Source organism: Niameybacter massiliensis (genome assembly GCF_001282685.1).
GTDB classification, from domain to species: Bacteria; Bacillota; Clostridia; order Lachnospirales; family Cellulosilyticaceae; genus Holtiella; species Holtiella tumoricola.
Map to the genome: position 1 here is coordinate 670368 of NZ_LN875035.1, position 115343 is coordinate 785710.

At 34.8% G+C, this 115343-nt stretch carries 108 protein-coding genes and 1 riboswitch (1 of these 109 only partly in view); of the genes, 16 read left to right on the forward strand and 92 right to left on the reverse strand.

Features of this window, described 5'->3' with window-relative positions; all coding sequences use genetic code 11:
- The 8 genes in view from rsmB to BN2390_RS08945 are tightly spaced (at most 49 nt apart) and all read right to left on the reverse strand, a layout consistent with a single transcriptional unit that may run on beyond the window.
- Nucleotides 1–1196: the 5' portion of a 16S rRNA (cytosine(967)-C(5))-methyltransferase RsmB gene (gene rsmB, locus BN2390_RS08910; protein WP_053984002.1), read on the reverse strand. 115 nt of this gene lie to the left of the window's left edge; 1196 of the gene's 1311 nt are visible here — the first part of the coding sequence; it begins with the start codon at nt 1194–1196; its stop codon lies off the left edge, out of view.
- A gap of 49 nt (nt 1197–1245) precedes the next feature.
- Entirely contained in the window at nt 1246–1938 is a 693-nt protein-coding gene (locus BN2390_RS08915; protein ID WP_053984003.1) for a zinc metallopeptidase, read from the reverse strand.
- A 16-nt stretch (nt 1939–1954) separates the two neighbouring features.
- Nucleotides 1955–2890: a methionyl-tRNA formyltransferase gene (fmt, locus tag BN2390_RS08920; protein WP_053984004.1), complete on the reverse strand. Its 936-nt coding sequence runs from the start codon at nt 2888–2890 to the stop codon at nt 1955–1957.
- Between the two features lie 9 nt (nt 2891–2899).
- Nucleotides 2900–3370, reverse strand: a complete 471-nt coding sequence (gene def, locus BN2390_RS08925; RefSeq protein ID WP_053984005.1) for a peptide deformylase — start codon at nt 3368–3370, stop codon at nt 2900–2902.
- Nucleotides 3371–3385: 15 nt separating this feature from the next.
- Complete coding sequence (gene priA, locus BN2390_RS08930; protein ID WP_053984006.1) at nt 3386–5638, reverse strand: replication restart helicase PriA; 2253 nt, start codon at nt 5636–5638, stop codon at nt 3386–3388.
- Between the two features lie 47 nt (nt 5639–5685).
- Nucleotides 5686–5982 (reverse strand): DNA-directed RNA polymerase subunit omega, encoded by a 297-nt coding sequence (rpoZ, locus tag BN2390_RS08935; protein ID WP_053984007.1) that lies wholly within the window; start codon nt 5980–5982, stop codon nt 5686–5688.
- Nucleotides 5983–5997: 15 nt separating this feature from the next.
- Complete coding sequence (gene gmk, locus BN2390_RS08940; RefSeq protein WP_053984008.1) at nt 5998–6600, reverse strand: guanylate kinase; 603 nt, start codon at nt 6598–6600, stop codon at nt 5998–6000.
- 36 nt (nt 6601–6636) lie between these two features.
- On the reverse strand, nt 6637–7515 hold the full coding sequence (locus BN2390_RS08945; protein ID WP_053984009.1) for a YicC/YloC family endoribonuclease: 879 nt from the start codon (nt 7513–7515) through the stop codon (nt 6637–6639).
- 106 nt (nt 7516–7621) lie between these two features.
- Here BN2390_RS08945 and BN2390_RS08950 point away from each other — a divergent pair, with 106 nt between their 5' ends.
- Nucleotides 7622–9391: an Rqc2 family fibronectin-binding protein gene (locus BN2390_RS08950; RefSeq protein WP_053984010.1), complete on the forward strand. Its 1770-nt coding sequence runs from the start codon at nt 7622–7624 to the stop codon at nt 9389–9391.
- An 80-nt stretch (nt 9392–9471) separates the two neighbouring features.
- Here the strand turns inward: BN2390_RS08950 and BN2390_RS08955 are convergent, their stop codons facing one another.
- The 14 genes from BN2390_RS08955 to BN2390_RS09020 form a co-directional block, all read right to left on the reverse strand.
- Complete coding sequence (locus BN2390_RS08955; RefSeq protein ID WP_053984011.1) at nt 9472–10668, reverse strand: MFS transporter; 1197 nt, start codon at nt 10666–10668, stop codon at nt 9472–9474.
- Between the two features lie 57 nt (nt 10669–10725).
- A complete protein-coding gene (locus tag BN2390_RS08960; RefSeq protein WP_053984012.1) occupies nt 10726–12144 on the reverse strand; it encodes a L,D-transpeptidase in 1419 nt (472 codons plus the stop codon).
- 102 nt (nt 12145–12246) lie between these two features.
- Nucleotides 12247–12930: a TIGR00266 family protein gene (locus BN2390_RS08965; RefSeq protein ID WP_053984013.1), complete on the reverse strand. Its 684-nt coding sequence runs from the start codon at nt 12928–12930 to the stop codon at nt 12247–12249.
- Nucleotides 12931–13000: 70 nt separating this feature from the next.
- Complete coding sequence (locus BN2390_RS08970; RefSeq protein ID WP_053984014.1) at nt 13001–14146, reverse strand: alanyl-tRNA editing protein; 1146 nt, start codon at nt 14144–14146, stop codon at nt 13001–13003.
- A gap of 138 nt (nt 14147–14284) precedes the next feature.
- Nucleotides 14285–15892 (reverse strand): aspartate 4-decarboxylase, encoded by a 1608-nt coding sequence (gene aspD / locus BN2390_RS08975; RefSeq protein ID WP_053984015.1) that lies wholly within the window; start codon nt 15890–15892, stop codon nt 14285–14287.
- A 41-nt stretch (nt 15893–15933) separates the two neighbouring features.
- Nucleotides 15934–16755: an Mrp/NBP35 family ATP-binding protein gene (locus tag BN2390_RS08980; protein ID WP_053984016.1), complete on the reverse strand. Its 822-nt coding sequence runs from the start codon at nt 16753–16755 to the stop codon at nt 15934–15936.
- Nucleotides 16756–16848: 93 nt separating this feature from the next.
- Nucleotides 16849–17226 (reverse strand): hypothetical protein, encoded by a 378-nt coding sequence (locus tag BN2390_RS08985; RefSeq protein ID WP_053984017.1) that lies wholly within the window; start codon nt 17224–17226, stop codon nt 16849–16851.
- Nucleotides 17227–17383: 157 nt separating this feature from the next.
- On the reverse strand, nt 17384–18331 hold the full coding sequence (locus tag BN2390_RS08990; protein ID WP_053984018.1) for a DUF7916 family protein: 948 nt from the start codon (nt 18329–18331) through the stop codon (nt 17384–17386).
- Nucleotides 18332–18340: 9 nt separating this feature from the next.
- Entirely contained in the window at nt 18341–18787 is a 447-nt protein-coding gene (rnhA, locus tag BN2390_RS08995; protein ID WP_053984019.1) for a ribonuclease HI, read from the reverse strand.
- 134 nt (nt 18788–18921) lie between these two features.
- Entirely contained in the window at nt 18922–20265 is a 1344-nt protein-coding gene (gene mgtE / locus BN2390_RS09000) for a magnesium transporter (protein WP_053984020.1), read from the reverse strand.
- A gap of 217 nt (nt 20266–20482) precedes the next feature.
- Nucleotides 20483–20644: riboswitch (M-box (ykoK) riboswitch) on the reverse strand.
- A 29-nt stretch (nt 20645–20673) separates the two neighbouring features.
- Nucleotides 20674–23412 carry a calcium-translocating P-type ATPase, PMCA-type gene (locus BN2390_RS09005; protein WP_053984021.1) on the reverse strand — a complete coding sequence of 913 codons (2739 nt, stop codon included), beginning with the start codon at nt 23410–23412 and terminating at the stop codon, nt 20674–20676.
- A 186-nt stretch (nt 23413–23598) separates the two neighbouring features.
- The gene (gene ytaF / locus BN2390_RS09010; RefSeq protein WP_053984022.1) at nt 23599–24222 is read right to left on the reverse strand and encodes a sporulation membrane protein YtaF; all 624 of its coding nucleotides are present in this window, start codon (nt 24220–24222) and stop codon (nt 23599–23601) included.
- A 55-nt stretch (nt 24223–24277) separates the two neighbouring features.
- Entirely contained in the window at nt 24278–25186 is a 909-nt protein-coding gene (locus BN2390_RS09015) for a radical SAM protein (protein ID WP_053984023.1), read from the reverse strand.
- A gap of 16 nt (nt 25187–25202) precedes the next feature.
- A complete protein-coding gene (locus tag BN2390_RS09020) occupies nt 25203–28136 on the reverse strand; it encodes an insulinase family protein (RefSeq protein WP_053984024.1) in 2934 nt (977 codons plus the stop codon).
- 152 nt (nt 28137–28288) lie between these two features.
- On the opposite strand from BN2390_RS09020, the gene BN2390_RS09025 reads away from it, so the two are divergent.
- On the forward strand, nt 28289–28699 hold the full coding sequence (locus tag BN2390_RS09025) for a PaaI family thioesterase (RefSeq protein WP_053984025.1): 411 nt from the start codon (nt 28289–28291) through the stop codon (nt 28697–28699).
- 67 nt (nt 28700–28766) lie between these two features.
- On the opposite strand, the gene BN2390_RS09030 is transcribed toward BN2390_RS09025, so the two are convergent.
- From BN2390_RS09030 to BN2390_RS09040, 3 genes are all read right to left on the reverse strand, one after another.
- Complete coding sequence (locus BN2390_RS09030) at nt 28767–29984, reverse strand: metallopeptidase TldD-related protein (protein ID WP_053984026.1); 1218 nt, start codon at nt 29982–29984, stop codon at nt 28767–28769.
- 11 nt (nt 29985–29995) lie between these two features.
- Complete coding sequence (locus BN2390_RS09035; protein ID WP_053984027.1) at nt 29996–31333, reverse strand: TldD/PmbA family protein; 1338 nt, start codon at nt 31331–31333, stop codon at nt 29996–29998.
- Between the two features lie 184 nt (nt 31334–31517).
- The gene (locus BN2390_RS09040; RefSeq protein ID WP_053984028.1) at nt 31518–32246 is read right to left on the reverse strand and encodes an S-layer homology domain-containing protein; all 729 of its coding nucleotides are present in this window, start codon (nt 32244–32246) and stop codon (nt 31518–31520) included.
- 248 nt (nt 32247–32494) lie between these two features.
- On the opposite strand from BN2390_RS09040, the gene BN2390_RS09045 reads away from it, so the two are divergent.
- Together BN2390_RS09045 and BN2390_RS09050 are read left to right on the forward strand one after the other, a co-directional pair.
- Complete coding sequence (locus tag BN2390_RS09045) at nt 32495–32680, forward strand: hypothetical protein (RefSeq protein WP_053984029.1); 186 nt, start codon at nt 32495–32497, stop codon at nt 32678–32680.
- An 11-nt stretch (nt 32681–32691) separates the two neighbouring features.
- Entirely contained in the window at nt 32692–32970 is a 279-nt protein-coding gene (locus BN2390_RS09050; protein ID WP_053984030.1) for a spore coat protein, read from the forward strand.
- A gap of 49 nt (nt 32971–33019) precedes the next feature.
- On the opposite strand, the gene BN2390_RS09055 is transcribed toward BN2390_RS09050, so the two are convergent.
- The 3 genes from BN2390_RS09055 to BN2390_RS09065 are packed head-to-tail and all read right to left on the reverse strand — an operon-like array spanning nt 33020 to nt 35016.
- Entirely contained in the window at nt 33020–33787 is a 768-nt protein-coding gene (locus BN2390_RS09055) for a sulfite exporter TauE/SafE family protein (protein WP_198524894.1), read from the reverse strand.
- A 24-nt stretch (nt 33788–33811) separates the two neighbouring features.
- The gene (locus BN2390_RS09060; RefSeq protein WP_053984031.1) at nt 33812–34093 is read right to left on the reverse strand and encodes a hypothetical protein; all 282 of its coding nucleotides are present in this window, start codon (nt 34091–34093) and stop codon (nt 33812–33814) included.
- A 5-nt stretch (nt 34094–34098) separates the two neighbouring features.
- On the reverse strand, nt 34099–35016 hold the full coding sequence (locus tag BN2390_RS09065; RefSeq protein ID WP_053984032.1) for an MYG1 family protein: 918 nt from the start codon (nt 35014–35016) through the stop codon (nt 34099–34101).
- Between the two features lie 257 nt (nt 35017–35273).
- Between BN2390_RS09065 and BN2390_RS09070 the strand changes: the two genes are divergently transcribed.
- Nucleotides 35274–36875: a peptide chain release factor 3 gene (locus BN2390_RS09070; protein ID WP_053984033.1), complete on the forward strand. Its 1602-nt coding sequence runs from the start codon at nt 35274–35276 to the stop codon at nt 36873–36875.
- A 36-nt stretch (nt 36876–36911) separates the two neighbouring features.
- On the opposite strand, the gene BN2390_RS09075 is transcribed toward BN2390_RS09070, so the two are convergent.
- The 6 genes from BN2390_RS09075 to BN2390_RS09100 form a co-directional block, all read right to left on the reverse strand.
- Nucleotides 36912–38507 carry a potassium/proton antiporter gene (locus BN2390_RS09075; protein ID WP_053984034.1) on the reverse strand — a complete coding sequence of 532 codons (1596 nt, stop codon included), beginning with the start codon at nt 38505–38507 and terminating at the stop codon, nt 36912–36914.
- Between the two features lie 95 nt (nt 38508–38602).
- A complete protein-coding gene (tpx, locus tag BN2390_RS09080; RefSeq protein ID WP_053984035.1) occupies nt 38603–39091 on the reverse strand; it encodes a thiol peroxidase in 489 nt (162 codons plus the stop codon).
- A 97-nt stretch (nt 39092–39188) separates the two neighbouring features.
- On the reverse strand, nt 39189–40106 hold the full coding sequence (locus BN2390_RS09085) for an aldo/keto reductase (RefSeq protein ID WP_053984036.1): 918 nt from the start codon (nt 40104–40106) through the stop codon (nt 39189–39191).
- A gap of 268 nt (nt 40107–40374) precedes the next feature.
- A complete protein-coding gene (locus tag BN2390_RS09090) occupies nt 40375–40863 on the reverse strand; it encodes a hypothetical protein (RefSeq protein WP_053984037.1) in 489 nt (162 codons plus the stop codon).
- A gap of 97 nt (nt 40864–40960) precedes the next feature.
- On the reverse strand, nt 40961–41836 hold the full coding sequence (locus tag BN2390_RS09095) for a tRNA lysidine(34) synthetase (RefSeq protein WP_408633740.1): 876 nt from the start codon (nt 41834–41836) through the stop codon (nt 40961–40963).
- A gap of 28 nt (nt 41837–41864) precedes the next feature.
- On the reverse strand, nt 41865–42983 hold the full coding sequence (locus BN2390_RS09100) for a cysteine desulfurase family protein (protein WP_053984039.1): 1119 nt from the start codon (nt 42981–42983) through the stop codon (nt 41865–41867).
- Between the two features lie 163 nt (nt 42984–43146).
- Here BN2390_RS09100 and BN2390_RS09105 point away from each other — a divergent pair, with 163 nt between their 5' ends.
- Nucleotides 43147–43542, forward strand: coding sequence for a hypothetical protein (locus BN2390_RS09105; protein ID WP_053984040.1), 396 nt, complete (start codon nt 43147–43149; stop codon nt 43540–43542).
- A 50-nt stretch (nt 43543–43592) separates the two neighbouring features.
- Here the strand turns inward: BN2390_RS09105 and BN2390_RS09110 are convergent, their stop codons facing one another.
- The gene (locus tag BN2390_RS09110; RefSeq protein WP_053984041.1) at nt 43593–44210 is read right to left on the reverse strand and encodes a cytidylate kinase-like family protein; all 618 of its coding nucleotides are present in this window, start codon (nt 44208–44210) and stop codon (nt 43593–43595) included.
- Nucleotides 44211–44385: 175 nt separating this feature from the next.
- Between BN2390_RS09110 and BN2390_RS09115 the strand changes: the two genes are divergently transcribed.
- A complete protein-coding gene (locus BN2390_RS09115; RefSeq protein WP_053984042.1) occupies nt 44386–45768 on the forward strand; it encodes a hypothetical protein in 1383 nt (460 codons plus the stop codon).
- 116 nt (nt 45769–45884) lie between these two features.
- Here the strand turns inward: BN2390_RS09115 and cls are convergent, their stop codons facing one another.
- The 22 genes from cls to BN2390_RS09215 form a co-directional block, all read right to left on the reverse strand.
- Nucleotides 45885–47423, reverse strand: coding sequence for a cardiolipin synthase (gene cls / locus BN2390_RS09120; RefSeq protein WP_053984043.1), 1539 nt, complete (start codon nt 47421–47423; stop codon nt 45885–45887).
- Between the two features lie 453 nt (nt 47424–47876).
- Nucleotides 47877–48332 (reverse strand): cupin domain-containing protein, encoded by a 456-nt coding sequence (locus BN2390_RS09125; RefSeq protein ID WP_053984044.1) that lies wholly within the window; start codon nt 48330–48332, stop codon nt 47877–47879.
- A gap of 5 nt (nt 48333–48337) precedes the next feature.
- Nucleotides 48338–49423, reverse strand: coding sequence for an ethanolamine utilization protein EutH (gene eutH, locus BN2390_RS09130; RefSeq protein WP_053984045.1), 1086 nt, complete (start codon nt 49421–49423; stop codon nt 48338–48340).
- Between the two features lie 42 nt (nt 49424–49465).
- Nucleotides 49466–50014 carry a BMC domain-containing protein gene (locus BN2390_RS09135; protein WP_053984046.1) on the reverse strand — a complete coding sequence of 183 codons (549 nt, stop codon included), beginning with the start codon at nt 50012–50014 and terminating at the stop codon, nt 49466–49468.
- Nucleotides 50007–50282 (reverse strand): EutN/CcmL family microcompartment protein, encoded by a 276-nt coding sequence (locus tag BN2390_RS09140; protein ID WP_053984047.1) that lies wholly within the window; start codon nt 50280–50282, stop codon nt 50007–50009. The genes BN2390_RS09135 and BN2390_RS09140 overlap by 8 nt, the downstream gene beginning before the upstream one ends.
- Nucleotides 50283–50295: 13 nt before the next feature.
- Nucleotides 50296–50931 carry a hypothetical protein gene (locus tag BN2390_RS09145; protein WP_053984048.1) on the reverse strand — a complete coding sequence of 212 codons (636 nt, stop codon included), beginning with the start codon at nt 50929–50931 and terminating at the stop codon, nt 50296–50298.
- 18 nt (nt 50932–50949) lie between these two features.
- Complete coding sequence (gene eutD, locus BN2390_RS09150) at nt 50950–51573, reverse strand: ethanolamine utilization phosphate acetyltransferase EutD (RefSeq protein WP_053984049.1); 624 nt, start codon at nt 51571–51573, stop codon at nt 50950–50952.
- Nucleotides 51574–51589: 16 nt separating this feature from the next.
- Nucleotides 51590–52399, reverse strand: coding sequence for a cobalamin adenosyltransferase (locus tag BN2390_RS09155; RefSeq protein ID WP_053984050.1), 810 nt, complete (start codon nt 52397–52399; stop codon nt 51590–51592).
- An 83-nt stretch (nt 52400–52482) separates the two neighbouring features.
- On the reverse strand, nt 52483–52770 hold the full coding sequence (gene eutM / locus BN2390_RS09160) for an ethanolamine utilization microcompartment protein EutM (RefSeq protein ID WP_053984051.1): 288 nt from the start codon (nt 52768–52770) through the stop codon (nt 52483–52485).
- A 72-nt stretch (nt 52771–52842) separates the two neighbouring features.
- Complete coding sequence (locus BN2390_RS09165; protein ID WP_053984052.1) at nt 52843–53844, reverse strand: aldehyde dehydrogenase family protein; 1002 nt, start codon at nt 53842–53844, stop codon at nt 52843–52845.
- A gap of 11 nt (nt 53845–53855) precedes the next feature.
- Nucleotides 53856–54554, reverse strand: a complete 699-nt coding sequence (locus tag BN2390_RS09170) for an aldehyde dehydrogenase family protein (RefSeq protein ID WP_053984053.1) — start codon at nt 54552–54554, stop codon at nt 53856–53858.
- Nucleotides 54554–55195 carry a BMC domain-containing protein gene (locus tag BN2390_RS22245; protein WP_082238707.1) on the reverse strand — a complete coding sequence of 214 codons (642 nt, stop codon included), beginning with the start codon at nt 55193–55195 and terminating at the stop codon, nt 54554–54556. Before BN2390_RS22245 ends, BN2390_RS09170 begins: the two co-directional genes overlap by 1 nt.
- 3 nt (nt 55196–55198) lie before the next feature.
- Nucleotides 55199–55852, reverse strand: a complete 654-nt coding sequence (gene eutL, locus BN2390_RS09180; RefSeq protein ID WP_053984054.1) for an ethanolamine utilization microcompartment protein EutL — start codon at nt 55850–55852, stop codon at nt 55199–55201.
- Between the two features lie 14 nt (nt 55853–55866).
- Nucleotides 55867–56766 (reverse strand): ethanolamine ammonia-lyase subunit EutC, encoded by a 900-nt coding sequence (gene eutC / locus BN2390_RS09185; protein ID WP_053984055.1) that lies wholly within the window; start codon nt 56764–56766, stop codon nt 55867–55869.
- An 18-nt stretch (nt 56767–56784) separates the two neighbouring features.
- Nucleotides 56785–58149: an ethanolamine ammonia-lyase subunit EutB gene (locus BN2390_RS09190; RefSeq protein WP_053984056.1), complete on the reverse strand. Its 1365-nt coding sequence runs from the start codon at nt 58147–58149 to the stop codon at nt 56785–56787.
- Nucleotides 58150–58178: 29 nt separating this feature from the next.
- A complete protein-coding gene (eutA, locus tag BN2390_RS09195; protein WP_053984057.1) occupies nt 58179–59612 on the reverse strand; it encodes an ethanolamine ammonia-lyase reactivating factor EutA in 1434 nt (477 codons plus the stop codon).
- Between the two features lie 25 nt (nt 59613–59637).
- Nucleotides 59638–60081: a EutP/PduV family microcompartment system protein gene (locus tag BN2390_RS09200; RefSeq protein WP_053984058.1), complete on the reverse strand. Its 444-nt coding sequence runs from the start codon at nt 60079–60081 to the stop codon at nt 59638–59640.
- A gap of 2 nt (nt 60082–60083) precedes the next feature.
- Nucleotides 60084–60434: an ethanolamine utilization microcompartment protein EutS gene (eutS, locus tag BN2390_RS09205; protein WP_053984059.1), complete on the reverse strand. Its 351-nt coding sequence runs from the start codon at nt 60432–60434 to the stop codon at nt 60084–60086.
- Nucleotides 60435–60444: 10 nt separating this feature from the next.
- The gene (locus BN2390_RS09210) at nt 60445–61578 is read right to left on the reverse strand and encodes a 1-propanol dehydrogenase PduQ (RefSeq protein WP_053984060.1); all 1134 of its coding nucleotides are present in this window, start codon (nt 61576–61578) and stop codon (nt 60445–60447) included.
- A gap of 24 nt (nt 61579–61602) precedes the next feature.
- A complete protein-coding gene (locus BN2390_RS22250; protein ID WP_271012979.1) occupies nt 61603–61737 on the reverse strand; it encodes a hypothetical protein in 135 nt (44 codons plus the stop codon).
- A gap of 215 nt (nt 61738–61952) precedes the next feature.
- On the reverse strand, nt 61953–62138 hold the full coding sequence (locus BN2390_RS21380) for a 4Fe-4S binding protein (RefSeq protein ID WP_082238709.1): 186 nt from the start codon (nt 62136–62138) through the stop codon (nt 61953–61955).
- A complete protein-coding gene (locus tag BN2390_RS09215) occupies nt 62128–62388 on the reverse strand; it encodes a hypothetical protein (protein ID WP_053984061.1) in 261 nt (86 codons plus the stop codon). The genes BN2390_RS21380 and BN2390_RS09215 overlap by 11 nt, the downstream gene beginning before the upstream one ends.
- A 163-nt stretch (nt 62389–62551) precedes the next feature.
- On the opposite strand from BN2390_RS09215, the gene BN2390_RS09220 reads away from it, so the two are divergent.
- Both BN2390_RS09220 and BN2390_RS09225 read left to right on the forward strand, forming a co-directional pair.
- Nucleotides 62552–63430, forward strand: coding sequence for a DUF4405 domain-containing protein (locus BN2390_RS09220; RefSeq protein WP_053984062.1), 879 nt, complete (start codon nt 62552–62554; stop codon nt 63428–63430).
- Between the two features lie 83 nt (nt 63431–63513).
- Nucleotides 63514–63975, forward strand: a complete 462-nt coding sequence (locus BN2390_RS09225; RefSeq protein ID WP_053984063.1) for a DUF3888 domain-containing protein — start codon at nt 63514–63516, stop codon at nt 63973–63975.
- A gap of 88 nt (nt 63976–64063) precedes the next feature.
- On the opposite strand, the gene BN2390_RS09230 is transcribed toward BN2390_RS09225, so the two are convergent.
- The 14 genes from BN2390_RS09230 to BN2390_RS09295 all read right to left on the reverse strand — a co-directional run bounded on the left by BN2390_RS09230 (nt 64064) and on the right by BN2390_RS09295 (nt 77221).
- Nucleotides 64064–64786 carry an amino acid ABC transporter ATP-binding protein gene (locus BN2390_RS09230; protein WP_053984064.1) on the reverse strand — a complete coding sequence of 241 codons (723 nt, stop codon included), beginning with the start codon at nt 64784–64786 and terminating at the stop codon, nt 64064–64066.
- Nucleotides 64783–65532, reverse strand: coding sequence for an ABC transporter permease subunit (locus BN2390_RS09235; RefSeq protein WP_053984065.1), 750 nt, complete (start codon nt 65530–65532; stop codon nt 64783–64785). Before BN2390_RS09235 ends, BN2390_RS09230 begins: the two co-directional genes overlap by 4 nt.
- 9 nt (nt 65533–65541) lie before the next feature.
- On the reverse strand, nt 65542–66363 hold the full coding sequence (locus BN2390_RS09240; protein WP_053984066.1) for a transporter substrate-binding domain-containing protein: 822 nt from the start codon (nt 66361–66363) through the stop codon (nt 65542–65544).
- Entirely contained in the window at nt 66356–66802 is a 447-nt protein-coding gene (locus tag BN2390_RS09245) for a MarR family winged helix-turn-helix transcriptional regulator (RefSeq protein WP_053984067.1), read from the reverse strand. The genes BN2390_RS09240 and BN2390_RS09245 overlap by 8 nt, the downstream gene beginning before the upstream one ends.
- A gap of 203 nt (nt 66803–67005) precedes the next feature.
- Nucleotides 67006–67932, reverse strand: a complete 927-nt coding sequence (locus BN2390_RS09250; RefSeq protein ID WP_053984068.1) for an ABC transporter permease — start codon at nt 67930–67932, stop codon at nt 67006–67008.
- 10 nt (nt 67933–67942) lie between these two features.
- Entirely contained in the window at nt 67943–69016 is a 1074-nt protein-coding gene (locus BN2390_RS09255) for an ABC transporter permease (protein ID WP_242847658.1), read from the reverse strand.
- The gene (locus BN2390_RS09260; RefSeq protein ID WP_053984069.1) at nt 69009–70565 is read right to left on the reverse strand and encodes an ABC transporter ATP-binding protein; all 1557 of its coding nucleotides are present in this window, start codon (nt 70563–70565) and stop codon (nt 69009–69011) included. The genes BN2390_RS09255 and BN2390_RS09260 overlap by 8 nt, the downstream gene beginning before the upstream one ends.
- Before the next feature lie 37 nt (nt 70566–70602).
- Entirely contained in the window at nt 70603–71733 is a 1131-nt protein-coding gene (locus tag BN2390_RS09265; protein WP_053984070.1) for a BMP family ABC transporter substrate-binding protein, read from the reverse strand.
- Nucleotides 71727–73052, reverse strand: coding sequence for an amidohydrolase (locus BN2390_RS09270; RefSeq protein WP_053984071.1), 1326 nt, complete (start codon nt 73050–73052; stop codon nt 71727–71729). Before BN2390_RS09270 ends, BN2390_RS09265 begins: the two co-directional genes overlap by 7 nt.
- Before the next feature lie 255 nt (nt 73053–73307).
- Complete coding sequence (yfcE, locus tag BN2390_RS09275; protein ID WP_053984072.1) at nt 73308–73850, reverse strand: phosphodiesterase; 543 nt, start codon at nt 73848–73850, stop codon at nt 73308–73310.
- 24 nt (nt 73851–73874) lie between these two features.
- Nucleotides 73875–74642 (reverse strand): sugar phosphate isomerase/epimerase family protein, encoded by a 768-nt coding sequence (locus tag BN2390_RS09280; RefSeq protein ID WP_053984073.1) that lies wholly within the window; start codon nt 74640–74642, stop codon nt 73875–73877.
- Between the two features lie 13 nt (nt 74643–74655).
- Nucleotides 74656–75027, reverse strand: coding sequence for a TfoX/Sxy family protein (locus tag BN2390_RS09285; RefSeq protein WP_053984074.1), 372 nt, complete (start codon nt 75025–75027; stop codon nt 74656–74658).
- A gap of 135 nt (nt 75028–75162) precedes the next feature.
- Entirely contained in the window at nt 75163–76863 is a 1701-nt protein-coding gene (locus tag BN2390_RS09290) for an FAD-dependent oxidoreductase (protein ID WP_053984075.1), read from the reverse strand.
- A 40-nt stretch (nt 76864–76903) separates the two neighbouring features.
- Entirely contained in the window at nt 76904–77221 is a 318-nt protein-coding gene (locus tag BN2390_RS09295; protein WP_053984076.1) for a rhodanese-like domain-containing protein, read from the reverse strand.
- A 170-nt stretch (nt 77222–77391) separates the two neighbouring features.
- Here BN2390_RS09295 and BN2390_RS09300 point away from each other — a divergent pair, with 170 nt between their 5' ends.
- The gene (locus tag BN2390_RS09300; RefSeq protein ID WP_053984077.1) at nt 77392–78075 is read left to right on the forward strand and encodes a Crp/Fnr family transcriptional regulator; all 684 of its coding nucleotides are present in this window, start codon (nt 77392–77394) and stop codon (nt 78073–78075) included.
- A 52-nt stretch (nt 78076–78127) separates the two neighbouring features.
- Here BN2390_RS09300 and BN2390_RS09305 read toward each other — a convergent pair whose 3' ends face one another.
- The 3 genes from BN2390_RS09305 to BN2390_RS09315 all read right to left on the reverse strand — a co-directional run bounded on the left by BN2390_RS09305 (nt 78128) and on the right by BN2390_RS09315 (nt 81847).
- Nucleotides 78128–78697, reverse strand: a complete 570-nt coding sequence (locus tag BN2390_RS09305) for a YeeE/YedE thiosulfate transporter family protein (protein WP_053984078.1) — start codon at nt 78695–78697, stop codon at nt 78128–78130.
- Nucleotide 78698: 1 nt separating this feature from the next.
- Nucleotides 78699–79283, reverse strand: coding sequence for a YeeE/YedE thiosulfate transporter family protein (locus BN2390_RS09310; RefSeq protein WP_053984079.1), 585 nt, complete (start codon nt 79281–79283; stop codon nt 78699–78701).
- A gap of 89 nt (nt 79284–79372) precedes the next feature.
- Nucleotides 79373–81847, reverse strand: coding sequence for a CoA-disulfide reductase (locus BN2390_RS09315; RefSeq protein WP_053984080.1), 2475 nt, complete (start codon nt 81845–81847; stop codon nt 79373–79375).
- A gap of 231 nt (nt 81848–82078) precedes the next feature.
- Here BN2390_RS09315 and BN2390_RS21695 point away from each other — a divergent pair, with 231 nt between their 5' ends.
- Nucleotides 82079–82234: a DUF6132 family protein gene (locus BN2390_RS21695; protein ID WP_154668813.1), complete on the forward strand. Its 156-nt coding sequence runs from the start codon at nt 82079–82081 to the stop codon at nt 82232–82234.
- Nucleotides 82235–82276: 42 nt separating this feature from the next.
- On the opposite strand, the gene BN2390_RS09320 is transcribed toward BN2390_RS21695, so the two are convergent.
- The 7 genes from BN2390_RS09320 to kdpA form a co-directional block, all read right to left on the reverse strand.
- The gene (locus BN2390_RS09320) at nt 82277–84181 is read right to left on the reverse strand and encodes a proline-rich domain-containing protein (protein ID WP_053984081.1); all 1905 of its coding nucleotides are present in this window, start codon (nt 84179–84181) and stop codon (nt 82277–82279) included.
- A gap of 74 nt (nt 84182–84255) precedes the next feature.
- On the reverse strand, nt 84256–84561 hold the full coding sequence (locus tag BN2390_RS09325; RefSeq protein WP_053984082.1) for a hypothetical protein: 306 nt from the start codon (nt 84559–84561) through the stop codon (nt 84256–84258).
- Between the two features lie 229 nt (nt 84562–84790).
- Nucleotides 84791–85513: a response regulator gene (locus BN2390_RS09330; protein WP_053984083.1), complete on the reverse strand. Its 723-nt coding sequence runs from the start codon at nt 85511–85513 to the stop codon at nt 84791–84793.
- A complete protein-coding gene (locus BN2390_RS09335) occupies nt 85506–88178 on the reverse strand; it encodes a sensor histidine kinase (protein WP_053984084.1) in 2673 nt (890 codons plus the stop codon). Before BN2390_RS09335 ends, BN2390_RS09330 begins: the two co-directional genes overlap by 8 nt.
- Before the next feature lie 134 nt (nt 88179–88312).
- Nucleotides 88313–88909 (reverse strand): potassium-transporting ATPase subunit KdpC, encoded by a 597-nt coding sequence (kdpC, locus tag BN2390_RS09340; protein WP_053984085.1) that lies wholly within the window; start codon nt 88907–88909, stop codon nt 88313–88315.
- A gap of 32 nt (nt 88910–88941) precedes the next feature.
- On the reverse strand, nt 88942–91014 hold the full coding sequence (kdpB, locus tag BN2390_RS09345; RefSeq protein ID WP_053984086.1) for a potassium-transporting ATPase subunit KdpB: 2073 nt from the start codon (nt 91012–91014) through the stop codon (nt 88942–88944).
- A gap of 11 nt (nt 91015–91025) precedes the next feature.
- The gene (gene kdpA / locus BN2390_RS09350) at nt 91026–92762 is read right to left on the reverse strand and encodes a potassium-transporting ATPase subunit KdpA (RefSeq protein WP_053984087.1); all 1737 of its coding nucleotides are present in this window, start codon (nt 92760–92762) and stop codon (nt 91026–91028) included.
- 426 nt (nt 92763–93188) lie between these two features.
- Here kdpA and BN2390_RS09355 point away from each other — a divergent pair, with 426 nt between their 5' ends.
- The 3 genes from BN2390_RS09355 to BN2390_RS09365 all read left to right on the forward strand — a co-directional run bounded on the left by BN2390_RS09355 (nt 93189) and on the right by BN2390_RS09365 (nt 97255).
- Nucleotides 93189–93629: an alkaline phosphatase family protein gene (locus tag BN2390_RS09355; protein ID WP_154668814.1), complete on the forward strand. Its 441-nt coding sequence runs from the start codon at nt 93189–93191 to the stop codon at nt 93627–93629.
- 576 nt (nt 93630–94205) lie between these two features.
- Nucleotides 94206–95789 carry an extracellular solute-binding protein gene (locus BN2390_RS09360; RefSeq protein ID WP_053984089.1) on the forward strand — a complete coding sequence of 528 codons (1584 nt, stop codon included), beginning with the start codon at nt 94206–94208 and terminating at the stop codon, nt 95787–95789.
- Between the two features lie 119 nt (nt 95790–95908).
- The gene (locus BN2390_RS09365; RefSeq protein ID WP_053984090.1) at nt 95909–97255 is read left to right on the forward strand and encodes an MATE family efflux transporter; all 1347 of its coding nucleotides are present in this window, start codon (nt 95909–95911) and stop codon (nt 97253–97255) included.
- Between the two features lie 31 nt (nt 97256–97286).
- Here BN2390_RS09365 and BN2390_RS09370 read toward each other — a convergent pair whose 3' ends face one another.
- On the reverse strand, nt 97287–98462 hold the full coding sequence (locus tag BN2390_RS09370; protein WP_053984091.1) for an iron-containing alcohol dehydrogenase: 1176 nt from the start codon (nt 98460–98462) through the stop codon (nt 97287–97289).
- Nucleotides 98463–98596: 134 nt separating this feature from the next.
- Nucleotides 98597–99535, reverse strand: coding sequence for a LysR family transcriptional regulator (locus tag BN2390_RS09375; RefSeq protein ID WP_053984092.1), 939 nt, complete (start codon nt 99533–99535; stop codon nt 98597–98599).
- A gap of 437 nt (nt 99536–99972) precedes the next feature.
- Between BN2390_RS09375 and abc-f the strand changes: the two genes are divergently transcribed.
- Nucleotides 99973–101463: a ribosomal protection-like ABC-F family protein gene (gene abc-f, locus BN2390_RS09380; RefSeq protein WP_053984093.1), complete on the forward strand. Its 1491-nt coding sequence runs from the start codon at nt 99973–99975 to the stop codon at nt 101461–101463.
- 56 nt (nt 101464–101519) lie between these two features.
- Here the strand turns inward: abc-f and BN2390_RS09385 are convergent, their stop codons facing one another.
- The 8 genes from BN2390_RS09385 to BN2390_RS09420 all read right to left on the reverse strand — a co-directional run bounded on the left by BN2390_RS09385 (nt 101520) and on the right by BN2390_RS09420 (nt 113306).
- A complete protein-coding gene (locus tag BN2390_RS09385; protein ID WP_053984094.1) occupies nt 101520–102338 on the reverse strand; it encodes a MerR family transcriptional regulator in 819 nt (272 codons plus the stop codon).
- Between the two features lie 212 nt (nt 102339–102550).
- Nucleotides 102551–105142: a glycoside hydrolase family 3 protein gene (locus tag BN2390_RS09390; RefSeq protein ID WP_053984095.1), complete on the reverse strand. Its 2592-nt coding sequence runs from the start codon at nt 105140–105142 to the stop codon at nt 102551–102553.
- A gap of 183 nt (nt 105143–105325) precedes the next feature.
- Entirely contained in the window at nt 105326–106651 is a 1326-nt protein-coding gene (locus tag BN2390_RS09395) for an MATE family efflux transporter (RefSeq protein WP_053984096.1), read from the reverse strand.
- A 92-nt stretch (nt 106652–106743) separates the two neighbouring features.
- Nucleotides 106744–107406: a potassium channel family protein gene (locus BN2390_RS09400; RefSeq protein WP_053984097.1), complete on the reverse strand. Its 663-nt coding sequence runs from the start codon at nt 107404–107406 to the stop codon at nt 106744–106746.
- 12 nt (nt 107407–107418) lie between these two features.
- A complete protein-coding gene (locus tag BN2390_RS09405; protein ID WP_053984098.1) occupies nt 107419–108693 on the reverse strand; it encodes a TrkH family potassium uptake protein in 1275 nt (424 codons plus the stop codon).
- 333 nt (nt 108694–109026) lie between these two features.
- The gene (locus BN2390_RS09410; protein ID WP_053984099.1) at nt 109027–109260 is read right to left on the reverse strand and encodes a hypothetical protein; all 234 of its coding nucleotides are present in this window, start codon (nt 109258–109260) and stop codon (nt 109027–109029) included.
- Nucleotides 109261–109383: 123 nt separating this feature from the next.
- Complete coding sequence (locus BN2390_RS09415; protein WP_053984100.1) at nt 109384–111759, reverse strand: InlB B-repeat-containing protein; 2376 nt, start codon at nt 111757–111759, stop codon at nt 109384–109386.
- Between the two features lie 104 nt (nt 111760–111863).
- A complete protein-coding gene (locus BN2390_RS09420; protein ID WP_053984101.1) occupies nt 111864–113306 on the reverse strand; it encodes a protein adenylyltransferase SelO in 1443 nt (480 codons plus the stop codon).
- 236 nt (nt 113307–113542) lie between these two features.
- Here BN2390_RS09420 and BN2390_RS09425 point away from each other — a divergent pair, with 236 nt between their 5' ends.
- Nucleotides 113543–114154 (forward strand): hypothetical protein, encoded by a 612-nt coding sequence (locus BN2390_RS09425; RefSeq protein ID WP_242847659.1) that lies wholly within the window; start codon nt 113543–113545, stop codon nt 114152–114154.
- A 99-nt stretch (nt 114155–114253) separates the two neighbouring features.
- Here the strand turns inward: BN2390_RS09425 and BN2390_RS09430 are convergent, their stop codons facing one another.
- Nucleotides 114254–115225, reverse strand: a complete 972-nt coding sequence (locus tag BN2390_RS09430; RefSeq protein WP_053984102.1) for a tRNA dihydrouridine synthase — start codon at nt 115223–115225, stop codon at nt 114254–114256.
- Between the last annotated feature and the right edge of the window lie 118 nt (nt 115226–115343).

Here is a 115343-nt window from a genome sequence, read left to right on the forward strand (position 1 = left end):
ATAGAATCTGTTTTTAAACCTAATTCTTTGGCATAAATGACCATATCTTGATTTTCTTCTCGGGTTAATGTACATGTACTATAAACAAGTATGCCATCTTCTTTAAGATATTTTACAGCTTGATCCATTAATCCTTTTTGAATCTCATTAATTTCTTTAATGGCTGTATCATCTTTTGTATACCGTATATCTGGCTTACGCTTCATAATACCTAATCCAGAACAAGGTGCATCAAGTAAAACTTTATCAAACTGCCCAATCCACTCTTTACACTCTACAAGTCCATCTTGTAATGTTCCTTTTATAATCGTAGTGCCAAGTCTTGTAGCATTTTTCTCAATAAGTTCAATCTTATGTTCATGGACATCACACCCAACTACTTCTCCCTCATTTTCCATAAGGGCTGCTAGATGTGTTGTTTTACCTCCTGGTGCACTACACATATCTAATATACGTTCACCTTTTTGTGGTGCTAATACATGCCCCACTAACATAGCACTTTCATCTTGTACAGTCCATAGTCCTGCTTTATAAGATGGGCTATGATGAATACCTAGTCCTGTCTTGATATAAAAGCTTTCAGGTACAAAACCTTCTTCTAGAATTTCTATACCTTCTTTTTCAAGTTCTACTTTTAATGCTTCTTTTGTAATTTTTAAGGTATTTGTACGAATACAAATCTTAGCACGTTGTGATAAACTTTCACAAATAAGCTTTGTTTTTTCTTCACCATAAGCTTCTACCCATCTATCAATAATCCATTCTGGTATAGAATAGTACACACTTAAACTTGGATAAGTAATGGTATCCTTTTGTCTTTCAATATTTCTAAGTGTTCCATTTATAAATCCAGCTAAATTACTCATTTTACGCTTATGCATAATTTTTACTGCTTCATTGATAACTGCTGAAGCTGGTACCTTATCTAAAAAAAGTAATTGATAAACACTCATGCGCATAATACTACGCACTAAAGGCTTCATCTTCTTAACAGGTGTCTTTGAAAATTGATTAATAATATAATCTAAACGAAGTCTCCATTTAATGGTTCCATAAATAACTTCATTTGCAAAACTTTTATCTTTACCTTCTAATTGATCTAACTCTTTTTTTAGTGCTAGTTGTAAATAAGTTTCATCTTTTTCTAAATCCGTTAAAATTTGTGCAATAACTTCTCTTATCGGTTTTGCTTTCATACTTTATCCTCTTTCCTAAAAAAAAGAGGCTATTAAAAACAGCCCCTTTTTAATCTCTATCATTTCCACCATAAATCAGCAATAGTCTAAGTAGCATCATTAAGGAAGTGGCAGCACCTGCTACATAAGTAAGGGCTGCAGCTTGAAGGACCTCTTTTGCTCCATCTAACTCTTCATCTGACAAAATACCGCTATTTGAAAGTGCAACAAGCGCACGCTTAGAAGCATTAAATTCTACAGGTAATGTCACAAAACTAAAAAGTGTTGTAAAGCTAAAGAGAATAATACCAATCCATAACAGTCCATTCAATGAAGTAATGGCACCTAAAAATACCATTGGTAAGGATAGACTGTTTGCAAAATTAGTAACTGGGATAAGCTTATGACGTAAGTTCAAGAATCCATATTGCTCAGACTCTTGTAATACATGCCCCACTTCATGGGCTGCAACACTTACGGCCGCAATTGAATTCAGGCTATAAGTTGTCTCTGAAAGACCAATCTCTTTTTTCATTGGGTTATAATGATCAGTCATAGAACCTCTGATGGGTCTAATACCAATATTCCCCAAATGATGAATCATCAAAATTCTTCTTGCTGCCTCTTCTCCCGTATATCCTGACAAGCAACGCACTCTAGAATATTTACTAAATGTGCTTTGTAACTTCATACTTGCCCATAAAGGTACAATTGAAATCCCTAAAAATAAAATCCAATATAAAGAATTGGAAGTTCCATGCATACCATCAGCTCCTATCTTAGTTCCCTAATAGTCTGCCCTTTTCAATACTATTCCCCTTAATGTATTCTGATACAGGCATTCTCTTTTTATTAGGTGCTTGTATCTCCTCAATAATTAAGATCCCATTTCCAGTTTGCACATGCATCCCAGCCTTATCAACTTCAATAATTGTACCTGGTGCATAATCGGTATTTTCATTGGTCATACTTGTTTGCCATACTTTCATTGGTTGCCCTTCATAGTAAGTATAGGCTACAGGCCATGGATTAAGACCTCTGACTTTAGCATCAATTTCATGGTTAGATTTTTCCCAATTAATCTCACCTAATGCTTTTTGAATCATAGAGGCATAAGTTGCTTGGTTATCATCTTGCTTTTCTCTTTCTTTTCCACCAGCTTCAATCATAGGCATAGCTTCTTTAAGTGCTTGTGCACCTACAATTTTCATCTTATCATGTAAAGATTCATAAGTATCACTTGGATCAATTGGCATAGACTTTTTATAAAGCATATCCCCTGTATCCATTCCTTTATCCATATACATAATGGTTACACCAGTTTCTTTTTCTTCATCTAGAATACTCCATTGAATTGGTGCAGCACCTCTGTACTTAGGAAGGAGTGAGCCATGAATATTAATACATCCAAGACTTGGTACTTCTAACACGGATTCTGGCAAGATTTGACCATATGCTACTACAACCATAACATCTGGATTTAAAGTTTTTATGTGGTTAAGAAATTCTTCATTACCTTTTACACGTTCTGGCTGTAATACAGGTAAATCATATTTTAGAGCAAGCTCTTTAACTGGTGGCATTAAAACTTTGTTTCCACGACCTTTTGGTCTATCCGGTTGTGTAACAACAGCTAACACATTATGTCCTTCATCAATCAACATTTGTAGTGTAGGAACTGAAAAATCAGGTGTTCCCATAAAAATAATATTCATGATTACCTCCTACTGGTTATCTTCTGTAAATTCTACTAAATCGCCTTCCACTAAATCCACAAAAAGTTTACCATTTAAGTGATCATTTTCGTGTAGCATTGCACGTGCCATAAGTTCTTCGCCTTCTACTTCAAACCAATTTCCATGACGATCTTGAGCACGTAACTTCGCATAATTTGGTCTTCTTACTGCACCGTATTTTTTAGGTACACTTAAACAACCTTCTTCACCAAATTGTTCGCCTTCTACTTCAAGGATTTCTGGGTTTATAAATTCAATAACACCTTCACCAATATCTACTACAAAAATACGTTTTAATAACCCAATTTGTGGAGCCGCAAGACCTACCCCATCTGCATGATACATAGTTTCTGTCATATCATCTAATAACGCCCATAAAGATTCATCAAATTTTGTAACCTCTTTAGATACTTTTCTAAGTAATGGGTCACTTTCTATACGTATTGTACGTGTCGCCATAATTGCCTCCTTCATTTAAAACATACTTCTTGGGTCTATATCCCAATTTATTTTTATTGTACCAGTATTTTCTCGATTAATAAACTTATTTAAACAATATTTTCCATAAATCAGCACTTTTTCTCGCTCTACACCCATCATAATCAATTGCCATCTATATTCATCCGCAATTTTACTAATGGTTGCTGCTGCTGGTCCAACAATACGAAAAAGTCCTTTTTTATTGTAGTATTCATAATAATACTTTAACGTATGCACTTTTTGAATGACTTCTGTCTCATTTTTACCAGAAACAACTAAACTAAATAAATGGGTATAAGGTGGATAACCAAGTAATTTTCTTACTTTAAGTTGATCTTCATAAAATGCTTGTTGCTGATTATATTTAATTTTCTCTAACACCATATTCTCTGGACTGTAAGTTTGGATAATAACTTCACCCTTTTTATCTCCTCGTCCAGCTCTTCCTAGTGTCTGTGTAATAAGCTGATACGTTCTTTCTTCACTCCTAAAATCTTGAAGATAAAGCGCTTGATCTGCTGCAATAATTCCAACTAAGGTTACATCTGGAAAGTCATGTCCTTTTGCAATCATCTGCGTCCCTACTAAGACATTAAAATCATGCTTTTGAAAAGCTTCAAGCACTTTACTATGCCCTTCTTTACCAGAAGTCGTATCAAAGTCCATACGTCCGATCCCGTAGGCCCCAAAATAATTTTGCAAGTACTCTTCCACCTTTTCTGTTCCACTGCCAAAAAATCTAATATGACTGCTTCCACAGCTTGGACAGATCGTTGGAATCATTTCTTTATGTCCACAATAATGGCACTCTAAATAACCTGATTGTCTATGATAGGTCATGGCAATATCACAGTGTTTACATTTTACAACATAACCACAGTTACGGCAGTTAATAAATGTAGAATGTCCTCTTCTATTGATCAGTAACATAACTTGATTCCCAGCAATAAGCGTTCTTTCTATAGCTTCATGTAATGCACCACTGATAATCTGCATATTGCCATTTTGAAGTTCTCGTCTCATATCCACAATCTGAACATAGGGCAGTGTGGCCCCACCAATACGTTTTGTAAGTGGAACCAATTCAAGTTCACCCTCTTGCATTTGATAGTAACTTTCAAGACTTGGGGTTGCCGAAGCTAAAATCAGTGTCCCCCCACATCCTATCATTCTTCTTCTCGCTACATCTGTCGCATGATATTTAGGTGTAGTCTCTGATTTATAAGTTGCTTCATGTTCCTCATCAATTACAATCAGCTTTAAGTCAACCATTGGCATAAAAACTGCACTACGTGGACCAATCATAACACGTATTTTACCTTCTTTTGCCTCTTGATAAAGTCTTTGCCTTTCTCCACTCCCCATACGACTATGGGTAAGGGCCACTACATTTCCAAAACGCTCCCGAAAGCGCATTAAAGTCTGCCTAGTGAGTGCAATTTCTGGTATCAGTACAATAGCACTACCACCTTCTTCGAGTACTTTACAAATAGCAGTTAAAAAAACTTCTGTTTTACCACTACCTGTAACCCCTTCAAGAAGTACACCTTTGTAATAAGGACTTTCAATAGCCTGATAAATTTTATCTTTGGCCATTTGTTGCTCTTCATTAAGCACTTTAAAAGCATCGTATGCAATAGGATTTGGAATAAAAACCTTAAGTCTTTCTTCTTTTCTTAAGATTTCCTTTTTAATCAGCGTATTTAAACTAGATGGACTAACCTCTTGACTCTTTTTAAGCTCCTCAAGCGAAATAGCTTCTTCCATCATAAATAGCGTTAAGATCGCACGCTGTTTATCAAAGCTTTTCTTTGTACTTTCCTTTGCAATATACTTCTCTAAGTCATTTAGACTTAACCCACGACAAATATAAGTTTCTGTTTCCGGCAAAGGCCTATAAGGTGTCTTTGCCATACCTGGTGGTAAAATAAGTTCTAATGCCATTGCAAAAGTACACCCATAATAATTCACTAAAAATCGGGCCAGATTCACCTGTTCTAAACTTAAAAGGGGTTCCTCATCAAAAAGCTCTAAAATGGGCTTAATCCTATAGTTTTCTTCTGTTAGGTTGTCTAGTAAATGTATAACAAAAGCAACTTGTGTACGATTCCCTTGTCCAAAAGGAACCTTCACTCGTTGCCCAATAGATACTTTTTGTGCTAAATGAATAGGAATACTGTAAGTAAACAAACGATCGATTTCTTCTGTTTTAGCAAAGTTCATAATCACTTGTACATACTTACTCATACTTAACGCCTACCTTACATAAAGAATAAACAAGTGCAAGCACTTGTTTATTCTCCTAATTCTTTAATTTTAATTTTCCCTGCGTAAAGTTCGTCTACTGCAATTGATGTAGATTTTTTATGTTTAAGCTTTTCATTTAATTCAGCTGCTTCTTTGATACGAATTGGATCAATTGGTGTATCTTTCTCTGCATTTTTGCTGTTTGATTCTTCATTAACGATATCAATGATTTGTCTTGCACGTCTCGCTGCAGCAATAATGATTGAGTAACGGCTTGTAACGACTTTCTCGTTTGCGTCCTCATTTAATTTTTCCATAAGTTGAGTGTATGATGGTTGTAACATGGATTAATCCTCCTTTTATTTTGTGAGCATTTCTTCAATATAAGTTTTATATCTATAACTTTTTAGTTTCTCAGCTCTCACAATATTTCTAATGTGTTCCACTGCATCTTCTAAGCGGTCATTAATAACAATATAATCGTATTCTTTATACATTTTAAGTTCATCTACTGCACGTGCTAAACGTTTTTCAATCACATCATCAGTTTCTGTTCCACGTCCAATAAGTCTGCTTTTCAACTCTTCAAAAGTTGGTGGCATAATGAATACAAAAATAGCATCAGGGTATACACTTTTAACTTGCATTGCTCCTTGAACTTCAATCTCTAGAATAACATCTTTACCTTCTTCAACACTTTTATCAATGAAACTTTTTGGTGTTCCATAATAATTGTTGCAGAAATTAGCATACTCTAAAAGCTCGCCTTTTTCAATCATTTCTTCAAATTCTTCTACAGATTTGAAGAAATAATGCACTTCATCTTGTTCCCCTATACGTGGTTGTCTTGTTGTAGCTGAAATAGATAAGATAAAATCTTCTTTGATTAATTCTTTTACGATCGTACCTTTACCTGAACCCGATGGGCCAGAAAGGATGATCTTAAGTCCTTCACTTTGCATCATTATCTCCTTAAAATCAAAATATTATTCTTTTGCTTATTCTATATTTTGAATTTGTTCTCTCATTTTTTCAATCTCTGTCTTTAGTTGTACAGCATAAGATGTCACTTGATATTCATTGGCTTTAGAAGCAATAGTATTGGCTTCACGATTCATTTCTTGCATTAAGAAGTCTAACTTACGTCCAACACTACCTTCTTCTTCTAAAATAGCCTGAAGCTGATTAATATGACTTCTTAATCTTGTAAGTTCTTCATCAATAGCTGTACGATCTGCAAAAATCGCAAGCTCCGTTGCAAGACGTGTTTCATCTACTGGAATATCTTCAAGTAGCTTTTGAAGGCGTTCTTCAAGCTTTACTTTATAGTGGGCAACAATTTTGTCACTCACTTGCTCTAGTGAACCCACTACTTCTAAAAGGAAAGTTGCTTTTTGAAGTAAATCTTCTTTTAAGGCAATACCTTCTTTTTCTCTCATTGTAATGACACTGTTTAAAGCTTCATCTAAAGCTTCTTCTATCATTGGCCATATTTCTTCTATATCTGATGCTTTCTTATGAATAGATATGGCATCACTTAAATTCATAAGTTCAGAAAGACCTATATTATCTATGAGCCCAAGTTTTGTTCCAACTTGTCTAAGTGCTTCTACATATGCTACACAAGCTGCTTCATTTACAACGACTTCAATATCGTCTTCTGATACACTTGTCATAAAGAGGTTGAGTTCTACTTTCCCTCTTGCAATAAGTGATTTTACTTTTTTACGTATTGGGTCTTCAAGTGATGTAAGGCCTTTTGGCATACGTATAGAAATCTCACAGTATCTATGATTCACTGTACTGATTTCAACATTGACTTTTCGGTTATATGCTTCTTTTTCACATCTACCGTATCCTGTCATACTTTTTATCATGAGGTTACCCCTTTACTTATTAATCGCTACATATTATAGCATACCTTACTTCTATTTTCAAAAAAATTATGCTATACTTCGGGTATTAATTAAAGGAGGTCCTATTATGGCATTAGACGGCATTGTTGTATCTCACATCGTCTCTGAACTTCAAGAAGCCCTTATTGGTGGGCGTATCGATAAAATTTATCAACCTGAAAAGGACGAGCTCTTACTCTCTGTACGTAACCAAAAAGAAGCTTTAAAACTTTTTTTAACTGCTGGAAGTAACTACCCTCGTATTCACCTTACAACACGTGTTAAGAACACTTCTAATACACCACCTATGTTTTGTATGCTTCTTCGCAAACATCTTTCTAGTGGTCGAATTATGAATGTCTCTCAACCTGGTTTTGAACGTATCGTTCAGCTAGACATTGAAGCTACAAATGAATTAGGTGACCGCGAAAATAAACGTCTCATTATCGAAATGATGGGAAGACACAGTAATATTATTTTAACTAAAGCTGATGGTACAATCATTGATAGTATCAAACATATTTCAGCCTTACAAAGTAGTATGCGTGAACTTTTACCTGGAAAACCTTATTTTTACCCTAATAATCAAACCAAACTTGATCCAAGTGCTTTAACAAAAGAAAGCTTTATAGACCATCTTAACAGTTTAGAAGTGCCCCTCTTTAAAGCACTTTATACAACGTATCAAGGATTAAGTCCAATGGTTAGTCATGCACTTTGCCATGCGGCTGGTGTGAAAGATGAAACCCTTTGTAATCTCTTATCATCTGAAGAAAGCCTAAAACTCTATAAAGTTATGAAAAACTTTATGGACGGTGTTAAAAAACATGAATTTGTGCCAACCCTTTTCTTAGATGAAACAGACCATAGCGTAGATTTTTATAGTTTCCCACTTAGCGAGTCTTTCCCTAAAAGTGAAACTTACCCGAGCTTATCAGGACTTCTAGAACATTTCTACTATGATCAATCCACACGCTCTGTTGTCTCACAAAAAACAGCAGATATTAAAAAGTTACTTTTAAACTTTATTGAGCGTAATGTACGTAAAAAAGCTATTCAAGAAAAAGCCATTGAAAGTAGTGAAGATGCAGAGATTTATAAAATTTACGGCGAGCTCCTTACAGCTTATTCGTTCCAAGTCCCTGCAGGTGCTAAGTCTTTTGAAACTGCAAACTACTATAGCGAAAACTATGAGATGATTGAGATTCCATTAGATCCACAGTTAACAGCTATTGAAAACGCCCAAAAATACTTTAAACACTATAATAAAGCTAAGCGTACACTAGTTGCAGCTCATGAGCAATTAGAACATATTAATGAAGAACTGGACTATTTAAATTCTGTGCTTGTCTCATTAGATTTCCTTCAGACACAAGCAGATATTGATGGATTGCGCTTAGAACTGATTGAAATGGGTTACCTCAAAAAACGTAAGGTAGCCAAAACAAAAGTGCCTAAAAATGTCATTCCTTATATGCACTTTGAATCTAGTGAAGGCCATACTATCTATGTAGGTAAAAACAACTATCAAAATGATGAATTGACTATGAAATTTGCTAAAATAACAGATATGTGGTTGCACATTAAAGATGGTCCTGGTTCACACGTTATTATTAAATTAAATCCTGGTGAAGCACCAAATGATGTGACGCTGATTGAAGCTGCTATGCTTGCTGCTTACTTTAGTAAAGCTAAATTCTCTAGCAATGTAGCCATTGATTATACCTACCGTAAAAATGTTAAAAAGGTTCCAAATGCGAAACCTGGTATGGTTATCTACACAAACTTTAATACAGTTTATGTCACACCAGATGAAAAACTCATTAAATCTTTAGAAAAAGGGATTCAAGGAAAATAAACCTTATCCATCACTTAAATAAAAGTCCTATAGAAGCAGGTATTTCTCCTGTGTTCTATAGGACTTTTTAATGTGAAAATTTATTTATTTCCTTCTTTAAACCTACCAAGAATGACAAATGCTAAAATAGAGGCTATACCTGCAAAAACAAAAGGTAGTTTAGGCCCAATTCCAAAAATAAATCCTGAGACAAGTGAACCTATGACCATCCCTAAGGCTTTAGCTGAACCTTGAACACCCATTACTGTTCCATAGTCTTTATCTGCTAACTTAGAAACCATACTTTGTTGAATAGGCATAACAAGTGCACTCACAGCTACAAATCCTACGAGGCAAAGAAGTGCTACTACCATAGAGCTTACAAGACTTGCTATAATTAAAAATATACCTGTTAAGCATGTTGTATAACGAATAAGTGTTTTCTCCACCACTTTCGTACTAAGCCATGGACCTATAAAGACATTCATAATAAGTCCAATAACGCCTGCTATAGCCAGTACAAGTCCATTTACTGTACTTGGCATATTTAGTACTGATTCAATATAATAATTAATGGTTGAGTTATAAGATGTGGTGGTCATATTAATAAGTGCCATAACTACAATCAATATACCTATAGCCGAATGATAATCTAATGTCGTTCTACGTGGCTTTAAGTGTTCTAAGTAGATCACTATCTTTTCATGCTTTTCACTTTTAGTTGCCTTTTGATAAATAAATGGAATGAGTACAAGTGCTAATACAAAACAAAAGCTCCCTTGTGCTAAAAATGTATATTGGTAATTATTTTGTCCAATAAATCCGCCTAATAGCGATCCTATTGAAGCCCCTAGTGAGAGTGTGGCTGTGTAATACGATAAATAACGCATACGTTCTTTAGGGCTCGTTAAGTCTGTTAAATAGGCTAATGCTGTTGTTATATAACAAATAGAAAATGTACCTCCTACCAATCTAAAAATCATAATCGGTAAAATTTGATGACTAAGTCCAAATCCCCATTGACTGAGTCCATATCCTATGACACCTAAAATAAGAAATTTCTTTCTCCCTTTTTGATCGGATAAAGAGCCCCATACAGGAGACATGACATAGTTTGCAACTGCCATTAAGGCAAAGAAAACACCAAACATATAGCTTGGAAAACCATTTTCATTAATTAACTTTGGCGTTACAGGATGAGCCATATTAAATGCAGCCATAATAAATAAATTTAAAATGAGCAAAATGTGTATTTGCTTCCTATTCGCTTTTTCTTCTGTTTGAATTAATCTGTCCATTGTTTATTCCTTCAATTCTAATGATAGTCCCTTCTATTGTAGCAAGGTCATCTACCTTTATTCAATATATACTTTTGTTTTTTCAGGAATATTTTTATAGATCCAACCACTATCTTCTTCAGATAAGCGAATACAGCCATGAGATACACGACTTCCTAACTGATAAAGTCCTGATTTAACATACTCTCCTGTTTTATCAAATAAAATAGAGTGATACATATAATCTCTAAATATAACAGAAGCATTTTTACAACGATAGCCCTTTTCCATACCAAAGTAAGGTACTTTATATTCTATCTCAAAATGTCCTGATGGCGTTAAACTTTTATCTTTACCTGTTGAACATTTCATCACTTTAACAAGTTCCCACTGATTTTTTTCTCCCTTAAAGGCATAGGTACGTTGTCTTAAAAGGTCTGTCCAAAGTAAATACTCTGTTTGACTTTCATAATCTTTAAGATTCACATAGTCTTCTAACTCCTTTTGTGTTGCTTCTCTAAGCCACTGTCCATTATCTCCTATAATTGTAATGCTTCCTAAAGGGACTGTTACTTTTTTCCCCTTTTCATCTAATATAACGTGATACTGACCTTTCTCACTTCTCCAAAGTTCTACTTCTTCACCATTTTCAAACTGACCTACTTTATAGTTCATTTTAGCTGTCACTTTAAATTTAGGAAAAATTTTTTCTAAAGCTTTAATACGCTTTACCTTCATATAACCATTATAAAGAGGAATAGGCCTTTGCCCATAGCTTTCTGGAGAAGGCATCTGGAAATCTTGTATGGTTTCTATATAGGTATTAAGATAGATGACCGCCTTACCTTCTATAGTGGGCTGTATCTCTATCTTTTTCTCACATCTAGGGGGTAAAACTTGATTTTTCATATAAAGATCAATAAAGTTTTCACCATCCCAATACATATCAATATAATCAAAATAAATAGGATACGCTGAGCTGTTAACAATGGACCCATTTAAAATTTGCAAATAGTTTGCTTCACTGTATACTAGCTCTTCTAACCTATAGCTATCCGATGTTGCCGTTAAATCATAAAGTACCCCAAGTGTCTCTACAGGAATCATCATAGTCTTCTCTACTTTTATATGATACGTTGGTATGTACCCTATTAAAATAGGCTGCTCACCAAGTCTGACATCAACCTCAGTTCCACTATAAGGTACAATTTCTGCTAAAGTTTCTTCCTTACCTAATCTAGAAAACACTAATGTGTCTCCTATTTGGTCAAACTTAACTCCTATTGTAAGGAGTGTTTCTATAGGTAGAAGGGTTGTTTCATTGACCTCATATAAGCTAAATGTTTCCTCTTTAAACTTTAAAGTTTGTCCACTCTCTACTAAGTGTCCGATTACTAAGTTTGTATCAAAGCCTTTTAGTTCCTCACCATATAAGACATTACAACTTAGCCCAATAATGCATATAATTAAGATAAAAAAATTTGGGCGTCTCATCATCTCATTCCTCGTTTTTTTCTTTTATGTTGCCCGATTGCCTATCTAAACATACAAAAAAAGCGCTCTTACATTTTAAAATGCAAGAACACTTCTATTTATTATTTAATTTCCTGATGTTGGTATGAATGGTATAATACGACTCGCAAAGTTTTGCATTGTAATCGTTTGAAGCCATATTGTCCCAGGGCCTGTTAGTTTTGTTAAAAAGAGCCCTTCTCCACCAAAGAAGATATTCTTAAACCCTTTAACTGTCTCAATTTCATAACGTACACCACGTTCAAAACCAACTACATTTCCTGTATCAACTTTTACAACTTCACCCGGTGCTAAGTCACGTCTTACAACACTCCCTGCAACTTCTAAAAACACCATTCCATGTCCACTAATACGTTGGAGAATAAATCCCTCTCCACCAAACATACCTGCTGAGAAACGTTTTGTAAATTCCACACCTAATTCCACACCCGTTGTTCCACATAGGAAAGCACTTTTTTGGCAAATGTATTCTTTTGAACCATCTACTTCTAAAGCTAAAATTTTACCTGGAAAAGTTGAAGCAAATACGATTTCCGCATCAGGCTTTCTAGAAGTATAAGTCGCCATAAATAAGGATTCACCTGAAAACATACGGCCAATCCCTTTCATAAGACCACCTTTTACATTAGTATCCATGACAATGCCATCATCCATCCAAGCCATGCCACCAGATTGTGTATAAATACTTTCGCCTGAATTAAGTTTTACTGATACCGCTGGTAAATCCTCTCCAAAAACACGATACTCCATATTATTCCCCCTTTATCTCATTTCATGTTTATTATACAGCCGTCTATTTCTCCATGCAACTTAAGATTTATTAAGAAATAACTTTTAAATACGCTTCTTTAATTGCTTCATAACTTCCTTCAAGTGTTCCTTGGCAAATTTCTCTCCCTCCACCTTTACCTTTAAACTGACTATTAAGCGTTTTCGCCCAACCGCCTACAAGTTCACTCGGTCCACCCAATGCATATTTATAACCTTTCTCATCACAGGTAAGTAATAAACATGGCGCTGTAGAACGCTCCATCCATATACTTGCAAAAAGGCGTAATTCAAAAGGTGTTGCTTCTTCAAGGGTACATAAAGGTTCCTGAAGGTCTGCTTGGGCCATTTTAGTTTCAAACACTTGACGCTTAAGTTTAGCAACTTGTTGCTTTAAGTCCTCTTTTTCTTCAGCAAGACGCCAAACACCCTCTACAACTTCTTCGCTCTTAACAGACAATTTATCAATTAGAGCATAAACTTGATTATTTTTTAGTTGATAATCTTTTAGCGCACGTGCACCGCATAGCAAAGTCAATCTGGTTCCACTTCTATGCTTATCGGCTGTTATTATTTTGATTATACCAATTTCACCTGTTGTTTCAACATGTACACCGCAGCACGCACAACAGTCATATCCTTCAATATCTACTAAGCGAATGATTCCTTCTAATCTCTTTTTAGAGCGATATGGAATCGTTTCAATTTCTTGTTGTGTATAACCTTTCCCTTGTATAGGAATATTTTGATAGACTGCCTCATTGGCTAATCGCTCAACTTCTTCTACTTGCTCTTTGGTGAGTACACCATCAAAGTCTGCTGTCATCTTTTCTTCTCCAAGACTAAAGCCTACATTGTTATAGCCATAGAGTTTATGAATAAGACCAGAGACAATATGTTCTCCACTATGTTGCTGCATAAAGTCACGTCGTCTCTTTGCGTCCACAATGCCTTCTACCTCTTGTCCTACTTCTAGTGGTTCCCCTACAATATGATAAATATGTTCCTCTTCTTCTAGAAGCTTAACTACTGGCAATCCATTCAAAATACCTTGGTCTGCTGGTTGCCCACCTCCTCCAGGGAAAAATGCTGTTTGATCAAGCAATACACAATAGCCTGCTTCACTTTCTATACATTTTATAACTTTTGCCTTAAAAGTCATCTCATAAGGTTTTTTATAATAAATTAAATGCGTCATCTGTACACCTCCATTAAATTTATTTTAATCCAAGCTAATTATTTCGTCTATGTATAAACATAACAGTTCTACCTAATTCATACTCTCAATACAAAAAGAGCTATTACATTTCACTGTGTAATAGCTCTTTTTTATATTCTATTTAACTTCTTTTACCCATTGATTTAATACTTTATACATTGCACGTCCAATTCTTAAATAGGCACCTTCCTCTAAGTTAGCTAAAGATACACGCACGCCCCACTTAGAGGATGCAAAACCATCAGCTGCAAGCAAAATCACATTATGTTGATGTGCTAATTCATAAAGGAAATCTACACATTTATAGCGTGCAATAACAGCATCTGCTACTTCTTGTCCCCATTCCTCTACTAACCACTCCTTGAGATTAACTTCTGTGTAGTAGTATGCATCATAAGGATCTTTTTTTATTACACGTTGCATCCCTTCATAAAGAGTGCGTTTACGTTTTTTACAAATACGTCTTGTAAGCTTCTTATAATGGTCACCTTCATCTAGAAGCGCAAAACCGCTAAAGAAAGCCATCTGTACTTGTTGCGGTGTAGAAAGTCCTGCTGTATGATTAAGGGCAACAAGACGACTGTCTGCTACCATACGATCAATAAACTTTACATCACAGGCATGTGTACCAAGTGATGTATAACGTTTTTCTAACTCTTCATGTTCCCATGGTTGTAATTTTTTAATTTGATCATCAAAAACGTTACGCTCATGTAAGAGTACTGTCCCAAGTCTCCAACCTGTTACACCAAAGTATTTTGAGAATGAGTAAATGCAAAGTGTATTATAAGGTAAATCTGCTAGTAAAGAACAAAATTGAGGTACAAAAGTACTATACACATCATCTGTCACAATCATTAGATCTGGACGGTCATTTTTGACAAGATCAATAAGGTATTGCTTACTTGTTCCACTTAATGCAATAGAAAGTGGATTGTTTGGATTAACAACAAAGACTGCTTTTACCTCATTATCTTTAAGCTGATCAAGTGCTTCTTTTGTATATTGCATACTTGTATGACCATCTTCTTCAACTTCAGTTGCACGAATATAGATGGTTTCAAACTCGTAATCTGGAAGTTCTGGTATTTCTAAGTATGGTGTAAAAATCGGGGTCATAAGTGCAATTTTATCCCCTTTATGTAAAAGATGATTATGCATCAGAGAATCAAATAAATAACACATTCCTGCTGCGCCACCTTCCACACTAAACATATCAAACTTACCTTCAATTTCTCTATTAGGACAGAGTTCTTTAAGTAAATAGGCTTTTACAAGCTTTTCAATATGTACTAAAGAACGATCTGGAAACGGATATTGATCTCCAATAATCCCATGGGCTAACTCATGAATCCAAGCCTCTTCCTTAAATCCTAATGTTTTAACACCATAATCTACAAACTCACGGATAAAACCTGCAACTTTACGATCTGGGTATGCACTTAAAAAGCGAGTAAGTCGGGCGCCAATACCATCTCGGCTTGGCATCCCTGCTAAGTTTTCTTCTTGCCATGTACGTTGTGTTTCAAGTACTGCAAATTGGCCAAAAGCAAAGAAAGCTTGTCTTGGAAGAGTAGCAGTCCAGTTTGGATTCCCTCTTCCTGCATCTAAAATAGGTTGTTTTTCTTTTGAACTTTTAGCAATGTTGATTAAAATTTCCTTAAATTCAAAGCCGCTAATTTTATCGTATAACGACTCTACTTCTCCTCTTGTTGGACAAGACATGATGTGACCTCCTAGTGTTCTTCCCGCAAAAAGCTTACACTTTATAATTGATTAATTTTATTTGTTGTATAATCTAATACTTTTTGTACTTCTTCTTCATACTGAGTTGTTTTTTCCATAGATAAGTTTCCAACAGTTTGTGTCATTGGAAGTTCACCTAAAAGTTCAACATCCATCTCCTTGAAGAATTGATCCATACCCTCTTGATTAAACATTCTAATTTTCTTGCTACAATCTGGGCAAAGGATATAACTCATATTTTCAATAACCCCAATAATAGGTACATTCATTTTACGTGTCATGTTAATAGCCTTAGATACAATCATTGAAACCATATCTTGTGGTGTAGAAATCATGACAACACCAGTCATCGGAATAGATTGCATTGTTGTAAGAGCAACATCACCTGTTCCTGGCGGCATATCGATTACTAAGTAATCTAAATCTCCCCATACAACATCTTGATAAAATTGTTTAACTGCACCTGCAATCACTGGACCTCTCCAGATAACGGGTTGATTTTCATCTTCCATAAGAAGATTAACAGACATCACACGAATGCCTTCCTCTGTTTCAACTGGGTAAATTAATTCACCTTCTGTTCTAACATTAGCTTCTTTAATGTGTAAAAGTCTTGGTATACTTGGTCCTGTAATATCAGCATCCATAATACCCACTTTATGACCTTGGCTAGCAAGTGTTTTTGCAAGTAATACAGACATTGTAGATTTACCAACACCACCTTTACCACTCATGACACCAATAATCTTTTTAATATTACCATGTGTATTTAATTCTATTTGACAAGATGATTCACTTTTGTTGCATGAACCATGACTTGGACAACTACTACAATTTGACATCTTTAATCACCTCGTATTTTATGTTTCTTTTTTATTCTAGGTCTCTTATTCCCAACTGTCAAACCTATTTAAAAAGATGTAATTAATTTATTATTAAAAACTATCATACAGCATTTCATCATCATCTACCCATTTATGACTACATGCATTACAGCTATAATATTCATCTATAACAAAACGTACTTCATTGCTCTCTATTTCAAAACATCGGCGTACTTTATCTAACACATCTTCCTTAAGACATTTATCATAATAGATAACATATTGTTTACTATTGGTATTATAAGCTACACGACCTCTTGGCCAAAAATCATATTTTTCATTGAATTTGGCTTCAAACTCATTACGCCATACACGGTCATGTCCTTCTGGTGGATTATAGAAAACACCTTGAATGGTCCCTTGCTGTCTGTCGTATTTTTTAGTTAAAATATCGTCTTGTTGACAAAAAAACACGCCTATTTGTGCCATGTTTGCGCCCCCTTATTCATATATTATGTCTATTCATTTCTATCCATTATGTCTAACTTTCATCTATTTGTCAAACATCTTTTTTGAATCCTTTTAAGCAAATAAAAACCACATCAAAACTTTTCTCCTGCAAAAGAAATTTTTGATGTGATTTACTTTATCTTAAAATAGATTGTGCCATACGTCTATAAGTATGACGAATGCCACGTATAGCAATAGAGAGTGTCTTAATATTTTCTGGAAGTGCCATACCAAAGGTACCACAATCTCCAATGTGTTGAATATCTGCACCTGCCATTTTTGAAAGGAGTGCCATTTGCTCAATGACACTTTCACTTGATCCCTCTTGTGAAGTGCCTATTGTTGTCATTGCCAATGCACCCGCTTCATGAATCGTATTTGTCATTTGCTTTGCTAGTTCTAAATCAAACCCTGGCACTGTGCCTGGAGCCGGGAAAAGTACAATATCTGCACCCCACTCTACAAAATCCTTCACACAAGCTACATCATATAAGTTACCACTACCTGCACCATGCATTTTGCCTGCAATAATTAAAACTTCTTCTCCCAATACCTCTTTAGCTAGCTTAATACCTTCACAAATAGTTTCATGCGTTACACCTGTATTCGGATTTCCTGTAAGCACTATATAATCAAAACCATAGGCTAAAGCACGTTCTAAATTCTCACGACTTAAACAATAGCCTGGTTCATAAGCGCTTCCTTCTGGCACCGGTTCTAAGTTTACACCAATTAAGCGACCCACCATTTTTTTTAATTTTCGAATATAATCAGTATCCGCCAAATTATCTGCAATTTGCTTTTCTAACTTCTTAGCTAATTCACCCATTCCTTGCATGGCATCTATTTCTGGATGAACACCCCATATAAATGGCGCATTAAAATTAAAAGTATTGAGTGTAATCATATCTGCTCCAAAACTTGCCGCAAGCTCTAAGTTAGATACTTCTCTAATATAAGGGGTATAGCTTACAATCGTTTCAGAGACAACAGTACGCCCTTCTGATGTGGCAATAATCTGTTTAAGTTCCTTCTTACTTAGTGATTCAATATCTTTAGTTGTGAGCTCAAAAATTCTTTTCATTTTATCCTCCTATTGTTCATCCATTGCACGATTGGCAAGCGCATCTGCTTTATTATTTCCAAAATTATCACTGTGCCCTTTAACTTTTACAAATTTAATATCTTTAAATTTTTGTTTTTCCGCATACAGCTGTTGCCAAAGTTCTTTATTTTCTACAGGCTCTTTCTTTGATGTCACCCAGCCTTTTTTCATCCAATTATAAATCCAACTTGTAATCCCATTTAAAACGTAGGCGCTATCTACCATAACTTCTATGGGTACATCTTTCCATTTAACTGCGCGCAAACCTTCTATACAAGCTGTAAGCTCCATAATATTATTGGTTGTTCCACGGGTTCCACCATAAAGTTCTTTTGTTTTATCTTGATAGGTTAAATATACACCCCATCCACCTACATTATTATTTTTCCCATTTCCACGACATCCACCATCGCAATAAATGATTATTTTATCCATAGTTCACCTATTTTCTCATCTCATTTAGTTTTAGTCCATTTACCTTTATTATATCTAACTTATCCCTGAAATTAAACACCTAATAAAATACAAAATCCCTAGAATTCCTTCTAGGGATCATAAATTCTTTTAAATTATACGAGGTAATGAATAAAAGCTGTCGCAAGCCCAAGGAAGAAGAAGAAACCAAGTACATCTGTAAATGTGGTTACAAATACTGAAGATGCTAAAGCAGGGTCTATCTTCATTTTCTTAAGAACAATCGGCACAACAAGTCCTGATAATGTCGCTACAATCATGTTAAGAATCATAGCAATACCTATGACTGCTCCAAATATAATATTACCTTCCCATAAGTAGCCAAGCACTGCTATAACAGCACCAATAGATACCCCTGTAATAAGACCAATTCCAAGTTCTTTAAGTAAGGCTTTTTTAAAGTGTTTTAAATCTAATTCTCCCAGTGCCAATCCACGTACAATAACAGTCAGTGTTTGTGTACCTGCATTACCACCCATCCCAGCTACAATTGGCATAAAAGTAGCCAGAGAAACAACTTTTTCAATTGTTCCTTCAAAAAGTCCTACTACAGCAGAAGCAAAGATTGCTGTGAGTAAGTTTACAAATAACCAAGGCAATCTACTTTTAACAGATTCTTTTAAAGTACCATTAACTTTTTCACCTTCACCAACACCCCCTAGTTTATGGATGTCTTCGGTATTTTCATCACGTAAGATTTGCATGACGTCATCAACTGTTACGATACCAAGTAGGCGCCCAACACGATCTACAACAGGTAGTGTTAAATAACCATATTTCTCAAATAAATGCCCTACTTCTTCTTGATCCATATCAAAAGGAATGGTCTCTACATTGGGTTGCAAAATTTCCCCTATAGTTGTATCAAAATGAGTTGTTACTAACTCTTTAAGTGTTACAACTCCTTTTAATTTATCAAAATCATCAACGACATATAAGTCATAGGCATGATCAATCTCTTCTTTATTATCTTGTAAATATCTTAAAGTTTGTTTTACTGTCATATAAGCTTTAACACAAACAAACTCTGTTGCCATAATCCCTGCTGCAGTATCTGGATCGTAACTTAAAAGTTGGCGTACTTTTCTTGCATCTTCTTCTGTCATCTTCGCTAAGATTTTATTTGCCTGTGTTTCATCTAGCATTCCTAATAAGTCTGTAAGCTCATCAGATGCCATTTCTTCAATAATATTGCGTTGTCTATTTTCACTAAAACTTGTAAGTAAGTTATATTTTTCTTCTGGCTCTGCCTCATCAATAATTGAGGCAATATAATGTTCTGGTAGTCTACTTAAAATATCTAATCCGTTTTCTTCATCTTCTTTTAAGATATCTAAAATATCAACTGGGTGGATATTTTCAATGTATTCAATAATTCTTGCTTGTGGTGCGTGAAGAAGAAACTTTTTAAGTTCTTCTTGGCTCATGTTTGTTTTCATTATCTGTCCCCTCTCTCAGGGAGCACCAGTTCCTACTGTGGTATGACTGGCCGCATCCCCGTCTATCTGATTACTTCCCGATTGTTCGTTGCTACTCTTTGGCGAATCCAATCATACCACCTCCTTTTATCTTCTATTTATTCCTATAACATTTTTATTCATTATATAACTTCCTAGACACATAAAAAAGGCTTCTTGCTAGACGCAAAAAGCCATAAAATACGGACTTCACAACGTTTTAGCACTATAAAGCGTAGACGATTTGTCAGCTACATTAAAAATAACCTTGTGGATCATTTCTGTTCACCCATTGGAATCTCTAGATTTTTCTGGGCAGCAGCCTGTGTCTTTATAGGAGCCTCACCTAAAAAATGTCACTCTTCTTTATTCATCATACAAAATCCCTTTTTATCTGTCAATAGAATGTCTTAAAAGCTTACTTGTAAAACGCATAATTAATTTTAAGATTTCATTAACTAAAATAACTGAAGTACCTACTAAAATAATTTTACCCCACATATTTTGATTAAGTGGTACGGCATTAAAGAACTTACCTGCAAATTGTGTAATAATAATTTGTACAGCACCTGTTGCTGCAATGACTTGCAATGCAATTTTATTCTTTGTAAAGTTTGGGAAAATACTTGCAATACCAAATTCTCTACAATTAAAAGCATTAAACAATACTAAAAATGCAAATAAACTAAAGGTTACTGTTTGCATTTCACTGGCATGTCCAATGACACGTGTTGGATCTGCACCAAGGAAATTCCACTTAATTTGTGCGTAAAGTACGCCTGCGATATACAAACTGTTAAGGGCAATAGTCAAAATCATAAAACGATTAATAATACTTGCTTTACGATCAATAGGTTTACGTTTCATAACTGTTTCACGAATCGGTTCAAGTCCCAGTACTAAAGCAGGTGGTCCATCCATAATAATATTAATCCATAAGAGATGGATCGTTGTAAATGGCATATCATGTCCCATCAGTTGGCTGAGAATAGCCATTAAGAACGCAATAATGTTAACTGTAAGCTGGAACTGAATAAAGCGTTGGAAGTTATTATAAATCCCACGTCCCCATTTAATAGCTTGTACAATGGTACTAAAACTATCATCTGTCAAAATAATATCTGCTGCATTTTTACTCACTTCTGTCCCTGCAATCCCCATGGCTACACCTACATCTGCTTTTGTAAGAGCAGGGGCATCGTTAATACCATCTCCAGTTACAGCTACAACTTCACCATTGCGTTGTAAGGCTTGTACAATACGCATTTTAGTTGTAGGTTTTGATCTTGCTACAATACCAATCGTTTTTATTTCTTTACAAAGGTCTTCTTCACTAAGCTCATCAATATAGCTTGATTCAACTGCTCTTAATTGATTTGGTCCTCCTACAATGCCAAGTTGTTTACCTATAGCAATAGCCGTTTGAATATTATCCCCTGTAAGCATTTTCGTTTCAATACCACCATCTGCGGCAATTTCAATAGATTCTTGTACACCGTCGCGAAGAGGATCTTGTATACCTACAAATCCTTGGAAGATTAAAGTTTTATTCCAATTTTCTCGTGTCTTATAGTCTTTGATTGTTTCACTTTCTAAATAGCCAAAACCTAATACACGCATGGCTTCTTTTTGGAGACATGCCATTTCCTTTAAAATTTCTTGTTTACGTGTTCCTGTAAGAGGTACAACATTATCACCACGTCTTTCATACTGGCATTGTTCTAATATAACTTCTGGTGCACCTTTTGAATAAATCTTGTACTTTTTAGGTGTGTGAATAATGGTAAGCATATATTTGTTTTGAGAATTAAATGGCATTTGACGTACTAAGTCACTTACCTCTCTTGCTGTTTGATAATTAAAATCTTTGCAAAGTCTTAAAAGTGCACATTCCGTAGCACTTCCTATGTATTTAGGTTCTTGTCCACTATATTCTACATCTGCTGTACTATTGATAAGGCAATTATGAATGAAATCTTTGTATTTAGGAAAAGCATTCTTATCAATATATTTCCCCTCTAAATAGACACGCTCAACTTGCATACGATTTTGTGTCAATGTTCCTGTTTTATCACTACAAATAACACTTACACTACCGATTGTTTCACAAGCTTCTTTTTTACGTACAAGTGCATTTATTTTTGCCATTTGTTTCATTGTAATAGCAAGAGTAATATTGATCATTGTTGTTAAACCTTCTGGTACTGCTGCTACAATAAGTGCAACACAAACAACAAAAGCTGTTTTAATATCTGGGAAACACGTAGCGAGCCCACCCAGTGAAGCCTTTAGAGCCTCTCCATTTCTAAAGTCTAACTTGATAGAAGATTCCTGTATAATTTGGCAAAACATATAGACAAATAACATAGCTGCAATTGCTGAAGAAATTTGTGAAATACGTTTCCCTAAATGATCTAGTTTGATTTGAAGTGGCGTATCTGTATCACGTTCTCCAAGTTCACGTGCAATATGCCCCATCTCTGTCCCATCTCCTGTTGCGGTTACAACCATTATAGCCGTTCCTTGGGCAACTAAGGTACCACCAAAAAGCATATTTTTCTGATCTGCTAAATGGTCTGATTCTATAATACAATCATGCTTTACAACGTCATCTGATTCTCCAGTCAGCATGTCCTCTCTTACTTTAAACTCAAGTGCTTTGAGGATACGTCCATCTGCTGGCACCATATCTCCTGTTTCCAAGAAGATAATATCTCCAATAACTACATCACTTTTATGAATAATTTTTTTTACACCATCACGCATGACTTTAACTTGTATATCTTCTGTCATCTGAGCCAGTGCATCTGCTGCTTTCTTAGATTTACTTTCTGTAATAAAACCAATTGTACTACCAATTAAAATAGCCAAACAAATACCTATTGCATCATGGTACTCTTTAATAAGCAAGCTAATCCCTGCTGCAATCAGCAAAATAATAATCAATTGTTGGCTTAAAAGTTCTTTGACCTCTTGAATGAGACTACTTTGTTTGGGCTTAGTAAATTCATTTTTTCCATAGGTTTGAATACGATTACCCGCTTCTTTTTCTGTAAGTCCCTTTTCTTCTAACACCTTGAGTTGCTTTAGAACTTTATCCTTAGGTTGTCTGTAAAACTTATTTTCCACAGTATCTTGTCCTCCTTCTCCCTTAAGTATAGGTAATGTATTATATGCCTACATTTTCACAAATATGCCAACTTGTCCTCTATTTTATCTCTCTGTCCTCTCTTCCTCCCAAAACCATTCTGATCACTGAAAAATACCTTCGTACAATAAAAAAAGAGACTACTTTTAAGTAATCTCCTCTACTAATTAAAACAATTTCATAAAAGCTAAAATAATTAATGTCACACCACTTAGCCATGAAATTTGTATGTTTTTAAGTTTAGCTAATTTATGTCCTAGCCAGCAACCTAATAAGATTGCAACCATACTGACAATCATAGAAACAATAGCTGTTTCTAAATAAGGTGTTTCTACAAGACCACTTCCAAATCCTGCAGCAATACCATCTAAAGACAATACAATCCCTAAAGATATGGCTTCTTTAACACTTAAAACTTTTGAATGGTCTTGATCAGCTTTTGTATTATCCATATAAATGTCTAATATAAAATGATAGTCCCAACATTTAAAACTTAGTCCCTGTACATGATTAGAATGGCGATTAAGTACATCTTTAATGACACCTTCACAAAATCTTGACAGACCTAAAAGTAATAAAAGCACAAAACATACTATGGCAGTGACTTGTGGTGGCAACCAATTACTTACAAGTGCACCACATGCCATAGATATAAGTAAAATAACTGAACTTACTCCACTTAAGGCAAATGCAGAACCAAAAGGAATTTTAATTTCATCTACACCATAAGCAACGCTTGCCACAAAAGCATCTATAGATAAGGCCATGACTAATAATAAGACTTCTATCATGTTATCCTAAACCACCTTCATTGATCTTCTCCTTATCTATTTATATGAAATTCCCTTAAAAAGGTTCTACTCCTTCTTCGTTAAAAGGTGGGATAAAACTTTCTTTATTGGTCTCACCTTCCTGAATAAAACCATTTTCTACACCTAATTCAATGGCATAATCCACTAAATAGTCATAATGTGCTGGCGAAAGTGAGCGATTTAACTCAGGATACTGGCTGACATGTGGCAAAGGCGTATATTGATTCATAATACTTATAAAAATTTTATCACCATAAGTATGATAAAGTGTCTCAATAATTTTTTTAGAATCAAATAACAACCCTGGCAACATAAGATGCCTTACAATAACACCTTTTTGGATAATCCCTTCTTCATTAAAACGTGCTTTACCTACTTGACGTACCATTTCTTCTAACGCTTCACTGGCATAGGTTTTATAACCTGGTGCAGAAGAATACTTTTTGGCATAGCTCTCTTTAAAATATTTGAAATCTGGTAGGTACACATCAATAGATCCTTCTAACAGTTTTAAAGTTTCTACCCTTTCATAACCACTGCTATTATAGATAATAGGCAGATGAAGACCTTTGCTTTTTGCCTGTTTTAAAGCTTCTATAATTTGTGGCACATAATGGGTAGGTGTCACTAAATTAATATTGAGTGCCCCCTGCTCTTGAAGTTCAATAAAAATTTGTGCCAATCTTTCTATTGTAATACCTTTACCTTTTCCAACTGTACTAATTTCATGATTCTGGCAAAATACACATTTTAAAGTACAGTGTGAAAAGAATACCGTTCCTGATCCTTTTTCACCTGATATACAAGGTTCCTCCCAGTAATGAAGTGCAGCACGGGCAATATATACCTTACTATCTGCCTTACAAAATCCAAGTTGTCCTTCTAAACGGTTAACCCCACATGCTCTTGGACAAAGTTTACATGCTTGTAATTTTTCTAACATTTTTATGGCCTCTCTTTTACAAACTCTCTATAGACTTAAAACGACTCGCTTCTTCCATAATCTTTGTACGATTACCAATAACACAAGTTCCATTAAGCTTACATACTGCTTCTACTAAATCTGCACAATTTCTTAAATCTTCTATGGTGGTATTTAAAACTTCTTGCCATTCTTTTTCAATGATATCCTTAGTGACATGGGTAAGACCATAAATAAGGACTTGTTCACTTTTTTGTTCCATTGTTAAAGGATTAGTCAGCCCACCTATTGTCCCAATAATACAACGTTCTAATTCCTTTAACGAAAGGTCTAGTTTCTGGATAAAAGCTGCTGCCTCATTAAAAGCCTCTAATGTGGCACCCAGTTCCGGATCACACGAAGAACAAAAGACCATATTCCCATCTCTTCCTAACGTTAACTGAGCACCATAGGCACCCCCTTGTAATCTTACCTTATCCCATAAATAGGTGCTGTCTAAAATATGATTAAGTACATATAAACTTCCCGTAAAGTTAAAACCTAAATCTTTAAAGTTTCCTCCCATAGTAATAGCCTGCACACCTGTTGCGGTGTAAAAAGCTTGATTCTTAATCTCAGGCTCAAACTGATAAGTTACTTTTTGTAATTGTTGTACAGGTAAACAACCTATAAACTGCTCTAAATAATTTTTTACCGTAGGTTGTGACTGAGCTGGTGCTGTTACACTCACAAATAAATCTTGGCGCTGTATAATCTGTTTATAAAGTCTTTCTAAGTTTTCTACCAATCTCTTAAAGCCTTTTTTCCTATCTTCTATAAGCTCCACTTTTAATGCTTTAAGAAAATCATAATAAATCATCCCAGATACATAATCTTCATAGATTGCCGCCTGAGATCCATAAGTATAAAGAGTACGTGTTGCACGGTATTCAGGCGTACTTTTAAAGCTTCGCTCCATTTCATAGAGTATTAAATCAATCAATTCATGAACCTTCGTCTCATCATTAAACTGAGTGTGACAAGTGATTTCTTCAAGTAAATGAGGTAAGCTTTCTAGTTGAGACATTAACACCTTTAAAGATATTTTTAAATAGGGTTTAAAAGCATGAGTATTGTTACATTCTGCATAAGCTTGAACACTACAATTAAGTCCACCTGTTTCTTTATTTATAGCATTTTCTAAGGCATGATAACTATAATGAGTTGTACCTACATAGGTAAGAAGATTGCTCAGTAATCCTAAATAATTTAAATCTTTCTGACTTACACTTGCCACATCAAATAGCACATGAATATAAGCAATATCTTGTGTATCTAAATGATGCCACTGCCATGTTATGCCTTCTTCTTGACTCGTTGTAAAGGTTGGATACTTTGGATGGTTAGGTAGATCCTCTAAACTTAAATGAGGTAACTTCTCTAAGTCCTCAATAGCATTTTGTTGTTCTTGCAAATCCTCAAGAGTTTCACTTGCTAAAATTAACTTTGTAAGACCTTCTTGTGTTAAACTTTGTTTATAAGCTTCAAGCTCATTGTTAAACTTTATTTCTTCCATCTCATACTGTTTTTCATCAGGTTCTAAAAGAGCACAAACTGCATGGGGATTGTTTAAAAAGTATGTTTCTATAATCTGTTCAAAGTAACCTTTATCTTTTTGCTCTGCAATCTCATGAAGTGCCTTTTCATACTTTAAATGACTAAAAGGATGCCCATCGTATAATACACCCATTTGTACCTCTTCACTTAAAATAACGCCCTTAGCTTCCCAAGGTGTGTCCCCTTCTTTCAAACTAAACGTTACTGTATTAAATGCCGCATCGATTAAATCTTTTGAAATACCTTCTTTCACTAACTTTTTAAACACGTTAAATATACGTTTTTTAAAGGTATTATGATGTGCCTTGTGTGTTCCATTTAATATAATAGAAAAAGTCGGTTGACGCTTACCTGTATCATAGCCACTTTCGTCTATACTTTTACCGATACTCTTTTTACCAAGTAACACCTCATATAGAGGTGAAGCTGGACTTTTAAGAAGCATATGTTCTAACATTTCAAAAGCTAACCTTAACGTAACATTATGGATTTCTCCAACTACAAAAGTTAACGCTAGAAGTGCTTCTTCTTTTTCTTCTTTTGCTTCTATAGGATAATACCCCTGACACATTTTTAATGTTTCAAAAGGCTTTTGAAGAGGAATATCCGCTCTTATTTCTTCTTTTACAAAAGCTTGTAGTACTTCATCTAGTTGCTTAAGCCTTGCTTGTAAATCACACTTCCCATACAAGAAGAAAGTACAGTTGCTTGGTTTATAATAAGTATCATAAAAACTTAAAAATGCCTTTTCATCTAATTTTACAATCTCTTCTGGCTTTCCACCTGAATCATATTTATAGCATGTATCTGGGAATAAATTTTCATGAATAAGATGCTCAAGTCTTGTAGAAGGCTCCATATATTCACCATTCATTTCATTGTAAACAATTCCTGTATAACTTAAAGGACTTTCAGCATCTTCTATACTATAGCGCCATCCTTCTTGCTTAAACAAATAAAGTCGCTCATGAATTAATGGATGAAAGATTAAATCTAAGTACACTTCAATCAAGTTACCAAAATCTTTTTCATTTTGGCTCGCACAATAATACATGGTCATATCTTTATAAGTACATGCATTTAAGCTAGTATTTAGTGAACCTTTATCTAATTCCATAAATGTATCTTTCAATGGATATTTTTTAGAAGCGCAACACACCGTATGCTCAACAATATGGGCCACACCTGTATTATTTGTAGGCAGTGTCTTAAACGATGCTGTAAAAACTTGATGATTATCTTCATTGTCAAGTTGTATAAGTCTTGCTCCACTTTTTATATGCTCATAAATACGTGCATAACTTCCTATCTCTTCAATCCATTCTTCTTCTATAAGTAAAAACCCATTTTCTTGGGCTATTTGCTGTAATAACATAAGGTATTCCTTTCTATTTTCCTAGTTCTTCATAGAACTAGCCATCTTACATTATAGCCTAGGTACAAAGCTTTTAAAAGTATTCTGCTTAACCATTGACCTGGAAATTTATATCCTATACTATAAAAACATACTAAACAGGAGGGATACCTATGCCAAATATAGAAAAACTTAAGCAATTTTTTGCTAAAGATCTTTTTGCACTTTCTCTAGGTATTGAAATTGTAGACATAAAAGAACACCAAGCGACTTGTGAACTCATACTAAAGGAAACCCATTATAATGCTGGTGGAAGTGTACAAGGTGGCGTACTTTTCACCCTAGGAGATTTTGCCTTTGCTGTTGCTAGTAATTCGGCAGGCTTTTTAACAGTCTCACTTAATAATACCATCTCTTATTTTTCACCTCCCAAGGGGAATAAACTCACTGCTACTGCAACACGTTTAAATAGTACAAAACGTACTTGTATTTATGAGGTCTCATTACTGGATACCTATGACACTTTAGTTGCCAAAATGACTGTAACAGGATATATCAAAGACATCCCTCTCGATGTGGTATAAATTTCAATAATTTTATATATAAAAAGGAGTAGCCTCTTACACATTGCTACTCCTTTTTCCTATTTCATTAAGCTAAACTTACATTCATATCTATAACAAGAGCCCTCATATTGTCCTTAACCGTGTCTTTAGTACATCCTCTAAAGTCATTACCAAACATATCATAAACATTACTTGCAATATTAATCATAGGTAAACGGCCATACATTTTTTCACCATCTGTTAGAATGGCATGCTGAACAGGATAACCAAAGTTTCCTTCTGGTGTATAGTCTCCTCCACTTGCCATTACAACAAGTACTCCCATCTCACCATTCAATAATTCTTTAAGTGTTTTATCTGACGGTTCAACATAGGTATCGGTTAGTCCTAGCATGGGTACACCATCGTAGTCACATACGCTACTTCCCGTATAATCGTAACCATAGACTCTTGCAGTCTTTTTATCTGTATAAGGTGTTACGATTTTACCTTTTTCTATTAAATTAAATGTATAATCAGGATTAATACGCCCTTGGGCATCAAAGAAAGGTGTACCATAAGCTTCTTTTGTACTTTGTCCATATGTAAAATGCTCATTAAACTTTTGCTCACCTATACAATCTTTAAAAAGAGAACTTGACCTTCCTACACTTTCTCCATTTAGCTCTTGACGAAGCTTACTTTCTACTAATTGTAAATCAACAATGACTGGCATCTTATCTTGTTTAGGCAGTGCGACTTCCGTTCCATAACAGCCTACAATATGTTCAAATTCTTTTTGAAGTTTTTCTGGATTCCACTCTCTATCTATTTGGAATACACCTGTATCAAATACATTGACTGAATGTTCTTCTCTAACCAAAAGACTTGTTATAATAACCAAGTCTCGACTACATAAATTAAGACCACAATCATTTTTAAGTGTAACACAAGTTTCTTCCATATTAATCTTATTAGAAAAACTATAGTTTGGATAACTACGTCTTAAGTAATTCAAGAAGTTTTCAACTTCTTGAATAAAATCTACTTCATCAAATTCAATTTCACGAAGATCCATATACTCATCACAATCTTTAGCGACTTCTTCTTCATAAGGTATTTTTAAACTTAAATTAGCAATAGCCTCTTTTTCTAATTCCCCTAAATCTACTGTTCCAATACCACCAGCAACACCAATATAACCTTTATCATAAACTCTATAGCCTGTTTTAGTAATATTTTTCTTTCTTACTGACTCTAATTTACTATCTACTACATTTAATGAAATTTGTTTAACTGTCCTTGTGTAGATTTCTTTAATCATGTCTGTACCCCCTATTGTACGTCTAGATTTTGCACTCTAATATATGGTCCTCCAAAGCCTACTGGTAAAGGATATTGTTCCATTTTTCCGCAACCTCCACCTGTAAAGCTAAAAATTTCAACTTCATCGGAAATCCCATCAATAAGATGTAAGGTTTCCATTACATTTCCTGTTACAACAGCTACTGTAACAGGTTCCGCTATTTTGCCCTCACGAATTCTATAAGCTCTTTTAGGTGCAAGTGTAAAAGCTGTCATCCCTGAACCATGGGAAATATCATCTACATAGATCCCATCTTTCACTCCTGCAAAAAGTTCTTCTTTTGTGAGTGGCCCCTTATCAATATAAGTTGTTGTCATCCTAACAATAGGCTCAAACTCAAAGTTCATTGCACGTCCATTCCCTGTTACAGTTTCCTCTAATAGACCGGCTGTAGCAGTAGTATGCAACCTGCCTGCTAACTTACCATCACGAATCAAATAGTTTACTTTAGCAGTATTACCTTCATCATCATAAGGTGTATAACCCGATCCCACTAAATCTCCACGGTCTATAATATTTAAAGTATCTACACCTACAACTTTGCCAATAGCCCATTCTGCTTTCATGGTTTCACTACCAAGCATCAAGTCCGCTTCGCTCTTATGTCCAAAGCTTTCATGAGCAAAAACACCGGATGCTGTTGGTGAAAAGACTACGGTATACTTTCCAGGTTCTACAGCTACTGCCTCTTTTATATAGGTACAGTCTTTTTTAATATTTTCTTCTACTTGATTATGTAATGTTTTAAGTGCTTCAAAGTTTTCTTGTGAAGTATTATAAGCATTATCAAAACGTTTCCCTTCTACGTTTAATGTATAAGCTACAATAATCCCACCAGTCTCTTTGTCATACTTAATATTTGCTCCCTTACTTGAACAAAAAGTTTTACGAACAGATTTACCTATGTATCTAATATGATATTCCTTAATTTCACTAAACTTTTTGACTGTGTTTCCATATGCTTGAAGTAAACCAAACTGATCTTCTTTAGAAACATTTCTTAAAGTGTCTTCTTCAAACTTCATACAACTTTCTTGATGAACTTCTAACCCCATAACAGTTGGATGCTCCATAATCTGTGGGTTAGGTGTTGCCATCTGAGCTAACAATTGAATTTCTTCATCTATTTGCTCAAGTTGGGTTGTTGAACTATAGTACCATTTATCTCCGTCAAATATACGGATAAATGCCCCTTTGTACTGGCGTTGTTTGTTTTCTTTCAGCGTATCATTTTGTAATCTAGCCTGTGCTTCAAAGACATCCTCAATACGCACATCTGTATACAAATCTTTTGGAAAATTAAACATAGCAAACCCCCTTTTACTTTTTTAGACTCTTCCATTATAATCCAAATAATTACCCTTGTATATACAATGCCTCATAATCAGCATTTTCCATTAATTCATTAAATATTATTATTTTTAGGCTTATATAAAAATTTTTATTACAAAAAATACGTTGTATCTGACGAATCAGAATACAACGTATTTACTATTTTTCAATATGTGTATGTTCTACTGCTGCAAATAAAATATCATTGTATGCCCAATGTGTTGATTCTAAATCACTAAACTGATTTTGAATTTCAGCATCGCTACAATCTCTTTCAAAAATGCTATTGAGTGCTGTTACAGCTTCTGCACGTGAAATTGTATTGTCTGAATTAAATGTCACGACTTTTCTTGTCTTTCTAATTTGTTGTATTTTCTCAACCATACTTTGTGCTTCATTTTTTGTAATTGCATCAAATGGTCTAAATGTGCCATCTGCATAACCTGATACAATTCCAAGACTTTCTAGGTAACCTACGTAAGCATTACTATAACGATTTGGACGGATATCTTCAAAAGAAGAAAGATCCCCGTGTTCATTTCCTTCTAATAATAGACGTGCGACCATTGTTGCAAACTCTTCACGTGTTACTGCACGTTCTGCTCTAAATGTACCATCTTCATAGCCTACTATATAAGGTAAATGTTTAATTTCTTTAGGTTCTTCTGGTTTAGTTGGTGGTTCTGGTACTTCAGGACAAACTGGTGGTTTTGGAAAGCTTGGCCAATTAATATCTGGGCACTCTTTATCTGGTTGACTTGGTTGTGGTACATAAAGGTTTTCTTCATCATCACAACCTGTTTCATAAGCATATGCTGGTACTTGTGTTATTGCTAAAGCCCCTAGAATGAGTGTTGCTACAACTTTTTTATATTTTAAGAATTTCATTTAAAACCCCTCCTCTTATTCTTGCTAGGCTAAATTATAACTTACCCCTTGACAGCATGTCCATGTTTTAGGAGTAATTACAAATCATTACCAATCCCTATGAAATTTTATTTGTTATATTTTAATGCTTACAAGACTTAATCTATTTTGCACTTTACAATTTTCCTCTTTTTGTATGTTCAATTTCGCTATATTTTTTTATAGTTAGGAGATACTAACTTTAATTCTTAGTAGAGGAGGTAAACATTATGTCACAATTAACAGCAAAAGAACTTTCATGTTTTCAAGACTTATTAAGTGGCGAAGAACTACTTATTAAAAAGTTTAAAATGTTAGCAGATGCTACAACTGATGCAGAACTTAAAAATCAGTTTACAGACATTGCTAATCACCATCAACAACACTTTGACACAATTTATGCACAACTTCAATAGGAGGAACTACTATGAGCAATATTCCTGGATTTACAGAAAAAGAAATCTTAGCTGATGCTTTAGAAGCTCAAAAATCTGCTACAGCTCTTTATAATCTCATTGCTAACGAATGTGCAACAAAAGAGCTTAAAGATACTATGGTCAATCTATTAAACGATGAACACAATTTACAATATGGTGTATTTACATCTATGCACAATCGTGGATTTTATCCTACACCAGCTGCAGAACAACAAAAGGTAGATCAAGCTAAACAAACCTTTGCACCTCAAGCACATTGCAACTGCTAAAAATATTTATATAAAAAGAGGATGAGTAGCTAATCTACTCATCCTCTTTTTATGCTAAAAATAAGTCATAGCCAATCTTAATCATAAGTAAAGCTAATACAAGCATAAACATAGGTCTTATAATCTTCTTACCACCTTTAATTGCGAGTCCTGCTCCAATCCAGTTCCCTGCAATCCCAAATAGTGCTGCTGGGATTCCTATGCTCCACACAATCTTTCCATGGAGTGCAAAGGTAATAAACGCTGCTACATTAGAAGCTAAGTTTACAACTTTTGCATTCCCTGATGCTGTAATTAAGTCAAAGCCTATGATACCTGTATAAATCAAGATTAAAAAAGTACCTGTTCCAGGTCCAAAGAATCCATCATATATACCAATGATAAATCCTGAAAGAATAGAGAGTACTATAACTTTCACACGATTCTCTTCTTGTAATGACTCATTCTCACCAAAATCCTTTTTAAAAAGAAGAAAAATTGCAATAATAGGTAATAAAACGAGCATGGTATAACTTAAATAACGCTCATCAATTACCATATTAATCATTGCTCCAAGAGGAGAGCCAACAAGTGCCGCCCCTGCTGATGTAAATGCTGCTATGTAGTGAATCTTTTTGTTCTTCATAAATCTAAACGTAGAAAGCAATGTACCAAATGTAGAAGAACATTTATTGGTACCAGTCGCTAAGTGAGGTGGTAAACCAGCTACCATATATGCTGGTAAGGAAATGATACCACCTCCTCCCACCATAGCATCAATTAGACCTGCTAAAAAAACTAATGGACATATCACAATCAACATTTTTATAAAATCCATATTTATCCCTTTTCTATCTATACATTAATTTTCTTTCTGATTGGTTACCTGTAACCATAATGAATAACTCCTTGGAAACTCTATACGTCCCAACATTTTAAGTAACTTCTTTAACTCATTTTCTTTAATATCCTTATAAACTTTATTCTCAAAACCTTCTTCATAGACATTAACTTGTTCATCTTTTAACCGCTCTATGGTAAGGCTTCTGTCTTTCTTATAGGTTTTAATAATGACGCATTGTCCCTCTTCTAGTTTTTTAAGCCGTTTCATCGTTGTTTCAATAAAATTGTCTTTTGTTATCATAAATCTTATTGCTTACCTTTATTCTTTGCTTCTTTTACCGCAAGTTTTGCCATTTCAAGTGCACCTTCTCTTGTTTGATTTCCACAGATAAATAAGTTTGGATGGCAAAATACGCATCCTTCAATACCAGTCAAATGTGAAAGCTCATCCTCTCGTTTAGCCCCCCAACTTACTGGTAAATCTACACGTGATTCAAAACTATCCTTTTGTTTAGGTACCGTTTGAACACGATAAGAACCTGCAATATCTTGGAATACTACAAACCATACAGCTTCATCTGTATCTTGTTCTAAAAGTAGGTCTTTCCATTTTACAGATTGAGTAAGTTCTAAAATATGTGTTTCATGGATAGGTTGCGTCTTTAGTGCTTCTTCTATATAATAGGCACTTTCATAATACTCTCCAAAACGTATCACTAATCGGCTTAAATAATAGTTTGCAAAATTTATCGCATCAAAGAAGGCTTGATCTACTGTGCGTTCTTCATGTGCTAATGGCATAAATCCACTAATGACTTGTGAAAGTGTTGTAACAGGGGACTCAAACGTATTAAGGGCAATACCATTATCTCCTGCATCAATTTGAATAATAAATTCATCTGCCACTTTTTTTGCTAATGTTTCTTGTTCTTTCACCTTTAAATGAGGACACATTTTAGCTACATAGTCTTTTCCAAAATCTCTCCAAAGTAAACCAAAAGCACAATAAGGAATCCCATCTTCTCTTAATTCCTTATCCATTTGATGATGGTCGTAACGTCCTTCTCCAACATCTGCAACTAAATCACATATTGCAAGTTCCTTTTCATCTCTTGTACGAATGACCTCTACATCTGGATATAATCCTTTAATCAAAGCAACACCGAATACTTCATCCGCATGAAAGACACCATTATGAACAGCCATTTTTTTTATATTCGTCATTTTCTTCCTCCTCATGTGTCTTTTTACACATCTAACTTGCATTATACTTGTTCTTTTTCCTATTAAAAAGGCTATAATGCTATACATTTTTCTATTTTACACTTTTTTTAACGAAAAAGGTAGTAACTTATGCTTGACTTTTCATCTAAAGGATATAATAATTACAGAGATTGCACCCTTTATTTCCTTACTTTATATATGGATTTAAATACATATGTTAAAAAAGGAAATTTAAATATAGATAAGGATGGTTGAATATGTCACAAGCAAATACTATGGATGAAATCCAAAAAAGAAGAACCTTTGCCATCATTTCTCACCCTGATGCTGGTAAAACAACATTAACTGAAAAATTCCTTCTTTACGGAGGAGCGATCCGTACTGCAGGTTCTGTTAAATCTAGAAGAACGCAAAAACATGCTGTATCTGACTGGATGGAAATCGAAAAGCAAAGAGGGATCTCTGTTACATCAAGTGTACTCCAATTTAACTATGATGGTTTCTGTATCAATATTCTTGATACACCTGGACATCAAGACTTCAGTGAGGATACTTACCGTACACTTGTTGCGGCTGATAGTGCTGTAATGGTTATCGACTCTGCAAAAGGGGTCGAAGAACAAACAAAAAAACTTTTCAAAGTTTGTAAAATGCGTGGGATTCCCATCTTTACTTTCATCAACAAATTAGATGCACAAGGTAAAGATCCACTTGAGCTTATTGAAGATATCGAAAATGCTCTTGGTATTCGTGCTTTCCCTATGGATTGGCCTATTGGTTGTGGTAAAGGCTTTAAAGGTGTTTACAACCGTCTTAAAAAACATATTGAGCTTTTTGATGATGGTGACCATGGTCAATCTATCGTTAATACAGTAGAATGTGATTTACAAGACGAAAACTTAGCAGATCTTTTAGGACAAGATTTACATGAAAAACTTCTTGAAGATATTGAACTTTTAGATATGGCTGGTGATGACTATAGCTTAGATCAAATCTTAGCTGGAGAACTTACACCTGTATTCTTTGGTAGTGCTATGACAAACTTTGGGGTTGAACCTTTCCTTAAAGCCTTCTTAGACATTACTCAACCACCTCAACCACGTAAAAGTAACTTAGGTGATGTACAACCAACAGAAGATTACTTCTCAGGCTTCATCTTCAAAATCCAAGCAAATATGAATCCAGCACATCGTGACCGTATTGCTTTCCTTCGTATTTGTTCAGGTAAATTTGAAAAAGGTATGATGACCAACCTTGTTCAAAAAAATAAAAAAGTAAAACTTGCTCAACCTCAACAATTCTTAGCACAAGATCGTGCTATGGTTGAAGAAGCTTATCCTGGAGATATTATTGGTATCCACGATCCTGGTATCTTTAATATTGGAGATACCCTTTGTAGTTCTGACCTTAAACTTCAATATGAAGGTATTCCACAATTTGCTCCTGAACACTTTATGAAAATATCAACAATCAATGCGCTTAAACGTAAACAATTCTTAAAAGGTGTTTCTCAACTTGCAGAAGAAGGTTCTATTCAAGTCTTTAAACCTCGCTTCACAGGTGCTGAAGAACTTATTATAGGAGTTGTAGGCGTACTTCAATTTGAAGTTCTTGAATATCGTCTTAACAATGAATATGGCGTAGAAATTAAAAAGCAACACTTACCATATAACTATATTCGTTGGATTGAACAAGAAAACTATGATCCTTCTAAATTTAAATTGACATCAGATGCTATCGTAGCAGAAACTGAAGATGGCAATCCAGTATTACTTTGCCAATACGAATGGTCTATCCGTCAAGTTATTGAACGTAATGAAGGGGTTGTGCTTCACGAGACACATCTTAGAACAAACTAACAAAAAGACACTCAAAATTTGAGTGTCTTTTTATGTTTATAATTGGCTCATTACTAGTATATCATTTTCTTTTATAATCGTTTGACCATTGGGAATTAATACATTATCCTCTCGTTTGATGAGAATAATTAATTTTTCAGGTCCAAGTGCTATTTGAGATAAAGATCTTCCTAACCAGTCGTTACCTTTTTCAACTTCTACTTCTGTAAGGTAAATACCTAACTCTTCTTCCAATGAAAGTGCACTAAGTATGACGCAGTCCCCAGCTTGAATAAGTGTATGCCCTTTAGGCACAATACGTCTATCTCCTCTTAGAATTAAGACTAATAGAACATCTGGTAATAAGGGAATATCTTTTATTTTTTTGCCGTTCCATGAATGATTTGATGTTATAGGGAGTTTTATAAATTGTACAGGTACTTCATCTGAATAATCACTAAATGTTTTCAAAACATTATCTTCATCATCAATCATATCCCATTTTTTTGCCATAAAAGGTATAAGGGATCCTTGCAGACTTATTGAAAAAAGGACAATAAAAAATACCATATGGAAAATATCATTTTTCATATAAGTTGGGCTAACAGTAGCCATAATTGCAAAAACAATTGAAGCCGCCCCTCTTAATCCTGACCACGAAACAAGTAGCTTTTGATTTAATGTCCCCTTAAATGGTGATAAAATTGCAAAGACTACTAAAGGGCGGGCAATAAAGGTTAAAAAAATTGCAATAGCCAATGAAGGAAGTAAGATTGCAGGGAGCTGAGATGGAAACGCTAAAAGGCCCAGTAAAAAGAAGATTAACATTTGCATAAGCCCTGTTACCCCATCGAAGAAATGAACAAGAGACTTTTTGTTAGGAATAGATTGATTACCTAAAATAATACCTAAAATATAAACACTTAAATAACCATTCCCACCAATAAGAGTAGATAGAGCATAAGCAATCAGTGGCATACTAAATACAAATATTGTACCAAATCCATCTGTAGAAAACTTTATTTTGGTTAGTATCCATACAGCTACTACAGCAACCACTATCCCCAGTAAGATACCATATACAAGCTGTGCAAAAATCATATAAGTAAGTTGACCACCACTTAACTCACCACTCATAGTAGCTAAACATATAACCGTTAACATATAGGAACATGGGTCATTACTTCCACTTTCTACTTCTAGCATTGAAGCTGTATTATCTTTCAAATTAAGACGTTTTGAACGTAATATTGAAAACACAGAAGCTGCATCGGTTGAACTTATTACAGAACCGATAAGTAAACTCTCAAAGAATTCAAACCCTAAGACATAGAAGCAAAAAAGCCCTGTTATGAATGCTGTCAATATAACACCAATTGTTGATAGTAAAACAGATTTTATAGCAATAGGTCGAGCCTGATTCCAATTGGTACCAAATCCACCATAAAACATAATAAAGATTAAAGCTACTGAACAAATTTGTTCAGCAATCACATAATTATCAAAGGGTATTTTTACTACACCATCTGACCCAAATAGCATTCCTAAAATAATAAAAGCAAGTAACATAGGGATACCTAATTTACTAGAAATTTTATTGAGCAGGATACATATTAATATGACACATGCTATTAATAAAATATATAACGACATTTTTACCCCCTTCTATTTATTGAATAATTTATATTTTCATTAGAAGCTATTCAAGATATAATAAAAGACTGTTTAAAACAGTCTTTTATTATATCTTATTTATTTAAAGCATCAAGAGCTGCTTTGTAGTCTGGTTCATTTGTAACCTCACTACAATATTCTACATATACTACTTCGTCCTCTTCATTAATAACAAAAACTGCTCGAGTAAGTAAGCCCAGTTCTTCAATATAAGTTCCAAAGTTATGTGCAAAACTATGATCTTTATAATCTGATAAGGTCATTACCTTATCTACACCCTTTGCACCACACCATCTAGCTTGTGCAAAAGGTAAGTCCATAGAAATGACATAAACTTTAGCCCCTTTTAAGTTAACTGCCTCTTCATTAAAACGACGTACTTCTAAGTCGCAAACATCTGTATCAATCGAAGGTACACTCACATAAATACGCTTTCCCTTAAAAGTCTCTGCAGATACAGTTTCTAAACTGTTATTTACTGCTAAGAAATCTGGAACGCGTTCACCAACTTTGACCTCATGACCTGCTAAAGTAATCGGATTACCTTGAAATGTAACTGGCATAAGCCACCCCTTCTCTTTATCATCATTTAATAATAACTTTCTAAGTTATTATAATGAGTTCAAGAAAAATTTATTCAATGTAAGTTCCTTTTAATCCTTATGGTAAAATATTGCCTGCTGCTCTATAAATTTCATACCATTCTTGTCTTGTAAGTTCAATTTCAGTTCCTTTAGCGATTGCTTTAAGACGTTCATGATTCGTTGTTCCTACAATTGTTTGAATACGAGCTGGATGTCTTAAGATCCAAGCTACAGCAAGTGCACTATTGGTAATACCTTTTTCAGCTGCAATACGGTCAATAACTTGATTAAGCTCTGGGAACTTAGGATTATCTAAAAATACACCTTCAAAGAAACCATATTGGAAGGGTGACCAAGCTTGAATCGTAATATCTTCAAGACGACAGTAATCTAACACACTACCGTCACGGTTTACTGCAGCTGCATTTTCCATATTCACATTAAGCCCTGCATCCATCATTGTTGTATTGGTAATACTTAGTTGAAGTTGATTAATAATAATTTTTTCATCTAAATAGCGATTTAAAAGTGCCATTTGCATAGGATTTTGATTACTTACTCCAAAGTGACGTACTTTACCACTTTCACGAAGTGTACGGAAAGCTTCTGCTACTTCTTCTGGTTCCATTAAAGTATCTGGACGATGAAGTAAAAGAACATCTACATAGTCCATTCCTAAACGTTGTAAACTTTTATCTACTGATGATAAAATATGCTCTTTTGAGAAGTCAAAGAACCCTGGACGAATACCACATTTTGTTTGAATCACTAGATCTTCTCTTTTAATTGAAGTTTCTTTTAATGCTTTTCCAAATAAAGACTCTGATTCACCTTGTCCATATATATCTGCATGATCATAAAAATCAATACCAACTTCATGAGCTGTTTCTATCAATGTACGTACTTCTTCTACTGTATGACCAGCCATACGCATACAGCCTAATGAAATTTCTGAACCATGTAGGCTACTTGTTCCAAGTTTAATGCTCTTCATATGTATCGCCTCTTTCTTATCTATTATAGAATTTATTATTTTTATACTTTATTTCATACTCTTCTATTATATAAGATTTTACTACTTTTTTACAAGTTTAGGATAATACAAGGATGAGTATCATTTTATCTATTGATTTATCTGGATGAAGCAATAGATATGCCAAAACGCACAAAAACCAACCCCAATCGTCTCCCTCTTAAACACATAGACAGGCTCAACTCACATCTATTAGTGTTCCTTTGGTGAAAGGGATGCTTTGCATTTATCATTGCTTTTCTTCTATAATCTTTGCTAGTTGCCTATAAAGTACTTTTTCTTGCTGTTTGCCTAATCCTTTAATAGAGTAAGGCTTATTCTCCTTTTCATCATCCTTCATCACTACTATTTCCCCATTTTCTTTAATAATAAAACGATATATTTTAAATGTACTTTCCTCTTTATAATGAAAAGTCATTTCAATCGCCGATGTGGTATTACTTCTAACAGATTGACCTGGAACATAAAGCTGTTTTTTAAAACTATACGCTTCTAGAGATTCTAAAATCTGTCTGATTGTTTCCTCATCCCTAATGATCTCACTTGAAATCATTTTATCATTATCCAATTCTTCAGGATGGATTTGATCTATTTGTATAAACGCTACTTTAAACTCTGAATCACAAATCATGAGCTGACTTGGCCATGTATAGACACTATAAAATACAGCTATGGCCATAATAATAAAGAGTACATATATTGCTTTTACTTTATTCATTTGCTCCCCTCCCTCTTCTATTATACATAAATAAAATATTAATTTATGATATTAAAAATAAAAAAGATATAGAAACCGAAGTCTCTATATCTTTTTACTATTCTTTATCATATTCATCTAAAAAACTATGGTCTTTTCCATCTTTACGATATCCTATAATGGTTTCTAGATTCACATTATGGACACTTCTAAAGATATTCATATCAATATGAGGATTTGTTTGTCTAAACTTCTTCACAAGATTTTTCATTTCTTGGCGTTTAGAACCGCCACCTTGATCACCTAATAAGCAGCTTTCTGTTAAACGACATGCACATTGAATAAAACGTAAATCATGTGTATTTTTCCATGCAATAATATCTTCTTCCTTTACTAAATAAAGCGGACGAATAAGTTCCATACCTGGGTGGTTGGTACTATGCAGCTTTGGCATCATGGTTTTGATTTCTCCACCATAAAGCATACTCATTAAAATCGTCTCAATAGCATCATCAAAATGATGACCTAAAGCAATTTTATTACATCCTATAGACTGTGCATATTTATAAAGGTAACCACGTCTCATTCTTGCACATAAATAGCAAGGTGTTTCATCTACTTCTGCTACTACTTCAAATATATTACTTTCAAAAATCTTAATTGGAATATTTAAGTACTCTGCGTTATCAATAATCACTTGACGGTTATAGGCATTATAGCCTGGATCCATAACAACAAATTCTAATTCAAAATTACGTTTTCCATGACGGTAAAGCTCTTGCATACATTTTGCAAGAAGCATAGAGTCTTTCCCTCCAGAAATACATACCATAATCTTGTCACCATCTTTAATCAGTTCATAATCATTCACTGCACGAACAAACTTTGTCCAGATGGTTTTACGATACTTTTTAATAATACTACGTTCAATTACCTCATATTTTTCAAGTTCTCTTTTCATCTTCATATCCTTATCTGATTTATCATTAAATATACGTATTTGTATTAATCTCTCTTTTCCTCTAGAAACTTGCTAAAACTTGTCCTATCTGAACTAAAAAGGCTTTGACTTCTTCCTCAGTAGTTAAATGACTTAAACTTATTCTTAATGTTGATAAAGCCATTTTACGATCTTTTGTAATGGCATATACTGGTCTAGAAGGACTATTTAAAGTACAACATGCTGACTTAGTTGCTACATAGATTTCACGTTCTGCCAATCTTTCTTGTACTTCACGTGCTTTAATCCCTATAATACTTAAGTTTAAAATATAAGGACTTCCTTCTAGCGGGCTATTAATGATTACATTTTTATAAGCTCCAAGACCTTTTCTTAAATGGTCATTGAGTCTAGATACATATTCATAACGTGCTTCTCTCGTTGTTTCTGCCAACTTTAAAGCCTCACCTAAGCTTCCAATAAGAGCGAGGGTTGGTGTACCACTTCTAAAGGCTGTCGTGCTTGTCCCTCCATGGATAATAGGCTCTAACATGACTTTATCCTTTTTGATTAGGACGCCACAACCATTTAATCCATAAAATTTATGAGCTGAGAAAGTTAAAAGATCAACATGTTCCATTGGCACTTTTACTTTACCTATAGCTTGTGTTGCATCCACATGTAAAAGACAATGAGGGTATTTGCTATCTAGAAGTTCACGTATCTTACTTATTGGCTGTCTTGCACCAAGCTCACTATCTACTTCACTAAGTGCAATCATAATGGTATCTGACCTTAATAAACTTTTAAGATGCTCTAAATCAATTTCACCATTTGGCAAAATGTCTACAAACTCAATTTCATAGCCTTCGTTATGCAGTGAAGTGGCTGTACTTGATACAGATGAGTGTTCTAGATAAGTTGTAATAATATGTTTACCATATCTCTTATAATAATGACACGCTCCAATAATAGCTAAATTATTAGATTCTGTGGCACCAGACGTATAAATAATTTCTGATGGTTTAACTTCTAATAACGAAGCAATTTCTGCTGTATAATCATCTAATTTATCTTTTGCTGCCTTCCCTAACGTATGTGCTGCATTAGGATTGGCAATATATTCAGTAGAAAGTTTTGTAAAGCTTTCTAATACTTTTGGATCTACAGGGGTATTTGCTGCATAGTCTAAATAAAGCATAAGTCTACCTCTCTTTTTATATACTCTGCCCTTCATCATAAAATTTATCAAGCTTTTTGTCAATACGAAAGGATTTACACGTGATTTTGTTATCTATATATTTTCTTAATGTCTCTTCATTATACTTAAACTAATAGATAAAGACTTTGAAAGGAGCTTTAATATGAAAGAAAAACTCAAACAATTCATGATTGGACGCTATGGTGTAGATCAACTAGGACTTGCCATCTTTACAACAACTTTTATAGTTGCTATTTTAGGTCTCTTTACACGCAGTATCATCCTGACTGTATTAACTATTGCCCTTCTTGTTCTCTTTTACTACCGATCACTTTCTAAAAATCTTTATAAACGTCAACAAGAAAACTTTAAGTTTATACGTTTTTATACGCCTATTCAAAAGCAACTCAACATTTATAAAAAGCGTTTTAAAGAACGTAAGACTTATAAATACTTCAAATGTAACCATTGTCATCAAACCCTTCGTGTACCCCGTGGAAAAGGAAAAATTTGTATTACCTGTCCAAAATGTAAGCAAGAACTTCACAAACGTTCTTAATAACTCCATATAAAAGAGGTGATGCCTTCTTATTGGCATCACCTCTTTTATCATTCACTCTTCTTGATTTTTAAATAAGCTTTTATGACTTCTATACATTTCTCATAGCCTAGCGCACTACTGTCCAAGCATAAATCATAATTATTTGCATCTTTCCAATCTTGCCCTGTAAAATAATGATAATAAGCTGCACGACGTTTATCTGTTGTTAAAATATGCTGTTTAGGATTTTTGACAGGTGCAATCTTCTCTACTCCTTGTATACAAGCTTCTAATGGTGCATGAATATAGACAGAAATGACCTGCTCATCATCTTTAAGTATATAATCTGCACAACGCCCAATAATGACACATGATTCTTTCATAGCTAATTCTTTAATTATTTTGGCTTGATAATTAAAAAGATTTTCGTTTGAAACAAAGTCATCCCTATCTGGTGGTATAATTTCTCCTTTATACACATTTTTTGCAACCTTATAAAGTAATGTATTCTTCACTTTTTCATCTGCTTCTATAAATAGCTGTTCATTAATGCCACTATCATCCGAAGCCAGTCTTAGTAAGTTGCGATCATAATATGGAATATCTAAGTCTGCTGCAAGCATTTTCCCTATTGTACGTCCTCCACTTCCATACCCTCTTGCAATTGTAATAACAAAGTTCTTCATGCCATTCCCTCCATTTTATAAACTCATATTTTTCATCCTATACTTCTATACTTTTCAAATGAGTTATTCCTTATATGCTTATTTAAATCATAAAAAAAATATAACCACCCTCATTTTTCTTGCATAAAATGAATTATCATCATTTCCTTATTATGGAAAATCGGAGGCATCTTAGATGGTTGAGCTTACAACACTACATCTTATTTTTTCATTATTCCTTGGTTTTATCATTCTGTTTTTAATTACGCGACAAGACACTTCTCTTATTTGTATTGCAGGGGTATTTGCCTTGGCACTTGTTGCGACAGGTACTTTAACAGGTTCTATATCTGGTATATTTAATAGTTTTAGTTATGCCATAAAAGAACTGACACCTACAATCTTAGTCATCTCTGTTATTGTAGCTATGAGCAAGGTGTTAGAACAAACAGGTATTATTGACGTTATGGTTAAACCTTTTGAAAAACTTATGAAAAATGCGAACGTGACCTTTTGGGTTGTTGGTATTCTAATGATGATTGTCTCTTTCTTCTTTTGGCCCTCTCCAGCTGTTGCTTTATTAGGTGCTGTACTTTTGCCACTTGCTATTAGATCTGGTCTTCCTCCTATTGGTGTTGCTCTTGCAATGAACCTATTTGGTCATGGTATTGCCCTTTCCGGAGATTTTGTTATTCAAGGTGCACCTAAAATTACAGCTGATGCAGCGGGGCTTCCTGTTAGTGAAGTTGTATCAGCTTCTGTTCCTCTTGTTATTGTTATGGGGGCAGTCACAACCATTACAGCCTTTATTATGCTTAAAAGAGATATGAAACAAGGTAAAATCGATACAACACCTACTGTTAATGCTGAAGTCAAAAAGGAAGCCGGGCTTCTTAAATCATGGCAAAGACGCCTATTTGCCATTTTAATTCCTATCATTTTTGGATTAGATATTGTAGCCATGTTCTACTTTAAGCTTCAAGGTGGTGATGCAACTGCTCTTATTGGTGGTACAGCTGTTATCATTCTCCTCGTTTTATCTATGCTCACTTATAAGAAAAAAGGGCTAGAAAAGGTTACAGAATCCTTTATTGATGGTTTTCAATTTGGCTTTAAGGTTTTTGGCCCCGTTATTCCTATTGCAGCCTTTTTTTATTTAGGCGATTCAGGTTTCTTCCAAATTCTTGGTAATGCCTTACCTGCAAACTCAACAGGTATAGTCAATGACTTAGGTTTAGCGCTTGCACATAGCATGCCTATGAACTCTGGCGTTGCTGCTGGTACTCTAACATTAGTAGGTGCCATCACCGGACTTGATGGCTCTGGATTTTCTGGTATATCTCTTGCCGGTTCTGTTGCAGCTCTTTTCTCCCACGCTATTGGTGGAGGTGCAGCTGTCCTTACTGCCTTAGGTCAAGTTTCAGCTATTTGGGTAGGTGGTGGTACACTTATCCCATGGGCACTTATTCCTGTAGCTGCTATTTGTAATGTAAGCCCATTTGAACTAGCACGTCGTAACCTTATTCCTGTTGTTGTCGGCCTAGTTGTTACTACAATTGTTGCTATGTTTTTAATTTGATATAAAATGTAAAAAGGCAGACTAACTTTCCATACTAGAAAGTTAGTCTGCCTTTTTATAAAGCCTATTGGCAAAAAGTTATACGCTTTTCTCTACATCCTACAACCTTATACTTACTACATAAGTGGTGCAAAAATACGAAGTACAGCACGTCCCAATTTTCTATACCATTTAACATAGTGAGATTCTGCTAAGGTTACTTCTTTACATACTTTTAGTGTTTCTAAATAGTCTGCTTTCACATCCATTACGGTATCTGTCTTATAGAGCCATACGCCACATTCAAAATGTAAATAGAGGCTTCTATAGTCTAAGTTAATTGTACCTACTACACTATAAAGATCATCTACAACAAATGTTTTTGCATGAATAAAGCCTGGTGTATATTCATAGATTTTAACACCACTTTCAAGCAATACATCATAATAGGCTCTTGTTACGGCATGTACATACCATTTATCTGGGATGTGTGGTGTGACAATCCTTACATCTACACCTGATTTTGCTGCTACACAAAGTGCTGTAATCATTTCATTATCAATAATCAGGTAAGGGGTATTGATATAAACATATTTTTTAGCTCTATTGATAAGATTTAAATAGACCGTTTCACCTACTGCCTCATGATCATGTGGACTATCTGTAAAAGGTTGAACATATCCATTTGCCTGAACCACTTCTTTCATATGCACATGGGGACGATATATCTCGTAATCCTCATCTGTATTTGCAATATAGTCCCATAATGTAAGGAACATGTTGGTCATACTCCATACACCTTCACCTTTTAACATAATCGCAGTATCTTTCCAATGCCCATGTTTTTCATAAGCATTAATGTATTCATCTGCTAAGTTGATCCCACCTGTAAAACCTGTATGGCCATCTATAACCAGAATTTTACGATGGTCACGATTATTAAACCTAGCAGATAGAATAGGAACAAAAGGATTAAATACTTGACATTTAATACCCATTTTTTCTAACTTTTTGTTATATCCATAAGGTAGGGTTAAAATACACCCCATATCATCATAAATGACACGTACATCCACGCCTTGCTTTACTTTTCTTTCTAATATTTCAAGAATACCATCCCACATTACACCTTCTTGAATAATAAAATATTCCATAAAGATATAGTGCTCTGCTTTTTCCAATTCTTCTTTCATACGCTCAAATGCTATTTCACCCAATGGCAAATACTCTGTATATGTATTTTTATAAGGTGGACATAGCGCATAATCACAAATATAACGTGATTGTGTTGAAGCTGTTTCACTTACACTCTTAATCTCATTCCATACAGGGTCTTCTTGTTTCAGTAATTTAGTCATTTTATTTCCAATACTACTCATCTTTTCTCGCTGCTTTTTACTTAGTTTGTTTTCTCCAAACATAACGTAGAAAAGCCCACCAAAGATAGGAAATAAAAGAATCAATATAATCCATGCAATCTTATAACCTGGGTTGCTTTTATTACTAATAATATATAAAACAACACCTGCACTTAACAAGAGACAAAAAGCATAGAAATAAACAAAATAACTATTGAATTTCCAAATCATTCCAATCAATATTGCTGCTTGAATTGCTATAAACGTTCCAACGATAACTACACGATGTAATAGAAATTTAAGTAATTTTCTTAGCATATTTCCTCCTATTGTTCTAATAACTCATATCAAACTTAGAACTTATTTTAACTATTATAACTTCTCTATATGAAGTTTGTTATAATCCAAAATAACCTTTTAATCGCTATTTTTAGACTATACCTATCATATTATATTTTTACTCTATCGTCTATAAAATTAATTTTGATAAGTATCACAGACTAATCAGTCTTTGTTCAAAAATCTATCACTTTCTATTTCTATACTCAGTATTATCAATCTATCGTAAAAATAATCCATATTTATTTAGGAGGTTTATTATGCATTATACTAATGAGATTTAACTATATGTGAGATTGCTACATATGCTACTGATTCTGTAGTTAAAATCACTACTGAAACCTTTACTTTTATTTTATTCATTAAAGGCAGACTAGAATATATTAAATATAAATAAAAAGGCTATTGCATCATTGCAATAGCCTTTACTTTTTAACCTTGGTTTGCCCAGTCAGCAGGATACGTTACATAGATAAAACGTGCATAATCTGGAACAGAGAATTTAATGGTTGAGCCTTTTGGAATAAGGATAAGTTCTCCCGGACCTGCTGTTACTGTTTTACCATTTATAATAATGCTTAAGCTTCCTTCAATTACATAATCAATCTCATCATAGTTAAGTGTCCAGTCAAATGTAGTATGTTTCATTTCCATAATACCACATCCAAGTCTTGGGCTTTCCTCAAGAGTAAATAAATCCTTTGTATAAACGATATCAGAAGGAACACCAGTATCCATACGATCATTTTCGCTTACCTTAATTTGTGGTACTTTTACAGCCATAACACCTGATGCTACTTGACGTTCATTACAGCATCCTGTACCAGATAATTTTTCTATTAAAACTTCTTTGATAAGCGCTTCAAGTCTACTTTTATCTAAATCCATTGAATTTATTCCTTTCCAAGTGTTTTATTTGCAATAAACATAGCTACAAATATAGCTGTAATACCGCCTACTAATTTACCAACAATCATAGGAAAAATCATAGCTGGATTAAATCCTGCTGTAAATCCTAAATGGTCACCAAAGACGAAAGCTGCAGAAACTGCAAAGGCAACGTTTAGGATTTTACCACGATTATCCATATCTTTCATCATCCCAAACATAGGAATACTATTGGCTAAGCTGGCTACAAGACCTGCTGCAGCTACATCATTCATTCCCATTACTTTACCTAATTTCATAAGTGGTGTCTTGAATACCTTTGTAATTACATAAACAAGTGGGAATGCACCTGATAATACAATAGCAATATCTGCTACAATCTCAAATCCTTCACGAATTGGATTCATACCTGGTATAAGTACGATACCTGTAAGTTGTTCCACAATACCAGCTGCAAGACCAATTGTAATAACAGCTACAACAAATTTACCAAAATAGGTAAAACCTTTAATCATGGCATCTTCAAATTTCCAAAGTCCGAGTGCAATTAAAATTGCAAAGATAATGATTGGAACAAGGTTACGAATAACCATCATGAATGGGAATCCTGCCACAAGTCCACCTACAAATGAGCCAATAGGAATAGTAATTACACCAGCAAGTACACCTGTTGCTAAATATTTACGATCTTGTTCTTCAATAATTCCTAAAGCTACAGGAATAGTAAATACAATAGTTGGACCAAGCATTGCCCCTACAATTAAACCACCAAAAAGTCCTGCATTTGGGTCAATTGCAAGTGCTTGTGCAAGAGGTGCACCACCCATATCATTAGCGATAAGTGAACCTGCAAACATGGCAGGGTCAGCTCCTAAAAATCCAAAAATAGGTACGACAATAGGTTTTAAAAGTGTTGCAATTACTGGCGCTAAGGCAATAATCCCAACCATTGAGATAGCAAGAGCACCTATTGCCATAATACCTTCTTCAAATTTTTCTCCTAAACCAAATTTGTTGCCAATAATTTTATCTAATGCTCCTAATACTGCAAAAAATACCATGATGTAAATGATAATTTCATTAATACTCATAGGGTCTTCACTCCATTTAAATTGTTTTTGTAAGATTTTTGCTTAAACTAAGAATTTGGTCATTTCTTCACTAGGTGAAGGAATAATTGAGATATTGGTACGTTCTGTTTGATTAAGTGCAAGTTTAGCCTCTTCAAAGCCATATTCTATACTACTCAAAGTGCCTGTTATCATGTAGACGAGCTTTCCTCCTATGCCAAAAGCGAGTTGTAGTTTTATTAATTTCACATCACCTGCTTTTAATGCGCGGTCTAATGCGCGGATTCCAGCACATACCTTACTTGTCTCCATAATACCTATAGCATCATGTATCGTCTTTGATTCATATTTATTTTTAAAAGCTTGAATAATGGGCGTACTTACAGCATGTACCTTAAAACTATCTACTAAAGTACCATCTGCTATATCTTCACCATAATCAATCGCTACATTCACTTCACCTTCATCACCAGTAACAACCACTAAAAACTTTCCAGGACAAATGGTTTTAAAATAAATAATTTCTACACTTGCTTTTTTTACTACCTCATTGGAGACTTCAATGCCTTTACTTATGCTTCGAAATTCTAAAGCACCTATACTTTTATTCATAATCTAACACCTCAATAGAATCTACAATGCCTACGACTGCACTATCTATAGGTGCCTTTGAATTTCCAACTGCATGTCTAGCCCCTCCACCATGTGAAATAAGAACTAGGTCTCCAACACCTGCTCCAACAATGTCTGATGCAACAACAAATCCATCACGCTCATGTTCTTTATCTAAAAGAATCTTTATGGCAAGAAGTTTTTGTCCATTTAAGTTTTCATCTTTTTTAGTGGCCCATACGTTGCCAATAACTCTTCCAACGTCCAATTTAAGTCCTCCCCTATATCTTTTGTACACTCAAGTGATGTGTGCGTATAAATTCCTCTGCTAAAGGTGTAATCTTACAATGAGATGTTAATTCTAATGTATCATAAAATCCTACTCTCGCTGCAATCAGATCCTTTTCTAGTAAGAATTTTTTTTGAAATACATGAGTCTTTTGTTTTGTTTCTTCTAAAGGTTGTATCTCTTCTTTTCGCCAAGTTACACATTCACTTGTGTTTTTGATTATACGAACCCCATATTGACGTAATGTACTTTCATATTCATGATAAAGTGCATATAACTTGAGAGGGGCTGTATCTTTAAACTTTCTATATTCAAGACCTCTTTCTAATAAAAAGACTTCCTTACCTTGTAAAAGCATCTCTAATATAGTTTGTTCCAAAGGTGTATCATAATATCCTAAAGCAATATGAGTCATTTGAGGGATAGTAAGTTCACAAAGTAGCAATTTATTGCCATTCATTTCTTTTGAAAAAGGCAAAAGCGTATAGTGCTCCAGCATCTTTTCCTCTTCATTTGTTAATACTCCCATGACCATAAGAGGATTACTTATATTTGTTTTGCAAAGCTCCTTTGAAAAACGTTTACATATTTCATTCACAATGTCTTCAATAAGTGCTTCTCGTTCCATAAGTCACCTACTTTCTGATCATTTTAGAATAATTCCAAAGCTATCCTTATTATAGCCACAGCAATTTGCTTCATCATAATCAATATGCATATAGGTTCTAAAATTTTTATTAACACGTATAACCGTATCTTCAAAAATGACAGGACGTTCACCCGTTACTTTAACTTTAACAATTTCTCTGTCTGCTACATTAAATTTCTTTGCATCTTCAGGTGTCATATGCACATGACGTTTTGCTACAATCAATCCACGATTTGCACTGACTGTCTTATCTCCATTACAAATTGTAATACCTGGGGTATCTATAATTTCTCCACTTTGTCGTATAGGCACCTTAATCCCAAGTGATAATGCATCAGTAGACGAAACTTCAATTTGTGTATCCCCTCTGAGTGGCCCTAATACAATAACATTATTAATCGTCCCTTTAGGCCCTACAATCGATACACGTTCTTTACAAGCATATTGTCCTGGTTGAGATAAATCTTTTATTTTTGTAAATTCATAGCCTTCGCCAAATAGCGTTGCAGCATCTTTCGCACTTAGATGAACATGTCTACCTGATGCTTCTACAGGTATAAACACTTCTTTTTTGAGTGCTTCAATCACTGCATCTGCAATGGCATTTGAAAGTTGTGTCATAATATCTCCTTTCTAACTAAGATTCCTTATAGCGGTCAGTTAAATATTTAAACATCATTATCCAAAATAGTGAAGATAAACGGTTAAAAGCTTTTATAATATCTTCTCGTTCAACTTGTCCATATTCATTACTAAAAGCTTTATAGGCTACAAGCTCTGCCTCTCTTGTAAGCGTACGTAATTTATTCAGATAAACAACGATTTCACCTTGTTTATAATTGGGCAAGAAATGACGCATGCCATAATATTGACTTGGATGATGTGAATGTTGACGTAATTCCTCTGCACTTAATCCTTGCAAATTAAATTCTCCAACGGGTTCACCACTTACTTCACAACGTAATAAGTTTCTGATGAATCGTATAATTTCTTCTAAGTCTTTAATCATTTGCTTCAAGCCTTGTTTTTCAGCTATAATTTGCACAACTAATATTTCTGCTTCTAGTGAATCAATAGCACCTCTTAAAGCAATACGCGGATGATCTTTAAAAACTAATACATTTCCTCTTAAATGAGTCATATGTTCCGGTTTAGTCGTTAAAGTTGCTCCAAAAAGCGTCTCATACGTTTCTTCTTGTGATGCCATCTCTTTCACTTCCTTTTTATTTCCTCCATCTTTAGATTCATGATGATTTTTCTGTTCTATTAACGTGTCTTTTGTATCATCATCTTGACCTTTTATCTTAAGCTTAATACCCTTTTCCATTAAATAGGCACGTGCCGCAGGGGTAACAATTTGTTTCGGTTCTAGATAGAGGGCATCTTTTTCTTTTAGCTCGTGGTGAGCGAGCATCATTCTAATGGCTTCTTCAGTTAAAACAGACATACTAGACCTCCACCCTATTTATTATCCCTATAAAGGAGAAGCTTGCTTTGTACAAACTTCTCCTTTATAGAGTTTTCCCTTACTTAGGCTTGTGGTCCTTTTGGAAGGATAACATCCACTTCTTGATGTGGTCTAGGAATAACGTGTACAGAAATAAGTTCACCAACACGTTCTGCTGCTGCTGCACCTGCATCTGTTGCTGCTTTAACAGCACCTACATCTCCTCTTACCATTACAGTTACAAGACCACCGCCTACTTGTTCTTTGCCAACAAGTGTTACATTGGCTGCTTTAACCATTGCATCTGCTGCTTCGATTGCACCTACTAAACCTTTTGTTTCAATCATTCCAAGTGCATTTGTATTTGCCATTTTGTTTTCCTCCTAATTCTGCATGAGTGATAAAAATAGTAATACGCTGTTAGTATTCTACCTTTTCACCTTTTATATTAATTCTTGCATAATTTTTTTAACGATTGCATCTACCATAGCTTCTGAGTAATCACCTTTGTTACAGCAACCACTTCCACTTGGTGCTTCTTGTCTAATTTCTTCTAATTCTTTTGTACCATAAGCAACACGTTTAATATTGATGACATCAAGTGGTCCAATATTATTAGAAGATGAACTTCCACCTACAGCGCCACATCCAAGTGTAAGTGCAGGGAAAAGGTTCGTTGTTGCTCCAATACCACCAAGCGCACCTGGTGTATTAATTAAAATACGAGAAGCTGGTACACGAATTGAGAAACGTTTTACAAGTTCTTCATCATTTGCATGCATACAGAATGTATGACCACTACCTTCAAAATGAAGAATTTCTATACATTTTTCAAGAACTGCTTCTACAGAGTCTTCTACATAAAATGCTAGGATTGGTGCAAGCTTTTCTCTTGAGTATGGTGCTGCGTGTCCTACTTTACATTCACGTGCAACAAGTACACGACTAGAAGCTGGTACATTTGTGAGCCCTGCAAGTTTAGCAATATGTTCAACACTTTTTCCTACAATTGCTGGATTCATGGAACCATTTGGTCGTAAGATAAAGTGAGCAAGTTTATCACTTTCTTCTGCATTAAGCATATAAGCACCTTGTGCTTTAAGTTCAGCTGTTACTTTTTCTTCCATGCATTTTTCTACAATAATAGATTGTTCTGATGCACAAATTGTACCATTATCAAATGTCTTAGAATCTAAAATACGTTTAACAGCTAAATGTATATCTGCACTTTTATCGATATACGCTGGACCATTTCCTGCTCCTACTCCAATAGCAGGTGTACCTGAAGAATAAGCTGATTTAACCATTGCTGGTCCACCAGTGGCTAATATAAGACGTGTGTAATGGCTCTTCATAAGCTCTTCAGTTGCTTGCATTGTCGGAACTGTAATAATACCTATCGCACCTTTTGGCATACCAGCTTTTTCTGCTGCTTCACTAATCACTTTAACGGCTTCTAATGTTGCATTTTTTGCACCTGGANAGCTGGACCATTTCCTGCGCCTACTCCAATAGCAGGTGTACCTGAAGAATAAGCTGATTTAACCATTGCTGGTCCACCAGTGGCTAATATAAGACGTGTGTAATGGCTCTTCATAAGCTCTTCAGTTGCTTGCATTGTCGGAACTGTAATAATACCTATCGCACCTTTTGGCATACCAGCTTTTTCTGCTGCTTCACTAATCACTTTAACGGCTTCTAATGTTGCATTTTTTGCACCTGGATGAGGTGAGAATACAATAGCATTACCACCTTTTAGAGCAATTTGTGCTTTATACATAACAGTTGAAGTTGGATTAGTAGAAGGAACAATACCTGCAATAACCCCAACAGGAACACCAATATCAATGGTTTTATTTGCCTTGTCTTCTGCTAAAATACCAATTGTTTTTTCATCTTTAATTGCTTCATAGATTACTTTTGAACCAAAAATATTTTTAATGACTTTATCTTGCCATAAACCAAACCCTGTTTCTTCGTTGGCCATTTTTGCAAGGCGTTCTGCGTGTGCATATCCTGCATCTGCAATCGCTTTAACAATACGATCTATTTGTGTTTGGTTTAATGTAGATAGTTGTTGTTGTGCTTGGTACGCTGTTTTCAAAAGATTACGTACCTCTTGAATGGATACTAAGTCTTTATCTAATAACTCCATTAAACTTCTCCTTCTTCACGTTGATAATAATCACTTAAAATACTTATAAGATCTTGTTTTTTGGTAGCATTGAGTTTTTTAGCAGGTATATCAATACCCTTTTCTACAACAAGCGCTCGTAATTCAGAATTACTCTTTGCCTCAAGACCTATAATACGTTCTTCTACTACCTTAGGCGTTTTCTTTTCTATCTCATCTTCAGCAAGGTCATCTATTTCCACTTCTTTACTTGTTGGCATCTTTGGAGGAAGTATAATTTTTACTTCTTCATCAGATAACGTCTGAGTTTTAGTAATCGTTGTGTTATCTTTTTGCATGCCTTTTTCGCTAAGAGATATTTGACCTTCGGGTACCTGTGGTATTGTCTTAAATTTGAGAACAGTGTCAAACAAAGACGCTTCTACTCTTGGAATAACATGCGTCGCACGAACCATTCCAACTCTAGCTGCTGCCATTCCACCCGCTTGCACAGCGGCTTGTACAGCACCTACATCACCCAAGATTTGTACCGTCATAATTCCACCATCAACTTTAGTAATGCTTGCTAACTTTACATTGGCTGCTTTAAGAGCAGAATCAGCTGCTTCAATAGCTGTTGGATAGCCAATGACTTCAATAAGACCTAATGCCTCTGTGCGCATGAATTAATATTCCTGTGGATTGTCTGCAACGGATCTTACTGCTTCTGCAAAAGCACTGCATGCAGCATTGCAAGCGGATTGAGAACCTGTTAAAAGTCCACCACCAAAGTTAGTTTCAGATGGAGGTCCAAAGAATTCTACTAAACGTACATCTGCTGCTTTCATAGCTGCATCAAGAGCATAAATTGATTCAAGTGGTGGTGCGATAAGATAAGCTAAAGGTTCACCTTCACTAATGCCTGCAACTTTTGAAAGATAAGTGCCTGTACGAGATACAGTATGTGCATAATAAACGATAGAATCATCTTCATTTGCACTTGTAAAATGTGCACCATCTTGCATAAATGTAAGCGCAGCTTTAAGCCCACTTCTTACTTCTGCTGGACTTGGTCCACCTATAATACCAATTACTTCTCCAGCAAGTTTTGTAGAAGCATTACCTGCGCCTGCATACATAGAACGTGCATATACTACATCTACGTCTGCATCTTTTGTTGCTTCATCAAGTGCAGTATAAGTGACATCGTCCATATCAGCTGTAATGATACCTAAACTTTTATGTCGAGGTCCAAGATCTAATTTTTTCGCAAGTTCTGGACTTACGTTTGAAATCATGCGTACCCCTAAAATGTTAGGGCGTATTTTATCGTTCTTCACGTTATAAACCTCCTCTATTTAAGGTTGATACCTGATGCTTTCTTATCTAGCATCTTCTTAATAAGTTCTGCAGTATGTGCACCTGCTTCAACTGGTGTTGTACCACCTTTATGAATGTTAGAAATAACTGTACGATTTGCTTCTGGTAACCCATGGCGTGGTTCATAAGCAATATAAGCTGACATAGATTCAGCTGTTACAAGACCTGGTCTTTCACCAACAAGCATACAAATAACTTCTGCACCTGTAATTTGTCCTATATCATCCATAGCACCTACACGGGCATACTTGATGAAAAGAATAGGCCCAACTGTAATGCCATACATTTGCAACCCTTGTTTAATAGATGGAATCATATCTTCTACGTTCGCTTCAATAGCTGAAGAAGAAAGGCCATCACCTACAATAATGAGTACTTTTGGATTTTGCCCACAAGTTTTCTTAATGATTTCTTTTTCTTTTTCATCAAAACGACGACCAAGGTCAGGTCTTGTTAAATATTCATCTTTGTCTTTACAAAGTGTTTGGACAAAAACAAAGTCATTTTTCTTGATAAATTCTTCTGATACATCTGAGAATACTGCATCTTGTGCTGCAGCATGATCAGCACGTACACGAAGCATAGTCGCTGTACGATATCTTGCTCCTGCTTTACCAATACCCAATCTAGCTGGTGTTTTACTTTTCATTTCAAGATAAGCATCTTTATTTTTTGCATTTTTGATTAGAAATTGTTTTTTAAGGTCAATTGCAGTAATGTCTTCAAGGCATCCGCTACGGTCTATATGACTTTCATTATAGCTAGATTCATTTGCTTTTGTTGGAGCAGATACTGCTGTAGGGGTTGCTGTTTCTTTACCAATCATTTGATCTACAAGTTGTTCTACCATTTTTCTTAAATCTTGTTCATTCACGTTTTATGCCTCCTTTACCTAGAACAATATTGATGCGTCGCCAGCTCTTTCTGTTAAATGGCCACGTTCGTCTACGAAGCCCATTTTAAGAAGCCATTCATGGAATGGTTTAATGGCTGTTAAACCAAACATTTCACGAAGTGCTGCTGTTTCATGGAATCCTGTTGTTTGATAGTTAAGCATAACGTCATCACCATGAGGAATTCCCATAAAATAATTACATCCTGCTGTTGTTAAAAGAACAGATAAGTCTTCAATACTGTTTTGATCTGCTTTCATATGGTTGGTATAACATGCATCGCATCCCATTGAGATCCCTGTTAATTTACCCATAAAATGATCTTCAAGACCTGCACGGCTTACTTGGCGCCCGTCATATAAATACTCTGGTCCAATAAACCCAACTACAGTGTTTACAAGGAATGGGTCAAAACGTTTAGCAAAACCATAACATCTTGCTTCCATTGTTACTTGGTCAGTATCAAAGTGCGCTTCTGATGAAAGTTCAGATCCTTGACCTGTTTCAAAATACATAACGTTTGGTCCTTCAGCTGTACCTTCTTTAAGTGCAAGTTGTCTTGCTTCTTCAATTGTTGCAGCATTAAAACCAAATGCAGTATTACCTTTTTCAGAACCTGCTATAGATTGGAAAATAAGATCTGCTGGTGCACCTTTACGGATAGCATCCATTTGTGTTGTAACATGAGCAAGTACACAAGTTTGAGTAGGAATTTGGAATTTTTGTTTAATCTCTTCAAAGCGTTTAAGCACACGTACAACGCTTTCTGTAGAGTCATCTACAGGATTTAAACCAAGAAGTGCATCCCCTGCACCATAGGTAAGTCCCTCAAGAAGTGACGCCATAATACCATCTGGATCATCTGTAGGATGATTTGGTTGGAGACGGTTAGATAGGGTACCTGGCATACCAATAGTCGTATTACAATGTTTTGTAATGCGAATCTTTTGTGCACCATAAATTAAATCCATATTAGACATTAATTTTGCAACAGCAGCAACAATTTCAGAAGTTATTCCTCTTGATGCTCTTGTAATATCTGCACCTGTTGTTTTTTCATCCAGTATCCATTCTCTAAATTCAGATACTGTCATATGCTTGAATTCATTATAAATCTTTTCATTAACGTCATCTTGAATAATACGTGTTACTTCATCTATTTCGTAAGGTACTGCAGGATTATTACGTAAATCCTCTAATGTAACATTGGCAAGAACAACTTTTGCTGCCACACGTTCTTCAGCAGATTCTGCTGCAAGTCCAGCAAGTTTATCTCCTGATTTTTCTTCATTTGCTTTTGCCATGACTTCCTTGAGTGATTTGAACTCATAAGTGTGTCCAAATAGTTTTGTTTTTAAGATCATTGAGATCCTCCTTTCACAATTTCACACCTTTAACTAAATACTAATGTTTTAACTACAACAGGTAAGACACTTCCTTCAGCAATAGGGCTACCAATATCAATATAATCACCATTATCTAGCTTTACGCTATCTAAGCAGATCACATCTTTTTTGTACTGGAGTAAGTTGTACATACTTTGTCCTAAAGCTTTTGCCATATCTTCTTCCACAATAATAATGAGCGGTAATTCACGTTCAATCAGTTCTTGCATACCTCTTACTAATCCTCTTGCATAAGTTTGTATATCATTAAAACTTGGATTAGCTTTACCTTGTAGCGCTACTGCTACACGTTGTAAGTCTCCCTCTAACTTAAACCAGTCTAGTTTTTTGTGTAAAGCATGTACTAATGCTTCTTCACCTTCTGTCTCTTCATCAAGAGCTAATTTTAAAATAGGTAAGTTTTTAATTGGAAAGACATTATTGGTATACGTAATGGTACTTCCACTTATTTCTGTTGTGTGTGTCCCTGCCCCTACTACTGTCGCACGAATGGTTTCTGTGCTCCTTACAAGTTTTAGCTTTTGGCATAAAGAGGATGCTTTAATAGCTTCTCCTAATAGGATGCCAATGTCCCCGAATTTAAAATCATCGTCTATTTCCCCTTCATAATAAACATAATCAGCCACACCACCAGAGAAAGAAATACATTCTATAGGCACACTAAGTTCAATATTTTTATTTGTCATAATAAAACTTAATAGATTGTCTTGCTTGCGAAGCCCTACACTTTGTTCAAGTACTTCTACCATGATCTCTAGTATAGGTTTCAAATTTTCTCTAGTAGCAATAGTGCCTATGGCAAGTCCCAAGTTTCGCTCATGAATGAGTCTTTCATATTTTGGTGCGATATACGTAATCTTATGCGTACTTGGGTCAACTTTAATGAGGCGACCGCCTACATCTAAACATCCTGTCTCTTTAACATCTCCTCTTAAAAAGACAGCTAAATTACTTGTCCCACCTCCAATGTCTATATTGACAACACTTGTACTGTGGTCCTTAGAATACAGGTGCGCCCCTGCACCTTTCCCTGAAATAATACTTTCAAGGTCTGGTCCAGCAGTAGCTACTACAAAATCTCCAGCTAAGCCACTTAATGTATTCAGTACTTCAGCGGCATTTTCTTTACGTGCTGTTTCTCCTGTAATAATGACTGCACCTGTATCAATTTTAGAGGGTTCAATACCTGCTTTTTTGTATTCACCTTCTATAATTGAACGGACTTGTGGTCCATCAATTTCATGAATTGATAGTAGAGGTGTAAAGTAAATCTCACTTCTATAGATAATTTCTTTATCTACAATAACAATGCGTGGGACTGTATAGTTTGATGCCATATTTTCTACAATTATTTTAGAAAAGATGAGCTGAGTTGTGCTGGTACCAATATCTATACCTACACTTAAAAGTTCTTCTCTCACTCTTCCTCCTCCTTAGTAATGCACCTTATCCCTTTAATACTTCTTGTAGATACGTAAAAAGTGGCTCAATGCCTACTCCATCTACTGTATCTACTTTAAAGATGTGACTAGCACCTCCAGCCTTTAGTCCTTCTTCTACTTTGATCATTTGTTTTTCATCTGTTATAAGATTAATCTTTGTGATAATACCAATCACTTCTTTAGCAAAACTCCCTGCAAAAGCTGGTGGAATAAAATGATCATAGGCTGTTGGGTCTGCCACAAGTGCAATAATTTTTGCATCTACAGCACTCATGATTAATGCACTATAATAATGACGATTTTCTAGATATTCACCAGGTGTATCAATTGCATTCTCATAGAGTTCTACAGCTTGAGTCTTTTTATACTTTATTTCTAATTCATTAAGTTTTTGACAAAGTGTTGTTTTGCCACACCCTGTCTTACCAATAAAAATAATACGCTTCATTTTTAAGTCCTTGTTATATTCGTAGGTGTAAAACCTAGTATATTTTCGAGTACACGTAAAATATCGTTCATAGCAGCTTCTACAGAACCTACATCACCAGAAAATACAAGTGCACCACTAAAACGGTCTATAAATCCTATCCGTATATCTGAAGCTTTTGTGGCTACATCTGCAGCTATAATCGCACCTTCACTTGGTGTAATGGTTAAAATGCCTATAGCTTCTATATTTTCATCTATGAGTCCTAGTTTTTTATAGATCTCATCTGTTGGATGTGCAATGACATGAGCCAATGTAACTTGTTTCCCTGGTACAAATTCTTGAATAATACGCTGTTTGGGTTCAAATTCCATTTTCTAACTCCTAACTTGTAATTTGATGAATAATTTCTAAAACATCTCCTGTTGTCGCTACACGTGGATTGGTTAGTATACATGCGTCTTCTAAAGCACCTTTTGCAATATCTTGTTTAAATTCTTGAATACTTTCAGTTGTAACATTACATTCCTTTAGACTCATTGGCATTTTCATTAACTTTTGAAGCTTAATAATTTCAGCCACAAAGTTCTTTACAAGTGCACGTGTATTAACACCTTGTATACCAATAAGTTTTGCAAGATTTGCATATTTCTTAGCTGCTACTGTATACTCTTTAGGGTTAAATCCATCAATATGTGCGTTGAATTCAATCACATAAGGTAATAAGAGTGCATTGGTACGTCCATGAGGTATATGCAACTTCCCACCAATATTATGAGCAATTGCATGATTGATCCCAAGAGAAGCTAGATTAAAAGCAATACCAGCTAAACATGATGCATTATGCATTTTTTCTTTTGCTTCCATGTCCTCTGCACTTTCATAGGAACGTCTTAAATACTCAAAAACAAGTTCTACAGCTTTTTCAGCTAATGCATCAGAAAAATCTGTTGCTTTTGTTGAAACATAAGCTTCAACTGCATGTGTTAATACATCCATACCTGTATCTGCTACAATAGCCGCTGGTACACTCTTTACAAGTTCAGGTTCTAAAATAGCTACATCTGGTAAAAGGCTATCTGATACAAGAGGATATTTGACACCTTTTTGTTGGTCAGTAATCACTGCAAATGAGGTTACTTCAGAACCTGTTCCACTTGTTGTTGGAATCGCGATAAAACGCATATCATTTAGATTTCCAATTTTCTTAGAGAAATCCATAATAGCTTTTGCTGCATCTATAGATGATCCTCCACCTAATGCAATCATTGTATTCGGTTTAAAACCTAGTACTGCTTCTACACCTTTTGTAACAAGTTCCATTGGCGGGTCTGGTACAACTTCACTAAACACCTCATAATTCCCGTCCTGCAAACGTTCAGTTATTTTATTAATCATTCCAGACTTAACCATAAAAGGATCTGTTACGATGAATACTCTTTTACCTTTCAAGCTCTCTAAATATTCTAATGCCCCTTTGCCAAATTTAATTTTGGTTGTAATTTCAAAAGTCTCCATGTTCATCATCCTTAATGTGTTTAATTATAAGAAATCATCTTCTTCTAATTCATTAGTGTACAAATCATCTAATGTAAGTCCTAATTCACTACACATTTCTAAATGAGAGCCATAGTGGGTATCCAGCATCTCTTGATAATAATCATGTATTTTAGGCATAATTTCACCTCCTTTGGTTAGTATGTCACTTTTTAGAAAAATATACCTAAAAAAGTGATTTAATGACATTTTTTATTTTTCACATATAACCTTGTTAGTTTCTTACTAGAATGGATTTTATATACTTCATTTTTCTTATTTTCTCATTAATATAAAAAATAGGTGAATAAAAGGCTACTAAATCTTTTAGTTTAGTAGCCTTTTATTCACCTATTTTATTGAACAGTTTCTTCTTTTATATATTTACGCCAACATCTTGAAACACAACGTCCACAGCGTATACATTTGATCTGATTAATACTATAAGGATTGCCCCGACTGATGCAATGAACGGGACATACCTTCTTGCATGCCCCACATCCATTACACCTTGCATCTATACGATAGTGCTTATTCTGCATCAAAATCTACATGAATGATGCCATCTGGTGTATTAATATTGATATAAGCTAAGTTAAATTCATCATCCATAATATCAATTTTATATTCAAAGAAAACATCATCTTCTACCTTAGACATAAAGATATAAGAACCATTTTCTTTGCCTTCAATCTCATCACAAATCTCATCATAGATGGCCATCCCATTCACAGCACCATCATATCCCGCTGCTTTAATTTTTTGTTCTATTGCTTCATAAATGGCTTCCATAGTCCACCTCTTTCTTATTCATTTCAACAATAGTCTACTTCTAACCCTTAAGTCTTGTCAACACTCTTTAAGATTCATTTTCAGTTTTTCCTCAAGACTTCGTCACTTGTCCATCACATTTCATCTTTATTCTTTCTATATAACACGCTAAGGAGGAATTTTTGTGAAAAACAAAAACTGGCTTAAAATCATTCTAGATTGTATCATGGCTATTCTTTTAATACTTATGTATAACAAACGTGTCATTAGCATGTCTTTCCATGAAGTTGGAGGACTCTTTGTCTGTGGTCTTTTTATTATACATACATTTATCAATTGGAAATGGATCAAAGGTGTTACCTCAAAACTCTTTTCAAAGCAGCTTCCTTTAAAAACTAAGATAAGTTGGATCATTAACTTCTTGCTACTCTTATGTACCCTCTTTATTGCTTTGAGCGGTATTATGATTTCTAAAACAATCTTCACCTCTATAGGTACCTCTTCGATGTTCTTTAAAATAGGTCATCAAGTCATCCCTGCCTATATGCTTATTTTAATAGGACTTCATGTAGGCTTACATTGGACATTTATAAAAGGTATGTTTAAAAAGATCATCAATCTACCAGAAGCTCTTACCAAACCACTTGGACTTCTTTGTATGATTATCCTTTTATTACTTGGTAGCTACAATATGGCAACTTCTAGTTTTGCTAAATGGATGGCTATGCCTTTCCAAATATCTACCATGTCCAAGTCTGGACAAGGTGAAAAAGGTAATCGTCCAGAAGGCGAACATAATGAAAATATGCCTTCAAAAGACAGTATCAAAGAAGATATATATCGTCAAGATGGTAAACATAGTAAAGGTGATATACCAACCAATATGGCTGATGGAAAAGGGAGTATGCCATCTCAAGGTGGGATGACAAGTACATTCTCTGTGGGACAGCTCATCAATGTGCTCTATACCTACTCTACCATTATAAGTGTTTGGGCAATTATTGCTTATTGGATTTCTAAGCTTCTTCATCAACTCCATAACAAAAATAAAATCTCTAGTTAAGCACCAGAGATTTTATTTTATATTCCATGAATTTATATTTTAAATCTACGTATACTATTTTATAAAGTTTTTAGAGGTGCTTTATGAAAAAGTTAAATGTCTTGTTATTTATTTTGTTATTGTGTTGTTCGACTTTTGTATTTGCATCATCTGCTCCTACGGATACAAAAGCTGGTATACCCTATCCTTACACGCCTGCAGAAGGTTCTATAGAAGAACTTTATAAAGATATGCTTGTAACTACTTTAGATCCTGTGATTTCTGCTGAAATTGAAAAGCAATATGGCATGCCCTTACTTTATGGACTTTACGATGTAGATTTTCTTCACATAGACAGGGAAGCATACCGTGGTTTTTCATTTATACTTAAAGTACGTGTTAAGCCGTTTGTAGGTCCTCATAATACTATAGGTATTGATGAAATCACTTTATCCATTACACCTGCTGGAATTAAAGTAGAAAACTTTGCACATAAAAAATCCTTTGAAGTTCCTGATTATAAGAAGGATAATTATCCTAATCTTAAAATGCCACCTATTTCATAATTCCTAGCTACATTTAATTATACTAGAAAATATTCATCTATCTTACATCATATAAAAAGGGACTGTGCTTAACAGTCCCTTTTATCATCTATTTAAATGTAATCTTATTAACAAACTCTTGAATACGACTATTTTCATGTGCAAAGAGTTGCTCGATTGGCCCATGTGCAAGAATTCCCCCCTCTTCTACAAAGAGATAATAGTCGGCAAAACGTCTTGCAAAGTTAAGTTCATGGGTAACAATAATCATATCAGTTTCTTCTTTCATATGCATTAATGTCATCATCACCTCATAAGCTAACTCTGGATCTAATGCACTTGTTGGTTCATCTAGCATTAAAAGCTTTGCACCTGTAATCAATGCTCTTACAATAGCTGCCCTTTGTGCTTGTCCACCACTTAACTGATGCACTTTTTTATCTTTATGTTCTAATATACCTACTTTATTTAACCATTTCTCGGCAAGAGTTGTAGCTTCTTTTTCATCCATTTGATACGTGTAGATTAGATGAATGGTCACATTTTGTAATACTGTTAAATTAGGAAAAAGATTATCATGTTGAAAAACAAAGCCTATTTCATGAAGATAGCTTTTAGGATCTTTTAATCCTACAATCTCTATTTCGTTTACTTTTAAAGAACCACTATCCGCTATTTCGATAGTCCCAAGAAGTTTAAGTAAGGTACTTTTCCCTCCACCACTTGGTCCAACAATAGCAAGGGTATGGATATCTTTTAAATCCAATGTATCAATATGAATGGCAGACTCTTTCCCATACGTTTTAATTAAATTTTGTATTTCTATATTCATCTTTGCACCACCTTTTTATTAAGCCAGTTTGCACAGATACTAAGTGGAATAGTAATAGCTAAATAACCTATTGCAAGTAATACATAACCTGTTACAAACTCTAATGTTTTGGAGTTAAATAAGTTAATCATTTGCGTAAATTCTGGTACTGAAATCAATGAAAGAAGGGCTGTACTTTTCACCAATAACGCAAAGTGACTTGTAAGCGTTGGTAATGTTACTTTAATCATTTGAGGTAAAATAATTTTTATCATACAAATGTGCTTTGGTAAACCTAAAATATGCATCATCTTAAATTGCTGAGGTGAAATATCTTTATAAGCCCCTTCAAATGTTTTTGCAAAGTAGCAAGACATATACAAAGATAAAATCAATGTTCCACCAACAAGTGGATTACGAATCCCTATTGCAGACGTTAGGAAGAAATAAAGAACAATAATATGCACCATAAGTGGTACACCTAAAGCAATTTGTGTAAAGCAAGTATAAAAATAGTTCAACCATTTATGCTTAGAAATACTCATTGCAAATAATAAGCCACTAAAAACTAAACTTAGTATAAGTGAAATGATACTAATCCCTATTGTATAGAAATAGCCTTGTCCCAATAACCCTACATATTGTCCTAAAATGATACTATTAAATTTGAAATCTGGGTTTTTATAAATCACTAGCAAAAAGATCATATTAAAAATTGTAAAAACAACTAATAGATCCCATATTTTCTTTAATGTTTTTTCTTTCATACCTTCCTCCTAGAAGAAGTATTTAAGTCCATAAGACTCATACTTTTCTACATCCTCTTTTAAATATTTTTCACGCATTTTATCATAGAAGCCTTCTTCTTTAATCTCCATTAATGCTTGATTAATGGCTTGTTGTAAAGCTGTTTCACCTTTACGCATGCCTACACCCCAACCTTTTGTTCCTGGTAGAGGATCTAAGTTCAACTTAATTTGACTGAGATTTTTAGAACTTTCAATAAGACTTAATGGATCATAAATAAACGCTGTACTTTGTCCACCATTTACATCTAAAAGCCCTGCTGATACTTCTGTAAAACTTTTAATTTTAGCATCTGGCAAATTATTCATTGCCCACATCTCACCAATAGTTCCTTGCTTAACTGCAACTGTTACATCACTTCTATTTAAATCCTCATAACTATTCACATCTGAACCTTTATAAATCGCTAATGCAATATCAGAAGATGCATATTCCTCTGAGAAATCTATAGTCTCTAAACGTTCCTCGGTAATACTCATTGAGGAAATAATCAAATCAATATTTTGTGTTTGAAGTGCTGGTATGAGCCCTGCCCAATCTAAACTTCTAATCTCTATATGCTTTCCTAATTTTTCACCAAGCTTTTGTGCAAGTTCTACGGATACGCCCATAGGATTCCCATTAGCATCTACAGTCTCAAAAGGTGGGAATTTAAGCTCCATACCTACAATAAGTGTATCTTTATCCAGTGTAGTCGTTCCTTCCTTATGACGGGTTAATACATAAGTGTTAATTGCCACTAAAAACACAAGTAGCAAAGCAATCCTTATTTGATATTTTCTCTTATTCACGCTCTAGTCCTCCTTGTTGGCACGTTAAATTTTCGTACATCTTTATTAAGACTTTTCTAAAAAGAATCAGTTCTTCTTCTGTAATATCTTGATAAAGCTGTCTAAAAACGCTTTCTGTTATATGATTAAAGATAGGCTTTAACGCCTTCCCTTTCTCCGTAAGTCTGATTGGATTTGCTCTTTTATCTTGAATATCTGCCACTCGTTCCACATACCCCATCGCTATAAGTTTTTTCACTAGGGTTGTAACAGTAGAAGGATCTTTGTTAATTTTCTTAGCCAATTCTTTCATAGTTTGAGTTTCATGCTGAAAAAGATGTACCATAATATCTCCATGAGAAGGCACAATACCTTCTACTCCTTCACGCACTAAAGCTTCTGTAATATAACGTTGTATCGCATGTCTTACCTGACTAATAAGACGTAATGTATTATCCATTTTAATTCCTCCATCACAAAATACTTGGACATCAAAACTTATATTACTTGGATACCCAATTATTGTCAAGTTTTTGTTCTGATTTTGCTCCGTACTTTATCCCCAAAGATGCTCATACCACCTTTTCTACCCTTATCTTCAAGATAAATTGCTTATTTATAAAAAATCCCCCTTAGATTGTAAGCCTATCTAAGGGGAATTTTTTAATCTATTTTTTTCTTTTCTTCTTTCTTACTTTGTCTTGCTGTGTAAATTACATAGATAATAATAATCGTTAAGTAAGGAAGCATTTGAATAAATTCTATTGGTAAACTAAAGCCTTGTAAGTAATTGGATAAACTCTCACTAAATCCAAAGAGCATAGATGTAAAGAGTCCAACGATGGTGTTTCCTGCTGCCATTGCTTGTGTTGCAAGAGCTACGTAACCACGTCCTGCAGTCATTCCTGCAGAGAAGAGCTTAACATATCCCATAGATAAGAAAGCACCACCAAGGGCTGCTAAGATCCCACTAAGTGTTAAGGCGATATAGCGCATTTTATTTACAGAAATCCCTACTGACTCTGCTGCTTCTGGAGATTCTCCTACTGCACGAATACGCATCCCAAGAGTTGTGTACTTAAACATTGCCCAAATAGCTACTACTAGAATCAATCCGATATACGTTAAAATGTGGTGTCCTGATAAGATGCCACCAATAACAGGTATATCTTTGATAATAGGAATTTCTATACTTGGTAATACAAGAGAATTTAAAGAAGTTGAAGCGCCTTTATCTCCTGTTAAAAGGTAAAGTCCAAATACTGTACCACCGGATGCCATTAAGTTTAAGGCAATCCCTGAAATAATAATATTTGATTTTAGCTTAAGTGCAAAGTAGGCTAAAATATTACTCATAATGACTCCCATAAGTACAGCTCCAAATAAACCTACCCATGCATTTTGAGTGAGTGCACTCACTACAACGCCCATAAAAGCTGATGCAAGCATTGTTCCTTCTAAAGCAATATTACTTGCTCCAGAACGTGAAGCAATAATTGCCCCTAGCGTTGTAAGAAGTACTGGAGTGGTCGAACGTAACATAGCAAAATAAAAATCTTGGTTGGTAAAAATATCAAGTAAATCGTTCATGTCCGCCTCCTTATGATGAATAATTTTCTAGTGCTTTTTTAGATTCTTGACGCTGTTTAACAACATAGAGGAATCGCTCCGCTGTAATCAATAAGATAATGATTCCTTGAATAATGGCAATAAGCTCATTAGGTACGTCACTCTTTCTAGACATAATATCTGCCCCTACACGGATATAAGCTAAAAAGAAGGCTGCAAACGGTACAAACTTTGGATTGTTACCCGCAAGTATAGCAATAATAACGCCATCCCAAGCATAAGTCGGTGCATCTGCCCAACCAAATCGTGTATACATTCCTAGTTTTTCACTAGCACCGCCCATACCTGCAATGGCACCTGCTAACATTTGTGTCATAATAATGACTTTAGCTGTATTAATTCCTGTATGCTTAGCAAATTCTAAGTTACTTCCTACAAGGCGAATTTCATACCCCCACTTTGTCTTATACACAAAGATATAAAGAAGAATCCCTACAATAAGCATTAAAACAAATCCCCAATGGAGACGTGTACCTTCTACAATCTTACCAAGACTTGCAGTCTTTTCAAATTTCAAAGATGCAAAGTTTCCTGCTTGGCGGTCAATGATAAAACGGTTTACCACATAAAGACCTGAGTAGAAACATACATAGTTTAGCATGAGAGAAGTTACAAGTTCATTAGACTTATACTTTACTTTTAATAGTGCTGGAATTGCACCAATTAAACCACCTACTACTGCTGCTACTGCAATAGCTACAATAGGATGAATCCCTGCAGGTAGTGGTAGCTTAATAGCAATAACTGAAGCTACAACCGCCCCTAAATATAATGAACCATCTGCTATCATTGAAAAATTGCCTGATTGATAAATTAAACTTAGTGCAAAACCTGTAAAGGCAAGTGGTGTTGCCATTTCTAATACATTAAAGAAGTGACGCTTTGAACCAAGTGGGCCTGTAAATAACGCACTTAGTGCCTCTACTGGTGTCTCACTGACTAAGAAAACAATTGCTGTAGATATAGCAAGTGCAATGGCAATTGCTACAGACAGTCTTAGTGCATTAAAACTATTTTTGTCAAACCAATTTTTTATATTACTCACTGTATGCACCTCCAATAATTTCTGGTGCATCTACTTTAACACCTAACATATAAAGTCCTAAATCATTTTCTGTTACATTTTTTACATCTTCAATGTAACCTACGATCTTACCTTCATTCATAACAATAATTGTATCACTTAGTGATAAAACTTCACCTAAGTCTGCAGATACAAGTAAGATTGCTTTTTTTCTAGCACGTAACTCTATAATTTTGTGACGAATAAACTCAATGGCGCCTACATCAATCCCACGTGTTGGCTGATTAATAATGAAGAGCTCTGGATCGTATACATATTCACGCCCAACAATAAGCTTTTGAATATTTCCTCCAGAAAGTTCTTTAATACTTTGTTTACTTGAACTATGCTTTACCTTAAAGTCTAAAAGAATCCTATCTGTAAAAGCTTTAATTTTTTTAGCATCTAACAAGCCAAATTTACTCACTTCATTTGTACGATAGACTTTTGAGATGGCATTATCCTCTAAAGATAATTTAGGTGCTGCTCCAAATACCATACGATCTTCAGATACATGAGATAAACCAACTTGTTGACGCTTTAAGATATTCATATGAGAAATATCTTCACCTTTAAGTGTAATCATTCCTTGATCTTGTTTTAAGCTTCCAACGATTGTTTCAATAAGTTCTGACTGACCATTGCCATCAATCCCTGCAATACCAAGTATTTGTCCTTCTTTTACACTAAAAGAAATATGGTCTACCTTTTTCTTTCCAAATTTGTTTGTATACGTTAAGTCCTTAACATTTAAAACGCTTTTTCCAAACTTAGATTCTTCCTTTGGAATATCTAAGCTGACATCACGCCCTACCATAAGACGTGAAATCTCTTGTTCTGTTAAGTCACTCACCGGATGTGTCCCCATTGTTTTACCATCACGTAAAACAGTTAGACGGTCACTTAAAGCTTTTACTTCATTTAACTTATGTGAAATAAAGATAATCGTATGTCCTTTTTCACGAAGTAATTTAAGCTGTTCAAAAAGTTCATCTGTTTCTTGTGGTGTTAAAACAGCTGTTGGCTCATCTAAAATAAGAATTTTAGCACCTCTATAAAGCGCTTTTAAAATTTCTAATTTTTGTTTCATTGCCAGGGAAATATTGGCTACTAACTCTGTTGCATTCACTTCTAAGTTATAACGTTTTGAAAGTTCTTCCGTAATTGCAATAGCTTGTTTACGGTTAATGATGCCTGCCTTTTTAGGTTCATGTCCAAGGACTAAATTCTCCGCAACAGTAAGAGATGGCACCAACATAAAATGTTGATGAACCATCCCAATTCCCTTTTCTATCGCTTGTTTTGAGGAAGTAAAGTGCACTTCCTCACCTTTTACATAGATTTTACCGCTTGTAGGTGCGTTCATTCCAAATAGCATTTTCATTAAAGTTGATTTTCCTGCACCATTCTCTCCAATAAGTGCGTGAATTTCACCTTCTTCAATACTAATATTTACCTCATGATTTGCAACTACTCCACCTGGGTAAACTTTAGTTAAGTCTTTCACTTCTAGTATTATTGGCTTTTTCATTTCATTCACCCCTATGCTTTGTAGTATACCTTCTTACTTATTGTACACTTTTGATAATTGCTTGTAAGTCTTCTTGAGACATACCTAGTGCTGTTTTAAGTTCTACTTCTCCATTAAGTAAAGCTTGCTCTACTTCTTCTACTTGTGTACGAATAGCTTCTGTTACAACAGCTTCATAGATTGCATTATTTGCAAGCCCTACAGCTTGATCTTTAAGCCCTAACTCTTCGTGTGCACCAAATGTTAAACCATCTTGAAGATATAATTCTACACCACGTGCAATCGATGTATCTAAGCGTTTAAGTGCTGAAGAAATGATATGGTTTGCTTCTTCTTTACCTTCATAAGCTAAAGCTTGATCTGAGTCTACACCGATAACATATTTTTTAGCTGATGATGCTGCTTCGATTGTACCTGTTGAAGCTGGACCTGCCGCTACGAATACAACATCTACACCTTTTGCATATTGTGCAAGTGTTAATTCTTTTGCTTTTGCTGTATCTGTGAATGAACCTACATAAGAAACTTCTACTTTCATTTCTGGATCAATAAATTGTGCACCTTGGATATACCCTACTAAGAAGTCATTGATAACTGGTGATGTATCACGTGCACCAACGAAACCAATTTTTTTGTCTGCATTAGCAAATTCCATATCTGAAGTTGTTGCAAGTGCAGCAAGTGCACCAGCTAAGAAACCAGCTTCATTTTGTTTATAACTCATTGAATATACGTTGTTTAAGTCATATTCATCATAAGCTACATCTGTATCAAACACGATGTATTTTTTGTCTTGGTATAAAGGTGCATTGTTTTCGATATGTTCTTTCATATCCCATGGACCTGTTACGATAATATCTGTATCTGATTCTGATACGTCAATAAGTGCTGGTTCAAATTTTGTTTTATCAAAACCAATTTCAATGGTTTCTGTTTCAACTTGATCACCAAATTCTGCTTTAATTTTCTCCATACCTGCTTGAGCTGAATCGTTGAATGCTTTATCTCCTAGAGAACCTGTTACTAAAAGGGTTACTTTTACTTTTTCACCTGTAGCTTCTTGACTTTCACCTGCTGGTGTTGTCCCTTCACCACTGCTACATCCGACAAGTGTTGTTACCATCATCATACCTGCTAATAATAAACTACCAAATTTTCTGTTTAACATTTTGTGTCCTCCAGTTTATACATTCTAGTTTGATTTAAGTTTTCTAATGTTTTAAGATATTCATCTCTTGTAAAAATTGGCTTAAAGTTTTCTTTAATCTCATAAACCTTTTGCCCTTTATCACTTAATAAGTCTACAATCGTACCAATGAAATAGTAAATTGGAATATTGTAAGCCATATTAGCATCTTCTGTTTGGAAATCCTTGCCGTGCATTGTTCCTACAAATCCACCTGTTCCAATTTCAACAGTTGGAATAATCATAGAAATATCTCCCATGTCACCAGAAGCAAATCCATGCCCATCTCTTAAAATACGTTCTGCCTGAATATAGTGACGCATATTATCTTCAACTACTTTAGTCAGGTTACGATCTTGTCTTAATGGGAAGTAACCAGGTGTATCTGTAATTTCTACATCACATCCTATAGCAAGACCACCCGCTCTTAGAGCACGGTCTACTTTCTCATTGGCATTCATAATCGCCTCTACAGATTTTCCACGTATGTACATATCTAATGTAGTACGCTCCGGAATGGTATTAACAGATTGTCCACCTTCAACAAGCATAAAGTGTACACGAATGGCATCTTCTTCTTTAAATGTTTCCCTTAAGAAGTTAATCCCTGTCATTGCTAAGTTCGCTGCATTTAAAGCATTAATTCCTTGTGATGGATTAGCACCTGCATGAGCTGCCTTACCATGGAATACTGCACGTTTTTTAATAAATCCATTTAATGTTGCATCTATTTCTGCATCATATGGCATGCCTGTTCCAAGTGTATGACAAGATAGAACTAAATCTACATCTTCAAATACACCCAAATGAATCATTTCTTGTTTTCCAGATGCATATTTGATTTTACCTTGTGCCATGAGCTCATGACGATAATCAAAGTCTACAAACTCTTCTGCTGGTGTTCCAATAAAGCTCACTTTACCGCCTAATGCTTCCACAATGCCTGCTTCTTTAATGGTTGCTAGTACACCTAACATAACACCTATTTGTGCGTAATGCCCACATGTATGTGCACCGTTGTCTTGTGGATTGCAGTAAGGATGTCCATTAGTTGGTACTGCATCTAAATCGCATACTAAACCAATATGTGGACCTTCCTTTCCACTATCTATTGTTGCTATAATCCCTGTATAAGCAACTTCTTTTGTATAAGGAATATTGTAAGCTTCTAAAAACTTTATAATTTCTCCTACTGTTCTTACTTCTTTATAACCTAATTCTGGATTTTTAAAAATTTCTTCAGCTATATCAACTACTTTTTCAATAATCGGCATAGCTACTTGTTTTGCATTTGTTTTCATGTCAAATCTCCTTCTAAGTCTCCTATGCTAAATGCTTTTTCCGAACTTTCATCACTTCTAAGACAATAATATTCGATTTTTATATTATAGGCAATACCTTTTTGTGCTCTTACAAAAAGTTCCTTTTTTATACATTTTAGTTATTTTTTAAGAATAATATAATTCTTTTATTTCTTATCTTTATTGTTTGTCTATTTCCAAACAATAAAAAACCAACAACTTCTCTTACCTCAAAAGAAATTGTTGGTTTTAGTCTTATATCATTAAAGCCTTTAAACATTCGCCGTCTAATGTGTAAACTTCTAACTTCCTATTTTCATAAAGTGCATAAGTTGCTGGACGCCCTTCTTTCGGTAAGCTAATAGAGCCCGGATTGCATTGAATAACGCCTTCCTTTTCTTCTATTTCCCAAAGATGTGTATGTCCATAAAGGAATACATCTCCTTGATTTAATACAGGAAGCTGTTCTGGGCTATAGTGATGTCCATGAGTCGCAAAAAGTTTAATGCCTTGGTCCATAATGATTGTATACTCAGCAAGACATGGGAAGTTTAGCACCATTTGATCTACTGTTGCATCACAGTTTCCTCCCACACATACAATTTTATTTTTATAAGTATTAAGAAGTTCTACCACTTCTTTTGGATTATGCCCTTCTGGCAGAGGATTACGTGGGCCGTGATACAATACATCACCTAATATAAGCATTAGATCACAATTTTTTTCTTCAAAAATCTCTAACATTCTTTTGGTACAGCTACTTGATCCGTGTATATCTGAAAAAATTAAGTATTTCATTGATTTCTCCCTTCAATTCTTTATTTACTTGCTCATCAACTTATTGTGTACTAACCAGTCTAGTGACGCCCTTAAGGCTTGTTCATCAGATACTTCTAAACTCCAATGTGCATGAGGTGCCTTTTCTTTTAATAATTTCAAAATCATTTCCATAGGAATCGTACCTTCTAGTAATCCACCATGGGCATCACGACTTTTATCATTATTATGGAGATGAACATAGCCTATACGTTCCCCTAATGCTTCTATCCATTCTTCTACTGGGTAAGGACTATAAGCATGTACATGTCCTACATCCAGGCATATTTTTAAACTAGGATGATTAATCTCATCGATTAACCGTTGCATCAACTTCCAATCTAAATCTAACACATTCTCAATATAAACTGTAAAGTCATCTGGCTTATCTTTTAAAAAGGCTCTCCAAAAATCTATTACATTCTGAAACCAATACTGATCTGGGTAAGTATTGGGCATATATCCTGTATGGAAAATCATTTGATTCACACCAAAACTTAAGGCCGCTTCATAGGCTGCTTCAAATCTTTCTTTTACCAATGCTTGTACTTTAGCATCACAACTTCCTGGTAATAAATCTAGAAATGGCCCATGAAAAGTAAGTGGTGTGTCTAATGGTAGTTCTAAAAACGCCTTTTGATAATGCTTAATTGAGGTCTCTAAATCATCTAGAATATAGCCAATACTAAAGCTAATCACTTCTAATCCTATAGCATACTCCTCCAGTATTTTTATCAACCTGGGTGTTTCTAATAACTGTGAAATATAGATCATATTATACCTCCATTTAAATTAAAGGTAACCTTTCTTCTTTAATCTTTTTACTTGCCTTTTGCTTTTTAGGTTTTGGAAAAGGCAACGCTTCATAAGTTGCACCCATAAAAGCTCTTACAAATACTTCTTCTTCAAAATCATCTAATATAAAGTGTGATTTTGCCCCTGGATAAGGACTTCCCTCTATTATTTCATGATTATATTGTTCAAGTATTTGTCGACCTTCTTGTGTGGGTTTTACAAACAGTTGATCCTCACAGATTAATGCAAAAAATTTTCCATTGCAGTATAAACCATATTCTCCGAACATTCTCTTAAAAGTAATCTCTCCTGCAACCTTTAACTTTTCACATACATACTTTACAAATTCTACAGATGAAGCCATCTACTTTCCTCCCTTCTTTAAACCTAGTAAAAATTCCCTCTTGTATATGTTCTATAATAAACCTTGTCATACTATGCGTAAAGAGGTGAATATAAAAAGAAGATCACTACACTCGGTGTAGTAACCTTCTTCAAACTATTTAAAATTATATGCTGTAACAATGGGTTCTCTTCCTGTTTGCTGATCTTTGAAACATTCATAAGCACAAATGCCTAAAAATCCTCCTGTTACATTTACTACATTGTTAAACCCTCTTTGTTCCAATGCCAATACGGCATTATAACTACGTTGACCCGTTCTACAGTGAATATATACTGGCTGATCTTGTGGGATTTCATCTAGACGTTCACGTAATTCACTCAGTGGAATATTTTGAACACCTTTTAAATGACCTAATTTGTATTCTCCAGGCTCTCTTACATCTATAAATGTTGCACCACTTTCTAAGAGTGGTCTTACATCATCTACCGAAACTTGTTTAAAGTCTCCAGCCAATAAGTTGCCTGCAATAAGCCCTGCATAATTGACAATGTCTTTTGCCGTACCAAATGAAGGTGCATAACAAAGCTCTAATTCTTTCAAATCATAGACTGTGCCACCAAACTTAATCGTTGTAGCAATGACATCAATACGTTTATCTACATTGCCTTTTCCAACTGCCATAGCACCTAATACTTTACCACTTGGCACTTCAAAAAGGAGTTTGAAGTACATCGGATGACTGTCAGGCATAAGCCCCACTTTATCACCTAATATAAAGTACACTTTATCATATTGAATATCTAAGTTTAAGGTTTCAATTAATCCTTCGTTAAGTCCTGTACTTGCTCCATTGTAATCAAATACTTTAATTGCAGAACTTCCTATATAGCTCTGTGGTACGACCTTTTTCCCATGAATGGCATTTGCCACGAGACGTGCTTCCTTTTGTGCTGGACCAGCTAATGTTAACTTTGTCTTTTGTCCTGTTAACTCATGTGTAACTTCTATGGCATCTCCTATGGCATAAATATCTGGATCATTTGTCTCATAAAGGTCATTTACCTGAATAGAACCATTTGTACTTACTTCTAAACCTGCCACTTTAGCCAGCTCACTCTCTGCCTTAACCCCCACTGCCATAACAACTGCTTCTGCCTCTATCACTTCACCTGAACTAAGAACAACTTTTCCCTCTTCAAAATGGCTTACTGGTTGCCCTAAGACTAAATGAACTTTATGGTCCATTAATACTTTATGGAAAATTTGAACAATATCTTCATCAAAAGGTCTTAAAATTTGTGTTGCCGCTTCTATAACCGTTACTTCATACCCTGCTTCTTGTAAATTTTCTGCAGCTTCTATTCCAATAAATCCACCACCAATCACAGTGATTTTTTTCACTTGGTGTGCGGATATATATGTTTTAAGCTTCTCAATATCTACCACATTACGTATGGTAAAAATAGGTAGTGTATTCATTCCTTTAAATGGCGGTACAACAGGCTTCGCACCTGGAGATAGAATAAGTTTATCATATGTTTCTGTATACTTTTCTCCTGTTACATGGTTCTTAACGGTAACTGTTTTCTCTTTACGATTAATCCCTATCACTTCCTGATTAATACGTGCGTCTATATGATATTGCTTTTTAAATTTATCTGGATTCATTAATACAAGTTTACTTGCTGGTTCAACGATTCCACTTAAATGATAAGGGAGTGCACAGTTTGAAAAAGAAACATGCGGTCCCTTCTCAAACATAATAATTTGATCTGTTTCACCTAAACGACGTAATCTTGCAGCTGCTGAAGCACCACCTGCAACACCACCTACTATGACTATTTTTTTGCTCATTCTTATTCACTCCTTTAATGTTAAAATCTTTAACCTTTTATTATTTTGTATATTTACCTCCATAAGCACCATAGCCACCTTTTACATTAATCACGTTATAACCCACCTTTTTTAAAGCAGATGTGGCACGTGCACTTCTCATACCTGATTGGCACATTAAATAATAAGTTTGATCCTTTTTTAAATACTTATCTGGATGCTCTAATAAATTTCCCATTGGAATATTCGTAGCTGTTTGGATGGTTCCAAACCTCACCTCACCTGGTTCACGTATATCTATTAAATTAATTTTTCCAATTAAATCGTCTAATTCATTTACAAAAATAGTATGATGATCTTTCTTTAAAAATGAAAACATTTTGTTTCCTCCTCTTGTATTGCTGCTCTAATGTAACCTTAATATATCTTCATTATAACGCCATTTATAAATGTTGTATGTGACACAGTCACTAAGTTCTATTGAAGGCTAGCATAAAAACTTTTTTCCTTTTATACTATATCTATAAAAAGAAGAAAGGTAGGCCTATTATGATTTCTCAAGAAGATCAAAGTTTTTTAGTTCAACATTTAAGTTTTTGGGGGCATCTCACTCCTAGCCAACAAACTTTACTTTTTGAACACACCCATTTGGTTCATTTTTCAGCAGGGCAGACACTACATAGTGGTGATAAGGATTGTATCGGAATTATATTAATCAAAAACGGTTCTTTACGTACTTATATGCTTTCCGAAAAAGGTAAAGATATTACACTCTATCGCCTTTTTGGAGGTGATTTATGTACCCTTTCTGCTTCATGTATTTTAAATCATATTACTTTCGATGTGCATATTGATGCAGAAGAAGATACAGAGGCCCTACTCATTCATACTTCTATTTTCTCTCAACTTATTAAAGAAAATATCTATGTTGAAAACTTTTCTAACAAAACCACTGTGGAACGTTTTTCAGATGTGATGTGGGCTATGGAACAAATGCTCTTTATGAGTTTTGATGAACGCTTAGCACTCTTTTTACTTGATGAATCGGCAAAATGTGGATGTCCTACTTTAAAGTTTACCCATGAACAGATTGCTAAATATATTGGCAGTGCAAGAGAAGTTGTTTCTAGAATGTTAAAATACTTTGAGCAAGAAGGACTTGTAAAACTCTCTCGTGGTGGCGTAACTATTACAGATAAAGCTGCTCTTAAACAACGCTTTTTCACACATTAATCTTACAATAAGCAAAAGGAGTTTAGTAATCACTAAGATTACTAAACTCCTTTTAATTTTTATTTTTTGTAAAGGGATGAAGTGGAAGGCTTACTGCAATCAACATAAATAAGATGCCTATTCCAAGTAATCCACTATACCCTATGCTAAATACTGATGGGAATTGATCTGATATATTAAACCATGTAAGTTTACCTAAACTCATTGTATCAAATAATCCCATATTTTTGAGTGGCCCATAGCTTATTGAAAATACAAATGCACCTATGAGTCCCCCTAATACTGCCACAATCGCTTTTTTGAATCCGCCACTAGAGGTAGCTACTACACAAGTTCCTGGACATGTTCCTAGTCCACCAAAACCTATACCAAAAATGAGACCACCAATAACGACGCCTAAATGTGTAGATTTAATACTTAAATGAGAAGGATCAAAAATCCCCACTAAACTTGCAATAGAAAGAAGAACACTTGCAAATCCTATTGCAAAGAAAATAATTTTCATTAAGCTTAAGTCTTGAAAACGTAACATGCTTAAAAGTTTTTGTGGATTAGATGCACCAACATAATAAAGTACAGCGCCGAATAATCCTCCTAAAATAACTCCAAAAAAGATATTCATCTTATCGCCCTACCTTTCTTTTATTGTACGCATCCACAAGTAAAGCTGTTGGAATGGCTACAGCAAATACAGCACCAGCAAAAATATAACCACTTACACTACCTTGCATCATACCGCTCATCATATGTCCACTTGTACAACCATCTGCCATTCTAGCGCCAAATAAGATTAAAAAACCACCTATAAAACTTGGTAAATAGAGTCTTATAAAGCTTTGTTTTAAACTTGGAATATTTTGCTTTTCTCCTATGTTTGCCATATGCGAAGGTTGCTTCTTACGATTAAGAAGATAAGCCATATAAGCCCCTAATGGCATAGCTAATACAAAGACAAAATCATAATTCCAAGGATTTTTGATATGCCCTGCTAATTTTCCTTCACTCTTGTCATAGTAGGCATTACTACTTCTATAACCACTTTCACGAGTAGGGTCTGCTGTAATCACATTGGGCTCTATGGTACTATGTACCATACCACTTAATACACTAAATTGTGTTGAAACACCTACTGGTTTCATAATAAAAATTGCTAAGAAAAAAACAAGTCCTAATAAAAGGGCATTTTTTAGCCAACTGGAATCCTTCATTTAACATTCACTCCTTTAAATTTTATCCTAGCTTTATTATGCCCTTATTTCATCATTCATTCTGTAACTACATCACAATTCCTATTTATCTAAATAAATAAATTCAGACCTGAATCTTCTGCTGCTCCTAAGTAGGATGCTACTCCACCAATTTCTACCCCCTCAATAAACTCTTCTTTTTTAATACCCATTAAGTCCATACTCATGGCACAAGCAACTACTTTTACACCCATTTTAATAGCATTTTCAATTAATGTATCTAAGCTATCTACATTGTGTTTTTTCATAATCTGCTTGATCATAGCTGGTCCCATACCTCCCATATTCATTTTAGAAAGGCCTAATTTATCTGTATGACTAGGCAACATCATATCAAACATTTTTTCCATTGTATCTTTTTGCACTTTAGGTCTATCTTTACTTTTTAAAATACTAAGTCCCCAGAAAGTAAAGAACATAGTCACTTCTTTTCCCATAGAAGCTGCACCTGTTGCAATAATAAAAGAAGCTATGGCTTTATCCAAGTCTCCACTAAATACAACAAGTGTAGCACCATTTTTATCATTTGTTGCTACTGAACAAGATAGTGCCTGTGTTTTTTGTGCGCCTTTTTGAATCGTGGCTACAAAAGCTTTACGTTCCTTTACATACTCCGCTTTTAAAAGTGTATGATGGGTTTTTTCACACCACGCACCAATATCTTTTGAAAAGCCCGGATCACTCGCACTTACTTCTAACAGTTCTCCTTCTTCCATGGTATTCATCTGCTCAAATACTTTACGGATAGGTCCTGGGCATTGTAAGCCACAAGCATTCAATTGATACTTTGCTTCCATAGTTACATTCTCCTTTACATGCTCAACTTGACTTGGTGGATTGTTTTTTTCTTTTATTTGTTGTGCGTTGTAATCTTTTTCTCCACGTTGCATATATAAATAGGTTTTAATACCGCCATCAATATTTTTACACTTAAATCCATATTGACTTAATAATCTACACCCTACATAACCTCTTTGCCCAACTTGGCAAGTAACATAAATGATTCTATCTTTTGGAAGCTCTTCCATACGTTCACGAACTTGCCCCAGCGGCATATGAATTGCATCTGGTACTTCACCCGTTGCAAGTTCAAATTCTTCTCTAACGTCTAAAATAACACCTCCATTTTTCACAGCTTCATCTATTTCATCCCATTGTATAACTTCCACTAATCCATCTAAAATATTGCTCCCATAATACCCCATCATATTGACAGGGTCTTTAGCTGAATTATAAGGTGGTGCATAACATGGTTCTACATCTTGTAAATCATAAACTGTAAATCCAGCTTTAATAGCTGTTGCTAGTACATCAATACGCTTTTCTACACCTTCCATCCCTACACCCTGAGCACCTAAAACACGCCCCGTTTCTTTATCAAAGAGAAGTTTAAAAGCAATTGGGAAAGAACCTGGGTAGTAACCTGCATGAGAACCTGGATGAATGTGTAGTGCTTGATAATTTTTCCCTAGACGTTTTAATGTTTTTTCGTTATTGCCTGTTGTAGCAACTGTGTAATCAAAAACTTTGGCTACTGATGAGCCCAGTGTTCCTTTATAACGTTCCTTACGTCCACATAAGTTATTTGCAACAATATGTCCTTGTCTATTGGCTGGCCATGCTAATGGAATCATCACTTGTTCTCCACTTACAAAGTCATTTACTGCAACTGCATCACCTAGTGCATAGATTGACTCATCTGATGTTTGCATATAGTCATTGACAAGGATTGACCCACGTGGTGTCACTTCAAGTCCAGCTTCTTTTGCAAGACTCGTTTCCGGTGTTACACCAATAGAAAGAATAATAAAATCTGTTTCTATTACTTCACCATTTTGTAAAATAATCTTATTTCCTTCATCTTCAAATTCTTTTACACCGTTACTTAGAATAAGATGTACACCTTTATCTATTAAATGAGAGTGAATCATACTTACCATTTCAGGGTCTAATGGCGTCATAACCTGATTACTTGCTTCAACAAGTGTTAACTCTACCCCTAACTCATGTAAGTTTTCTAACATTTCAAGCCCTATAAAGCCACCACCGATTACAGTAACTCTTTTAGGTTTTTCTTTTTCAATATAGGCCTTAATGGCATCTGTATCTGGTATATTTCTTAATGTAAATAAATTTCTACAGGCCTCTATACCTGGAATCTTTGGAACAATAGGATGAGCACCTGGAGAAAGTACTAATTGGTCATAACTTTCTTCATAACTTTCACCTGATTGAAGATTTTTTGCAACGATCTTTTTACCTACTCGGTCAATGCTGACCACTTCAGTTAATGCACGTATATCTAAATTAAATTTATGGCTCATTTCTTCTACACTTTGTAAAATAAGCTGACTACGTTCACCAATAACATCACCGATATAATAAGGTAATCCACAGTTTGCAAAAGAAATATATTCACCTTTTTCAAATATAATGATTTCTATAGACTCATCTAATCTTCTAAGTCGAGCAGCAGTAGATGCACCACCTGCTACACCACCCACAATAATGACCTTTTTGCCCATATTTTCACTCCTATTCTTTATTATAACGTTACTTAAACGCTTATATTTGTATTGCTATTTCTTCAACTTTTTAATTTAAATGTATAAATCTATTTTAGCCATTTTTATTTTTATTTTCTGTGATTAAGTTACATTCAACACGTTTTCTCTGTAACTTAATTACAGAATTTCATCCATTTATCATCTATACTTGCCTTATTCCATTTTCAGACATTCAAAAGGAGCATTTCTATGTTACAGACATTAACTTTCCCATTAATAGGCGGCCTACTTGGTTTGGGCTATTATAAACTTATTGGCTGCTCCTCAGGTAGCTGTCCTATTACTTCTAGCCCTTATGCCTCTATTCTTTATGGCATCTTTCTAGGCATACTTCTAGCTGCTTAATAACTAAAAGGCAAGACTCTATTTAAGAGTCTTGCCTTTTAGTTAAAATTGAACACGTTGGCCGTTTATATAAAGATTGAATCCATTACTTTTAATTTGATTTAAGTCACCATCTAATGCTGTAATATAAGAATCCCCTGTAAGTGTCCATGTACTTGTGCCATCTATACTTACTTTAACGTTACCTCCATTACCTGTTTCATTAATGGAACCTGTAAATGCGGAGCCTTCACTTAAAGTCATATCCATTGTAGAAATCTCATCTACAATCATTTTTCCTTCTAATACTTGATGGGTTGCAATAACTGTTGCTTTACCACCATTGCTTCCTTTTGTTCCCCATCCTCTTGAACTTTCATTCCCTGCTATTTTAAGTAAAATGTCATTGGCAAGGTTAAGTTTCACATCAGATAATTCTATGGTACAAGTTGTATTGGTTACATAGAATAAGTCACCTTGTTTGGCTGTAATACTTCCACCTTTTGCTGTAAAAGTAGAGTGACCCATTTCTGCATCTCCAGACATACTTTGATAGATCATAATATTTTGGATATTCTCATTAGCTTCTAAATGATTGCTGTCCATACTTCCTACTACATTACAATTTTCAAGTCTTACAGAGTTTTTACCTTCTATTACAATAGCCTCTGAGTGATTTGCAGTTAAAGTTGCATCTGCTACAGATATATCTGCTGTACTGTAGATTGCAGGGCTTCCAGTACCATTGGTTGTGTAAGTCCCACCTTTGACATTTACAATACCGCCCCCACGGTCACTACGAATAGCCGCTGCTGACTCACCTTGGGTTTCAATATCTAAATGGGTTGCATGGGTTGTTCCACCACCTGTTGTTTGAATCCCACCTGAATTTCTGGCAGATGTACGAATAGTAGAATTTGAAATATTAACAGTGGTACCTTCTCCATAACTAAAGACACCATTACCATTTACAGTCTCAGTATTTACTGTTGCATTTTCAACGGTTACTTGTGCGCCATTGGTTGCAAGTAACGCAGCATTTTGGCCATAGAAGTCACCATTTTCTGTATTGGAAGATTCGCCTTCTAATTTCTCAACTTGAATGTCTTGCAAGACAACATTTGCCCCATCTACACGTAAAGCGTTTTCATCGTCTCCTGTTGAAGCATAGTGCTCATTACTTATACTTCCATCTGTATCAATAGTATGGGCTGATGTCCCCTGTGTAACCGTATGGCTGCCACCAAATCCACCACCCATTTGTAAGTTTTTTACTACAATACTTGTTGCTACATTGCCATCACCTAGGGCGATTTCTAGTACATCATTCACACCAATGTTATCCATTGTTCCTTCTTGTGTACCTTGTAACATCTCAATTGTAATCTTTGTCTGATCATCTACTGTAAAACTTATAGATTCACCCAGCTCATTAAATACTTTTCCACCCATAGCATTTTCACCTGGCATGCCACCTTCTGGTTTTGCTGGTACGCCTGCTTCTCCTGCTTGCGCTTCACCATCTGGTAAGGCTGGTGGCGTTTCTCCCGTTGGTGCTTCTCCATTCGGTAACGCTGGTGGCGCTTCTCCCGTTGGTGTTTCTCCATCCGGTAACGCTGGTGGCGCTTCACTTGTTGGTGCTTCTCCATTCGGTAACGCTGGTGGCGCTTCACTTGCCTGTACTTCTCCATCTGGTAAGGCTGGTGGATTTTCATCTGTTGGTGTTTCTCCGTTTGGTAAGGCTGGTGGTCCTGAATTTTCGGTTAGTTCGCCTTGTATGGCTGTTATAATATTCCCCTCAATACTTTGAACTTTAACCGTTTGCACTTGTTCTCCCCCTTGCTCTTCTTTTATTTTTGTTGTATCTTCGATTACTTTATATTCTTGGGCCTTTGTTGTATTACATCCTGTCAGTAAACTCGTCGCTATTACTACAGCTAACATCGGTTTTACATTTCTAAAGTTCATATTCATATACTCCTTTTCACTTCATTTGCTTACGAAAGCTTTATAAATAAGAGTTTAGTGTATTAACCTTAATGTTAGCTTAATCCCTTAACATTTATTTTTACACTATCTATCAGTTCAATTTCTATTATAATGCTATCAAGTACTTGCTTATCTCTTAACCGCATTAACCACTGCTTCTGCATATACGTCTTACAAGCTACTAGCCTATTTTGTGTTTCTTCTAATGCTATCCTTCTGGCTAATAAGTCACTTTCTATCTGTTTACTTGCATGATCTATTTTGATACAGCACACCTGTACCTCTTCTTCCATTTTTCTTTTTAATACACCTTTTTGGCACCAGCCCTTAGCTTCGCTTTCAATCCAATTTCTAAGCATCTCCTACCCACAGTTCTCGAATACTTTTTAATTATTTTCTCACAATCCATCATCTCTCACCCTTCTTTTTTAATAAGAAATGCCTATATATTCCTGTTTTATCTTTTCAAGGCATAAAAAATAGACATCCCCTTGTTATATAATGGGATGTCTTATAGGTCTTACAAGTGACATATTTCATTACTACATATATCCTATAATATAATTTTATACTCGTAAATATCTTCTATTAATTTATTTTATTTTTCTCTATTCTAACCATTCCATATCCAATGCCTATGCGGGTTTGAATATATTTTTCTTTTGTTTTGTCCTGTTCAATTTTCTTTCTTAGGGTCGCCATATACACTCTAAGAGATGATAAATCACTTTCAATAGCGTTAATCCAAACTTTATCCAATATGTATTGATGGGTTAAAACTTTCCCTACATTCTTAGCAAGTAAGCACAATAGGTTATACTCCATAGGCATCAGATGCACAACTTCTTCTCCAACCTTAACTGTTGCCGATGTATAATCAATAGATAAATCACCATTTTCAAAAATGGTTTCAACTTGAGTCCCCTTATTTTCTAAATACTGCAACCTACGAAGTGTAGAACGTATACGTGCAAGTAGCTCTTCTACACTAAATGGTTTCGTTAAATAATCATCTGCGCCTGCATCTAAGGCTTCTATTTTATCTTTATCATCACTTCTTGCGCTAATGACAATAATGGGTGCCACCGACCAGGTGCGAATTTTCTTAATCACCTCTATACCATCCATATCAGGTAATCCTAAATCCATCAGAAAAATATCAGGTTGATGAGAAACCGCTACTAACAGGGCCTCTTTTCCATCTGATGCAGTTTGATATTTATAATCTTGTGTATCTAGTGTTGTCATAATCAGATTACGAATAGGTGTATCATCTTCTACAACAAGTATGTCTAGTTTACCATTAACCATCTATTTGTACCTCCTCTTGCTTCAATGTAAATCTAAAAATGGTTCCACTTGGTTTATTATCATGAACTGAAATTTGCCCACCATGGGCTTCTATAATAGACTTGCATAAGGCTAGCCCAAGTCCCATACCTCTTCTACCATCTGCCACTGCTTGCCCAGATGTATAGAACATATCAAATAACTTAGCCTTTTCTTCATCTTTAATCCCTTTACCATTATCTATGACTTCAACGACAATCCACTCTCTTCGTTTCCTTGTACGAATTTGGATGGTTGTACCAGGTGCTGTGTATTTAAGGGCATTATCAATTAAATTAATAAACACTTGCACAATAAGCTTTGTATCCATCTTGACCATAAATAAATCATTTTCTTGATTCACAATAATCTTATGATCCGTTTTCTTTTTACTTAGATGTTGAAGTGCTTCTGCTATCACATCATCTAATAATTCTACTTGCAGATTAAGTGAGACTCTTCCATCTTCAATACGTGTAACAGAAAGAAGATTCTCTACTAAATTAATAAGCCACATCGCCTCTTCGTAAATATCTTCATAAAGTTCACTTTTATGTGCCTCATCTATTTTGTCTCCACTACTCATAAGTACCCCTGCATTTCCTGAAATACTGGTAAGTGGTGTACGTAAATCATGTGAGATGGATCTTAATAAATTGGCTCTCAATTGTTCTTTTTGAAGTTGCATCGCTGCTTCTTTTCTTTCCTTTATAAGGGCTTCTTTTTCAAGTGCTAAAGCACATTCATTTAAAATAGCTCCCATCAGCCCTTCTTGAAAAGCATCCATTGCCTTGTCTTTCATATCTATCCCAACAACACCAAAGACTTGCTCTCCACTACGTACGGCTAAATATAAATATTTAACACCTGGCAATGTACTTGTAGAAAATCCTGCATGCTTATTATTTTTGTAAACCCACTGGGCCACACCTAATTCTCTTTGATCGTAAGGAGATATTTCCTCTTCACCCCCCCACTTCCAAACAATAGGTTCTGGATGTATTTCAGGATTACCACTATAAAATAAAATATTTCTTTCTAAAAGTTCACTGAGCTGCTTTGCGGTATACGATACAATAGCCTCAACATCTACTGCTTGTTGAAACCTTTGACTTGTCTCAAGCAAAATTTCTGTTCGATAAGATTTCATGACTGCCTGTTTGGCTTGCTGCTTAATCTTTTGCATTAACGTTGTACTGATAAAAGCCATAATAAACATAATCGCAAAAGTAGCCATATAACCTGGGTCATATACTGAAAATGTTCGAATCGGTTCAGTAAAGCAATAATTAAATACAAATACACTTAAAATACTTGCAATGGTACTACATAGCCTATGCCTTGTAAAAAGAGATGTAATCATGACGCCTAATAAATAGACCATAATCAAATTGGCTTCACTAAATCCCCAATAAGCAAATAAATAAGAAATACCTGTAGATAATCCTAGAACAATCATTGAAATCAATATGTCTTGCATGATTAAATTCGTTTGATACTTGAAGCTTCTTTGACGTTTCTTAATATATTTTTTTTCGTAGCTATCAGGTATGACAAAAATCTCAATTTGAGGTGCTAATTTTGTTAACCGTTCTGAGAAACTTTCTTTCACTCCAAAACGTGACCTTTTTGTATAGGTTCGCCCAAGTACAACTTTTGTCACTTTTGCAGCCTTTGCATATTCTGCAATCTGCTCTACAATATCATTGCCATAAGAAGTGACAGTCTTGGCACCTAATTGCTCTGCAAGTCTTGAATGCCATCTTAACCGTTCTAAATCTTCATTTGAGAACTCAGTAAAGTCTGATGTCTCTACAAAAAAGGCTGTAAATTTACCATGAAAAGCACTTGCCATACGTGCAGCTTGACGAATAACTTTTTCATTGGAAGGTGAAGGTGATAGACAGATGAGTAAATGTTCCGCTGTACTTGATTTTTCTTGGATTAAGTTCACTCGGTCTGCCATTCTTCTTAAAGCTACTTCTCTTAATGCAATAAGATTTTCAACTGTAAAAAAGTTTTTTACAGCTTGGCTTGCTTGCTTTTCCTTGTAGATTTTACCTTGTTTAAGCCTTTCTAATAACTCCACAGGCTCTAAGTCTACTAACTCAACTTGGCTTGCACTATCAAATACAAAATCAGGTATGCGCTCCCTAACTACAATACCTGTAAGCCCTGCTACAATATCATTTAAGCTTTCTATATGTTGAACATTTACCGTGGTATATACATCTATTCCAGCCTTTAGAAGTTCCTCAATATCTTGATAACGTTTAAGATGCCTGCACCCCTCAGCATTGGTATGTGCCAGCTCATCTACTAAGAGTAGTTGGGGCTTTCTTTTAAGCGCACCATCTAAGTCAAATTCTTTTAATAAGATATTTCTATATTCAATTTCAAGACAAGGTAATCTTTCAAGTCCTTCTAATTGAGCCATAGTTTCAGGTCTAGTATGAGGTTCAATATACCCTGCTACAACATCTATACCACTTTCTTTTGCTGCGTGAGCAGCTTCTAGCATCCCATAGGTTTTACCTACGCCTGCTGCATAGCCGAAGAATATTTTTAGCTTTCCACTATGTTTTTGCTTTTCCTCTTGTTCTAATTTTTTTAAGATTTCGTCTGGATTACGCATCCTTTCATTCATTGCATTCCCTCTATTCCTAACATCATCTATCTATCTATCTATCTATCTATCTATTATTTATGTATGCTCTACTTTATCATATATAATGGAGGTATTATATTATTCCATATAATACCTCCATTATATCAATTTTGTTATAAAACACCATCTAATATTAAATTTACTTTTAATACATTTACTGTAGGTTCACCAAATACACCTAAAAAGGCCTCTGTCGTTGCCTGAGTAATGGCATCTTCTACTACACTTTTTTCAATACCACGAACTTTAGCAATACGACTGACTTGATAGCTTGCTGCAGCTATACTAATATGAGGATCTAATCCACTACCTGAACAAGTCACAAGATCAACTGGGATTTTATCTAAATCTCCAGCATATTGCTTAAGATAGGCTACTCGCTCTGAAACTAACTTTTCATAACTTTCACTTGCTGGACTTAAATTAGAAGGTGTAGCATACATCAGCTTATTTCCTTGTTCATCTTTAAAAGTAGAAGTATCACTATTCATGATACGTCCCCACATATACTGCTCTCCTGTAAACTGTTGTCCCAGTAACTCACTCCCATACTTTTTACCATTTACTTCTATAATACTGCCATTGGCCTTTTCTTTAAAAGCCACTTGGCTTATTCCCGTTACAACTAATGGGTACATACCACCACATAATACTGTAAAAATTATAAGTAGCCCTATAGCCTTTACAAGTAGACCTTTTAAACATTTCATTCTATTTCCTCCCACATTCTCTATTCCACACTTTAAGCTACAATGCCTAACGCTACAATGATGACATCAATCAACTTTACAAAGATAAAAGGTGTAATCATACCCCCTACTCCGTAAATAAAAAGGTTACGGCAAAGTAATCTACCTGCTGATACCTCTCTATACTTAACACCTTTAAGCGCTAGTGGTATAAGTGCAATAATAACTAATGCATTATAAATAATAGCTGAAAAGATCGCACTCTCGGCACTATGCAATCCCATAATATTAAGTGCACTTAAACCTGGATAAATACTCATGAATAAAGCTGGAATAATAGCAAAATATTTGGCTAGGTCATTGGCAATACTAAAAGTCGTTAGACTACCTCGTGTCATTAAAAGTTGCTTACCTATTCGAACAATTTCAATCAGCTTTGTAGGTGATGAATCTAAATCTACCATATTACCTGCTTCTTTAGCTGCTTGTGTACCTGAATTCATGGCTACAGCAACATCTGCTTGTGCAAGAGCAGGTGCATCATTAGTTCCATCTCCTGTCATGGCAACTAAATGTCCTTTAGCCTGAAAGTTACGAATCATCTCAAGTTTCCCTTCTGGTGTTGCCTCTGCTAAAAAGTCATCTACCCCTGCCTCTGCTGCAATAGCTGCTGCTGTTAAAGGATTATCTCCTGTAATCATAATGGTTTTAATCCCCATTTTGCGTAGATCTGCAAATTTCTCTTTAACGCCTTCTTTAATAATATCTTTTAAATAAATGACGCCTAATATTTCATAATTTTTTGTAACAACGAGTGGTGTTCCACCTTGCTTAGCAATTTGCATAACCACTTCTTCACAGGCTTTACTATATAGTCCACCTTGTGCTTCTACATACTGCTTAATAGAATCTGCAGCGCCTTTACGAATTTCTATATTTTTTAAATTGACGCCACTCATACGTGTTTTAGCTGAAAAAGGTACAAACTCAATTTTTAATTCACTTAGATTTCTTTCACGAATTCCAAATTGTTCTTTTGCTAAGACAACTACACTGCGCCCTTCTGGTGTTTCATCTGGTAAGGAAGAAAGTTGTGCCGCATCAGCTACCTCTTCTACCGTATGCCCATCTACAGGAATAAAAGCACTTGCCTGTCTATTACCTAATGTAATGGTTCCTGTTTTATCTAACATGAGAATATCTACATCTCCTGCAGCTTCTATGGCACGCCCACTCATTGCAAGTACATTAGCCTCATTAAGTCTACTCATCCCTGCAATCCCTATAGCTGAAAGGAGTGCACCGATAGTCGTTGGTGCAAGACAAACAAGTAAGGCAATAAGCGCTGTGATTGAAGTTGGGTTCTCTATGCCTACTTGTTTTGCTGCAAAATCTGAGTAGGTATAAAGAGAAGCTGTTACTGTAATAAAAATAATAGTTAAAGCCATTAAAAAGATCTGTAGCGCAATTTCATTTGGTGTCTTTTTCCTACTTGCGCCTTCTACCATAGCAATCATTTTATCTAAAAAGCTTTCTCCTGCCTCATTGGTAACACCTACAACAATCCAATCTGAAATAACTGTAGTACCACCTGTTACTGCACTGCGATCGCCACCCGCTTCACGAATAACAGGTGCTGACTCTCCTGTAATAGCACTTTCATCTACAGATGCAGCCCCTTCTAGCACCTCACCATCGGCTGGAATTTGCTCACCTGCCTTTACTAATACTAAATCACCCTTTTTAAGATGAGCTGAAGAAATAACTGTTAAATGCTCTTTGTCTTCTATGGAAAGCATTTTATAAGCATCTACATCTTTTTTTGCCATACGTAATGCATCTGCTTGTGCTTTTCCACGCCCCTCAGCTATTGCTTCTGCAAAATTAGCAAATAATACAGTAAACCAAAGTACAATGGCTATACCTAATATGAACCCTGTTGGTGCATCCTTAATTCCAAAGAGTGCCAATACAAAAAGACCTGAGGTTAAAATGGCGGATACATAAACCAAGAACATAACTGGGTTGGCTAATTGTGTTTTGGGTGCTAACTTTATAAAAGAATCTTTAAGTGCACGGCTGATCATCTTAGAATCCACCATACCCTTTTTAGAATTTGTCTTCATTTTTGGTCCTCCTAACCTAACATTTGAAAGTACTCTGCAATAGGTCCAAGCGCAAGCGCTGGGAAGAAGCTTAATGCCCCTATTAAAAGTACGACAAAAACAAGTAATCCTACGAATAATCCATTACAGGTTGAAAGTGTTCCTGACGTTACTGCAATATGCTTTTTCTTTGCTAAACTTCCTGCTAAAGCTAGCATTGCAAACATAGGTACAAACCTTGCAAACAACATCATAATCCCTATGGATAAATTGATAAATGGCGTATTGGCATTAAAGCCTGCAAATGCCGAACCATTATTACCTCCTGCTGATGAATAAGCATATAAAAGTTCTGAAAAACCATGAGCACCTGCATTATTTAAACTTTGATTAACAGATGGCACCATAGCAGCTATACCACTTCCTATTAAGATGACAATAGGTGTAGCAAGGCATGTAATGACAGCCATCTTCATTTCAAAAGGCTCTATTTTCTTACCTAGATATTCTGGTGTACGTCCTACCATAAGACCTGCCATAAATACAGTAAGAATTACAAAAGCAAGCATACCATATAGCCCACATCCTACACCTCCAAAAACGACTTCCCCAAGTTGCATCTGTAACATGGTCATCATGCCACCAAGTGGTGTGTAAGAATCATGCATAGAGTTAACGGATCCATTTGAAGCTGCAGTCGTATACGTTGCCCATATAGATGAACCTACAATTCCAAATCTTGATTCCTTACCTTCCATATTGCCACCAGCTTGTTGATAGGTAGATAAATCTACTTCCCCTGCCTGTGCAAGCTGTGGTGTAGCCTGCTGTTCACTCACTCCAATAACGCCTAATGCCATGACAAGTAAAATCATCATTGCCATAAAAATGGCCTTACCTTGTTTTTTATTCTTTACATTCCTACCAAAGGTAAAACATAAAGCAGCTGGAATAAGTAATATTGCAGTCACTTCTATAAGATTAGAAAGTCCTGTTGGGTTTTCAAATGGATGTGCAGAATTCACACCAAAGAATCCTCCTCCATTTGTCCCAAGCTGTTTAATTGCAATTTGACTTGCCGCTGGTCCCATAGGTACCACTTGCTCTGTAACAGTTGCTCCCTCTTCATCTTTAATAGGTTCAACTAATTCAACTGTATCATAAGGTTTTAAGTTCTGCACAACACCTTGTGATACAAGAAATAAAGAGGTCACTATAGATAACGGAAGTAGCACATATAAGATAATCCTTGTTAAATCCACCCAAAAGCTTCCAAGTCCTTCACTTTTCACTTTTAAAAAGCCTCTTATCACTGCAAACAAAACAGCTATCCCTGTTGATGCAGAAACAAAATTTTGCACTGTTAAACCAAACATCTGAGTAAAATACGTCAAACTTGATTCACCACTATAAGCTTGCCAATTGGTATTGGTGATAAAGCTTGCTGCATTGTTAAAAGCTAAATGCCAACTTGTTCCTCCTAATCCCTCTGGATTTAAAGGTAATAATCCTTGTATCATATGTAAAATAAATAATAAGATAAATCCTATACCATTAAATAAGGCGACACTAAGCGCATAATGCTTCCATGTCATATCTTCCTTTTCATTAATACGCAAAAGTTTATAAATCATCTTTTCACATGGTATCAATAACTTAGATAAAAAAACATGTTCCCCATTCATAATCTTTCCTATATAAGCACCTAATGGTATGGCCAAAAGCACTAATACAACTAAGTAAAGCCCATATTTTAATATTGTAAACATTCTTTTATTCACTCCTTTAAATTATCATTCCTGCTCTATTGCCTTTACATGTATGTAGTATATTCAATCTCAAATTAAATAGGCATTAGAGAAATAAGCTTAAACATTAAAATTACATTAAAATCTCTTTACATGAGTAACCACGCTAGCATTCCACCAAACATTGCACATAGACTCACGCCACCGATCAAGCATAGGGTGTAGATCGTAAAACCTCCTACGAGAAGTATAATAGGATGCCTGCTTATCCAATGACTAAATAATTTTTCTTTATCTATTTTCATACTCTACTCACCTCTAGATTTTTAGTAGATTGTGTTCTACCTTAATTCTAGCAGTGTGTAAATAAAATCAGGATTAAGATCTCTTTATTTAACATTAAAATCTAATTAAAATAATTAACTTACATTTTCTCATTATGAATGTATTCCTACTGACTATACTGCTGCTCTTGAACATGAACATAAACTGAGTGATTTAGCAGCTTCCTATATATATGAAGAATCTCCTGATTTTCTCTTTCTCTATTTAGGCTATACAGATATTGCTGGATACAAGCACAGTTGGATGGCACCTCACTATTTAGAAGCAGTTGCAAATGCTTCTCATTGCATTGAAAAAATTATGGAGTATCTACCAAAAAATTATAATGTGTGCATTACAGCTCATCATAGTGGTCATCATTGTACCCATAATACAGATTGTATGGAAGATATGACCATTCCTCTTATTTGTCATGGTCCCATTTTCCAACCTAATCACCTTTTAGCAAATGTAAATATCAAAGACATTGCACCAACTCTTATTCAAATTTTAGGGCTTATACCTCCTTCAGACTGGAAATGGCACTACTTATTAGATCATTAATTTTACCATTTAGAACTCTCTTTTTTTACTAATAAAATTACACAACAAAAGTTCCCATAAAAGAGTTATTTGTATAGAAATAACTTTTTTATGGGAACTTTTCATTTAAATAAATATAACAGGCATTACTACCCTCTTTTTCTATGACTTTATCACAAAACCTTTTTAAAATATATTCTAAATTTTTAATATTTATTTCACATTTTAACTTGTTTATTCATTTTATATTCATAATTCCTCTGATTATTTTAACTATCAAAGCTTTATATTCATCATTAAAATCTATATTAAATTTAATTTTTGTAACTTTACTAATAGCTTTTACTATACATTATACACAATTATAACTTCTGTTTTAAGTCATTTTTTACTCCATTTTGGTTGTTTTTGAACAAAGTTTAAATTTTTTTATATTTTTTGTCTTGAAACACTTTAATACTTCTTAACTTTATGATATTATCTATACATATTAAACAGTTCTTAACTTCCACTTAACTTTTTAAGAACTGTTAACCATATTTATAAAGTGAATCAATTAATTTTTATCACTTTATTACAAGGACAGGAGAATGAATGATGACTAAATTTACTAGAGTTTTAACTTTAGCAACAGCTTCAATGCTCGTTTTATCTTCAGTAGCAGGTTGTAGTAAACCAGCAACAGATAACGGATCAACTGGTACACCTTCTACTTCAGTAGAAGCTAACCAAACAATTAACCTTGAAGGTTACCCAATCGTACCTGAGCGTATCGACTTAACTGCTTTCGCTTACGGTGAACCAGGACAAGGTAGCTGGGATGATTACCCAGTATTCAAAGAACTTGCTGAAAAAACAAATGTATTCGTAGATTTCGAAACAGTAAGTGGTGATGGTGCAACAGAAAAACTTAACTTAGTTTTAGCATCAAATAAACTTCCTGATATGTTCTTCTCAGGCTTAAGTTCATCAATGATTAACAAATATGCAGGAATGGGCTTATTCATGCCTTTAAATGATCTTATTGATCAATATGCACCAAACATTAGTGCTTTACTTGCTGAAAGACCAGACATCAAAAAAGCAATTACAATGCCAGATGGTAACATCTACTCTATCCCAGCTGTAAATGCAACTGCTGGTCAAGCAACAACTCAACTTTGCATTAACAAAACTTGGTTAGATAAATTAGGTTTAGAAGTACCAACAACAACAGATGAATTCTACGAAGTATTAAAAGCTTTCAAAACTCAAGATCCTAACGGAAATGGTAAAGCTGATGAAATTGGAATGTCATACGAACCAGTACCTCCATATGATGTATGGAATGGTGACACAGGTTTCAGTGGTGCATTCGGTGTTGTAACACTTACAGGAAGCATGATGCTTAATAATGATCAATCAGAACTTATCTACACTCCTGTTCAAGAAGGTTATAAAGAATACATCAAATGGACAAGTACACTTTACACAGAAGGTTTATTAGATACAGAACTTTTCACACAAGATCATAACCAATACATGGCTAAAGTAAGCTCAGATTACCTTGGAGCATACTTAACAAACGGACCAATCGCTGGCGGTGCTTGTGAATTCATCGCTATCGAACCTTTAGCAGGTCCAGATGGAACAAAATTATGGTCACAATTTGACTATAGTATCGATAAAAACCGTGCAATCATCTCTGCAACATGCTCTAACCCAGCTGCAGCAATGCGTTATATCGATTCATTCTTCGAAAAAGAACATTCTTTAAAACTTAGATATGGTAACCGTTTAGAAGCGCGTGGCGATCAATGGGAAATCATGCCTAGCGAACCAGGTGCACAAAGTGAATGTCCAAGTGCTTACGTTCCAACATTAGAAACTGTTGAAATCAAAACACAAGACCTTATTCAAACACCAGACGGTATTGCTGCTGATGAAAGACAAGCAATGTACGCTCCTTACTTAGCACCATACGTACCAAACATGAACTTAACTCCAGAAGAGTCAAAAGAACTTTCTGCACTTCAAACAGACTTACAAGACTTCGTTAACCTTAACAAAGCTAAATGGACAACAGGTCAAAACAATATTGATGCTGAATGGGATAAATATGTAGCTCAACTTAACCAAATGGGCTTAACAAGATACATGGAAATCTACAACGGCGCATACCAAAGATACTTAGGCAACTAATATCTTAAAAGGAGATGTCATATGACATCTCCTTTTTTATTTATTTTTAACTCTATTTCGCTTTATTACTCTATGGTATAATAAAATTTATACACATTATTCTGTAAAAAGGAGTTCTTATGAAAGATTTAACTCAAGGTAATGAAGCAAAAGTTTTGCTCCAATTTGCATTCCCTTTAATTGTAGGAAATATATTTCAACAGTTTTATAATATTGCAGATACTATTTTGGTTGGTAAATTTGTAGGTTCTGATGCCCTCGCTGCTGTCGGTTCCTCTTTTTCTATAGTTATCTTTTTAACTTCAATTATTATAGGACTTTGCATGGGTGCTTCTACTCTATTTGCTCATTTTTTTGGTGCAAAAGAAATCTCATTACTAAAAAAAAGTATTTATAATGGCTTCATTTTTATCGCTCTTTTAACGCTTATTCTTAACGTCTTAGTCCTTAGCTTCAGTACTCCAATCTTACAACTTGTACATACACCTGAAAGTATATTTACAGCTACTAAAACCTATTTGACCATTATCTTTTATGGATTAGGCTTTACCTTCTTATACAACTACTTTAGTTGTTTATTAAGAGCCCTTGGTAATTCCTTTATGCCCTTAATCTTTTTAATTGTTTCATCTTTACTTAATATTGTCCTAGATCTTATTTTCATAATAGGTTTTCAGATGGGTGTAGAAGGTGCTGCCCTTGCTACCATTATTGCTCAAGCTTTCTCTGCACTACTCATTACATTTTATAGTACAAAAAAGCTCTCCTTCTTACATTACACTAAACAAGATTTTCGCCTTAACATACCACTTATGAAACAATTAATTCATTACAGTGTTTTTACAAGTATCCAACAATCCATTATGAACTTCGGCATTTTAATGATTCAAGGTCTTGTAAACACTTTCGGTGTATCTGTAATGGCTGCATTTGCTGCCGCCGTTAAAATTGACGCCTTTGCTTATATGCCAGCACAAGATTTTGGAAATGCTTTTGCTATTTATATTGCTCAAAATAAAGGTGCCAGACAAACCAAGCGTATACATAAAGGTATTAAAATTGCCTTAGGTATTTCAACCCTCTTTTGTGCTATTGCTTCACTGTGTGTTCTTTTATTTGCCACACCACTTTTAACATTATTTATCTCAAAAGACGCACTAGAAATTCTCCACTATGGCAAAGAATACTTATGGATTGTTTCAACATTTTATATCCTTATCGGTTACCTTTTCTTAAGCTATGGGTACTATAGAGGCATAGGTAAAGCCAATATTTCTGTTATTCTAACCGTTATCTCTCTTGGATTACGTGTAGCCCTTGCTTATACGTTCGCTCCTTCACTTGGTGTTGTTGCTATTTGGTGGGCTATTCCTGTAGGTTGGTTTATTGCTGATCTTACAAGTCTTTGTTTTTATATCTATTTTAAAAAGAATCATTCTAATCCTATAAATACAAAAGCCTGCTAATGGATAAAATCCATTAGCAGGCTTTATTTTATTAAAAATTCACTTCTGTTCCATAATAGATACAGGTGAATAATTTTTCCATTTCACTTGGTGTAATACTTCTTGGATTAGATCCTGTGCAAGCATCTCCTACAGCAAGTTCAGAAATTTTACTTACTTTTTGTTTAAATTCTTCTTCATTGATTCCAAAAGCTTTTAATGTTTTAGGAATACCTAATTTTACATTATAGTCATCAATCTTGTCACATAATTTTTCTGCAAGTTCATGATCATCGCTACCTTCAAGACCAACAGAACGTGCAATTTCTGCATAACGTGTTACTGCATCTTTAGCATTGAATTTAATAACATATGGAAGATAAATAGCATTAGCACAACCATGTGGAATATGACCTGTAGAGAAGGCTGCCCCTGTTTTATGTGCCATAGAGTGTACAATGCCTAAAAGTGCATTTGAAAATGCCATTCCAGCTAAACATTGTCCGTAGTGCATTTGTTCTCTCGCTTCCATATCACCATCATATGATGCAGGCAAATAATCAAATACCATCTGAATTGCTTTTATTGCAAGAGGATCTGTAAATGGGGTATGAAGTGTAGAAACATAAGCTTCTATAGCATGAGTTAATGCATCCATTCCTGTATGTGCAGTAAGCTTTGGCGGCATGGTTTCTGCAAGCAATGGATCAACAATTGCAACATCCGGTGTAATATTAAAGTCTGCTAAAGGATATTTAATTCCTTTTTCATAATCTGTAATAACAGAAAAAGCCGTTACTTCTGTCGCTGTACCTGATGTAGATGGAATTGCTAAAAACTTAGCTTTTTGTCTAAGTTCTGGAAAATTAAATGGTGTGATTAAGTCTTCAAATGAAGTTTTTGGATATTCATAAAATGCCCACATTGCTTTAGCTGCATCAATAGGAGAACCACCTCCCATTGCAATAATCCAATCTGGCTCGAATTCACGCATAGCTTCTGCACCCTTCATAACTGTTTCTACAGAAGGATCTGGCTCAACATTTTCAAAAAGCTGAACTTCTATATGCGCTTCTTTTAAATATGAAACGACTTGATCCACAAATCCAAAGCGTTTCATAGAACCTCCACCTAAAACTAAAATAGCTCGTTTGCCTTTTAAAGTCTTTAACATTTCTAATGAACCTTTTCCATGATATAAATCACGAGGTAATGTAAATCTTGCCATTTTTCTTTCCCCCTACTCACTAATCTTTATGTTATAATTTTAACATTCTTAAAGTTATAAGGGTAATATAAATCTAGATATACCATTATATATTTATATACATGTCTATATATATAAACAAATACATACTTGTATCACCCCTTTATCCCATGTATCATTTCTTCTTTTATCCTCTCTAATTGGTTAATAAATTGTCTATCTAGTCCGTTTAGCCGATAACGTTTAGGATAAATCAGTACATCCTTATTCACATTATCATTTACTTCACACTTTCTTTGAACAAGTCCATAGCGTTCTAATAAAATAGAGGGTACAGGTGATACCCACATGTAACTTGTGGGAACTTCACTAAGTAAATCAAATTGACTACCTCTTTCATAGACATAGATTTGTTTACTAGATGTTTCCGCCCAATTACTCTTTTTAATCTCTATACTTGATAAAGTTGGCACCACTAGGTCTCCATGGATAACTTCAATATAGTCTTCTAGATCTTGTAAGGTAATATTTTCACTATATGCTAATGGATGTTCCTTAGACATAAGAACAAGGTATTCAAACGTCCATAACGTCTCATATTTAAACTCTTTTTCATTCAGTAAATGTAAGAAGTACTTTTCATATTGAGTCGCATAACGGATGATTCCTAAATTAAATCCATTTTCCAATATATTTTCAATAGCTTCCATAGAATTAGTTTCCTTAAAGTCAATGGTCGCTGTACCTTTCATCTCTAAATCATTTATAAAATGAGTAAAGGCATAAGTAATATAACTGGCCCTAGGCACAGAAATTCTAAAATCTATTTTTTTAGTACTACTAGGCTTATAATAAGATTCTAATGCATCAATTTGCATTAATACATTTTTTGCATAACTTAAAAATTCTGCCCCCTTCTTAGTAGGAATAATGCCTTTTGCTGTTCTTTTAAAGAGCGTAATGCCAATACTTGCTTCTAACTCTTTTATGGATTTGCTTAAATTAGGCTGTCCCATATAGAGATGCTCAGCCGCCTTTGTAATGGAGCCTGTCTTTTCAACTTCAATTGCATATTTTAAATGGGTTATATTCAAATACTCACCTTCTTAATATGTAATATTTAATTAAAATATTATGAACTTTTCTACATCCCTATTATACCGATTTTTAAGTCATATAAGAAGTCCTTTTAATCGTTTTAATTTTAGATACTTTATTAAAATTGTGTTTCTATTCTACTTGACATTTAAAATAAGTCATGCTAACATGCTCTTAAATATTTAATAGATTTGAGGTGAAAAGATGAAATAGTACTTTCTTGCAGACTTATATTAAGCAGAATAAATTTTCAATGGCGGCATAGATCGTTTATTTATGATGCTTATTTGCAGGAAGTACATTTCTTCTTTTTGTTTATTTAATAGTCCATCCATTTCTCTATCCCAAAGATAGGGTCAGCTTTGCTGTCTATTAATAAGCCGTAAGAATGTACATTCTTGCGGCTTATTTTATTGCACAAGGAGCTGATTTTATGTCATCAATTAATATATATAATTTAACCTTTGCCTACGAAGGCACTTATGATAATATCTTTGAAAATGTTTCTTTTCAAATGGATACGGATTGGAAACTAGGTTTTACAGGGCGCAATGGTCGTGGCAAAACAACCTTCTTAAACTTGCTACTTGGTAAGTATGAATATAAAGGAACGATTTCCGCTACTGTACAATTTGACTATTTCCCTTTCCAAGTGGATGACAATACTTTAATAACTATGGAAATTATTGAAGACTTACATCCTGATTGTGCTTATTGGGAAATCAAAAAAGAGCTGAATTTACTCCAAGTCGATGAAGATGTCCTTTATCGTCCTTTTAACACCCTTTCACAAGGTGAGCAAACCAAAGTCTTACTTGCTGTTTTGTTCCTTAGAGAACATCACTTTTTACTTATTGATGAACCTACAAATCATCTAGATGTGACATCTAGACATGTGGTCTGTAACTATTTAAATAATAAAAAGGGCTTTATCCTTGTTTCTCATGACCGTGCCTTTTTAGATGGCTGTACAGACCATATGCTTGCCATTAACAAGACAAATATTGAGATTCAAAAAGGCAATTTTTCCTCATGGTATCACAACAAAACGCTCCAAGATCAATTTGAGCTTGCAGAAAATGAGCGTCTAAAAAAAGATATTAAACGTCTTACTGCGGCTGCTAAACAAACAGCCCGTTGGGCAGACAAAGTTGAGTCTAGCAAAATTGGTATGGGTAAAAATTCTGATGAGAAATCTATAGACCACCGCTGCTATGTGGGTGAAAAATCTAGACGTATGCAACAACGTCGCAAAAACTTAGAACGTAGGCAACAAAGTGCCATAGAGGAAAAGTCAAGCTTACTCAAAAACATTGAATCCACTGAGAGTCTCAAGCTACTCACTTTGCCTTTTTACACCACTCAACTTTTAAGGCTCTTAGATGTTACCCTTTCTTATGATACTAAAGTAGTCTGTGAAAAAGTACGCTTTGAAGTCTCTACCGGTGATCGTATATGCTTACAAGGCAAAAATGGCTGTGGTAAATCAAGTGTACTAAAGTTTATTCTTGGTGAGTACATTGACTACACTGGTACTTTTAACAAAGCAAGTGGTCTCAAAATTTCCTATATCTCACAAGACACGTCTCATCTGAAAGGTAATTTATCTGATTATGCCAGAGACTGCAACATCGACGAAACCCTTTTTAAATCCATCTTGCGCAAACTTGATTTTGCCCGTGTACAATTTGAAAAAGATATAGCAAGCTTCAGTGAAGGACAAAAGAAGAAAGTTCTTATTGCCAAAAGTCTTTCTGAAAGAGCTCATCTCTATATTTGGGATGAACCACTTAACTTTATTGACATCTTTTCTCGTATTCAAATCGAACAATTACTTTTAGCCTATCAGCCTACACTCATCTTTGTAGAACATGATGAATCATTTACCCAGCAAATTGCTACCGAGATTATTGCCATAGGCTAATTTAAAATAAATAAAAGGTGTCACGGACGTCAATCTTCCGTGTCACCTTTTTGCACTTATAAAACCTGTATTTGAATTTGTCCTAATGCTTTTTCTTCATTACTTAAATCTATCCGTGTAATCATATAGCTTTCACAAAAAGCATCTCCTACTTTCAGATGATTCAACTCAATGTATTGCATTAATTGCTCATAATAAGGTGTGGTATGTTTAAAGTCATCATCAAAGTTTAACGTAAGGTAATGACCTTCTGGTAAGATAACCTTTTCACCTTTTACCTCATCATAATTTTCTCCACATCCTATCATCATGTGGTCATACGTAAGCTGTTTATCTTTTTTAAAGCGCTCATAGGAAGTAGCAAAAGCCAATTCCCTATAAAAGGTTCCATACTTCTCATCAATATCTCTTAACGTCTCACTTAACTTAATCTCAAACTCTTCTGTATAACGTTTGGTATTGTTATATTTAATAAAATGTCTTGTAGGACATTGCTTTATAAACACTTTACCAATGCCTTCATCTAAAGTAGATTGAATCTTTCCTTCTAAAATTTGAATATGTTTTTCTATACGTTCTAATTCTTGTATCTTTTCTTGAACCATTTCTTTTTGTTTGGTAAGAATCTCTAATATGGCATCAACAGACGTATGATGATCGACTAATACTTTAATTTCTTCTAAAGTTAATCCCATGGCTTTACATTGCTTAATAAAATCTAGCATAATAAAATGCTTCACCGAATAATAACGGTACTTACTACTTTCATTGACATAGCCAGGCTTTAATAAGCCTATTTTATCATAATGTCTAAGGGTTTGTACGGATACATTGTGAAGTTTTGACACCTCTCCAATCGAAAATCGCCTATCCATGTCTTTCGTTCCTCCTTAACTAATCTCTTCTATTTTATCGTCTTTTACAAGCTATGGATAGCCCTACACAAAACGCACCATTTTATAATCTATATACTTTTACTAAGTGATATCTTAAAACTACCTAAAAACCTTCACCATTAAAGACTTCGCTCATATAATTGTCGACATACAAAAGGAGCTGCCTATAATGCTACAGCTCCTTTTATCATTTATTTTACTCTAAATTGTGTTGTGAATGGTAAATCCATAGCATTTGGCCCTACCATGACTTCAAATTTTCCTTTTTCAACAACCCATTTGAAATCTGGATTAAGTACACGTAATTGTCTTTCTCCTAATTCAAAGGTTACTGTTTTTGTTTCTCCTGGTGCAAGACCTACTCTTTCAAATCCAGCAAGTTCTTTGTATGGTCTAACCACACTACTTACTGCATCATGAATGTAAAGTTGAGGCACATCCTCGCCGTAGCAATCCCCTACATTGGTTACATCAATAGATACTTTAACTGTTTCATCTGCTTTTATTTCTTCAGCTGAAAGCTTAAGGTTACTATATTCAAACTTTGTATAGCTTAAGCCATAACCAAATGGATACAGTGGATTCCAATCCATCTCTACATATTTTGTTGCACCAAATGGACGTCTATTGTAGTGTACAGGAATTTGACCTACTGATTTAGGGAAAGAAATTGGTAAACGTCCGCCTGGATTAACATCTCCAAATAATACACTAGCAATAGCATGTCCACCTTGCTCACCTACATGCCATGCTTCTACGATAGCAGGTATGTGTTCTTGCTCCCAAGTAATAGAAAGTGGGCGTCCGTTTTGTAATACAAGAACAACAGGGGTACCTGTTTCGTAAATTTTACGTACAAGCTCTCCTTGTCTGCCTGGTAAGTTAAGGTCTGCACGATCTAAGTTCTCGCCACAAGTTTCTTCACTATCTCCTACAGCTACAATCACCACATCTGCTTGTTTACTAATAGCAAGTGCTTGTTCCATATCTAAGTTGCCTGTATTGTATCCAAAGATAACACGTACCCCTCTTTGGTCATTTATAAATTCAATTTTAACAGCATATTCTTTGCCCTTTTCAAATTGGAATGGTTGCATTTGGGTAGCTTGTTTATCTCCCCAGCCATCAACGAGCATTTCCCCATCAATCCATAGACGCATGCTATCCATACTACTTAATCCAATACAGCCTTCAAAGGTTTCTTCTGGTACAAGTGTTCCAGTCCATCTTACCCCAAAGCTATCTGCATTAATCCCTTCACCTGGCTTTGTATAGATCCAGTTAAAATTAACTTGTGAGTCTACACGTGTTACAACAGCTTCCCCTTCAAAAGCCTGACCATTGAAGTATTCACCTGTTAAGCCTTCTTTACCATCTTGGCTTCTTAGCCATTTAGACGGAATCACCATAACTTCATTTTCTAAGATTTCACATCCTTTTGCATAAAGGACTTCTGTCTCTTCTGATACCGCTTGGCGAATTCCATCTAATAAAGTCACTGCATCTTTACATGTTTCAGCTGGTGCACTATAGTCACCAAATCTTGGTGTGGCTGCACTTGGTCCTACTACTGCAATACATTTTGTATCTTTTTTAAGCGGTAAAAGCCCTTGATTATTTTTAAGGAGACAAATCGCTTTTTCTGCTACTTCCTTAGCCAGTGCCACATGTTCTTCACAGTGCACCACTTGTTTGTTTAAGTTTTCATCTACAAATGGATTTTCAAAGAGGCCTAACATAAACTTAACACGAAGGACACGTCTTACAGATAAGTCAACAACAGCTTCTTCTAATTCACCACATTTCACCATATCCGCTAAATGTCCTTGGTAAACATCATGTGGGAAATCATAGAGTTGCATATCTACGCCTGCTTCAATGGCCATTTTAATGGCTTCTCTTTGACTTTCTACAACATAGTGGCATCTATGTAACATAATAATAGCAGTCATATCTGCACGTACAAAGCCTCGCATACCGAGTTCACCACGTAACTTATCTGTTAATAACTTACGATCCCCAGCAACTGGAATACCATCTATAGAGTTATAAGAACACATTGCATTGAGTGCTCCTGCATTAAAGGCTGCTTCAAAAACTGGTAAACAATAAAACTCATGCTCATGTTTACCCATCATAGCTGGTGCACAGTTAAGTCCCCCTGTTGGCGCCCCATACCCTGAGAAGTGTTTCACCTCTGCAACAATGGTATCATTACGCGTTAAATCATCACCTTGTAAACCTTTTACCATTTCTTCTGCAAAACGAGAAGCAAGATAAGTATCCTCCCCATAAGCTTCTTCAACACGTCCCCATCTAGGATCTCTTGCAAGATCAAGTACTGGTGACCAAGTCTCATGAATCCCTAAGCTTCTACATTCTCTTGCAATCGCTTTACCTTGTTTGAAACCAAGTTCTGCATCAAAGGTTGATGCTAATGCAATTTGTTGTGGAAAAACTGTACATTCAGGCCAGATTAGCCCATGTAACGCTTCTTCACTAAATAGAATAGGAATAGGCAATCTTGCCTCTTCTAAATATTCTTTTTGAATTCTATTGTTATCCTCAGCACTTGAATATCTATTTTGTAAACATCCAATCCCTTCTTTGCCTGAAACGTTGATAAACTTTTCGAAATCAAACTGTCCATCATCTTCTTTAAATTCATTCCATGAATAAATGTCTAATTGTCTTACTTTTTCTTCTAAGGTCATTCTTGAAATTAAGTCACTAATTCTCTCCTCAATATCAAGATTTGGATTTTGAAACGGATATTGAACCATCTTGCACCTCTATTATGTTTAAGTTTAGTAATCTACATAAATGTAACTCAATCTTCATAATATTACAATGCTATTTTTTGAAATTAATAACCTAATTTTTAACTTTATTTTTGTTTATTTTTTACTAACTTTTGTAATAAAAAAATGGTGAGCATTTCTATTTTGAAATGTTCACCATTTTTATTATATTTCTACTTGGACTTGATCTACTCTTAACACCGCATGAGTTGACCCTTTAACATTTGCTAAAATACTAATAGTAATGAGTGTTAGAACTTCTGATACAATTGTCCCTGCCCAAATACCGTTGGCTCCAAAAATAGTACAAAGCACAATTAAAGCAAGTGGCAAATAGATAATAGATCTTAATACACAACTTAAATTCGAATACTTTGGTTTTTCTAATGCTTGGAAATATACAAGTGTATTTAAGTTAATCCCTACTGCAAGATAACTAAAACTTGCGATACGTAATGCTAAATAAGCAAGGCTAGCAATTTGTGGATCACTTGTAAATATACCTATCAATGTTGGTCCAAAGACAAAACTAATAAATATAAACGCCACACTGACTACTGTTGCTGTGACACTTGTAATCTTATAAAAGCCTAACATACGCTTACCATCTTTTTTCCCATAATTATAGCTAATCAACGGCTGAGCACCGAGTGTTAAACCATAAAGTACCATATACGTATTGGTTGTAATGTAGTTAATAATACTATAAGCAGAAATACCTGCTTCACCTATAAATTTCACTAGCATAACATTATGAATCAGAACAATCACAGAATAACTTGCTTGTGCAAAGAAAGATGGAAAACCAATTTTTGAAAAAGTTTTAAGTTCTTCAAAATTAAGCTTCACATTTCCAAAGGATAAATAACCTTTTCTTTGAATAAAGTGAGGGATAAGCACCGCAACAGTTATAATCTGCCCAAGCCCTGTTGCAATAGCTGCACCTTTGATTCCAAATCCAAATTCAAAGATAAATAGATAATCTAAAATAATATTTGTAATGGCACCTAATATGGTTGAGATCATTGCAAGTTTTGGTCTACCATCATTTCTAACAAAACTACTTAGTACAATCCCAATTAAGTTTGGAATACAAAAGATAGCATAAAATCTTAAATATTCTACTGCAAGACCTTTTAATCCTTCTGTTGCACCTAATAGGCTTACAATCTGTTCAGTAAAAATAATACAAATTAAACTAATAATTCCGCTTAGGATAAGCAAGAACTTAAATACTTGTCTAAAAATATTAACTGCTTTATCACTTTCTCCTGCCCCAATATATTTAGAAACTTGTGATCCTCCACCTATAGCAAACATTGATGCAAGACCAAATAACATAACTGTAAAAGGTAAAACAATATTAATGGCTGCTAGCGCCATGTCCCCTACACCCTGACCTACAAAAATACCATCAATCACTGTGTAAAGGGATGATATAAACATAGCAAGGGCTGAGGGAATCGCGTATTTAAAAAATTCTTTTAACATACTCTTTCCTCCGTTCTCATTTTGCCATGTTATATCTTAAACTCTATTGTTACTATAGAGTCAAGAGTTTTTTACCTTTATACACAAAATTTTTAATCCATTTCGAATGCAGAAATATTTTCTTTTTTGCCTACTACCACAATGACATCTTTGTCTTTAAATGTGTAATTAGGCTCTATATCTGTTTCTATTTCCCCATCCATTCCAATAGCGATAATATTAAGCCCATACTGTTTTCTCATATCAGCTTCACTTACTGTCTTTCCTATAAGCTTTTCATTAACTTTAATCTCAGAAAGCTCTACATCATTATTTAATGAAATATAATCCAAGACATTATGAGCTACTATTTTCTTCGCTACTCTAAGGGCCATATCCCTTTCTGGATAAACGACTTCTGCACCAATTTTTTCAAGCACACATCCTTGTTCATAACTAATTGCTTTAGCAATTACTTTTGGTACACCTAAGCTTACTACGTTTAAGGTTGTCAAAATACTCACATCTATTTTTTCGCCAATACATACAACAACCACTTCGCAATTTTGTATTCCTGCTTCTTCTAATACTTCTTTCGTCAATTCATCTGCTACAAAAGCATATTGAGTATAGCTACGTAATTCCTTTACTTTTGATTCACTTTGATCTATTACCAAAACTTCTTTGCCCAGTTCACAAAGTCGTTTGGCTAAAGCCATTCCAAATCTTCCTAAACCAATAATTCCGATTGCAGCTGTTTTCTTATTCTTAAACATGCATTCCCCCCTCTAACCAATGGTAATCATCTCTTCTGTATAATGTACTTCTGTTTTTCCTTTTACAAACCATAATGAGGCTATAGTCAACGGACCTAATCTACCTATATACATAATCAACGTTAACAATATCTTACTGGGCGCAGTTAACTTTGGCGTAATACCTGTTGATAATCCTACTGTACCAAATGCTGAAGTAACTTCGAATAAATTTTGCATAAGGCTATTTTCAGGTTCAAATACGCATAACCCAAAAGTACCTGCTAACACAATAACTAAGGCTAAAAAGGTTATCACTGCTGCTTTTGCAATTGCTTCATAAGGAATACTTCGCTTAAAAGCACTACAATGTTGATTAGTGACTATACTTTTAACAAACTGAATCAGTACAAATAATGTACTTGTTTTAATTCCTCCTCCTGTTGATCCTGGAGATGCACCAATAAACATAAGTATAATCAGCGTTAAAAGTCCTGCATTGGTTAACTCACCTATAGAATAGGTACAAAATCCTGCCGTTCTAGCCGAAGTACTTTGAAAAAAAGCACCTAACAAACTTATATTTTCTGTTAATTTGAGAAGAACTGTGCCACTTAGTAAAAGAAAGACTGTAGTAACTACTACAACTTTTGTATGAAGGGTAAGCCTTTTAAAATGATGTACATGTAATAAGTCCAAAATCACTAAAAATCCTAGTCCTCCAAATATAATTAGTAGACAAGTTATAAGATTTAAAAAGAGGTTATCTTGGTAGGGTATTAGGTTTTGAAAATTTCCTAATATATCAAATCCCGCATTATTGAACGAAGCAATCGAGTGAAAAAGACTAATGCCTATAGCTTCTCCTATAGGATAATCTTGCCCAAATACAAATAAGCTCAGCACTGCTCCTATTCCTTCAAATATAAGGGTTAAAATCAATACTGCACGCACAAGCTTGACAATGCCCTTAAATGATTGAACACTCCAAGCCTCTCTCACCAATGTCCGTTGATTAAATCCTACTCGTCTACCCGCAATTAATATAATACCTACACCAATAGATGTGACACCTAACCCACCTATTTGAATTAATATGGCTATAATTGTGCATCCCAATGCATTAAAAGTATCTGCAGTGTCCACAACTACAAGCCCTGTCACACACACAGCACTTGTAGAAGTAAATAAAGCATCAATAAAAGAAACCCTCATTCCTTCCTTAACTGAAATAGGAAGCATCAATAAAATAGCACCCAGTAAAATAACACCCATAAAACTTAAAGCAATTACTTTAGCAGGTTTCATCTTTTGCCTTAGCCGTACTTTCTCTTCCAAGTATTTAAAGCCTCACTTTCCTTAAACTTAACAGTCTATATAAAGACAAAAGGCATATGCTACCTTATAAGTAACCTATGCCTTCTTGTGTCAAAAGTTCTTCTCAATACAGTATATGAACGTGTTCCCTAATATATATCTACGTTTATTCTGACACCCTTTATAGTTTTCATTAGTTCTCATCATAAAAAAGCACTCGTCACTAGATTCAAAATATCTAGAACAAGTGCTTATGTCCTCTTTAACTCATTTTTGACTAAACTACCTTCTTCAAAAGGTATAAATAAAATTTTTCTTAATCTTTTATTGGATAATACCTTTTGTACGTAAGTATCTTTCTAAACCTTTTTTTCTTACGTTAACAAAGTTTTCACATGTTTCTTGTGTACTATAATTAATAAGGTCACATGAACGTGCACCTTTTAAAACTTCTCTAACTTCTACTCTTGGTAAGCCTACCTTACGTTCAATTTCTTGAACACTTGTTGCACCAAAATAAAACAATTTTAAGATTTGTAACGCTTTTTCATCTGTCATTTTTTCAATTTCTCCTCTTTTTATGTTACGTTCATCGAATAAATTTTTTTCTATTATAGACGTGACCTAATCTTATATATAATATGGGCAAAAAACCATACTGTCAATCATCCAAAAAGTAAACTATTGATTAAGTGCAGCATCTAAACGCATTAATATGGTCATCATTTCGGCTCTTGTAACAGCTTTGTTAGGCTCCATAGTCGTTGCCGTAGTCCCTTCAAGCAATCCTGTTCGAATACAGTAATTAATACCATCTTCATACTCTGAGTATCGGGTATCTGTAAATAAAACTAAAGGTTTTATCTTTTTCAAATTGCCATCTGTTACTTCAAACAATACTTGTGCCAATTGACCACGTGATAAATAGGTGTCTTCCATTCTCCCTACTTGACGCAACGTCTTTTCTTCTAGTTTTGATCCTACAGATGCCATAGAGTCAAATGCCCAACTTCTACTATTGGTCATATATTTTTCAACTGTACTTCTTGGTTGTTGTACTTCTGTTTGATCGTTTAATAGTAATACTCTATCAAGGAATGTAAAAGTATCTTCTACTGTAAGCGGTTTGCTTGGTCTAAACGTACCATCTGGATAACCTGCTACAATACCTCTTTTTGCAAGTTCTGTAATATTACTATAAGCCCAGTGATTTCTACCTAAATCTTTAAAACTCACACTTGAAACCCGTCTTAGTTCTACAACTTCCCAATCTAAATCAATTCCTACATCTTCTAAAAGACTTAGATCTCTCTTCACTTCTCTTAGCTGATCTTTTGTAAAATAACCTTTTGTTAATTGATCTAATTCATCTAAACTAAGTGTTTCCTCTAATGTTGTATAAGGTAAATACTCTTCAAAGTTTTCTTCAATGGCTTTTTGTTGTCTAGAAGATAAAGCTCTCCAAGCTTGTTTAAAGCTCAATTCTTTAGGTTGTTCTTCTGTAAAATTGGCTTTAAGACGTCTTTCCCTTTCAACAGTAAAACTATATTCTTCATTTCTGCTTACAACTTTCCCATCCTCTGTCCAATTTTCAAAAATATAGCCTTCTTTTGCTTTAGCTTTTACAGTTACATATTCTCCTTTGTTATAGGTATAATCTCCTCTGACTGTACCTGTATCTTTAGGATTAATGGTCACATAAATTGTATACTGTGGAATAACAACCGGTTTATCATAATAGAAGTTGGCAACAAGATTTCTATCTTGTGTCACTGCAAAACTATAGCTACGGTCACGACTTACTTCTTTACCATTTTCTGTCCAATTGATAAAACGGTAATAGCCTTTTGGTGTTGCTGTAACAGTTGCCACATCATTGATCGTATAAATACCATCTTGGTTAATACTATTATTTGTTAAAGCACCTGCTTCTACCGGATAGGTTGCTGTGCGTACTTGATATTGTTGTAAGAGATTAACCGTACAACTAGATTCTAGTTTGTTGATGTCATTACTTATTTCAACACGATACTTACCTAGATCTTCTTTTCTTATATTCTTTATAATATATGAAGAAGTCACATCTTGATTAGATGAATTAAATGTTTCACCATAAATCCAATTGCCTTCTTTATACCAATTAAAGGTTAACACCCCTTCACCTTTAGCTATTACACTAAGCGTTCTATAATCTCCTAGTTTGACTCCTTCATTTTGAAGTCCTTTTGTCAATGTTACAGGTTGTGGTACATAATCTACGGTTTCATTCTTAACAGCGGTTGATACTTGTTTAAGCACCACTTTATCTCCAGCTTTGGCAATAGCAGTCGTAGCGTCTTGTGCTAAGCTATAGGTAAATTGAACACTTTGCCCTTGCTTAATCGGTTGGTAAAGCTGATATACTAAAGTATTTTTATCTCCATCATAGTTTATATTGGAGATACTTTGACTAACACCATCTACCACTATAGTTGGGATCACTTCGCCTGTCACTTTTGTCCCTACTAATTCTACATTATACAGGGTTACTTGATTGCCATTTGCCTTAAGGGTAGGTGTTTCTTTCCATTCCGTATAAATGGTATAGGGATTTTGTTTAGTTCCTTCTCCTAATTTAAATACAATTGCATTAGGGTCCAAATAAACTGCAGTAATATCTGCCCAATTGATGGTTCCATCTGTTATGAGAGAAAATAAACTAGGTATCTCTTCTACATCAAATAATTCATCTAAATCTTCTAAATCATTTTCCTTAGTGAATTTTCCAATTTTATCGATGATATTTTTCTTAGAATTTTGAAGTTGCTCATAGCGGTTGCTCTCGTATAATAATAGCCCCTTCTCATCTTTTTCAGCTACATACCATAAAATGTTTTTCCCCAGGTAAGTACCATAATAAATATAATCTCCTACTTTAATTTCTTGCTTGCTCGTTGTTTCTTGCTCTTGCTTAAATCCTTTAAATGTGGCTGCCTGAACAGGTATAACCTGCATTGTCACTAACGCAAGTGTCATAACAAGTAATCCTATAAGTGACTTTAAAGTACAATTTTTCATACTTTATTCCCCCTTTGTAATAAGTTCTTTATAGGATTATTGTATGCACCACTTCAAACTTATTAACTGGAATAGAGGAACTGTCATCAACTCTTAATATTTCATCACGTTCCACAAAATGTCTTGTAAAGACAACTTGATGGTGCCGGTAAAGTCATATAAGCCCTTTTTCTTTCTTCATACCTGTAGGGATTAGAGAGTACCTCTAATAATTGTTCCATAACTTGCTCATTTCCTTCATTTACAGCCTGCTCTATAGCTTCTTCAACTCTATGATTACGCGGAATAACTACAGGGTTACTTCTTTGCATTAAATCGCAAGCCTCTTCTTGTGTTTCGTTTTGTTGTGCTTGACGCACTTTCCATCTTTTATGCCATTCTAAAAATACCTCCGTTTGATAAAAAGGAATAGCTTCTAGTTCTCCATAAGTTAAGGCAACAAAAGTATTAGTATAGTCTGCTTTCTCCTTTTCCATCATCTCTAATAAGTCTTTGATCAATGTTGTTTCTTCTTCTTGTTCATGGAAAAGGCCTAATTTACTTCTCATGCCTTCTAACCAATATCGTTTATAGAACTTATCAAATACTCTAAGTTTTTCTTCTGCTAGCTTAATTGCCTCTTTCTCATCTGTATGAATAATAGGTAATAGTGACTCTGCAAAACGTGCTAAATTCCACATTGCCATACGTGGTTGATTACCATAGGCATAGCGGCCTTCTTGATCAATTGAACTAAATACTGTTTTTAAGTCATAGATATCCATAAAGGCACACGGACCATAGTCAATAGTCTCTCCACTAATACTCATATTATCTGTATTCATCACACCATGAATAAACCCTACTAATTGCCACTTTGCTACTGTATCTGCTTGCTGTCTAGCTACTTGTTCTAATAAATAAAGTGCCTTATTTTCTACAGTCTCTTGAGTAGGATAATGTCTATGGATTGCATATTCCGTTAAGGCTTCTAGATCGTCTTTACTTCCCCAAGCAGCTGCATATTGAAATGTTCCTACCCTTAAATGACTCTTTGCCACCCGTACCAATATTGCTCCTTTTTCTTGTTCCTGACGTCTAACCCATTCTCCTGTTGCAACAACGGCTAAGCTACGTGTAGTTGGTATACCTAAAGCATGCATAGCTTCACTAATAATATATTCTCGCAACATGGGCCCTAAAGCTGCACGTCCATCCCCTCTTCTAGAATAAGGTGTTGGACCAGAACCTTTAAGTTGTATATCTACCCGATTTCTATCACCTGTAACCCATTCTCCAAGTAGTATGGCTCTTCCATCTCCCAATTTTGTAAAATGTCCAAACTGATGTCCTGCATAAGCCTGAGCTATAGGCTTAATTCCTTCTAGTACACTATTTCCAGCTAAAATATTAATGCTCTCAACACTTTCTAGCTCTTCAATATTGAGTCCTAATTCCTTTGCTAAAGTTCTATTTAGTTTTACAAGCTGTGGCTCACTTACTGGTGTCGGTGATACAACTGTATAAAATAAGTCTGGTAAATCTATATAAGTATTTTCTAGTTTCATACTATCTTCCTTTCAGATTTTATCATCTTACAGTTTAGTATTTACTTTATATCTAGTATTATACTTGTGTAAAACTCCCTTGTTTATTTTCCATATCTGGAACCTTTTTAAGACCAAGCCATATACTATTATCAAAAGCTTGTTCTATTGTATACATAAGAAATTTTGACTTGATGTGGCATTTAGTCTATCTGCTTCACAAAAAACAAAATGATAAATTAAGGGAGGATTTGCATATGCAAAATTGGGTAAAAAGAAGTCTTAGTTTTTTAATAGGTTGTTCTGTATTAGGTGGAATTATTCTTCCATCTACTGTTTTAGCAAAAGAAGCTAAACCTGAGCCAAAGGCTCCTATTGTTGAACCATGTCATTGTCCTAATCATAACTTAATCAGTAAAATTGAATTTAATTATGCTGAACGTCTAGATGGGGATGACGCCCTTATTTCAATTGATCAAAATAAACCTACACTTATGCTAGAGACTGCTTTTCATACCATATGTTCTGGTGATCTTGTTTGGTTAAATGGAATGGTTGTTTTAGACCACGAATATGAACCAGATACAGAAGATGGTGAGGTAGGTAGAGAAGCTGAAAATGCTGATATTACTATCATTATTGAAAAATATTCTGACCTTATTCCTACACCTTCTCCAATCTATACCTTAGAGGTGGATCTGGTTCCTGGAAGTGATGATGTGGCTATTCCATTCTCTCATATTGATCTAGCCTCTTCTCACCTTGAAAACGTACATTATAGAGTCCTTGTTTATTCTGATTGCCCACTTGCAGAAGATGCTGACATTGAAGGTCCTAATACTTTAGCTGCTATTCGATTCATCAAATAAGTAGGATATATTTTATCCTTAACTTCCACGTCAAAGTAAACTTTTCCTTATGTAAAAAAGGCTTAGAGAAATACTTCTCCAAGCCTTTTTATTGTATGATTATACACTTTCTTTTGAAGAAAATAAGCCAGCATCCTTTACGATATCTTGCTCTTTAAATAAGTTGGATACAGCTATTTCATATTCACCAAAGCGTTGTGCCTTTCTAATCTTCTTTGCATACTTCTCATAATCAGAAAACATGTGAATCATATAGAACCATACTTCCTTCATCTTGAAAAGTACATTGCGATCACCAGAAAGCACACTTTGATAGTCCATATAAAGCTTGTCATGGAATGCTCTTAAGACCTCTTTATCCAAAGCGCGTTGTTCTGTAATATGACCTATAAGCCCTGGATTTGCAATAAGCCCTCTACCTAACATCATCATCTCTACATCCTTAAAAGCATGATTAAACTGCTCATAATCTTTAGTAGTAAAGATATCTCCATTGTAACAGATCTCATGTCTACTTTGCTCTAATCCTTTCTTAAAAGCATCCATATTAGGTGTGTTTTTATAATAATCCTTCTGTACTCTAGGATGAATAATAAGTTCTTCCATGGGATATTTATTAAACAATTCCATAAGCCTATCAAACTCTTCTGGAATATCCTTGCCTATTCTTGTTTTTATAGAAATTTTAGTCACAGCTTCTTCAAAAATCTGATCTAAAAATACTTCTAATGCCCCTGGATTAGCAAGGAATCCTGAACCTTTTCCTTTTGCTACAACTGTTCCCGAAGGACAGCCTAAATTGAGATTAATCTCATCATAGCCATAAGCTTTAAGTTGCTTAGCTGTTCTAATGAAATCTTGAGCATTATTGGTCAAAATTTGCGGAATGGCTACAATTTTCTCATTATGTTCTGGCAAAATATCATTGATTTCCTTAGATGAAAAACGTCCATGCTGGTTAGGGGATAAAAACGGGGTAAAATATTTATCAGCGTTATTAAAGAAAGCGGCATGAGCATTTCTATAAATATACCCCGTAACGCCTTCTAGTGGTCCAAAATAAAACTTCATTTGATCTATTAGCTCCTTCATTCTCGTCGTCTATCTTATATCATCATTTCTATATGTCATTATACATCAAAGTGATTCTTATATCTAGCTTCATCAAAATGATGCAACTTTTATTCTT

Excerpts from the sequence above, each read along its gene's own strand:
- BN2390_RS08915 (WP_053984003.1), bottom strand. The coding sequence starts at position 1,938 with ATGCATGGAACTTCCAATTCTTTATATTGGATTTTATTTTTAGGGATT.
- fmt (WP_053984004.1), bottom strand. The coding sequence starts at position 2,890 with ATGAATATTATTTTTATGGGAACACCTGATTTTTCAGTTCCTACACTA.
- def (WP_053984005.1), bottom strand. The coding sequence starts at position 3,370 with ATGGCGACACGTACAATACGTATAGAAAGTGACCCATTACTTAGAAAA.
- priA (WP_053984006.1), bottom strand. The coding sequence starts at position 5,638 with ATGAGTAAGTATGTACAAGTGATTATGAACTTTGCTAAAACAGAAGAA.
- rpoZ (WP_053984007.1), bottom strand. The coding sequence starts at position 5,982 with ATGTTACAACCATCATACACTCAACTTATGGAAAAATTAAATGAGGAC.
- gmk (WP_053984008.1), bottom strand. The coding sequence starts at position 6,600 with ATGCAAAGTGAAGGACTTAAGATCATCCTTTCTGGCCCATCGGGTTCA.
- BN2390_RS08945 (WP_053984009.1), bottom strand. The coding sequence starts at position 7,515 with ATGATAAAAAGTATGACAGGATACGGTAGATGTGAAAAAGAAGCATAT.
- BN2390_RS08950 (WP_053984010.1), top strand. The coding sequence starts at position 7,622 with ATGGCATTAGACGGCATTGTTGTATCTCACATCGTCTCTGAACTTCAA.
- BN2390_RS08955 (WP_053984011.1), bottom strand. The coding sequence starts at position 10,668 with ATGGACAGATTAATTCAAACAGAAGAAAAAGCGAATAGGAAGCAAATA.
- BN2390_RS08960 (WP_053984012.1), bottom strand. The coding sequence starts at position 12,144 with ATGATGAGACGCCCAAATTTTTTTATCTTAATTATATGCATTATTGGG.
- BN2390_RS08965 (WP_053984013.1), bottom strand. The coding sequence starts at position 12,930 with ATGGAGTATCGTGTTTTTGGAGAGGATTTACCAGCGGTATCAGTAAAA.
- BN2390_RS08970 (WP_053984014.1), bottom strand. The coding sequence starts at position 14,146 with ATGACGCATTTAATTTATTATAAAAAACCTTATGAGATGACTTTTAAG.
- aspD (WP_053984015.1), bottom strand. The coding sequence starts at position 15,892 with ATGTCTTGTCCAACAAGAGGAGAAGTAGAGTCGTTATACGATAAAATT.
- BN2390_RS08980 (WP_053984016.1), bottom strand. The coding sequence starts at position 16,755 with ATGTCAAATTGTAGTAGTTGTCCAAGTCATGGTTCATGCAACAAAAGT.
- BN2390_RS08985 (WP_053984017.1), bottom strand. The coding sequence starts at position 17,226 with ATGGCACAAATAGGCGTGTTTTTTTGTCAACAAGACGATATTTTAACT.
- BN2390_RS08990 (WP_053984018.1), bottom strand. The coding sequence starts at position 18,331 with ATGAAAAGAATTTTTGAGCTCACAACTAAAGATATTGAATCACTAAGT.
- rnhA (WP_053984019.1), bottom strand. The coding sequence starts at position 18,787 with ATGGATAAAATAATCATTTATTGCGATGGTGGATGTCGTGGAAATGGG.
- mgtE (WP_053984020.1), bottom strand. The coding sequence starts at position 20,265 with ATGAAAACAAACATGAGCCAAGAAGAACTTAAAAAGTTTCTTCTTCAC.
- ytaF (WP_053984022.1), bottom strand. The coding sequence starts at position 24,222 with ATGATAGAAGTCTTATTATTAGTCATGGCCTTATCTATAGATGCTTTT.
- BN2390_RS09015 (WP_053984023.1), bottom strand. The coding sequence starts at position 25,186 with ATGTTAGAAAAATTACAAGCATGTAAACTTTGTCCAAGAGCATGTGGG.
- BN2390_RS09020 (WP_053984024.1), bottom strand. The coding sequence starts at position 28,136 with ATGTTATTACAGCAAATAGCCCAAGAAAATGGGTTTTTACTTATAGAA.
- BN2390_RS09025 (WP_053984025.1), top strand. The coding sequence starts at position 28,289 with ATGCCAAATATAGAAAAACTTAAGCAATTTTTTGCTAAAGATCTTTTT.
- BN2390_RS09030 (WP_053984026.1), bottom strand. The coding sequence starts at position 29,984 with ATGATTAAAGAAATCTACACAAGGACAGTTAAACAAATTTCATTAAAT.
- BN2390_RS09035 (WP_053984027.1), bottom strand. The coding sequence starts at position 31,333 with ATGTTTAATTTTCCAAAAGATTTGTATACAGATGTGCGTATTGAGGAT.
- BN2390_RS09040 (WP_053984028.1), bottom strand. The coding sequence starts at position 32,246 with ATGAAATTCTTAAAATATAAAAAAGTTGTAGCAACACTCATTCTAGGG.
- BN2390_RS09045 (WP_053984029.1), top strand. The coding sequence starts at position 32,495 with ATGTCACAATTAACAGCAAAAGAACTTTCATGTTTTCAAGACTTATTA.
- BN2390_RS09050 (WP_053984030.1), top strand. The coding sequence starts at position 32,692 with ATGAGCAATATTCCTGGATTTACAGAAAAAGAAATCTTAGCTGATGCT.
- BN2390_RS09055 (WP_198524894.1), bottom strand. The coding sequence starts at position 33,787 with ATGGATTTTATAAAAATGTTGATTGTGATATGTCCATTAGTTTTTTTA.
- BN2390_RS09060 (WP_053984031.1), bottom strand. The coding sequence starts at position 34,093 with ATGATAACAAAAGACAATTTTATTGAAACAACGATGAAACGGCTTAAA.
- BN2390_RS09065 (WP_053984032.1), bottom strand. The coding sequence starts at position 35,016 with ATGACGAATATAAAAAAAATGGCTGTTCATAATGGTGTCTTTCATGCG.
- BN2390_RS09070 (WP_053984033.1), top strand. The coding sequence starts at position 35,274 with ATGTCACAAGCAAATACTATGGATGAAATCCAAAAAAGAAGAACCTTT.
- BN2390_RS09075 (WP_053984034.1), bottom strand. The coding sequence starts at position 38,507 with ATGTCGTTATATATTTTATTAATAGCATGTGTCATATTAATATGTATC.
- tpx (WP_053984035.1), bottom strand. The coding sequence starts at position 39,091 with ATGCCAGTTACATTTCAAGGTAATCCGATTACTTTAGCAGGTCATGAG.
- BN2390_RS09085 (WP_053984036.1), bottom strand. The coding sequence starts at position 40,106 with ATGAAGAGCATTAAACTTGGAACAAGTAGCCTACATGGTTCAGAAATT.
- BN2390_RS09090 (WP_053984037.1), bottom strand. The coding sequence starts at position 40,863 with ATGAATAAAGTAAAAGCAATATATGTACTCTTTATTATTATGGCCATA.
- BN2390_RS09100 (WP_053984039.1), bottom strand. The coding sequence starts at position 42,983 with ATGCTTTATTTAGACTATGCAGCAAATACCCCTGTAGATCCAAAAGTA.
- BN2390_RS09105 (WP_053984040.1), top strand. The coding sequence starts at position 43,147 with ATGAAAGAAAAACTCAAACAATTCATGATTGGACGCTATGGTGTAGAT.
- BN2390_RS09110 (WP_053984041.1), bottom strand. The coding sequence starts at position 44,210 with ATGAAGAACTTTGTTATTACAATTGCAAGAGGGTATGGAAGTGGAGGA.
- BN2390_RS09115 (WP_053984042.1), top strand. The coding sequence starts at position 44,386 with ATGGTTGAGCTTACAACACTACATCTTATTTTTTCATTATTCCTTGGT.
- cls (WP_053984043.1), bottom strand. The coding sequence starts at position 47,423 with ATGCTAAGAAAATTACTTAAATTTCTATTACATCGTGTAGTTATCGTT.
- BN2390_RS09125 (WP_053984044.1), bottom strand. The coding sequence starts at position 48,332 with ATGGATTTAGATAAAAGTAGACTTGAAGCGCTTATCAAAGAAGTTTTA.
- eutH (WP_053984045.1), bottom strand. The coding sequence starts at position 49,423 with ATGAGTATTAATGAAATTATCATTTACATCATGGTATTTTTTGCAGTA.
- BN2390_RS09135 (WP_053984046.1), bottom strand. The coding sequence starts at position 50,014 with ATGAATAAAAGTATAGGTGCTTTAGAATTTCGAAGCATAAGTAAAGGC.
- BN2390_RS09145 (WP_053984048.1), bottom strand. The coding sequence starts at position 50,931 with ATGGAACGAGAAGCACTTATTGAAGACATTGTGAATGAAATATGTAAA.
- eutD (WP_053984049.1), bottom strand. The coding sequence starts at position 51,573 with ATGACACAACTTTCAAATGCCATTGCAGATGCAGTGATTGAAGCACTC.
- BN2390_RS09155 (WP_053984050.1), bottom strand. The coding sequence starts at position 52,399 with ATGTCTGTTTTAACTGAAGAAGCCATTAGAATGATGCTCGCTCACCAC.
- eutM (WP_053984051.1), bottom strand. The coding sequence starts at position 52,770 with ATGGCAAATACAAATGCACTTGGAATGATTGAAACAAAAGGTTTAGTA.
- BN2390_RS22245 (WP_082238707.1), bottom strand. The coding sequence starts at position 55,195 with ATGCGCACAGAGGCATTAGGTCTTATTGAAGTCATTGGCTATCCAACA.
- BN2390_RS09190 (WP_053984056.1), bottom strand. The coding sequence starts at position 58,149 with ATGATCTTAAAAACAAAACTATTTGGACACACTTATGAGTTCAAATCA.
- BN2390_RS09200 (WP_053984058.1), bottom strand. The coding sequence starts at position 60,081 with ATGAAGCGTATTATTTTTATTGGTAAGACAGGGTGTGGCAAAACAACA.
- eutS (WP_053984059.1), bottom strand. The coding sequence starts at position 60,434 with ATGGAATTTGAACCCAAACAGCGTATTATTCAAGAATTTGTACCAGGG.
- BN2390_RS09210 (WP_053984060.1), bottom strand. The coding sequence starts at position 61,578 with ATGGAGACTTTTGAAATTACAACCAAAATTAAATTTGGCAAAGGGGCA.
- BN2390_RS22250 (WP_271012979.1), bottom strand. The coding sequence starts at position 61,737 with ATGCCTAAAATACATGATTATTATCAAGAGATGCTGGATACCCACTAT.
- BN2390_RS21380 (WP_082238709.1), bottom strand. The coding sequence starts at position 62,138 with ATGCAGAATAAGCACTATCGTATAGATGCAAGGTGTAATGGATGTGGG.
- BN2390_RS09215 (WP_053984061.1), bottom strand. The coding sequence starts at position 62,388 with ATGGAAGCCATTTATGAAGCAATAGAACAAAAAATTAAAGCAGCGGGA.
- BN2390_RS09225 (WP_053984063.1), top strand. The coding sequence starts at position 63,514 with ATGAAAAAGTTAAATGTCTTGTTATTTATTTTGTTATTGTGTTGTTCG.
- BN2390_RS09230 (WP_053984064.1), bottom strand. The coding sequence starts at position 64,786 with ATGAATATAGAAATACAAAATTTAATTAAAACGTATGGGAAAGAGTCT.
- BN2390_RS09235 (WP_053984065.1), bottom strand. The coding sequence starts at position 65,532 with ATGAAAGAAAAAACATTAAAGAAAATATGGGATCTATTAGTTGTTTTT.
- BN2390_RS09245 (WP_053984067.1), bottom strand. The coding sequence starts at position 66,802 with ATGGATAATACATTACGTCTTATTAGTCAGGTAAGACATGCGATACAA.
- BN2390_RS09250 (WP_053984068.1), bottom strand. The coding sequence starts at position 67,932 with ATGAACGATTTACTTGATATTTTTACCAACCAAGATTTTTATTTTGCT.
- BN2390_RS09260 (WP_053984069.1), bottom strand. The coding sequence starts at position 70,565 with ATGAAAAAGCCAATAATACTAGAAGTGAAAGACTTAACTAAAGTTTAC.
- BN2390_RS09265 (WP_053984070.1), bottom strand. The coding sequence starts at position 71,733 with ATGTTAAACAGAAAATTTGGTAGTTTATTATTAGCAGGTATGATGATG.
- BN2390_RS09270 (WP_053984071.1), bottom strand. The coding sequence starts at position 73,052 with ATGAAAACAAATGCAAAACAAGTAGCTATGCCGATTATTGAAAAAGTA.
- yfcE (WP_053984072.1), bottom strand. The coding sequence starts at position 73,850 with ATGAAATACTTAATTTTTTCAGATATACACGGATCAAGTAGCTGTACC.
- BN2390_RS09280 (WP_053984073.1), bottom strand. The coding sequence starts at position 74,642 with ATGATCTATATTTCACAGTTATTAGAAACACCCAGGTTGATAAAAATA.
- BN2390_RS09285 (WP_053984074.1), bottom strand. The coding sequence starts at position 75,027 with ATGGCTTCATCTGTAGAATTTGTAAAGTATGTATGTGAAAAGTTAAAG.
- BN2390_RS09290 (WP_053984075.1), bottom strand. The coding sequence starts at position 76,863 with ATGAGCAAAAAAATAGTCATAGTAGGTGGTGTTGCAGGTGGTGCTTCA.
- BN2390_RS09295 (WP_053984076.1), bottom strand. The coding sequence starts at position 77,221 with ATGTTTTCATTTTTAAAGAAAGATCATCATACTATTTTTGTAAATGAA.
- BN2390_RS09300 (WP_053984077.1), top strand. The coding sequence starts at position 77,392 with ATGATTTCTCAAGAAGATCAAAGTTTTTTAGTTCAACATTTAAGTTTT.
- BN2390_RS09305 (WP_053984078.1), bottom strand. The coding sequence starts at position 78,697 with ATGAATATCTTTTTTGGAGTTATTTTAGGAGGATTATTCGGCGCTGTA.
- BN2390_RS09310 (WP_053984079.1), bottom strand. The coding sequence starts at position 79,283 with ATGAAGGATTCCAGTTGGCTAAAAAATGCCCTTTTATTAGGACTTGTT.
- BN2390_RS09315 (WP_053984080.1), bottom strand. The coding sequence starts at position 81,847 with ATGGGCAAAAAGGTCATTATTGTGGGTGGTGTAGCAGGTGGTGCATCT.
- BN2390_RS21695 (WP_154668813.1), top strand. The coding sequence starts at position 82,079 with ATGTTACAGACATTAACTTTCCCATTAATAGGCGGCCTACTTGGTTTG.
- BN2390_RS09320 (WP_053984081.1), bottom strand. The coding sequence starts at position 84,181 with ATGAACTTTAGAAATGTAAAACCGATGTTAGCTGTAGTAATAGCGACG.
- BN2390_RS09325 (WP_053984082.1), bottom strand. The coding sequence starts at position 84,561 with ATGCTTAGAAATTGGATTGAAAGCGAAGCTAAGGGCTGGTGCCAAAAA.
- BN2390_RS09330 (WP_053984083.1), bottom strand. The coding sequence starts at position 85,513 with ATGGTTAATGGTAAACTAGACATACTTGTTGTAGAAGATGATACACCT.
- BN2390_RS09335 (WP_053984084.1), bottom strand. The coding sequence starts at position 88,178 with ATGAATGAAAGGATGCGTAATCCAGACGAAATCTTAAAAAAATTAGAA.
- kdpC (WP_053984085.1), bottom strand. The coding sequence starts at position 88,909 with ATGAAATGTTTAAAAGGTCTACTTGTAAAGGCTATAGGGCTACTTATA.
- kdpB (WP_053984086.1), bottom strand. The coding sequence starts at position 91,014 with ATGAAGACAAATTCTAAAAAGGGTATGGTGGATTCTAAGATGATCAGC.
- kdpA (WP_053984087.1), bottom strand. The coding sequence starts at position 92,762 with ATGTTTACAATATTAAAATATGGGCTTTACTTAGTTGTATTAGTGCTT.
- BN2390_RS09360 (WP_053984089.1), top strand. The coding sequence starts at position 94,206 with ATGACTAAATTTACTAGAGTTTTAACTTTAGCAACAGCTTCAATGCTC.
- BN2390_RS09365 (WP_053984090.1), top strand. The coding sequence starts at position 95,909 with ATGAAAGATTTAACTCAAGGTAATGAAGCAAAAGTTTTGCTCCAATTT.
- BN2390_RS09370 (WP_053984091.1), bottom strand. The coding sequence starts at position 98,462 with ATGGCAAGATTTACATTACCTCGTGATTTATATCATGGAAAAGGTTCA.
- abc-f (WP_053984093.1), top strand. The coding sequence starts at position 99,973 with ATGTCATCAATTAATATATATAATTTAACCTTTGCCTACGAAGGCACT.
- BN2390_RS09385 (WP_053984094.1), bottom strand. The coding sequence starts at position 102,338 with ATGGATAGGCGATTTTCGATTGGAGAGGTGTCAAAACTTCACAATGTA.
- BN2390_RS09390 (WP_053984095.1), bottom strand. The coding sequence starts at position 105,142 with ATGGTTCAATATCCGTTTCAAAATCCAAATCTTGATATTGAGGAGAGA.
- BN2390_RS09395 (WP_053984096.1), bottom strand. The coding sequence starts at position 106,651 with ATGTTAAAAGAATTTTTTAAATACGCGATTCCCTCAGCCCTTGCTATG.
- BN2390_RS09400 (WP_053984097.1), bottom strand. The coding sequence starts at position 107,406 with ATGTTTAAGAATAAGAAAACAGCTGCAATCGGAATTATTGGTTTAGGA.
- BN2390_RS09405 (WP_053984098.1), bottom strand. The coding sequence starts at position 108,693 with ATGAAACCTGCTAAAGTAATTGCTTTAAGTTTTATGGGTGTTATTTTA.
- BN2390_RS09410 (WP_053984099.1), bottom strand. The coding sequence starts at position 109,260 with ATGACAGATGAAAAAGCGTTACAAATCTTAAAATTGTTTTATTTTGGT.
- BN2390_RS09415 (WP_053984100.1), bottom strand. The coding sequence starts at position 111,759 with ATGAAAAATTGTACTTTAAAGTCACTTATAGGATTACTTGTTATGACA.
- BN2390_RS09420 (WP_053984101.1), bottom strand. The coding sequence starts at position 113,306 with ATGAAACTAGAAAATACTTATATAGATTTACCAGACTTATTTTATACA.
- BN2390_RS09425 (WP_242847659.1), top strand. The coding sequence starts at position 113,543 with ATGCAAAATTGGGTAAAAAGAAGTCTTAGTTTTTTAATAGGTTGTTCT.
- BN2390_RS09430 (WP_053984102.1), bottom strand. The coding sequence starts at position 115,225 with ATGAAGTTTTATTTTGGACCACTAGAAGGCGTTACGGGGTATATTTAT.